Genomic DNA, 111,977 nt, shown 5'->3' with positions numbered 1-111,977 from the left:
CATCACCGCGACCGCGAGATCTGTGATCCGCATTCGCGCGATCATCGAGGCGACGTAGAGGTTCAAGCCGACAGGCGGATGGCAGAGGCCGACCTCCATGTTGACGTCCATCACGATGCCGAAATGCACGAGGTCGATGCCGAGCTTCTTGGCCGCCGGCGCCAGGATCGGCGCCATGATCAGGATGATCGAGTTCGGCTCCATGAAGTTGCCGGCGAGCAGCAGGAGGATGTTGACGACCAGCAGGAAGCCGACCCAGCCGAGATTCTGTGCCGCGATCCAGTCGGCCAAGGTCGCCGGTAGGTTCTCGTTGGAGAGCACGAAGGAGAACAGCACCGCGTTGGTGACGATGTAGAGCAGCATCGCGCTGGTGTTGGCGGCGCGCAGCAGCACCCGCGGCACGTCCACGATCTTGATGGCCTTGTAGACGAACACCGCGATGATGAAGGAGTAGACCGCAGCCATCGCGGCCGCCTCGGTGGCGGTGAACAGGCCGCTATAGATGCCGCCGATGATGATGACGACCAGCATCAATCCCCAGATGCTCTCGCGGAAGGTGCGCACCGTCTCGCCCCAGGTCGCCTTCGGCAGCCGTGGATAATCGCGCTTGCGGGCGAGCCACCAGGTGACGATGCAGAGCATGGTCGTCAGCAGAATGCCCGGCAGCAGGCCCGCGACGAACAGCGCGCCGATCGAGGTGTTGGTGGAGACCGCGTAGACGATCTTCGGAATCGAGGGCAACATCAGGATGCCGAGTGAGCCGGCAACGGTGATGATGCCGGCGCCGAAGCGCATCGGATAGCCGTGCCGCACCATCTCCGGCAGCACGATGGCGCCGATCGCGGCGACGGTGGCGACGCTCGAGCCGCACACCAGCGCGAACATCGCGCAGGCGACGATGCCGGCAAGGCCGAGGCCACCGTGCCAGTGGCCGATCAGCGAGGTCGCGAAATTGATCATGCGGCGCGCGACACCGCCATGGGTGAGGAAATTGCCGGCGAGGATGAAGAACGGGATCGCCATGATCTCGAACCCCTCGATGCCGGTGAAGAGCTTCATCGAGACCGCTTCGATCGGCACCGTGGTCAGCGTGAACAGGAACGTCATCACGGTGAGGCCGAGCGCGATCGAGACCGGGATGCCGGTCAGCATCAGCGCGATCAGCAGCGCGAACACGGTCGCCGCACGCATCCAGTGCGGCAGCACCACCACGCCGAACTTCTCGGCGAGACACATCGCGAAGATCAGGATCGGCGCCATGATCAGGATCACGCCGAGCGGCGACACTTTTCGCGCAGCGGCCCTGGTCGCCGCGCCGGCGGGCTGGGGATGCAGCGCCGGCGAGACGTCGGCCTCCACGCCCTCGACATGGCTCTCGTCGTGATGCGGCAGATGGCCGGTCCAGTAGTAGGACCACGAGACCTGGAGGAAGCGGAAGCACATCAGGCCGGAGCCGAGCGGGATCGCCAGATAGACGAACCACATCGGCGCTTCGAGGTCGTTCGATTGCTGGCCGGTCTTGAACATCTCGGCGACGAAGGAGGCGCCGAAGGCGGCGATCATGCCGGTGAAGAGCGCGCCGCAGAGCAGCGAGAACAGGATCACGTGCTTGCGCGAATGTTCTGGCAGGCGGTTGACGAGCAGGTCGACGCCGACATGGATGCCGGTGCGCACGCCATAGGCCGCGCCGAACTTGGCCATCCAGATGAACATGTAGATGCAGAGTTCCTGCGCCCAGGACAGGTCGAGCTCGGACAGGAAGGTGAACACCGCCATCGACAGGGTCGCGAGCCAGCTCATCCCGTGCGCAGCCGCCCATCTGGAGAGGACGATCGATTCGCCTGCGCCGTAACGGTGCAACACGGCGATGAAGATCAAGCCGGTTGCAGCCGCGATGAGCGTCGCGATCAGCCATTCTTCGAGATGGTTGAGCGCCTGGTTGAGCACGCGAAGCAAATCAAAGTCCCCCTATCGATGCGAAACGGCCGGGAGTGCGCACACTCCCGACCGTTCGTATTGTCCTTGCGGAAAACGCGTCAGTTCATCTTGACGTCGAGTTCCTTGGCGACGAGATCGAGCACCTCCTGCCCGACCCGGCCCTTTGCCCATTTGTAAGTCGGCTGCATCGCTTCCTGCCACGCCTTGCGATCGGCGTCAGTCAGATAATGCAGCTTGGTCTTGCCCGTCTTCTTGATCTCGGCCAGCGCGTCCTCGTTCTCCTGGTGCGCGATCTGGTTGGTGTACTCGGTTGCATCCACCATCGCCTTCTCGAGCTGGGTGCGGATGTCAGGCGGCAGTCCGGACCAGAATTTCGAGTTGACGATCACGGCATATTGCAGATGCGCGTGATAGGACACGGTGATGTCCTTCTGCACCTCGTAGAACTTCTGCGTCAGATAGTTGGACGCGGTGTTCTCGCAGCCGTCGACCACGCCGGTTTGCAGCGCCTGGTAGACTTCGGAGAACGCCATGATCTGCGGGATCGATCCCATCAGGCGGAAATACTGGTCGGCGATCTTCGATCCGGAAATGCGGAACTTCAGGCCCTTGAAATCCTCGGGCTTCGTCAGCGCACGGTTCGACGACACCATGTGGAAGCCGTTGTCCCAATAGGCGAGCCCGGTGATGCCCTTGGCTTCCAGCTTCTGGAACAGCCATTTGCCGACGGTGCCCTTCATCGCGCTGGAATAGGTCTCGTCGTCCTTGAACAGCCAGGGCAGGTCGAGCGCCTCGAATTCCTTGATACCGAGCGGCGCGAATTTCGCGGTCGAGGGCGCCAGCATCTGCACCGAACCGAGCTGAAGCGCCTCGATCTCCTCCTTGTCCTTGTAGAGCGAGGAGTTCGGATAGACTTCGATCTTGACCTTGCCGTCGGTGTACTTCTCGGCGAGCTCCTTGAACTTCAGCGCGCCCTTGCCCTTCGGGGTATCGTTGGCGACGACGTGGCTGAACTTGATGACGATAGGGCTCTGGGCCTGGGCCAAGACAGGGGCAACGAGAATAGCTGCGGCGGCGACTGCAAGAAGCAGCTTGCGCATGAAATAACCTCCCAACAACCTCTAAAACCGGGTTCTTTTTGTTTTACAGCCCGGTTTGCAGCCCAGTAGTGGCAGCAATCTACCACCCGAACAACTAGACCTAAGCCCAATTTGTCACAGGCAAGCTAGCTTGACGGCTGTTGTCCGCGCAACCCGGGACCCGCTCCCAGTTCCGGGTTGCGAACGGTTTATGTCGCATTGCGGCAGTGTGATCAGCTCTTGCGCTCGGCGACCATGAACAGACGCCGGAACGGAAACAGCGTCTGCCCCGCGGCATTCTTCGGATAGGCCTTCGCGACCCGCTCGCCATAGGCGGCCTCGAACGCAGCCTTCTCGTCGCCCTGCAGGATGTCGAGATAGCGCGTCAGCCAGGTCCCCTTGGTCCACTCCTTCACGGGATTGTCGCCTTCGAGCACCTGCAGATATTCGGTCTCCCAGATGTCAACGTTCTGGGAAAGCGGCGCGAGCAAATCATGATAGAAGGCCGGCCCTTCGACCGGCGGCGGGGTAACGAGATGCTCGACCTTTGACCGCCACGGACCGTTCAGCGCCGTCTCGCCGATCAGCACATGCGATGGCGCGAGGAAGTTGCGCGGCATCTGCACCGCAAGCATGCCGCCGGGCGCCACCTTCTCCATGACTGACGGAAACAGCGCCGCATGATTGGGCAGCCAGTGCAGGGCGGCATTGGAATAGATCAAATCGTATTGCCTGGCGGGGTGCCAATGGCCGAGATCCTCGTGCGACCATTCCACATCCGGCGCCGCCTTGCGGCCCGCGGCCACCATCTCGGCCGAGCCCTCGACACCGGTCACGGTCGCGTCCGGCCAGCGCTCCTTGATCAGTTTGGTCACGTTGCCGGCCCCTGCCCCGAGATCGGCGATCGCGCGCGGGGCGAAATCCGGAATCCGCATCAACAGGTCGACGGCGGGCCGAAGCCGATGGCCGGAGAATTTCAGATATTGCTGCGGATCCCAGACCATTGCTCAACGCCTTTTCTTTTTCGTGTTTCCTTCGTCGAGGCTCTTGGTTACCACTGCTCGTCCCGCTCAGGCAATTCGCGAAGCCCGCGGGACGGGCAGGAAACGAACGACAAGAAGCAAAAAGCAAACAAGAGAGCGTGTGACCATGGACCTCGGGCTCAAATCGAAAACCGCAGTCGTGACAGGAGCGAGCATCGGCATCGGCCGCGCCATCGCCAAGGGCCTGGCTGCCGAAGGCGTCCGCGTCGTCGGCGTGGCGCGGCGCACTGATCTCCTTGCCGAGCTGGTGCAGGAAGTCGGCTCCGGCCTGATCACACCGTTCGAGCAGGACGTGATGGCCAAGGACGCCGCGGAGAACATCGCGGCCTTTGCGCAAAAGGCGCTCGGCCATGTCGACATCCTCATCAACAATGCCGGCGGCAGCCGCCCGCTGCCGGTCGATGCGCCCGACAGCAAATGGGACGAGGCGATCGCGCTGAATTTCACCAGCTACCGCCGCATCGCGCACGCGCTGCTGCCGCAGATGATCGAGCGCAAATGGGGCCGCATCGTCAACATCACCGGCAAGTCCGAGCCGGAAGGCCTCAACGCGGCGTTCGCCGCGAAAGCCGCCGTGCACGCCTGGGCAAAAGGCCTGTCGCGCGAGATCGGCGAGCACGGCATCACCATCAACTGCATCCCGCCCGGCCGCATCATGAGCGAGCAGATCCGCCGCAACTACCCACCGGATTACCGCGAGCGCTTTGCGGAAGAAGAAATCCCGGTCGGCTATTGGGGCGAGCCGGAGGACCTCGCGGCGCTCGCGGTGTTTCTGGCGTCGCCGGTGGCGCGCTACATCACGGGGACGGTGATCCCGGTGGATGGGGGACTGCGGAGATATCAGTTTTAGGGCGAGGGCTCCCAAGTCCGAGGCTCCCAAGTCCGATCAGCCCGCGAAAGCATGCCACGTCCACTCTGCTCTCGGGAGCGGACAGCGTCCGATCAGACTCCCTATTCATGGAGGAGCGTTTGCCAGTCTGAAGGCACCGCCTCGGCCGGTCCGGGCACCGGCTGATCCAACGGACGCGAGTGAGGGCCTTGAAGCTTCGGGCCGGCAAAACTCTCTCCTGTGCGATAGTCGTAAAACCATCGTTCGCCCGGCTCGAAGCTCGTGATAACAGGGTGACCTGTCGCCGCGTTGTGTTTCGATGCGTGCTGGTTTGGTGAAGTATCGCAGCAGCCGATGTGACCGCATTCGACGCATCTGCGAAGATGCAGCCACCACCCGCCCGCAACCGAGCATTCCACGCAACCCGTTCCGGTTGGCTTGGCTGCGAGGTTGATGCCATCCCTCTCAGACTTCATAGGTCAACTCACTGGAAATGCTCGCGGTCACCACAGATGCATTCACGCCGCGATCTCCGCCATGTGCACATTTTGCCAGTGTTTTGTCCGACGGGTCAACATCGCGACAGCACGGAGCCTCTCGCGGGACAATTGGTGCCGCGTTCACGCAAAGTTGCGGCCGCGATGCGCAGGCGTGACAAGAGGTATCGTTCGGCGACGAAAAAGCGGCACATTCCAATCCCCAACAATCACCGCCCACGCTGCAGCCACACCGCGGACAGCGGATGGACGAAGCGTTCTGCCTATAGAAACACCACAGGCCTTTGCCTGTTCGTCATCGGAGACGCGCAACATGAAGACGTGGGATCCGAAATCGGCAGGGCATCAGCCCTGCTCTACCTGTTGCGGCACGTCCTCGTCGCGGCGCGGCTTTCTCGCTGGCGTCGGTGCGCTTGGCCTTGCCTCGGCCATCCCCGCCGTTGCGGTGCACGGACAGACCAGGCCGGCGCTGATCGATACCCATCTTCATTTCTATCCGCCCGAATATCAAAAGCTTTGGCTTGGCTATGAGGACGCACGCAAGCAACCGCACTTTCCCGGTCAGGTGGCCTGGACCCGCGACAAGCTCGTCGAGGACATGGATCGCAATGGCATACGCACAGGCATCCTGTCGGTCGCCTCCACGCCCGGCGTGTGGTTCGACCTCGGGCCGGCGGAAGCCGGCCGGCTCGCGCGCGCCTGCAACGAGTACGCGGCGGAGATGATGCGCGACCATCCGGGTCGTTTCGGCCTGTTCGCGACCTTATCGATGCAGGACGTCGATGCCACGCTTGGGGAGATCGAATATGCGTTCGACACGCTGAAGGCGGATGGGATCGGACTGCAAAGCAGCTACGGCGACAAATGGCTCGGCAATGTCGCCTACAGGCCGGTGTTCGAGGAACTGAACCGTCGCAAGGCGGTCGTTTATGTGCATCCGCTGGTCGCGAGTTGCTGTAGCGGGCTCAGCGTCGGCACGTTTCCGGCGGTGATCGAAGTCCCGCACGACACCACACGCACCGTGACGAGCCTTCTGCTCAGCGGCGCATTCGCCCGCCACCGCGACATCAAATGGCTATTCTCGCACGCCGGCGGCACGATACCGATGATGGCCGGGCGCATCAATTCGTTCTATGGGGCGCGGCCCGACCTGAAGGAGTTTGCGCCGGACGGGATCGAAGGCGAACTACGCCGGCTTCACTACGACACCGCGAATGCGACTTTCGCACCGTCCATGGCCGCGCTGCTCAAGCTCGTGCCCGCCTCCCAGATCACCTATGGCAGCGACTATCCGTATTTCGGCCTCGGCCAGTTCGCGCAGTTGCAGAAGCTTGGCCTCTCGACAGAGGATCTCGATGCGATCGGCCATCAGAACGCGGCACGTCTCGTTCCCCGCTTGCAGGGTTAGGGCATTGGGCAGCGTCTCCTGACGGCGCGGCGGTGCGCGACAAGGATGCTTGATCTAGATCAAGCCCGCCGCGGCAACGCCATCCCGGAATAGGCTGTCGATGGCCGCGCAGAAGCGCCGCCCGTAAGCCAAGGAGATGATCGATCATGACATCCTCGAATTCCCTGCGTACCTTCGTTCTCGCCGGAGCCGGCGCCCTGCTATCAGGCACAATCGCTCAGGCCGGGCCGATCCCGACGCATCTTTCGACGATGAAATCGATGGTCGATCAGACCACCACCGAAGTGCGCTGGGTCGGCGGCTGGCGCGGCGGCGGCTACGGCTATCGCGGCGGCGGCTGGGGCTACCGCGGAGGCTGGGGTTATCGCGGCTACGGCTATCGCGGCCTCGGTTACGGTGTGGCCGCCGGCGCGGTCGTCGGCGGCGCGATCGCGCGGAGCGCCTATTACGGCGGCTATGGCGGGTCCTACGGTGGCTACTATGGCGGTTATCCCGCCTACGGCTACGGCTACGGCTACCCGGCCGCATCGTATTACGGCTATGGCGGCGGCGACTACGGCTATGGCTACGGCGGCGACAATTGCCCGCCCTCCGGCAGCTATTGGGCCTACTAGCGGGAAACGTATTCGCCGCTTCAGGGGATGGCTCGCCACGGGCCGCCATCCCCCGACGAGCCAATTCACCCCTGTTCCGACGGGCAGCAGCACCTCATCCCTCGCCCGCCGGCGGGACCACATACAGCGTCAGCGCAAACACCGCATAAATGAAGATCATGAGCACGCCGACGAACCATGCCGAGCGCCCACTGGTGGTGATGAAGGTCGCCGTGACTGTTGCGATCATCACCATGGTGACGGCGCCAGGCCAGAACTGAAGGTTCATCGGCGTGGGTCCGACGACATAACTGAGCAGCACGAGCGCGGGTGCAACGAACAGCGCAATCTGGGAGGCGCTGCCGAGCGCGATGCTGACGACCATGTCGAGCCGGTCCTTGCGCGCCGCGGCAAAGGCCACCGCAAATTCGGCAGCGGCTCCGACCAGCGAAACGATGATGAAGCCGACAAAGGCCGGACTCATGCCGAACGTTTCCGCCGCTTTCTGCACCGATTCCACGAAGATCTCGCTCACCAGCGCGACCAGCACGGTGACGACCAGCAACGTCCCGACGGCGACGCTGATCGGCCAGTGCGCCTCCTTGTCCTCGCCGTGATCGCCACTTGCGAACAATTCCTTGTGGGTCCCGAGCGAGAACCACAGGCCGAGCGCGTAAGCCGCGATCAGCAGGATCGAAATGCCGACGCTGAGCTTGTGAATGACGCCTCCGTCCTGCGGCAGATGTTCGAGGTCGGCGACCGCCGATGGCGCCAGCAGGGCGACCGTTGCCATCAGCAACAGGCCGGACGACAGCCGCGCGCCGGCGCGATTGTACTCCTGCACATGATAGCGCAGGCCGCCGAGCAGCAGGCAGGCGCCGAGCATGAATGTCGCGTTGGTGACGATCGCGCCGGCAATCGAGGCCTTCACCAGCATGTACTCGCCTGCACGCAGCGCCGTGATGGCGATGATCAGCTCCGTCAGATTGCCGAGCGTTGCGTTGAGCAGTCCGCCCACGGCATCGCCGGTCCTGGCGGCGACCGCTTCGGTGGCGTGGCTGAGCAGCGCCGCCAGCGGCACGATCGCTAGCACGGCCAGCACGAACAGCAGCGTGTGGGAATGCGGGGCGACCGCCTCCGCCACCAGCACGATGGGCACGAAGACCAGCATCCACAGCAAAGGCGTATTCCGGATCTCCCTGAGCAGGGTTTGCATGTCAGCCGCCCCTTTCCATCGATGCGTTGGTGGAAAGGTCTGGCGGACGCTTGGGCTGAGTATTGATCTGCCTCAACGTGAGCCGGATGAAGCACGCCGCTGGATGGCATGAGGCGGACATCGCGCATGATGGGAAAGCGCCCTCGTCCCCGACCCCTGGCACGATAGTCACGATAGTATTGTGCCAGTGTTTTGCCCGACGGGTCAACGCGATCACGGTCGCGAATGTCGTCGCGACGCGCTCCGAAAATCCCTTATCGATCAAGGGACCTTCTACTGTGCATGGGGTTGTTTTTCGACTTTTTGTGTTGGGCCCCACAATAAAATCGCGAGAGCTCCTCACTCCGCCTGCAAGATCTCCGCAACCGCAGCCCCCGCCGCAATCGTGCCGAGCCTGCCGCCGATGTCGCGCGTCGCCCAGCCTTCGCCGATCGCCTTCGCCACCGCGGCTTCGATCGCACGCGCCGCTTCCTCATAGCGGACGGCGCCGGTCTTCTCGCCATGCCAGGCCAGCAGCAAGGCGGTCGAGAGGATCAGCGAGACCGGGTTGGCGACGTCCTGCCCCGCGATGTCAGGTGCCGAGCCATGCGCCGCCTGCGCCATCGCATAGCGGTCGCCGACATTGAGCGAGCCGCCGAGGCCGAGGCTGCCGGAGAGCTCGGCCGTGAGATCGGACAGGATGTCGCCGAACATGTTGGTGGCGACGATGACGTCGAAGCGATCGGGGTTGCGCACGACATGCGCCATCATGGCGTCGACCAGGACGTCGTCGACTGCGAGGCCGGGATAGCCATTCGCCGCCGCACGGCAGATGTCGAGGAACATGCCGTCGCCGAGTTTCAGCACATTGGCCTTGTGCACGATGGTCAAATGTCTTCGCCGCTTCATCGCCAGACGGCAGGCGGCGTGCGCGATGCGCTCGCAGCAGAGGCGCGTGATCCGGCGCAGCGAGATCACGACGTCGGGCGTGACCAGCATCTCGCCATTGCCCTGCTCCATGTTGCGGTCGGCGTAAAACCCTTCGGTGTTCTCGCGCACGACGACGAGGTCGAACTCGCCGAGCCGGCCGGGCCGCCCCGCATAGGTGCGCGCGGGCCGGACATTGGCGTAGAGGTCGAGGCTCTTGCGGAAATGCCTGGACGGATTGATCTCGCCACGGGCCTCGTCCTTGAAGTCGAAGGTCGCGGTCGGGCCCAGGATCAGGCCGTCGGCGGCGCGGACGATGTCGAGCAACTCGGGGCGCACCGTCGTGCCTGATAGCTTCAGGCTCGCATGGCCGACCGCGTGCTCCTCGAGCCGCAGGTCAAGCTGGAAGCGCTCGGAGGCCGCGCGCAGCACGCCCGATGTCGCCGTCGTGATCTCCGGTCCGATGCCGTCACCGGGCAGAACGACGATTTGCATGGTGATCCCCCAAGATTGCATCAGCTGGCGCGATCATACGCCAGCTGCCGGCCGCATCGCCTGACCTTCGCGCATACACAGCATGCAAGCATATGCCTGTGGAAGCGGCCTTCGGCGTAGTACATGCGAAAAGTCCCCTTTCACCACGCCGCCGGAGCAACGCGCCAGGCAATGACAATCACGTTACCTGCCGCCGCGCGCGAGCCCGACCATCCCATTGCCGACGGCCTTCCGGCCACGCAGCGGCGCTGGGCGATCGCCGCCATCTTCACCGCGCTGGCGATGGCCTCCCTCGACACCGCGATCGCCAATATCGCGCTGCCAGCCATTGCCGCCGACCTGCACGTCACGCCGGAGCAATCGGTCTGGGTGGTCAATGTCTACCAGATCGCGCTGGTGGCCACTTTGCTGCCGCTCGGCGCACTCGGCGAGATCGTCGGGCACCAGCGCATCTATCTCGGCGGCCTGATCCTGTTCACCATCGCCTCGCTGTTCTGCGCGGTGGCGTGGTCGCTGGACAGCCTGCTCGTCGCCCGCACGCTGCAGGGCTTGGGCGCCAGCGGCATCATGAGCGTCAATACGGCGCTGGTGCGGTTCGTCTATCCCGGCCGGATGCTCGGCCGCGGCTTTGGCCACAACGCGCTCGTGGTCGCAACCGCCTTCACCTTCGGTCCGTCGATCGCCTCTGCCATCCTCGCATTCGGCCCGTGGCCGTGGCTGTTTGCGGTCAACATCCCGTTCGGTCTCGTCGCGATCGGCATCGGCTATGCGATGCTGCCGAAGACGCCGCGCGCCGATCACGGCTTCGACTTCCTCGGCGCGGTCCTGGCGTCCGCCTGCCTCGGCCTGTTCATCACGGGCATCGGCAGCGCCGCGCACAATCTGTCGCCTGTTATCGTGGGCATCGAGCTGATCACGGCCCTCGCACTCGGCTTCATCCTGACGCGCCGGCATGCCGACCATCCCGCGCCGATGCTGCCGATCGACCTGTTCAGCCGACCGATGTTCGCGCTGTCGGCGGCGACCGCGGTGTGCTCGTTCGCCGTGCAGGGCCTCGCCTTCGTCTCGCTGCCGTTCTATTTCGAGGACGTGCTCGGGCGTTCGCAGGTCGAGACCGGCTTCTTCATGACGCCCTGGCCGCTCGTCGTCGGCATCATGGCGCCGATCGCGGGGCGCCTCTCCGACCGGCACGCGGTCGGCCTGCTCGGCGGCATCGGGCTCGTGCTGCTCGGCCTCGGCATGGCATTGCTCGCGATGCTCCCGTCCAATCCTGCTATCCCCGACATCATCTGGCGGATGGTGATCTGCGGCATGGGGTTCGGCTTCTTCCAGGCACCGAACATGAAGGCGGTGATGTCGAGCGCGCCGCCGCACCGCAGCGGCAGCGCCTCTGGCATCGTCGCGACCGCGCGCCTGACGGGCCAGACCACGGGCGCGGCGCTCGCCGCCCTCTGCTTTGCGCTTGCCGGCCACGACGGCGCAACCGTCGCGCTGGCCCTCGGCGCCGGCTTTGCCGCGCTCGGCAGCGTCATGAGCTTCTTGCGGCTGGCGGTGAAGTAAGCCTTCAGGCCAGGTGCCGGGCTGCGGTGGTGTCGAGCGTCGCAGCGGTCGGGATGACCGTCTCGTCATCGAGCGCAGCGAGGCGCCCGTCGATGGCTTCGATGACCTTGCGCGAGAACGGCCCGAGATGCGCATAGGCGGCAATCATCTGTACGGCAATGCGCGCCGATGAGGTGTCGCGCTTGGCGCAGTTCATGAAGGTCTGCCACAGCGGCCCGCGCGCTTCGGGAAGGGCGGTGACAACACGGTGCACCGTCTCCATCGCCCCGACCCGCGAGCGGATGTCGCCCTCGGCGAGCTCGGAGCGCTGCCTGGATCGGTCGAGCAGCGTCATCAGGCGGTCGACGCGTCCTGCGTAGGCGGCGGGGCTGTAGATGTGCTCCAGCACCCGCTTGTAGTCCGTCAGGATGTCGCGCAACGGGCGGACCGTATCGAAGTTGATGCCGTCCGTGCACTGATCGGCGCCGATGGTCGGCGCCAGATCGTGGCCCGGATGCAGCCGGCCTTCACGCTCGAGTCGGCGCGTGAGCTGCGTGTTCGGCAAGGCGTAGAGCAGGCCGACCATGGCGACGGGAATGGCGGCCTCCTCGATGAAATCGATCATCGCCTCCGCCATCGAGACCTTCTCGGTGTCGAAGCCGACGATGAAGCCCGCAGTGACGAGCATGCCGGCGGCATAGATCTTGTGGATGCTCTCGGCGATGTTGCGCCGCGTGTTCTGCTTCTTCCGCATCGCGACCAGCGTTGCAGGGTCCGGGCTTTCGATGCCAACGAAGATGCCGAAGAAATTGGCCGTGCCCATCAGCTCCAATAGCTCGGGATCGTCGGCCAGGTTGACCGAGGCCTCGGTGGACAATTCGAAGGGATAGCCGTGCGCGCGCTGCCATTCGGCGAGCTGGGGCAGGAACTGCCGCAGCGACTTCTTGTTGCCGATGAAATTGTCGTCGACGAAGTCGAGATGGCCGCGGTAGCCCATCCGGTAGAGCGTCTCGAGCTCGACGAACATCTGCTCGACCGTCTTGGTGCGCGGCACACGGCCGTAGAGCTCGATGATGTCGCAGAACTCGCAGGTGAACGGACAGCCGCGCGAATACTGCACACCGAGGTAGAGATAGTCCTCGAACTTCAGGAGATCGAAGCGTGGCACCGGCGTCTTTGTCACGTCGGCCTGGAATTTCGGCGCAGTGAAGACGCCGGAGCGGGCCCCGCTTTCCCAGGCCGCGATGAACTCGTCGATGATGCCCTCGGCCTCGCCGAGCACCCGGAAGTCGGCCTTCTCGTAGATGTGCGGGCTGGAGGTGGGATCGGGTCCGCCGACGACCACCGGCTTGCCGGCGGCGCGGCAGAGTTCGATCAGGCGCAGCGTATCGGCCTGCTGCGGCAGCATGCCGCCGGTGAACACGACGTCGGCCCAGGTGAGATCCTCGTCACCAAGGGGCTGGGTGTTGCAGTCGATCAGCCGGACCGTCCAGTCCTTCGGCAACATCGCGGCCACCGTGATCAGGCCGAGAGGGGCTGCGGGTCGCTTCACACCCATCAGCTCACAGGATTCGCCAAAGCTCCAGAACGACTCCGCCGTGAACAGCGGATAGAGCATCAGTACGTTGCAGGGGCTGGCCACGTTTATGGAACTCCTTTTGAATCGGGTGCAGTGTAGCAAAGCATGGCCGTCTTGCACCCCGGCAAAAGGGACAAACTGTCGCCGCAGTGGGAACTGGCCGGAACGCGCCGGGCGTCGTTCCGAGCCACCTCTTGGCGCCGGGAGAGGCTCATCCGGCCGCTTGGACGGGCGATTTCGGCGGCAACACCGCGCTCCCGACATTCTTCCCCGCGCATGCCAGCCTCGCTGTTGGCCTTCCCTCGGACTATTGATTTGAACAGTTCCAATTTGCCAGACACATTGTTCCGTAAGTCTAATCGGTGGATTGGGCCAATCAGGGGACTTGCGATGGCAAACCTAACAATCAACGGAAAAACCTTCACGCTCGACGTCGAGCCGGATACGCCGCTGCTCTGGGCGATCCGTGAGAATGCCGGCCTGACCGGCACCAAATATGGCTGCGGCATTGCGCAATGCGGCGCCTGCACCGTTCACATGGACGGCGTTGCCATCCGTTCCTGCGGGATTTCGGTCAGCGAGGCCGAAGGCAAGAAGATCACCACGATCGAGGGGCTCGCGTCCGGCGACGCGCTGCACAAGGTGCAGAAGGCCTGGATCGCCCAGGACGTCCCGCAATGCGGCTATTGCCAGAGCGGCATGATCATGGCGGTGGCGGCGCTGCTCGCCGAAAAGCCGAAGCCGACCGACGCCGATATCGACGAGGCCATCACCAATATCTGCCGCTGCGGCACCTTCCAGCAGGTGCGCGAAGCGATCCACACGATCGCTAGCGCCTGAGGAGCCGCCCCATGAACAAGCATGTTTCTCCCAAGATGAACCGTCGCGCCTTCGTCATCGGCACCGCCGCTGTCGGCGCCGGCCTCGCCATCGGGCTCGATCTCCCCTTCGGTGGCCCCGCCGTGGTCCGCGCGGCCGACGGCTCGCCGGAAGTCAACGCCTGGGTCGTGGTCAGGCCCGATGACACCGTGGTGATCCGCATCGCCCGCTCCGAGATGGGCCAGGGCTCGCTCACCGGCCTCGCCCAGCTGGTCGCCGAGGAACTCGAATGCGACTGGTCGAAGGTCACGACCGAATATCCGACCCCCGGCCAGAGCGTCGCCCGCAAGCGCGTCTGGGGTGATTTCTCGACCGGCGGCAGCCGTGGCATCCGCAGCTCGCAAGACTATGTCCGCAAGGGCGGCGCGACCGCGCGCGTGATGCTGATCGAGGCCGCCGCGAACGAGTGGAAGGTGCCGGCCTCCGAATGCACCGTCGCCAAGGGCGTCATCACCCACAAGGCGTCGGGCAAGACGACGACTTACGGCAAGGTCGCCGAAGCCGCCGCCAAGCTGACGCCGCCGGCCGACGTCAAGCTCAAGGATCCCAAGGACTGGACCATCGCAGGCAAGGGCCTGCTGCGGCTCGACACCGCCGACAAGACCACCGGCACGATGATCTACGGCATCGACGTCAAGCTGCCGGGCATGCTGAACGCCGCGATCAAGGACTGCCCGGTGTTTGGCGGCAAGCTGAAGAGCTATGACGAAGCCAAGATCACCGGCATGAAAGGCGTCAAGAAGGTCGTCAAGGTCGGCGACACCGCCGTTGCGGTCGTCGCCGACACCTGGTGGCACGCCAAGAGCGCGCTGGAAGCGCTGCCGATCGTCTGGGACGAGGGCGAGAACGCCAAGGTCACGAGCGAGTCGATTGCGAAGTGGCTCGCCGAGGGCCTCGACGATTCGCAGCCGGCCTATGTCGGCAACAAGAACGGCGATGTGAAGGCGGCGATTGCCGGCGCAGCGAAGAAGGTCGAAGCCGTCTACAATTACCCCTACCAGAACCACGCCACCATGGAGCCGATGAACGCCACCGCGCTCTACACGGTGGACAAATGCGAGGTCTGGTGCGGCACGCAAAACGGCGAGGCGGCTTTCGCGGCCACGTTGGAAGCCTCGGGCCTACCGGCGGAGAAGTGCGACGTGCACAAGGTGATGCCCGGCGGCGGCTTCGGCCGGCGCGGCCAGACCGACTATGTCCGCCAGGCGGTCATGATCGCCAAGCAGATGCCGGGCACGCCGATCAAGCTGTTGTGGTCGCGCGAAGAGGACATGGCGCACGGCAGGTATCACCCGATCACCCAGTGCAAGATGACCGGCGCGTTCGACGCCAACAACAATCTGGTGGCGCTGCACTACCGCCTGTCCGGGCAGTCGATCCTGTTCTCGCTGCGCCCCGAAGCGCTGCAGAACGGCATGGATCCGGCTGCATTCCAGGGCGTCGCCCAGTCCGGCGAAGCCGCGTTCGGCTATTCGGTGCCCAACCTCCTGGTCGAGCACGCGATGCGCAACCCGCACGTTCCGCCCGGCTTCTGGCGCGGCGTCAACGTCAATCACAACGCGATCTACATGGAATGCTTCATGGACGAGCTGGCCCAGGCCGCAGGCCAGGACCCGCTCGAATTCCGCCGCAAGCTGATGCGCAACCATCCCAAGCATCTGGCGGTACTCAATGCCGTGGCCGAGAAGATCGGCTGGGACAAGCCGGCACCACTGGGCGTCTATCGCGGCATCGCGCAGGTCATGGGCTATGGCAGCTACGTTGCCGGCGCCGCCGAGATCTCGGTGACCGACGGCAACAAGATCAAGGTGCATCGCATCGTCGCCTCCACTGATCCCGGCTACGTCGTCAATCCGGCGCAGGTGGAGCGGCAGATTGCCGGCTCCTTCGTCTATGGCCTCTCCGCGCTGTTCTACGGCGGCTGCACCGTCAAGGACGGCAAGATCGAGCAAACCAACTTCGACACCTACAATTCGATGCGCATCAACGAGATGCCGAAGGTGGAATCGGTGATGGTGCCGAGCGGCGGGTTCTGGGGCGGCGTCGGCGAGCCGACCATCGGCGTCGCGGCGCCGGCGGTGCTCAACGCCTATTTCGCGGCGACGGGCAAGCGCATCCGCTCGGTGCCGCTGCGCGACCAGAACATCACCTTCGCCTGAGAAACGCCGCGGCGGCTGCAACGGCCGCCGCGGCATTTTTGCCTGGATGATCCCGATGACCACGCGCCCGGTGACACGGCGGAATGCCGTGCTCGGCATCACCGCGGCCGCCGCAACACTGGCGGGGCCATCGGTCCTGCGTGCGCAATCGGCAGCACGCATCGTCGTGGTCGGCGGCGGCTTTGGCGGCGCGACATGCGCCCGCGCGCTGAAACGCGCGCGTGAAGACTTGCAAATCATCCTGATCGAACCCAACGCGGTCTTCACCTCATGCCCCTTCAGCAACGAGGTGATTGCGGGGCTGCGCGAGATCGACGCGCAGCAGTTCGACTATGACAAGTTCGCCGCCGAGGGCATCACCGTGATCGGCGAGGCCGTGACCACAATCGAGCCGCAGCGGCGCAGCGTCGTGACGACCGACGGCGTCGCGCTGCCCTATGACCGTCTCGTGCTCTCGCCCGGCATCGACTTCCATTTCGAGGCCCTGCCCGGCTATGACGAGGCGGCATCCGAAAAAATGCCGCACGCCTGGAAGGCCGGCGCGCAGACGCTGCTGCTGCGCAGGCAACTGGAGGCGATGACGGACGGCGGCACGGTCGCCATCGCCATCCCGGCCAATCCCTCGCGCTGCCCGCCGGCGCCCTACGAGCGCGCCAGCCTGATCGCGCATTACCTGAAGACGAAGAAGCCGCGCTCGAAGGTACTGGTCCTCGATGCCAAGGACACTTTTTCGCAGCAGCGGCTGTTCGAGAAGGCGTGGAAGGAGCTCTATGGCGACATGATCGAGCGCATCGCGCTGTCGCAGGGCGGTCGCGTCACCTCGGTCGATCCTTCGACAAGGACCATCATCACCGAGTTCGGCAATTACACGCCTGATGTCGCCAACGTCATCCCGCCGCAACGCGCCGGCCGCATCGCCGAGATCGCGGGCGCGGCGGATGCGACCGGCTGGTGCCCGATCGATCCCGTGACCTTCGAGTCGAAGCTCGTCCCGAACATCCACGTCATCGGCGATGCCTGCCTCGGCGGCGGCATTCCCAAATCGGCCTCGGCCGCGAGCGCACAGGGCAAGGCTTGCGCCGCCGCCATCGTCAACCTGTTCGCGGGCCGCGCGCCGGAGGCGCCGCGGTTGACCGGCGTCTGCTACAACACCGCCGCGCCCGGCTACGGCTTCTCGCTCGCCGGCAATTACCAGCCCAGGGGCGACATCTTTGCCGAGGTCGAAGGCGGCGCGACCAGCCCGGTCGACGCACCGCGCGAGCTACGCGCCCGCGAGGCGGCGGAAGCCGAGCGCTGGTTTCAAACCATCACGGCGGACACCTTTGGCTAGAGCATTCCTTCATATCGCAGCGCTGATCGTCGCCGGCCTTGCCCTGGCCAGCGGAGCAAGAGCCGACGAGCTCGTGCCCTACAAAGTCATCGGTGACACCATCCCGCAGCCGCTCACGGGCACGCCGGGCGATCCCGCGCGCGGCCGCGCGCTGGTGGTGGCGCGCACCACGACCTGCATCCTCTGCCATTCCGGTCCGTTCCCGGAGGCGCGGTTCCAGGGTGACCTCGCGCCTGACCTCACCGGCACCGGGAACTGGTGGTCGGCGGGCCAGTTGCGGCTGCGGCTGGTCGATGCATCGCGCTACAACCCGCAGACCATTATGCCGTCCTATTATCGCGACGACGGGCTGGTCCGGGTCGGGCGCAATTTTGCCGGCATGCCGATATTGTCCGCCGCGGAGATCGAAGACATCGTGGCCTTTCTTGTAACGCTTCGGAACTAGCTTCATGCCAACCACGCGACGACAATTCCTGAGTATTGCAGGCGGCGCGACGGTCGCCGGAACAATCCCGATCGTCACGCTGCGACCGCTGGAAGCGACGCCCGCGACGCTCAGCACCGCCATCCGCAACGTCGTCGGCGAAGCCCAGATTCGCACCGGCAAGGTCAAGCTCGACATTCCGCCGCTGGTCGAGAACGGCAACACGGTGCCGATGACGGTGAGCGTCGCAAGCCCGATGACCGCGAACGACTACGTCAAGAGCATCCACGTCTTCAACGAGAAGAACCCGCAGCCGAACATCGGCAATTTCTATCTCAACCCCTCCTCCGGCCGCGCCCAGGTCTCGACCCGGATCCGGCTCGCCGACACCCAGAAGGTGGTGGCAATCGCACGGCTGTCCGATGACACGTTCTGGCAGGTCGGCGCCGACATCGTCGTGACGCTGGCCGCCTGCACCGAGGAGATGAACTGATGGCCGCGCTCATCAACGTTCCGGCAAAAGCCAAACGCGGCGATGTCATCGAGATCCGCACGCTGACCTCGCACATCATGGAGACCGGCTTCCGCCACACCGCGGACGGCGCGCTGGTGCCTCGCGACATCATCACGAGTTTTACGTGCCGCTATAATGGCACCGAAGTTTTCCGTGCCGACCTGTTTCCGGCGATCGCGGCCAACCCATATCTCTCCTTCTTCACGGTCGCGAAGGAGAGCGGCAAGTTAGAATTCGAATGGATCGGCGACAACGGCTATTCGTCGACCGCATCGGCCTCGATCACGGTCGAATGATCTTTTGGCACGCGATAGCGGCGGCCACATTGTTGGCCGCGGCCCCTGCCCTGCTCGCCGGCGAGATTCCGCCGGACGCGCGCCGCTCCGGCTATTCGTTCATGGGGCCCGACACGCGCGCGATGCAGGATGACGACACGTCCAATCCGGGCATGCTTTTCGTGCTCGACGGCGAGGCGCTCTGGGCAAAGAAGACCGGCAGCTCCGACAAGGCCTGTGCGGATTGCCATGGCGATGCTCGCAGCAGCATGAAGGGCGTTGCGGCGCGCTATCCGGCATTCGACAAGGTGCTGGCGCGCCCCGTCACCCTCGACCAGCGTATCAACCTCTGCCGCGCCAATCATCAGCAGGCGCCGGCGCTGCCCTACGAGAGCGGCGACCTCCTGGCGCTGTCCGCCTTCGTCGCCCACCAGTCCCGCGGCGTCGCGATCACGGCCGGCGATGATCCGGAGCTGAAGCCTTTCGTGGCACAGGGCCGCGACCTCTTCATGCAGCGCGAGGGCCAACTCAACCTCGCCTGCACCAATTGCCACGACGACAATTTCGACAAGCGTCTTGCGGGCGCGCCGATCACGCAAGGACAGCCGACCGGCTATCCGCTCTACCGCCTGGAGTGGCAGACGCTGGGGTCGATCGAGCGCCGGTTGCGCAGTTGCATGACCGGCGTTCGCGCCCAGGCCTATGATTACGGCGCGCCCGAGCTGGTCGCGCTTGAACTCTACCTGATGTCGCGGGCGCGCGGTCTGCCGATGGAGACGCCTGCCGTGCGTCCCTGAGACCCCAGATTAGGACTAGGCAGGCGTGGCACGGCCGTTAGTATCCCTCCCAAAGAAAATGAATCAGAGGGAGGGATTTGACGTGGCCAACCATAATATCTCGCGCCGCACGCTGTTGACGGGGACCGCCGCGGCTGGCGCGCTCAGCCTGACCGGACTACCGGCACGCGCCGAGGTCAACTGGAAGAAATACGCCGGGACCAAGCTGGAGGTGATCCTCGCCAAGGGTCCGCGCGGCGACAACCTGCAAAAAAACATCAAGGAGTTCACCGAGCTCACCGGCATCCAGGTGGAATCCGAACAGATCCCCGAGCAGCAGCAGCGCCAGAAAGTGGTGATCGAGCTGACCTCGGGCCGGCCGAGCTTCGACGTCGTCCATCTTAGCTATCACGTCCAGAAGCGGCAGTTCGAGAAAGCCGGCTGGCTGGCGGACATGTCGCCCTTTATGAAGGATCCGACGCTGACGGCACCCGATCTCGTCGAGAGCGATTTCTCGGCCGCCGGCCTGCAATACGCCAAGAACGACAAGGGCCAGATGCTGTCGCTGCCCTGGTCGGTCGATTACTTCATCCTCTACTACAACAAGGAGTTGTTCCAGAAGAAGGGCGTCGCCGTCCCCAAGACCCTCGACGAGATGGTCGCGGCCGCCGAAAAACTGACCGACACCAAGGAAGGCACCTACGGTTTCGTCGGACGGGGCCTGCGCAACGCCAACATGACGTTGTGGACCAACTTCTTCCTCGACTATGGCGGCGAATTCCTCGACGCCAAAGGCAACATCCTCACGGACGGCCCCGAGGCGGTCGCGGCGACAAAGCTCTATCAGACGCTGCTGACGAAGGTCGCCCCGCCAGGCGTCGCCGGCTTCAACTGGATGGAGTCGATGGCCTCGTTCACGCAAGGACGTTCGGCGATGTGGATCGACGGCGTCGGCTGGGCGCCGCCGCTGGAGGACCCCGCCGCCTCGCGCGTGGTCGGCAAGGTCGGCTACACCGTCGTGCCGGCCGGACCGAAGGGGCAATATTCGGCCACCTATGGCGACGGCATCGGCATTGCCGCGGCGAGCAAGAACAAGGAAGCCGCCTATCTGCTCTGCCAGTGGGCGGTCTCGAAGCAGCAGGGCGCGCGGCTGTTGCAGGCCGGCGGCGGCGTGCCGTTCCGCAACTCGATCCTCGGCGATCCCGAGGTCCAGAACGGCGTGAAGATGCCCAAGGAGTGGCTGCAGTCGGTGATCGATTCCGCCAAGATCAGCAAGCTCGGCCTTCCCGTCGTGATCCCGGTCGCCGAATTCCGCGATCTCGTCGGCGCGGCCCTCACCTCGACACTATCGGGCGCCGATCCCGCAACCGAGCTGAAGAAGGCTCACGATCAGTACCGGCCGATCCTGGAGCGCAGCGAAAAGGCGTGAGTACATTGACACAATCGACTCCGGCCGCGGCACAGTCTGATGCCGCGCCGGAGAAGGCGTTGCGGCCGCCGTCCTACTGGCCATTCGTGGTGCCGGCGCTGGTCGTCGTGCTCGCGATCATCATCTTCCCGTGGGTCTTCACCATCTGGATGAGCCTGAACGAGTGGAAGGTCGGCTCACCGACCACCTTCGTCGGGTTTTCCAACTATCTGCGGCTGACGAGCGATCCCCGCTTCATCGAAGCGGTGGGCCACACCATGGTCTACACTTTGCTATCGGTGCTGCTGCCGCTGATCCTCGGCACGTTCGCGGCCGTCGTGTTTCACCAGAAGTTCGCCGGCCGCGGCTTTCTGCGCGGTATCTTCATCATGCCGATGATGGCGACCCCCGTCGCGATCGCGCTGGTCTGGACCATGATGTTCCACCCGCAGCTCGGCGTGCTGAACTACCTCTTGTCGCTGGTCGGGATACCCGCGCAGCTCTGGGTCTTCCACCCCGCAACCGTCATTCCCTCGCTCGTGCTGGTCGAGACCTGGCAATGGACGCCGCTGGTCATGCTGATCGTACTCGGCGGCCTCGCCGCGATCCCGACCGAGCCCTATGAAAGCGCGCAGATCGACGGCGCGAGCTTCTGGCAAGTGTTCCGCTTCATCACGCTGCCGCTGATCATGCCGTTCCTGTTCATCGCCGGCATGATCCGCATGATCGACGCCGTGAAGAGTTTCGACATCATCTTCGCGATCACGCAGGGAGGACCGGGCTCGGCGTCGGAGACGATCAACATCTATCTCTACAGCGTCGCCTTCACCTATTACGACCTCGGCTACGGCTCGGCGATCGCGGTGGTGTTCTTCCTCCTCATCGTCGCCCTCGCGGCCGTGATGCTCTATGCCCGCCAGCGCATGCTGTGGACCGAAATTGCGAGCGGCGCATGAACCCAAGTCAGGTCAGCCCAAGTCAAGTCAACCCAAGTCAAATCAACCTACGTCAGGTCATTGGCAGGATCGGTCTGTGGCTCTCGGTGTTCGTCATCGTGTCGCCGGCGATCCTGTTCTTCCTCTGGATGGCGTCGCTGTCGCTCAAGTTCGAGGTCGACAACGCCGCCTACCCGCCGGTGTTCATCCCCGATCGCATCGCCTGGAAGAACTATGCCGACGTGCTCGCTTCCAACCGCTTCCTGACCTATTTCGTCAACAGCCTGATCGTCACCGGCGGCGCGACCACGCTGGCGCTGCTCGTCGGCGTTCCCGCCGGCTACGGCATCGCGCGCATGGCCGCGCACAAATCCGCGATCGTGATCCTGATCGCGCGCATCACGCCCGGCCTGTCCTATTTGATCCCGCTGTTCCTGCTGTTCCAGTGGCTGGGATTGCTCGGCACGCTGGTGCCGCAGATCATCATTCATCTCGTCGTGACGGTGCCGATCGTGATCTGGATCATGATTGGCTATTTCGAGACCACGCCGCTGGAGCTGGAGGAAGCCGCGCTCATCGACGGCGCCACGCGCTGGCAGGTCTTTCGGCACGTCGCCCTGCCGATCGCCAAGCCCGGGATCGCGGTCGCCTTCATCCTCGCCGTGATCTTCTCCTGGAACAATTTTGTGTTCGGCATCGTGCTGGCCGGACGCGAGACGCGCACGCTGCCCGTCGCCGTCTACAACATGATCTCGTTCGACCAATTGAGCTGGGGACCGCTGGCCGCGGCCGCATTGATCGTCACCTTCCCGGTGCTGCTGCTCACAGTGTTCGCCCAGCGGCAGATCGTGGCCGGGCTGACCGCGGGCGCCGTCAAGGGCGGGTAGCAAATAAAGCAGCCGGGCGACACGACATCGCCCGGCTGCGTTTCATGTTTTCCAAGACCTACTCCGCAGGCGCGGCGTGCATCTCCGGATGCGCGGCATAGTGCTCGGTGGCGCCGAGCTTGCTGGCCGCGAACAGTCCCGCCGCCATCACGGCATAAGCGAACGCCACCGCGGGCGTGACGCCGAAGCCACCGCCGATACCGACGGCTTCGCCATGCATGAAGCCGAAGTAAGTGAGCACAGCACCGACCAGCGCGAAGGCCGAGGCCTTCTCGAAGTCGCGCTCGATGATGAAGACGCCGATCGCGCCGAGGATGAGGCCGCCGAGGATGGAGCCGCCGCCCATCACCTCGAGGCCGTGATAGAACACGCCCTGCTGCGGCAGTGCTGCAATCGCGGCCGCCTTGACCGCGTCGGCCTTGTCGGCGGCCATGCCGCCGACGGTCGCCGCCGCCGTCATGGTCGAGCCGAGCATCGTGTCGATCTGGAGCTTGGCCCAGGCGGCAAGATGCGGGGTCAGAGCCAGCACGATCGCAGGCGCGTGCTTGACCGGCGTGGTCTGGAACGCCTGTGCGCCGATCAGCATGCCGATATAGAGCAGGATCGGCGAGATCGCGACCACAGGCACGAGCGCCAGCAGCACCGAGATGATGCCGAACCAGGCCAGCACCACCACCATGATGCCGGTCGCAGCCGAATAGCCGATGCGGCCGCCCATCGCCTTCCAGCCGGGATGCCCGATATAGACGGCGTTGATGAAGGGGTTGCCCATCAGGCAGCCGATCAGGCTGACGACGCCGTCGGCGGTGAGCACCCGCGTGGTCGGATATTCGTCGCCGGCCGCTTCCGCGCTCTCGACATTGTCCATGGCCTCGACGAGGTCGTAGATGCCGAACGGAATGGCGGTGACGAGGATGATGCCGAGGAATTCGAAGCCGGAGAAGACGTAGCCCACCGCCGGGATCGGCACCGAGAAGCCGAAATTGGCAAACGCTGCGCCGACGCCCGCGACGCTCAACCCACCGAGGCCGAGGCCGAACAGGTTCGAGCCCCAGGCGATGACCATGCCGACCGCGATGGCGACGAGGCCGGCAGGAATGCCGCGCCAGTATTTCACGCCGCCGAACCAGCTCACCAGGATGATGGCGAAGCAGACCAGACCAATCTGCGGCGTCATGTACATCTCCAACGCAGGGCGCATCGAGATGAAGGTGACGGAGACGCCGGCGAGCGTGCCGAGCAGCGCGGCGCGCGGCGTGATCTTGCGGATGAACGGTGCGATGAAGCCGCCGATCATCAGGATGAAGCTCTGGAAGAACACCCAGACGAGGCCGGCCGACCAGCCCTTGAGCGGATCACCGGTCTTGATCGTGATCGGCAGCATGATCACGAAGGTGACGATGAACATGTGCGGCACGCTGACGCCCGAAGGCAGTGCGCAGACATCGTTGCGGCCGGTCTTCTGCGCCAGCCGATAGGCGAGATACGCGTAGTAGAAGGTGGAGAGGCACATCATCAGCCCGAGCGCGGGCAGGATGCGGCCGAACACGAGACTATCCGGCATCTTCAGGACGAAGCGCAGCAGGCCCGTGAGCACCAGCATGTTGACGAGGATGTTGGTGCCGAAGCCGAAGAACGCGTTCCAGTCGCCCGATGTCCATAGTGCCGGCTTGAACTCGGACTTGCTCAGATCAGAACTGCCGGCCGTCCCCGTCAATGTGCTCATGATGTTACCCCTATGTGGTCGAAGTCTTCATTGCCTCCAGTACTGCGGCTGAGTCCGCGACCCAGCCGAAGATGCCGCCCTGGGCCTTGATCATCTTCAGGCCCATCTCGTGAAATTCCGGGAAGTAGGATGCGCAGCCGTCCGCGATGACGACGCAGCGATAGCCGCGGTCATTGGCCTCGCGAACGGTCGTGTTGACGCACACTTCCGTGGTGACGCCGCACACCAGAAGATTCTCGATGCCGTATTTCTCCAGCACGTCCGTGAGCTCGGTGGCGTAGAACGCGCCCTTGCCGGGCTTGTCGATCACCACCTCGCTGTCGAGCGGATAGAGCTCGGGAATGATGTCGTGGCCGGCTTCGCCGCGAATGAGGATGCGGCCCATCGGACCGGGATCGCCGATACGCAAGGACGGCGCGCCGCGCTCGACCTTTGCGGGCGGCGCATCGGAGAGATCGGGCAGATGGCCCTCGCGCGTGTGGATCACCAGCATGCCGGTGTCACGCGCCGCCTTCAGCACCGCGCCGATCGGCTTCACCGCGCGCGCGAGCTGGCTGACATCGTTGCCCAGCGTCTCGCCGAAGCCGCCCGGCTCCATGAAATCCCGCTGCATGTCGATGATGAGAAGCGCGGTGGCAGGCCAGTCGAGCCTGATCGGCTCGGGCTCGGCGCTGATGACGCCCAGTGTCGGCTTGGTCGAGTTCAACATGACTCAAGGCCCCCGCGAGAACTCTCTTCGCCAGGAGTTCTGCAAACGCCGTGCCATTGTGTACAATTGAGATCGGGAGGACCGCGCGAGGAAATTTGCTGCGCTGTCAGAATGTTATCGGAAAAGCACGCGCCTGCTTATTCGCTGTGCGACGACTTTGCGACGTGCATTTGCTTAAAGGATGAGCGCTCTCCGTCGTCATTCCGGGGCGACGCGAAGCGTCGAGCCCGGAATCCATGGGGCTGCAGCACGCGAGGTGAAATGGATTCTCTGATGCGCAATTGCGCATCATAGCTCGCGCGACGCGCGCCCCGGAATGACGAGGGAGTGTGTGGCGACGCCTTGCCCCTACCGCCCCGCGCCGTACAGCTGCCGATACTCCATCTCATACGGCGCATACGAATCCTTCAGCGTCGCCATGTTGAGCAGCATGGTGGCCACCACCGCGCCCGCCTTGTCGAACACCCGCGTCTTGATCCAGGCGCTCTCGGTGCGGCGGCTGCCGGAGAGCGCGACGACCTCACGCTCGACTTCGTATGCCTCATCGACGAAGAGCGGTCCCTTGATCAGCCTGATCTCCTGGTCCGCGAACAGGCCGACCGCCGGCCCCTTCGCCGGCAACGGATCGTCCTTGGAGCGGTACTGGAGGAGTACGCTCAACATCTCCATCGGGATGATCGCGCTGCCCCACGGATTGTCGGCGCCGGAATAATACGGCGAGTTCTCGGTGATGACGGCGAGCTTCTGCCTCAGGGAGAACGGATAGAGGTCGCCCATGTTCTGGTCGAACGCCATCCGTACCGCCTGCCGCCTGGTGGTCTGCGCCACCTTCACGTCGCGCAGGATCACGGGATCGGTGAGTGGCTTGAGCTCGGTGAGGCGCGCCTCGAGCGCGGTCGCCGCGTGCGGTTCGCCGACCGAGGCCGTGCCCCGCAGCACCTCGGTGCCGTCGCGCTTGACCATCTGGATCTGGCACTGGCTCGTGCCGGGCAGCGGCTTCGACAGCATCGCCTGCACCTCCTCGCCTTCGAAGCAGGCGTTGCGGTAATGCGCGGACAGGCAACCGCTTTCGAACCAGGCCTGCCCCCACAGCCGCGCGCCGAGCGGGGCGAACTGGCTGAAATGCGTCGGGCCTTCGATGGTGCCGCCCTTGAAGCCGAGCTTCTGCGCGGTGGCATCGTCGTGGATCGAGGCGTGCGCGTCGTAGACTTGCGCGTGCAGCATCTGGCGCGGCTGGCGCCACGGGCCAATCAGCGCCTCGGGCGTCTCTGTCATCTCGGTGTCGAATGCGTTTGCAGCCATGGTGTCCTCCACAGGCAGCCATGACTAGCAGGAGCGCCACGGATGCGGCTAGCCGTATTGACTTCGCCGGCCCATGCTCTTGACTGTCACAATTCGCGTCGCGCCGCCGCACTCCCTCCCGCAGCGCAAACCCCCACGCCGAACGAGAGACGAGGACTCCTGAAATGACGCTGATGCAGGTCGAGCTGGACGACAAATACCGGCTCGAATCGAAGCGGATCTTCCTGTCCGGCACGCAGGCGCTGGTTCGGTTGCCCATGTTGCAGCGCGAACGCGACCGGCTCCAGGGCCTCAACACCGGCGGCTTCATCTCGGGCTATCGCGGTTCCCCGCTCGGCATGTACGACCACGCGCTGTGGCGCGCGAAGTCGCACCTCCAGCAGCACGACATCGCCTTCGTCCCCGGCCTGAACGAGGACCTGGCTGCGACCGCCGTCTGGGGCAGCCAGCAGGTCGGCCTGTTCCCCGGCGCCAAGGTCGATGGCGTGTTCGGCATCTGGTACGGCAAGGGCCCGGGCGTCGACCGCTCGGTCGACGCGCTCAAACATGCGAATGCGGCCGGCACCTCGCTCAACGGCGGCGTGCTCGCGCTTGCCGGCGACGACCATGGCTGCCAGTCCTCGACGCTGGCGCATCAGAGCGAGCAGGTGTTCGCGGCGGCGCTGATCCCCGTGATCAATCCGGCGACGCTCCAGGACTATCTCGACCTCGGCCTCTATGGCTTTGCGCTGTCGCGCTTCTCAGGCTGCTGGGTCGGCTTCAAGGCGATCAGCGAGACAGTGGAAAGCTCGGCCTCAATCGACAGCGATCCAGAGCGCATCCGGATCAAGCTGCCCGACGATTTCGAGATGCCGCCCGGCGGCCTCAACATCCGCTGGCCCGATCCGCCGCTGGACGCCGAGAGACGTCTGTTCGGCCCGAAGATGGCCGCCGTGCAGGCCTTTGCCCGCGCCAACCAGCTCGACCGTATCGTGCTCGATTCAAAGCCCGCCCGGCTCGGCATCGTCGCGACCGGCAAGGCCTATCTCGATCTGCGCCAGGCGCTGGCCGATTTGGGCATCACCGACAAGGACGCGCAGGATCTCGGCCTTCGTATCTACAAGGTCGCACTGACCTGGCCGCTGGAAGAGAGCGGCGCCAAACGTTTCGCCGAAGGTCTTCAGGACGTGCTGGTGGTCGAGGAGAAGCGCGGCTTCATCGAAGACCAGCTGATGCGCATCCTCTACAACATCGATGCGTCGAGGCGGCCGACCGTCACCGGCAAGCGCGACGAGCGCGGCGCGCCGCTGTTGCCGAGCGAAGGCGAACTGACGCCGACCATCGTCGCGGGCGCGCTGGTGGCGCGCTTGCGAAAGCTCGGCCATCACAGCCCGGTGCTGGAGCAGCGCCTCGCGCGGCTCGAGGCCTTCGACAATCCCGTCACATCAAGCACGCAGATCAAGCTCGCGCGCACGCCATTCTTCTGCTCGGGCTGCCCGCACAACTCCTCGACGCGCGTGCCCGAGGGAAGCCGCGCCATGGCCGGCATCGGCTGCCACGGCATGGCCCTGAGCATGCCGACCCGCCGCACCGATCTGATCTCGCATATGGGCGCCGAGGGCGTGAACTGGATCGGCCAGTCGCCCTTCACCACCGAGAAGCACATTTTTCAGAACCTCGGCGACGGTACCTACACCCATTCCGGACTTCTCGCCCTTCGCGCGGCTTCCGCCGCCGGCATCAACATCACCTACAAGATCCTCTACAACGACGCGGTCGCGATGACCGGCGGCCAGCCGGCCGAAGGCGCCTTCAACGTCGCGCAGATTGCGCATCAGGTCTGGGCCGAGGGTGTCAAGCGCCTCGCGATCGTCTCCGACGACCCGAGCAAGTACCCGCAAGGAAACTACTTCCCGCAAGGCGCGACCATCCATCACCGCCGCGAGCTCGATGCCGTGCAGCGCGAGCTGCGTGACATCAAGGGCCTCACGGTCGTGATCTACGACCAGACCTGCGCCGCCGAAAAGCGCCGCCGCCGCAAGCGCGGGCTCTATCCCGATCCCGCCAAGCGCGCCTTCATCAACGAGCTCGTCTGCGAAGGCTGCGGCGATTGCTCGCAGGCCTCCAACTGCGTCTCGGTGCAGCCGCTGGAGACCGAGTTCGGCCGCAAGCGCCAGATCGACCAGTCGAACTGCAACAAGGATTTTTCCTGCGTCGAAGGTTTTTGCCCGAGCTTTGTCACCGTGCATGGCGGCAGCCTGAAGCGGATGAAGACGTCGGCGGTCGATTCCGGACAGTTGTTCGCCGACCTGCCGCTGCCTCCTGCCCGCGAGCTCGAGGCGCCGTACAACATCCTCGTCACCGGCATCGGCGGCACCGGCGTCATCACCATCGGCGCGCTGCTCGGCATGGCCGCCCATGTCGACGGCCGCGGCTGCTCAGCGCTCGACTTCACCGGCCTGTCGCAGAAGAACGGCGCGGTGATGAGCCATGTGCGCATCGCACAGAGGCCGGAGGACATCTCTGCCGTCCGCATCACCACCGGCGGCGCCGACGTCATTCTCGGCTGCGACATGATCGTCTCGGCAGGTCCCTCCGCGCTCAGCCGTGCCGAACGCGGTGTGACCAAAGCCTACATCAATGCCGACCTGCAACCGACCGCGAGCTTCGTGCAAAATCCCGATCTCGACTTCGAGATGGGCACGATGCAGACCGTGCTGCGTGACGCCGTCGGCGACAAGAACCTCGACATCATCGACGCGACAGGCATTGCCTCGGCCCTGATGGGCGACTCGATCGCGACCAATCCCTTCATGCTCGGCTTCGCCTTCCAGAAGGGCGCGATCCCGCTGTCGCTGGGGGCCCTTCTCCGCGCCATCGAGATCAACGGCGCCGCGATCGAGATGAACAAGCTCGCCTTCACCTGGGGACGGCTGGCCGCCCACGACATGTCGCGCGTGCGCAGCGTCCTCCAGTTCAAGAGCCGCGCTTCCGCGCCGACGAAGTCGCTCGACGACGTGATCGCGACCCGCGCGGAGTTTCTGACCGGCTATCAGGACAAGGCCTACGCCGACCGCTACCGCACGGCCGTCGCCAAGGTGCGCAAGGCGGAAAGGGCCGCCTCGCCCGCGTCCACCGAGCTGACCGAGGTGGTCGCGAAGAACCTGTTCAAGCTGATGGCCTACAAGGACGAGTACGAGGTGGCGCGGCTCTATACCGACGGCAGCTTTGCCAAGAAGGTGTCGGAGAAGTTCGACGGCGACTTCACGCTGAAATACCACCTCGCCCCGCCGATCTTCGCGCAGCGCGACAAGACGACCGGACACCTTCAGAAGAAGGAGTTCGGCGGCTGGATGATCCACGCCTTCCGCCTACTCGCCAAGCTGAAGGTCCTGCGCGGCGGCGCGTTCGACCCGTTCGGCCGCACCGAGGAGCGCCGGACCGAGCGGAGGCTGGTCGCGGATTATCTCGTCATGATCGACCAGCGGATGGCTGGGCTGAAGGCGGAGCAGATCCCGCTGCTGGCGCGGCTCGCCCGCGTGCCCGAGACGATCCGCGGCTTCGGCCACGTCAAGGAAGCCAACATCAAGCTGGCGGCGGCCGAGACAGCCCGGCTGGAGGCCGAGCTGGAGAACAGCCGCTTTGCCGCGGCTGCGGAGTAGGAGAAGGCGGGTGCACGTTCCCGGTGTCATCGCCCGGCTCGACCGGGCGATCCAGTACTCCGAGACGGTTGTGGCTCAATCGATAGGCCCCGGCGTACTGGATTCCCCGCCTTCGCGGGGAATGACAGCGGTGGAGATGGTTAGACGGGAGTCCCTGCAACCGCAGACGTCGCTGTCATCACACTCCCCTCCGCCAGATGCCGCCCCGCGATATACCCGAACGTCAGCGCCGGCCCCAGCGTGATGCCCGGTCCCGGATAATTGCCGTTCATGATCGACCCCATGTCGTTGCCGCAGGCGTAGAGCCCCGCGACCGGCGTACTGTCCTCGCGCAGCACGCGGGCCTGGGCATCCACTTTCATGCCGATGGCGGTGCCGAGATCGGCCGGATGGATGCGCATCGCGAAGAACGGCGCGCGGAGGATCGGCGCGACGCAGGGATTGGGCTTGTGCGTGGCTTCGCCGAGGTGGCGCTGATAGATGGTGCTGCCGCGACCGAATTCGGGATCGCGGCCCTGCTTCGCATCAACGTTGTAACCTGCGATCGTCGTCGTGAGCACGGACGGATCGACGCCGATCTTGGCCGCGAGCTGCGCGATGTCGGGAGCCTTGAGCAACTCGCCGCTCGCCACATGGCGCCGGAGGTTGAGCGTAAACGGCTTGATGCGACCGAGGCCATAGCTCCACAGGAACCGACGGTCGCAGACGAGATAAAACGGCCGATCCGGCTCGCCATTGCTGTCGCGCAACATCGCCAGCACGAACTCATGGTGGGACTGCGCCTCGTTGACGAAGCGACGGCCGGCCGCGTTGATGGCGATCACGCCGGGCTTGGCGCGGTCCGTCACCGTATGTGGAAAAACGCCACGGCTGCCATCGGCGCGACGGAACAGCGAGGCCGGCACCCAATAGGCCGGGCTCGTCGCCTCCGTGTTGAGCGCGGCACCGGCCGTGGTTGCAAGCCGGAGCCCGTCGCCCGTGACAGCGGTGCTGGCCGCCGAGACGAAACCGGCCGCGGCCGGGAAGAAGCGTTTGCGCAACACAGCGTCGTGCGAAAAGCCGCCGGTAGCAACCACCACGCCGCGGCGCGCGGCGATCAGGCGGTCACGGGAGCCGTGGCGGATGACAACGCCGCCGACGCGATCGCCCTGCATCGACAAGTCTTCGACATCGGCGCAGAAGAGAATCTCGACCTGACGCGCCAGCAGCGAGGCATAGAGCCGCGCCGCGAGCGCATTGCCGAGATGCAGCGTCGTACCGCGCCGATTGCGCAGCCGCTGCAACGCGTACTCGGAAACCAGCCGCGCCGCGCGCAGGGTCGAACGCAGCGATTTTCCGGCCCGGCGCAGATGCGGGATGTCGAGGCCATTGACCATCATCCCGCCCAACATCGTGAACTCCGGCAGCGGCGCGCGCAGCCGCGCGAAATGCGCGCCGAGCCGGGTGCCGTCGAAAGCGACCGGCTCGAGCACGCGCCCGCCTGATGTCGCGCCCAGCCGCTCCGGATAACAGTCCGGACAGGCTTTCACCGGCTCGAGGCGAACCTCGGTGTTGGCTTCGAGATAGGCGACCGCCTCCGGCCCGCGCGCGAGGAAGGCGGCGCGCAAGCCGGCATTGGCAGGCTCCGGCACGGTGCTCGACAGATACCGGACCGCGTCCGTGATGCTGTCGGACAGCCCTACGTCCTTCATCTTGGGATTGGCGGGGATCCAGACCATGCCGTCGCACCAGGCGGTGGTGCCGCCGACGAACGCCGTCTTCTCGATCACCAGCACGCGCAAGCCTTCAGCGGCGGCAACGGCCGCAGCCGTCATGCCACCGGCACCGGCGCCGACGACAATGACATCGTAGGTCTCATGCGCCGGCATCATGCGGCAAGGGTCCGGGAACGAGGCATGACACCGTCATACCTCGCCCGGAGGCACCAACGCTAGCGCGCCGGCTTGCGTTCGATCGGGTCGATATCGATCGCCCGCAGGCGGCCGAGCCGCAGCACGTCCATGGCGAGCCGGTGACCGATCCGGTCGCGGTCGAGCACGCGGATCAGATCGTCGACGCCGTTGATATCGACGCCGTCGAGCTTGATGACGACGTCGCCGGGCAACAGGCCCGCCTTCGCCGCCGGTCCGTCGGGCTCGATCTGCATCAAGAGCGCGCCCATCTTGTTGTCGACACCGGCCAGCACCGCGTGCCGCCGTGGCACCGGTGCAGTCTGCCCGGCGACGCCGATATAGGCGCGGCGGACATAGCCGTGGCGGATGATCTCCGACAGCACGAACTGCGCGGTGTTGCTGGCAACCGCGAAGCAGATGCCTTGCGCGCCGTTGATGATGGCGGTGTTGATGCCGATCACCTCGGCATTCGACGACACCAGCGGCCCGCCGGAATTGCCGGGGTTGAGCGCGGCATCGGTCTGGATCACGTCCTCGATGGTGCGGCCGCTCACCGAGCGGATCGAGCGCCCCAGCGCCGAGACCACGCCGGCGGTCACGGTCGACTCGAAGCCGAGCGGATTGCCGATCGCGATCACGAGCTGGCCGCGCCGCAGGGTCTTGGAGTTGCCGAGCGCTGCATAGGGCAAGTCGCGGACGCCGTTGGCGCGCAGCAGCGCCAGATCGGTGTCGGGGTCGACGCCGAGCACCCGGGCCTCACCGACGTTACCCTCGACGTCCCGCAGCCGGATCTCCTTGGAGGAACCGACCACATGGCTGTTGGTGAGAACCAGCCCGTCCGGCGAGATCACGATGCCGGAGCCGAGCCCGCCGCGCTCGCGGCTGTTCGGCACCTTTGGCCCGGTCTCGACGCGCACGACGGCGGGACCGACACGGTCGGTCACGTCGATCACGGCGTTGGAATAGGCGTCCAGCAGGGCCCGGTCATCGACCGGAGCAGACGCAGTCGCTCGCGATGACGCGGCGTCATCGACGATGTCTGAGGTAAAATCCAACATGGCAAGAGTCCTTGAGGCTCACACAGATGGTGGCCTGTTCCTGCCAGCGCAAGTGGCCCGCCTGGGGCGCAAGGCTGGGCTGCCAGCGCTTGACTACCAAGGTGGCTAGGGCGCGCGCCGCAGCGTGCCCGCCCTCGCCTTGACCGGATCGAGCAGCGACCAGTCGCCGTCCGGGAGCACGTAGCCCTTGGGGAACGGCGCGCGCAGCTCGAGCCCGAGCGAGCGCAGCACCCGGTCGTCACGGTAGTAGCATTGCAGGACGACGCGGACGAGCGTTGCGGCAGCCGCACCGCCGGAACTCCGAAACTCCTGCGCCACCGCATCGCGCCTGGCGGCATCGAGCTCGGCGAGCGGTTGCCGTGCGAGCCGGGCCAGATGATCCAGCGCCGCCGCCACCAATTTGGTGTCGCGGCCCAGCGTCGTCAGAACATCGGTCTGGATCGCGGGGTCGTCGGCGCCGGGCACCTTGTACTCGTCGCTGGCGGGCACGATCATCGCTGCGATGGTGCGGAGGTCGTTGCATTGGACGCGCGTGAGTTGATTGTCTGCGGACATGACGGCCTCAGTCGAACAAGTTTGCGAGGCGCTGCTTCATCTGGTCGGCGATGTAGAGCGCGAGGGCCTGGATGGTGGACGTCGGATTCACGCCGCCCGAGGTGACGAAGATGCTGCCGTCGACGATGAAGAGATTTTTCACGTCGTGCGTGCGGCCCCATTCGTTCACGACGGAGCGTTCGGGGTCGGTGCCCATCCGCGCGGTGCCGAGCAGATGCCAGCCGCCCCACGGGATCGGCGAGTTGACGCAGATGTCGGTCGCCCCCGCCAATTCCAGAACTTCGCGGCCGCGGGCGAGCGCATGCTCCATCATCTTCCGGCTGTTCTCGCTGATCGTGTAGTCGATCCTCGGCGCGGGAATGCCGTGGCTGTCCTTCATGACGGGATCGAGCGTGACGCGATTGTGCTCCTCCGGCAGGTCCTCGCAGATCGCGGAGAATCCCAGCCGATGGCCGTTGAGCTTGCGGAAGACGCGGTGATGATCCGCGCCCCATGGCAAAATGCCTTTCTGTTCGCTGACGACGGCCTCGAACACCGGTCCTGCCCCGCGCACGAACTGGACGCCGTAGCCGCGCACGAAGCCGCGCGACAGGTCGGTGTCATACCACTCCTTGCTCCACAGGCAGGTCGGCGGCGCGCGGTTGCTATCGGTCGGCTCCTTCACGTAGCCGTAGATCTGCGCATAGGGATGGAACATCAGGTTCTTGCCGACGAGGCCCGACGAATTGGCAAGACCGTGCGGGAAGCGGTTGGATGCCGAGTTGAGCAGCAGCCGCGGCGTGCCGACGCCGTTGCAGGCGATGATCACGACATGCGCCGGCTGGAACTGCTCGACGCCGTCCTTGTCGTAATAGACCACGCCCGAGGCCATGCCGTTCTCGTCGGTGGTGATCTCGCGCACCCGGCAATACGTGCGCAGCTCGACGCCGGCACGGATCGCCTGCGGCCAATAGGTAATGTCGGTCGAGGATTTTGCGCCTTGGGCGCAGGCCGGCGTGCAATGGCCGAGATTGATGCAGCGCGCGCGGCCCTCATAGTCGGTGGTCGCGACCGTCGTGTCCGACGGCCACCAGTGCCAGCCAAGCTTGTTCATGGCCTTGCCGATGATCGCGCCGGACAATCCCATCGGCTGCTGCGGCATCGGCGGATGCGTCAACGGCGACAGCGGATCGCCCGATAGCCCGGACGTGCCCATGATGCGATCGTTCTCTTCGAAAAACGGCGTCAGCGCGTCGTAGTCGATCGGCCAGTCGTCGGCGACGCCGTCGAGCGTCTTCACCTTGAAATCGGAGGGATGGAGCCGCGGCCAGTGCGCGGTGTACATCACCGTCGAGCCGCCGACCGCGTTGTAGTTGACGACCTTGATCGGCGAATTGTCGTCGTTGATCGGATAGTCCTCGGGCCGACCGCGGACATTCGGGCTCGACGACCACTCGCCGTAGAACTTGGCCTCCCAGTCGCGGCCCGTGCTGGGATATTCCGCCGGGTTCATCCAGCCGCCCTGCTCCAGGCAGAGGATGTGCATCTTGGTCTCGGCCAGCGACCACGCGATCGCGGCACCTGAAGCGCCGGCGCCGATGATCAGGACGTCCACGGGGTCTTTCATCGAAACTACTTCCTCCCGCCCTCGCCGCTTCAAGGGCGATTCGGCCTGCGCAGGTTTTTGATCGTGCCGAACGATAGGGGCAGACCGGCCGGTCAGTAAAGGCTGGCGCGCGAATGTCGCACTTCGCAGGGCGCAGACCATTGGTATCGCGACGTCCGGATGCTAGGAACGAGGCGCCAGAGCAATCGATAGCGAGACGTTATGTCCTTTAGGAATTCATTTGCCGCCGCCCGCGCCTTCGCGCTTGTTTCGTTTCTCGCTCTGTCCGGGTTTCTGACCTCTTCCGGGCCGGCCTCCGCGCTGACGGCGGCCGCGACCATCCGGGACGCCAATTCGATCCAGCTCGGCGACGTCACCTACCGCCTCGACGGCGTCGACGCGCCCGAGCTGGACCAGGTCTGCATCGACGATCACGCCGATCCCTGGACCTGCGGCATCGAGGCCCGCGACCAGCTGGCGAAGCTGATCAACAAACGCAGCGTGCGTTGTGACGATGTCGGGCCGGAAAAGAGTTTCGGCAAACGGCACCGGGCGATCTGCACGGCCGAGGGCGACAAGGTCTCGTTGAACGAGCAGCTGGTCAAGCTTGGCTATGCCATCGCCCGCGAGCCGATCAAGGCGAACGTCAAGCCTGCCGCGGCCGATGCCAAAACCGCGTCAGCCGGGATCTGGAAGGGTTGCTTTGTTGCACCGCAAGAATTCCGCATGGGCAAGAAGGACGGCGCGCTGCTCGGCGCCGCCTGCCGCGCCGACCGCGACAAGGAAATCCGCGCGGCGCTTTTTCCGGAGGAGCCGACCATGCCGCCGAGTTGCAGCATCAAGGGCAAGCTCGCCGTGCGGGCGCGCGTCACCGGCAATATCGGCATCTATCACTTGAGGGGCTGCCCGAGCTATCCCGCGACCACCAAGCCGGACCGCTGGTTCTGCTCGGAGGACGACGCGCAGGCCGCCGGCTTCCGCAAGGCCTACAATTGCCGCCGGCCGAAATGAGGAAGCCCGTCACGGGTATGTGAGCGGTAGCCGGAGACAGTATTGATCCGGAATTGAACTCTCTCGGGGGTTGCTACATCTAATATGTACGCAAGCGCTTTGCGCGAGCGTTCCTTGGCAGCAATCCGGCTTCGGTCCGATTGCTTTGCTCGGGCGTTTCCTCCCTAGACTTGGGCCGCTTGTCACAACAAGCGGCTCTTCTTTTTTGTGCGCCCTATTTCCGCATCGGCATGATCTGATCCATCGGCGGCATGTTGGCATTCAGATGCCCCATGATCCAGACGGTGCCGCCAACGACCAGGAAGACGACCAGAAGGCCGAAGGCGAGCGCCAGCACGTTGTTGGTGTTGTCAGGCCCCGTCGTGATGTGCAGGAAGAACACGAGGTGCACGCCCATCTGCGCGATCGCCAGCACGATCAGAGCGACGGGGATGGACGGCTGCCAGACCAGGTCGGTGCCGGCAATGAAGAACGAGGTTGCCGTGAGCACCAGCGCGAGGCCGAGCCCAACGACATAGCCGAGCACCCGCTCGCCGACGCTGTGCTGCTCTTCCTCGCCCGGTGCGAGATCGTGTCCGGTCCGCACATGCATCTGATCGCTCATACGGCACTCCCAAGCAGGTAGACGACGGAGAAGACCCCGACCCAGACGATGTCGAGCGCATGCCAGAACAGCGCAAAGCACATCATCCGGCGCAAGACGTCGGCACGAAAGCCCTTTGCGAACACCTGGGCCATCATGGTGAGCAGCCAGAGCACGCCGGCGGAGACGTGCAGGCCGTGGCATCCGACCAGCGAGAAGAACGAGGTCAGGAACGCGCTGCGCGACGGGCCATAGCCGCGTGCGACGAGGTCGGCGAATTCGCGGAACTCGATGGTGAGAAAGATCAGTCCGAGCACGCAGGTCACGGTCATGCCGAGATAGAACCAGAACCGGTTGCGCACGTCGGCGGCAATGCTGGCCATGCCGCAGGTGAAGCTCGACAGCAGCAGGCAGACCGTCTCGATCGCGACGTTCCTCTGCTCGAAGATCTCCGAGCCGCTGGGGCCGCCGGCGGTCTGGCCGGACAGCACCGCATAGGCCGCGAAGAAGCAGGAGAACATCACGATATCGGAGAGCAGGAAGACCCAGAAGCCGTAGGCAGTCACGATGCGTTTCGATGCCGGGCCGGGGTGCTCGACGACGAGCCCGATGTGGTGGGGGTCGGCATGCGCGCGGCCGGCGGTCGCCGTCATCGACATCAGAGCGCTCCCGCCATGCTGACGAGGCTGCGCCGTTCCTCGAGATTGATGCGGTCTATCGCTGCGACCTCGGCGGCCGGAATGACGTATTCGTCATGGTCACGCCAGGCGAACACGACGAAGGTCGCGAATGCGCCGATGCCGCCCAGGATCACCATCCACCAGATGTGCCAGATCAGCGCGAAGCCCATGATGGTGGCGAAGAACGCGCAGATGAAACCGGTCGGTGAATTCCGGGGCATCTCGATGTCGTGATATTCGGGCGCGGCGTGATCGAGCGATTGCTGCTGGGCGGCCGCCTTCATGTCCCAATAGGCATCCTCGCCGCGCACGTCGGGATGGAACGCGAAATTGAACACCGGCGGCGGCGACGACGTCGCCCATTCCAGCGAGCGGCCGTCCCAGGGATCGCCGGTGCGGTCGCGCAGGGCCTCGCGGTTGCGGATGCTGACCACGAGCTGCACGATCTGGCAGATCACGCCGATCGACAGCACCGCCATGCCGGCGGCCGCCACGAACATCCATGGCCGCCAAGCCGCGACGTCATAGTGCTGCATGCGCCGGGTCATGCCGAGCATGCCGGCGACATAGAGCGGAATGAAGGTGACGTAGAAGCCGAGGAAGGTGAACCAGAACGCGGCCTTGCCCCAGCGCTCGTCGAGACGAAAGCCGAACGCCTTCGGGAACCAGTATTCGAAGCCGGCGAAGGCGCCGAATAGCACGCCGCCGATGATGACGTTGTGGAAGTGCGCCACCAGGAACATACTGTTGTGGAGCATGAAGTCGGCCGGCGGCACCGCGACCAGCACACCCGTCAACCCGCCGATGATGAAGGTGACCATGAACCCGACCGCCCACAGCATCGGCGTCGCAAAACGGATGCGGCCGCCATACATCGTGAAAAGCCAGTTGTAGATCTTCACTCCCGTCGGTATCGCGATGATCATGCTGGCGATGCCGAAGATGGCGTTGACGTCGGGACCGGCGCCCATCGTGAAGAAATGGTGCAGCCAGACCATGAAGGAAATGACGCAGATCGCCATGGTCGCGAGCACCATCGAGCGGTAGCCGAACAGCGCCTTGCCCGAGAAAGTCGACACCACCTCGGAGAAGATGCCGAAGGCCGGCAATACGAGGATATAGACCTCGGGGTGCCCCCAGGCCCAGATCAGGTTCATGAACATCATGACGTTGCCGCCGGCTTCATTGGTGAAGAAGTGGAAGCCGAGGTAACGGTCGAGCAGCAGCATCGCCAGCGTGGCAGTCAGGATCGGGAACGCTGCGACGATGAGGAGGTTCGAGGCCAGTGTGGTCCAGCAGAACATCGGCATGCGCAGATAGTTCATGCCCTTGGTGCGCAGCTTCAGCACGGTGGTCACTAGATTGATGCCGGCGACCAGCGTGCCGACGCCGGAGATTTGCAAAGACCACGCGTAATAGTCGACGCCGACGCCCGGCGAATAGGACAGTTCCGACAGTGGCGGAAAAGCCAGCCAGCCGGTGCGCGCGAACTCGCCGACCACGAGCGAGATATTGACCAGCAGCGCGCCGGTCGCGGTCAGCCAGAAGCCGACCGAATTCAGCGTTGGGAAAGCAACGTCGCGCACGCCGAGTTGAAGCGGCACAATCAGGTTCATCAGCCCGATCACGAACGGCATCGCCGTGAAGAAGATCATGATGGTGCCGTGCGCCGAGAAGATCTGGTTGTAGTGCTCCGGTGGGAGATAGCCTTGTGACTGGTAGGCGACCGCCTGCTGGAGCCGCATCATGATGGCATCGCTGCCGCCGCGCAGCAGCATCACCGAGGCCAGCAGGATATACATGACGCCAATGCGCTTGTGGTCGACGCTGGTGATCCACTCGTGCCAGAGATACGGCAGATGTCCCTTAACGACGACCCAGATCAGCACCGCGAGGATCGCAACCAGCACTACGGCGCCCGCGACCAGAGGGATCGGCTGGTCGAACGGGATCGCCGACCAATCGAGCTTACCGAGCATCGTGGCCTCCACTGTGCGGCCTGCCGGCATCGGAGAGCAGCTCCGGGCCGGGCCCTGGCGGAATGTGCTGGGATGCGATCAGGTCGAACAGCCGGGGATCGTCCAGGCGAAAGGTCAGCCTGTTCTTCTCGATGCCCTGCTGCATCAGTTTCGTGTAGCTCTCCTCGTTCAGCACGGCATCGGTCTTCGCCGTGGTCGCGACCCAGTCCGGGAAGGCGAGCGGCGAGATCACGTTGACGTCGAACATCATGTCGGGAAAGCCGTCGCCGGAGAAATGCGCCGACAGGCCCTGCAACTTGCCCTCGTTGTCGGCACGCAGGTTCAGCTTCGTCACCATGCCGTTCATGGTGTAGATCATGCTGCCGAGCTGCGGGATGAAGAACACGTTCATCACGCTCGACGACGTCAGCTGGAAATTCAACTCGGCGCCGGCCGGCACCGTCAGCGTGTTGACGGTGGCGATGCGCTGGTCCGGATAGATGAAGAGCCATTTCCAGTCGAGCGAGACCGCCTGGATGCGGACCGGACTGCCGGTGCCCGGCACGGGTGCTGCGGGATCGAGCTGGTGCGAGCCGATCCAGGCGACGCCGCCGAGCAGGATCACGGTGAGCGCGGGGATCGCCCACACCACCATCTCGACGCGGCCGGAATAGACGAAGTCAGGCTGGTAACGTGCTCTCGGATTGGACGCACGAAACCAGAACGCAAAGGCCAAGATCGCGAAAATGGTCGGCACCACGATCACGAGCATGATGAAGACGGAATCGACCAGGATGGTGCTGTTGGCGGCAGCCACCGGCCCTTGTGGATCGAGCAGATTCATCGGCAAGCCACTGGCGATTGGGAAACCCCGGGGAAGAGCCTAGCGCGGAAAAGCCCCCGCAACAAACGCAAGCTCGGCAGAACGGTTCCGCGATACGCCCGCTCAATCGCGCGCCGTGCCGCCCGGCGGCATGCAATTCCATGCGATGTCAATGACATCTGCGCGGGACCGCCAGCCTTCTCTCCTGTCAGGGCGATTGCTAATCTGCACGAAAATAATTTGGGATGAGACGACATGCAGGGCCCCGAGGACGATGCCGGCCTCGCCGGCAAGGTGGCGCTGATCAGCGGCGGTGGCGCCGCTGGCGACGGCATCGGCAACGGCCGCGCTGCAGCAATTCTGTTGGCCCGCGCCAGCGCAAAAGTGCTGGTGGCCGATCGCGACCTCAAGCTCGCCGAGCGCACCGTGGAGATGATCATGGCCGAGGGCGGCACGGCAGCGGCACATGGCGGCGACGTCACCAGCGAAACCGATTGCAAAATACTGGTCGAGGCCGCGCTTGACCGCTGGGGCCGGCTCGATTTCCTCGACAACAATGTCGGCATCGGCAGCCGCGGCAGCGTGGTCGACGAGACACCCGAGCAGTATCGCCGCGTCATGCAGGTCAACGTCGAGACCATGTTCCTGCTCTCCAAGCACGCGATCCCCGCGATGATCAAGACCGCCAAGGGCGGCGCGATCGTCAATATCTCCTCGATCTCGGCGCTGCGGCCGCGTGGGCTCACGACCTACACGACGTCGAAGGCCGCCATCATCGGTCTCACGCGCGCCATGGCGGTTGATCACGGTCGCGACAACATCCGCGTCAACTGCATCTGCCCCGGACCGATGTACACGCCCATGGTCTATGCCCGCGGCATGAGCGAACAGGCGCGCGCCAACCGCGCCAGGGCCTCGCTGCTGAAGACCGAAGGCACCGGCTGGGACGTCGGCCACGCCGTCAAATTCCTGCTCAGCAACTTTGCACGCTACATCACCGGCCAGGTGCTGGTGGTCGACGGCGGCGTGACGCTGCAAGCGCCGGAACGTGAATCACAGGAACACTGAAAGGAACACGGATGGCCCGCCTGCCCTATCTCGAGGCCGACCAGGTCGCGCCCGAATATCGCGACATGCTCAAGCGCAACACCAATCTGCACAAGCTGCTGGTCAACTCGCCGGAGATGGCGCGCGCCTTCAACGACATCGGCAGCTATATCCGCTTCAAGAGCAAGCTCGACCCGCGGCTGCGGGAGCTCGCGATCCTCCAGGTCGGCTGGATGGAGAAGTCGGAATACGAATTCACCCACCATGTGAAGATCGGCAAGGAGTTCGGCGTCACCGACGAGGACATCACAGGCCTGATGGCGGAGACCGAGGGCAAGCCGTCGAAGCTGGAGCCGCTCGCCAGGGCGATCCTGAAAGGCGCCCGCGAGATGGTGCGCGAGCTCGCGATGTCGGACGCCACCTTCGCCGAGATCAAGAAAGATCTCTCCGACGAGCACATGGTCGACCTCGCGCTCACCATCGCCTTCTATTGCGGCGTGGTGCGCGTGCTCGCCACCATGAAGATCGACAACGAGCCGTATTACAAAGAGGTACTCCAGCAGTACCCGATCCCGGGAGTGAAGTGACATGCGCTTGAAGGACAAGGTCGCGATCGTCGTCGGCGCCGGCCAGAGCCCCGGCGAAGGCATGGGTAATGGCCGCGCCACCGCGCTGACCTTCGCGCGCGAGGGCGCCAAAGTGCTGTGCGTCGACCATCATCTGGAATCGGCGCAGGAAACCGTCGATCTGATCGCAGCGGAGCAAGGCACCGCCGCGGCCTTCAAGGCCGACGTGACCAAATCCGCGGACATCAAGGCGATGGTGGCGGACGCGCAATCGCGCTGGGGCCGTATCGACGTGCTGCACAACAATGTCGGCGTCAGCCTGTCCGGCGGCGATGCCGAGCTGCTTCAAATCACCGAGGAGGCGTTCGACCGTGTCGTCGCCATCAACTTGAAGAGCTGCATTCTCGCAGCGAAGGAAGTGATCCCGATTATGCGCGCGCAAAGAAGCGGCGCCATCGTCAACATCTCCTCGATGGCCGCGATCACGACCTATCCTTACGTCGCCTACAAGGCGACGAAGTCGGCGATGATCGCCTTCACCGAACAGCTCGCCTACCAGAACGCCGAATACGGCATCCGGGCCAACGTCATCCTGCCCGGCCTGATGAACACGCCGATGGCCGTCGACACCCGCGCCCGCGAATGGTCCAAGACCCGCGCCGAAGTCGAAGCCGAGCGCGACAGCAAGGTGCCGCTGCGCAGGAAGATGGGCACCGGCTGGGACGTCGCAAACGCCGCGCTGTTTCTGGCGTCGGACGAGGCGAACTTCATCACGGGCGTGACGCTGCCGGTGGATGGTGGCGCGAGTGTGAGACGGGGGTAAGTCGAGCGCGCTGCTTACCCTCCCCCTCCAGGGGAGGGTACAGCGTCACTGCGGTGCGCGCGTCACCCGCCAGATCGTGCCATTGCCGTCCTCCGACACCAGCAGCGATCCATCCTTCGCCACGGCAACACCAACCGGCCTTCCCCAGACCTCCGTGTCGTTCACGACGAATCCCGTGACGAAATCCTCGTACTCGCCCGTCGGCATGCCGTCCTTCATCCGGATTCGGATCACCTTGTAGCCGGTGCGCTTCGACCTGTTCCAGGAGCCGTGCTCGGCGGCGAAGGCCTCGCCCTGATACTCCGGCGGAAACTGCGTGCCCTGATAGAAGGTCATGCCCAGCGACGCCGAGTGCGGCTGCACCAGCACATCGGGCACCGTCACCTTGTCCTTCAGATCCGGCCGCGCGCCGATGTGGCGCGGGTCCTCGTTGCCGCCGATGTAGAACCACGGCCAGCCGTAGAACTCGCCCTCCTTCACGCTGGTGACGAAATCGGGCACGAGATCGTCGCCGAGGCCATCGCGCTCGTTGGTCGAACACCAGGGCAGCCCGGTCTGCGGCTGGATCGCAAGGCCGACGCAGTTGCGGATGCCGGTGGCATAGATCTTCCGCTCCTTGCCATCGGGATTGAAGGCCAGCACGGTGGCGCGCTCGGTCTCACTCGCCCAGGTCGCGCCAAGCGGTTGCGTCTTTGACCACACCTCCAACCCGCCCGGCGGCGTACCCATGCCCTCGGCGACGTTGCTGAGCGAGCCGACCGACACGAACATGCGCTTGTTGTCAGGCGTGAAGACGATGTCGCGAGTGGAATGGCTGCCGTCATGCGGCAGGCTTGCCACGATCGTCTCCGCCCTGCCGCGCGCCTTGAGATCGCCGGCCTGATAGGGAAACCGGACGACGCTGTCGGTGTTGGCGATATAGACCCATTGCGGATTGTCGCCGTTCGGAAAGAAGGCGATGCCGAACGGCCGTCTCAATCCGCTGGCAAACACCTCGCTGGTCGCGGCCTTGCCGCCATCCCCGGCGCGCAGCACGCGGATGGCGTCGGCCCGCGTCTCCGCGACGAAGACATCGCCGTTCGGCGCGACCCTCACAATGCGCGGCGCGCGCAAGCCTTCGGCGAACAGCTCGATCTTGAAACCCGCCGGCACACGTGGCGTGGCCTCCGGCGGTCGCGACGCCACACGCGCGGTGCTCGCAACCGACCGCGTCGCGCCGGGCCTGACGAGATCCTGCGGTCGGATCAACCTGACCGTGCCGGGCTTGTCGGCCTGCCAATCGCCATAGGCGTCCTTGCCTTGCAGAACCGGCTCGGCCTGCGCGCTGGCAGCAACCGCGACCAGCAATCCCGCAGCCGTTGCTGCGGACGAGATCCTGCTTTTCACGTCGTCTTCCTCCCAGCCTGCGCGTCCTGAACGTCGACGCTTATAGGTCCGCAAATGTTCTGCGGCAGTCCAGACACCTGCCGAATCCCACGTCAGCTCATGCCCGCACGATGTGCATCAGCCGCGGCCCATCGTACTGGAAAATGCGGCAGATCGGTGCGACACATTGTAAGGGCGCGACCGCCGGTTGCGGTCATCAAAGCTGCGGCATCCAGGTCGCAATTGATGGGGTGATCATGTGGGGATCCATCATATCGGAATGGGCGAGCCTGCTGCTGCGCTGGCTGCACGTGGTGGCGGCGATCGCCTGGATCGGCAGTTCCTTCTACTTCATCGCCCTCGATCTCAGCCTGAAGCCGAAGGCTGACCTGCCGGACGGCGTGCAGGGCGAAGCCTGGCAGGTCCATGGCGGCGGCTTCTACCGGATGATGAAATATCTGGTGGCTCCGAGCCAGATGCCGGAGGAGCTGACCTGGTTCAAATGGGAGGCCTACACCACTTGGCTGTCCGGCTTCGCGCTGATGGTGGTGGTGTACTATCTCGATGCCGACCTGTTCCTGGTCGACAAGTCGATCCTCGACCTCACGCCATTCCAGGCCGGGCTGTTCAGCTTCTGCAGCCTGGCGCTGGCATGGCTGCTCTATGAGGCCGCCTGCCGCACCGGGCTTGCGCAGCGCGAGCTGCCCTTTGCCATCGGCGGCTATCTGTTCCTGGTCGCGCTCACTTACGCCTTCACGCACGTCCTGAGCGGTCGGGGCGCCTTCAACCAGATTGGGGCGATCATCGGCACCATCATGGTCGCCAACGTGTTCGCACTGATCATCCCGAACCAGAAGAAGATCGTGGCCAGCCTGATCGCGGGACAGGCGCCCGATCCGAAGCTCGGCAAGACCAGCAAGGAGCGCTCGGTTCACAACAACTACCTGACCTTGCCCGTCGTCGTGCTGATGATCAGCAATCACTATCCGCTGCTCTACGCGACGCGCTTCAACTGGATCATCGTCGCGATCATTCTGGCGCTCGGCCCCGTGATCCGCCACTTCTTCAACGAGCGGCACGCGGGGCGCAAATCGCCGTGGTGGGTGTGGGGCGTCGCCGCATTGGGCGTGATCGCGATCCTGTTGCTCTCCGCCGCCGGCCCCCGCGAGGTCAAGACGGGCGCGCTGTCCGCGCAGCCGACGCGCGCCAATGTCGAGGAGATCGTGATGTCCCGTTGCAGCATGTGCCACGCGGCCGAGCCGGTCTGGGCCGGCATCGTGACCGCGCCCAAAGGCATCCTGCTCGACGCGCCCGAGCACATCCATCGCAACATTCGCCTGATCGGCCGCGCGGCGGCGTGGTCCAATGCGATGCCGCCGGGCAACATCACCGACATGACCAGCGAGGAGCGCGCCATCCTCGCCGCCTATATCGAGCAGGCGCAGTGACGCCATCACGCGTCGACACCGCATTTCGCGAAATGAAATTCCGCATCTGCCCCCGATTTGAAAATGACTTGATCGCCTATCCGGCGTAGACAGCGGCCAGCGGCCGCTGGCGCGGTCCAGGTCCAAGTCCAGGTCCAAGTCCAAATTTGCATTTGCTGCGGGGAAAGAACAGTGGCCCTCAAGAACATCATCGGTATCGACCACGCCGTAGTCATGGTTCGGGACCTCGACAAGGCCGCAGAAAACTACAGGCAGCTCGGTTTCACGCTGTCGCCACGCGGCACCCACAGCGCGCATATGGGCACCGGCAATTACACTATCATGTTCGACCCCGACTATATGGAGCTGCTCGGCGTGCTGGTGGCGACCGAGCACAACGCACCGGCCCGCGCCTTCGTCGACAGGCACGGCGAGGGCATCGAGCGCATCGCCTTCACGGCGCTCGATAGCGCGGCCGGCGCCGAGGAGATCCGTGCGCGCGGCCTGACGCCGATCGGCCCGACCGATTTCGAACGGCCGGTGACGCTGCCCGATGGCACGATCTCGGCGGCAAAATTCCGCACCTTCATGTGGCCGACCGCGGAAGCCCCCGGCGGCGTGCGCATCTTCGCCTGCCAGCACAAGACCCGCGAGACGGTGTGGATTCCTGAATTGATGAAGCATGCCAATGCGGCGAAGCGGATCAGGCAGACGCTGATCGCAACGCCCGAGCCCGCGCAGGATGCGGCGCATCTCGGCCGCCTGATCGACCGAGAACCGAAGGCGGAAGCCGACGGTGCGGTCGCCGTGCCGTCCGGCGGCGACCGCGCCGACTTCGTCTATCTGACGCTGGAGCAGCTCGGCAAACGCTATCCCGGCGTGCCACTCACCGGTCTTTCCGGGCGCGGCGGCGCCGCCCTGGTCCTCGTCAGCGGCGATCTCGCAGCCACCGAGAAGGCGCTGGGTCCGGCGGCGTTGCGCAGCGGCGCTGCGATCTGCGTGCCGCCGGCCAAGGCCAACGGCACCCTGCTCGCCTTCGTTGCCGGCTGATTTGAACTAATTCTTTAACAAGCGTTTACCGGGCAAGCCTAGGATTTTCGGGTTTTCCACCCGAGACCGAGCGCATGTTCAAAGAGGAATCGCCGATCGCCTATGACGCGCCGGCCGAACTGAAGAAGTGGCCGTCGCTGAAAGGCGAGAGACAGAAGCACCGGGGTCCGCCCTATCTCGTCTACAACGGCACGCTCGCCGACTGCGTTCGCGTGCTCATGGATAAGCCGATCAAGGGCATCTCGCTCTACGACATCATGACGAAGCCGCAAGCAGCGTTCGATCAGACCGTGCTGTCGCCCGGCGATGCCGCCGAGATCGCGATGCGCAAGGATTTTCCCAAGGACTAGTTCGAGGACTAATTCGAGGCGCGCTTGCCGCCGGACTTCCCGTGCTGCTTCGACGAGGATTCCGTTGGCGCGTCCAGGAAGACAACCGGCGTACCGCGCTTGACGTTGTCGCCCAGCATGCGCACGTCCCAATTGGTCAGCCTTATGCAGCCGTGCGATGCGGACTTGCTGACCTTGTCGGGCTCCGCCGTTCCGTGGATGCCGTAACCCTGCGCCGACAGGCCGATCCAGTAGGCCCCGACCGGATTGTTCGGCCCCGGCTTGACGTCGAACGGCGCCTTGGATTTGACGTTGTGGAATTTGTAGTCGGGATTGTAGTGGTAGGTCGGCTTGTCGCTGGTGCTGGTGACCTTGAGCGTGCCGCTCGGCGTTGGGCGATCCGGACTGCCGATTGACGCCGGATAGAACGCGAGCAGACGGTCGGACCCGTCGAACGCCTTCAATGTCCCATTCTTCTTGTCGATCTCGAGCCGCGCAATGCGTGGCAGCTCCCGCCGTGCCGAAACGTTTGCAACGATGATCGTCTCGCCAGCCTTGTCGAAAGACTTGCCCGCATTGAGCGTCCGAAGCAAATCCTCGCTCATGTGGAATTTCTCGGCGAGCCCCTCGAGCGGACTGGTGTAGCTCAGCGCTTGCAGCGACTTCATGTCCTCCAGCTTGCCCGGCAGCACCTTCAGGAATGGTCCCTTCACATCGGCATCGGTGATTTTGTAGTCGACGACAACAGGACCTTCGCTCGCCGCGCTCAGTCTGTCCCAGAGCTCCTGCGCTATTCCCTTGTCGGATGCGATACCGTTCTGCTCGGCGAATGCCTTCAGCGCCTTTTGCGCGTTCTCGCCGAGCTTGCCGTCGATCTCGCCGGGCGAGAACTGCGCACGGTCCAGCATGACCTGAAGCTTCGTCGCGGATGCGTTGACCTTGTCGGTCGCAGGCCGTCTTGCGGGACGCGCGGCATCGTTCACCGCGGTGGCATCGAAATTATTCGCGAGCGCGGGACAGATCATCCACAGCGTCAACACCGCGCCAAGCATCCATCGCGTCATGTCGCTCGTCCCAATTCATCGCTCCGCAAAACCGCGGAGAGTTTCGCTGCGGGAACACCGTAGTAACACCGACGGAACCGGCGAGACCGCAGCTTCGCCGCAATCGGACGGTTAAGAACTCCTTATTGCCGGCGCAGCGCCGGTCGTTCATCCCACGGTTCGAGGTTGTCCACGCAATGCGATTTGTCGTCGCGGTCTGCGCCGCGTTTCTGATTCTGATGTACGACCTCGATCCGTCGACGTCCCGGCAAACAAGCTTCGACCACGCCATTCTTCAAAACACCCAAGCCTCGCCACTTGTTCCTGTGGTCGAGCTCTTCCTCGCCAGCGTGCAAGCCATCGAGCTCGCCAATGCGCGCGCGGCCTATGACGAGACACCCGAGCCGCCGCGCGTCGTCGAAACTGCCGTGCAGGCGCCGGTTTCGCCGACCGAACGATTCTGCCACGCGCTTCGCGAAGCCGCCGAGGCGAGCGGCATTCCGGTGCCGTTCTTCGCGCGCTTGATCTGGCAGGAAAGCCGCTTCAAATCGAACGAGGTCAGCCAGGCCGGCGCGCAGGGCGTCGCGCAGTTCATGCCGGAGACCGCCGCCGAAGTCGGGCTGGACGATCCCTTCGATGCGATGAAGGCGCTGCCGGCATCGGCCAGATTCCTGCGCAAGCTCCGCGACGATTTCGGCAATCTCGGCCTTGCCGCAGCCGCCTATAACGCAGGCCCCGGCCGGATCCAGAAGTGGCTTGCCCGGGAAAGCGAGCTGCCGCGCGAGACCCGCGACTATGTCCGCATCATCACCGGCACCAGGGCCGAGGAGTGGACCGAGCGCGCGGGGGCGCTTGCGATCCGCATCGACCTGCCGCGCGAAGCGCCGTGCGAAGGCATCGGCAGTCTCTCCAAGACAAAGGACGTCGTCTGGGTTCCGGTGAACCTGACGACCTCGGCAGCCACCATCATTCGCAAGGGCGAACAATTGGCGGCGCGTTTGACCGCCAGCCGTGCGCGCAAGCGGCTTGCATTCTTGATCCGGAAGACCAGTCACGGCAAGGCGCGCGGCATGATCGCAGCCCGCGCCGCCGGAAAGAGCGCGAAGGCCCGCGCAGTGCGTCTCGCATCGAGCGAGCGCTGATCCGCTAGCGCAAGCAGATCCTCTCGCCGCGACGCCCCCTACTCCGCCTTGATGTTCGCGGCCGCGACGACCTCGGCAAGCTCCGTGGTCTCCTTCGCGATCTTCGCGGCGTAGTCGGCCGGGCTGAGCACGCTCACGACGCCTTGCGACTCCAGCCGCTCCTGCACCGCAGGATCCCTGGCGGCGGCGACGATCTCACGGTGCAGCGTCTCGCGGATCGGCGCGGGCACGGCCTTCGGCATGAAGAAGCCGACCCAGAACGAGATGTCGAAGCCGGGATAGCCGGCTTCCGCGACGGTCGGCACGTCAGGCAGCGCCGGCAGCCGCTCGGCCGATGACACCGCGAGCGCACGCAGCTTGCCGGCCTTCACCAGCGGCACGGCGGACAAGGGATCGAACACCGCCAGGACTTCCTGCGCGAGGATGCCGACCTCGGACGCCGCACCGCCGCGATAGGGCACGTGGATCAGCTTGATGCCGGCCTTCTGGCTGAGCAGCTCCATGGCGAGATGGGCGAGGTTGCCGTTGCCGCCCGAGCCGTAAGCGAGCGCGCCGGGCGCGGCCTTCGCCGCCGCGACGAGATCGGCCACGGTCTTGATGTCAGCGGTCTTGGGATTCTCGGGATTGACCACGAGAACGAGCGGCGCCGAGATGACGGTGGTGAGCGGCGCAAAGTCCCCTTGCGGATCGTAGCGGGCGTCCTTGAACAGCGTCTTGTTGAGCGTGATGGTGGACGAGTTGCAGGCGAGGATGGTGTAGCCGTCCGCGTCCGCGCGCGCCACGCCCTCGGCTGCGATCATGCCGTTGGCGCCGGCACGGTTCTCGACCACGAAGGGCTGGCCGAGCTTGTTGCTCAGCCGGTCGCCGACGATGCGCGCGACCACATCGACCGGACCGCCCGCGCTGAAGCCGACCATGATCTTGACCGGACGCGTCGGATATTTCTGCGCGAGAGCCTCGGTCGTCACGCACAATCCGGCGACAATCGCCAGCAGGCGAAGCGTTCGTTGCATTGGTTCTCTCCCCGGACCCGCACCGCCGCCTTTGCATGGTGCGACGCATCTGGAGATCATGATTAGCGGTCGCGCCGGATTTCGCAATCGCGTTTGCACGCCGGCATTCCGTCGCGCGGCACGCGAGAGCCGCATCCCAACAAAAAATGCGAAAAACAACCCCATGCACAGTAACCGGCCCCTGTCAGAACAAGGACTTGCGCAGGACACGCGTTTTCGGATATCGCGAAATGCAGTTTGACACGTCGGGCAAAACACCGGCATGATGGCATCATCGCAACAATCGCCAGCGTCCACGCCGCCCACTCCACGGGCGCCTCGCCGCGATCGTGCGTAAGCCTCTCATCGACATCTCAAAATCGGTAATCGCGCGCAGCAAGCGAGCGGTCGTTCGCGCGCCTGCGCCGGCAAAGGACACAGCACATGACGACGACATCTCCAAATCGCCACACCACACCGCCGGTTGCGACAACCGATCGCAGCGACCCGGCTGCGAGCCCGCGCGTAAAACTCTACAAGTGGCGCATTGCAATCAACCATCCCGATCCGCAAGCCGGCGAACGGCTGCTGGCCGATGCGCTTGGCGCCGTCGATCGCGATGCGCTGCACGGCATCTTGAAGCAATTGGTGCAAGCCAGCGTGGTTGCGCAGAAGCCGGACGAGGCCAATCTCGCCTTCATGATCTCGATGATGAAGAGCATCGCGCCGCGGGACTCCATCGAGGCCATGCTGGCGGCACAGATGGTGAGCATTCACGTCCTGGCGATGCGCTGCGCCCATCGCCTCGCCTTCGCCGACGACATCCCGCGGCAGGACAGCGCCTCACGCGCGCTCGCCAAGCTGGCGCGAATCTTTCCGGCCCAGGTCGAGGCGCTCAACCGATACCGCAACAATGGCGAGCGGGCGATCACGGTGGAGAGTCTGACGGTGCAGGATGGCACGGGAGCCACCGCGAGCCACGCCGTACAGCACGCGGACATGCTCGTAACGGAGCAAGACACCAGGGACACAGCGATGTTTGCTGGATCGATCTCGCCTCGCGAAGCCGGCGAAGGCGAACATGAACCGGTCGATGCCGCACAAGGCGCCACCGCGTGAGCGGCGATCACACCCGCAACACGGCTGCGATGCAGGCGAGTCCGCGCTGCGGCGCCAGGACACGCAGCGGCACCGCCTGCCTCGCGCCGGCGGTGCACGGCAAGACCCGCTGTCGCATGCATGGCAGCGCCGCGAGATCAGGCGCACCGAGGGGAAATCAGAATGCGCGGAAGCATGGGCTATTCACGCAGGACCGGATCGCAGAACGAAGGGCGATACGGGCGTTGCTGGGCGAGACGCGGAAGCTGCTGCAAGAGTTGGGCTAGACCGTATACCCATAAGCCCCGCGGCGTGATGCGACGAAGGCTACGTCTGCGTTGCCCCAATAGCGACCAGGTTCGTGCGGCAGTGAAAGGGGTCGCGATGGGCCACTAGGAGACATGTGTCCCTGCCCGGCGATAGCGGACATCGTTGCAGTTATTTGTCGAGTTGTTCTCATCATGCCATGCGCGGTTTGGTAGTTGGCACCAGTACTGTTACACCATTTGGCAACAATCGAAGGTAAGCCGCGGCCGAACCCCGCAAGCTAGAAGTATGCTATGCTGACAAGATCAGGATAGACTTTTCTGCCGTAGTCCCCAAATTTGGCTGGCCGTCAATCAGACAGTCGGTGGAGCCAATGCAGCAGATTGCGGAGTGGCTCGATACACTTGGCCTAGGGCAATACGCGCAGCGCTTTGCCGAGAACGACATTGATCCAAGCGTTCTGCGCGAACTGACTGACAATGACCTCGAAAAACTTGGTGTCTCGCTCGGCCATCGCAAAAAGATGTTGCGCGCGATTGCGGAGATCGCTGAGACCGGACGAAGACCCGTGCGTACTCCCTGGACCTCGGCCGAGAGACGTCAACTCACGGTGATGTTCGCTGATTTAGTTGGCTCGACGGCGCTCTCGACAAGGCTCGACCCGGAGGATTTGCGAGAAATCATTGGTGCGTACCACCGCTGCTGTGCCCAGCAGATCGCGAAATTTGGCGGATTCGTTGCAAGATATATGGGCGACGGCGTGCTCGCATATTTCGGCTATCCGCGGGCGGATGAAGACGATGCTGAGCGCGCTGTAGGCGCCGGACTGGCATTGGTCGCGGCCGTGACGGGCCTCGATGCCGGTCCAGGGGTAAGATTGCGAGCACGAATTGGGATTGCCACTGGTTTGGTGATCGTCGGTGATCTCATCGGGGACGGCCCATCGCAGCAGTGTGAGGTGGTCGGTGAGACCGCCAATCTGGCCTCGCGGCTTCAGGCGCTGGCCGAGCCGGATACAGTTGTGATCGACGGCAGCACCCGCCGCCTCATCGGCGGCCTCTTCGAATATTTCGCTCTCGGGAGTGTGTCCATCAAAGGCTTCCGCGATCCGGTGCCGGTCTGGCGAGTCATCGGTGCGAGCGCGGTCGATAGCCGCTTCGAGGCCTTGCGCGTAGCCAGAACGCCACTACTCGGTCGTGATGAGGAGATCGAGCTGATCATGCGCCGCTGGCAGCAGGCAAAACGTGGTGATGGCTCTGCCGTGCTGATATCGGGTGAACCCGGCATCGGCAAATCGCGCCTTGCCGAGACCGCGGTGGAGCGGCTGAGCGATGATCCACATATCCGCTTGCGCCGTTTCTGCTCGCCACATCACCAGGACAGTGCACTTTTCCCGACCATATCACAGCTCGAGCGCGCAGCAGGATTCCGGCGTGACGATACGGACCAGCAACGTTTGGACAAGCTCGAGGCGTTGCTCACGGAGGCAAACGCGGACCTTAGCGAGGCCGTTCCTCTGATCGCGGACCTGCTGTCCGTGCCAACAGGCGATAGCTATCCACCTCTCAGCCTCACGCCGCAGAAGCGCAAGGAGAAGACGCTCCAGGTCCTCCTAGCCCAGCTCGAGGGACTGGCAACGCGCCGGCCCGTGCTGATGGTGTTCGAGGATGTGCATTGGATCGACCCCACCTCGCTCGACTTATTGGACCTCGTCGTCGACCGGGTGGCCACCCTCCGGGTCTTGCTGATCATCACTTTCCGGCCCGAGTTGGCGCCGCCCTGGACCGGGCGCTCGCACGTGACATCGATGAGCCTCAGTCGTCTGTCGCGTCCACAGCGCGCCGAGATGATCATGCAGGTGACCGGCGGCAAGGCGCTGCCCCAAGAGATCGCCGAACAGATCATCGATCGGACCGATGGCGTACCGCTGTTCATCGAGGAATTGACCAAGGCGGTGATCGACAGTGGCATTCTGGCCGATGCTGGTGACCGCTTCGATGCGAGGGAGCCCGTGCCTCGACTTGCCATCCCTACCTCGCTCCACGCCTCGCTCCTGGCTCGTCTCGATCGCTTGGCGCCAGTCCGCGAGCTGGCGCAGATCGGCGCCGCTCTCGGGCGGTCGTTCTCGCATGAACTGATCAGCGCGGTCGCAGCGATGCCGCAGCAGCAGGTAGACGGGGCCTTGGCGCAGCTCGTTCGCGCCGAACTGGTTTTCCAGCGGGGGATCCCGCCTGATGCAGAGTACACCTTCAAGCACGCGCTGGTGCAGGACGCAGCCTATAGCACCATGCTGCGCGGTCGACGTCAGCATATCCATGCCCGCGTTGCGACGACGCTAGAGAGCCAGTTCCCTGAAATCGCGGCCGCTCAGCCGCAACTCATGGCCTATCATTGTGCCGAGGCCGCCTTCAACGACAAGGCGGTCGGCTATCGACTCAAGGCCGGCCAGCAGGCGGTCGCGCGGTCGGCGATGACGGAAGCGGTAGCGCAGTTGCAGAGGGGTCTCGAACTGCTGGCGAACATGCCCGAGGAGTCGCGGCCCGTGCAGCACGAACTCGACCTGCAGATTGCCCTCGGGCGGGCTCTGATGGCGGCTAGGGGGTATTCGGCGCCGGCGGTGGCCGATACCCTCGACAGGGCGCGAGCACTCGCGGAGCGGTTCGATCGACCGGATCGTCTCGCTCCGCTGCTCTATTTCCAATGGGGCTTCCACTCGGTTCGGGCCGAGCACAAGCTGGCGGTATCCCTTGCCGAGCAGATGGAGAAATTGGGCGACACAAGAAACGATCGAGCCACTCTGCTGCTGGGTCGCTATATCCACGGCGCCAGTTGCCACTATCGCGGGGAGTTTGTGACAGCACGCGGCCTTCTTGAGCTGTGTGACGGCTTGAGAGATCCCGCCGCTCGCGCGACTTGTGCCGCCATAGCGGTGGCCGATCCGCACGCGGCGAGCCAGGGTCACTTGGCGGTGACATTGGCGCTTCTGGGCCACATCGATCAGGGACGCGCGCGCGTCGACGAGGCGCTAAAGGAGGCCCGTTCGCTCGACCATCCGTTCACTGTGGCCTTTGTGTTGAGCAAGGTGTGCGCAGTGGAGGCGGCCGCCGGCTTGCCGCTTGACACATTGCGGCATGCGGAGGAACTGCTGTCCCTCTCGAACGAGCATGGCTTTCCGCTCTGGTTGGGTCTCGGACTTCTCCAGCGTGGTCGCTCGTTGACAGCACTTGGACAAGCGCAGGACGGCATCCCGTTGCTCGCGAAAGGGCTCTCGGTGCTTCGTGGTGCCGGAGCTGTCGTGCACACGCCGCGCGCACTTTGTTTTCTCGCCGAGGCTCACGCCAAGGTCGGGGATCTGCAGGAGGAGCGGAACTGCCTCGTCGAGGCTGCGCAGCTGATCGAGACGACCGAGGAACGATCCAGTGAAGCCGAGCTGTATCGACTTCGAGGCGACATGGCGAACGCGCGAGGCAACCAAGCAGCTGCGGAGCAGAATTATCATCGAGCGCTCGCGGTGGCCAAGCGCCAGAGTGCGAAGACGTTTGGGCTGCGCGCTGCGACCAGCCTCGCCCGCCTGTGGCGCGATCAAGGCAAGTGCATGGAAGCTCACGACGTCCTCGCGCCGGCATATGGCTCGTTCACCGAAGGCTTCGACACGCCAGTCCTGAGGGACGCCAGGGCGCTGCTCAACCAGCTGGCCTGATGCAGTCCCGCCTTGCGCGTTGCGGGAGAGCTGCTACTTGCCCATATTCCAAGGCTGGACTCCTCTGGTCTACGATCTCATTCAGGTGTCGTCTGCGGCTAGTCGGCGGCGCGCAGAGCGTAGGCATCGGATCCCATTGCCAGCATGCGCTTCATGCCGTCAGAATGACCGCTTCGGGTCAAAATGCGCGCCTTGCCTTCTTGCACGATGAGGCCGGCAAGGCGACGGGCCTGGTACTCAATCCCGGGCCCTGGCAGATCACGGGTCAGCGGATTAACTGACGGGGAGAAAACAAGAAGCGCAGTTCCGCGCGGGATCATTTCCAACGGATTCAGCCGGAGGCGCCGCGCTCGCCGCCGTCGGCGTGGTTGTCAAACAGTCACTCCGCCGCAAAGACCCTTGATTTCTTCGGGTCCAGCTTTTCGACGACGTCCAGATCGCCGTCGTCGACAACGTCCTCTTCCTGAGGATCGCTTCCCGCGTGTCGTTTCGGACTGAACCATTGCGAGACACGGTCCAGATAAAGATAGACAACCGGCGTGGTGAAGAGCGTCAGGACCTGGCTGACCAAGAGACCGCCGACCATGGCATAGCCGAGCGGTTGACGCAGTTCCGAGCCGGTGCCGTGGCCCAGCATCAGCGGCACGCCGCCGAGCACGGCCGCCATCGTGGTCATCAGGATCGGGCGGAAGCGCAGCAGGCAGGCCCGGCGAATGGCCTCGACCGGCGACAGGCCCTGATCCCGCTCCGCCACGATCGCGAAGTCGACCAGCATGATGCCGTTCTTCTTGACGATGCCGATCAGCAGAACGAGGCCGATGAGACCGATCAGGCTGAAGTCGAAGTGGAAGATGAGGAGCGTCGCCAGAGCACCGACACCGGCCGACGGCAAGGTCGACAGGATGGTCAGAGGGTGAATGTAGCTCTCGTAGAGCACGCCGAGAATGAGATAGACCACGATCAGCGCCGCCACGATCAACAAGGGCACGGAGGAGAGCGACTCCTGGAATGCCTTCGCCGTGCCTGCGAAAGTCGAGGTGATGGCAGCCGGCACGTTCATCTGCTTTTCCATCGCGTCGATCGCCTGCGTCGCTTGGCCGAGCGCGACGTTGGGCGCGAGGTTGAAGGAGATCGTCACCGCGGGAAACTGGCCCTGATGGTTGATGGCCAGAGGCCGGACCGGAGCCGTGGTCCACTTGGTGAACGCCGACAGCGGCACCTCTCCTCCCGTCGTCGGTGAGCGGAGGTAGATCTGCTCCAGCGTGGACGGATTCTTCTGCAACGAGGGCAGCACCTCGAGGACGACATAATAGGTCGACAATTGGGTGAAATAAGTCGCGATTTCCCGCTGCCCGAATGCGTCATACAGGGTCGCGTCGATCACGTCAGGCGTGATCCCGAAACGCGCGGCCTGATTGCGGTCGATCGACAGCGTCAGCGTGGTGCCCGACGTCTGCTGGTCGGACGCGACGTCGCGAAGCTCGGGCATCTCCTTCATCTTCGCGAGCAGCTTCGGGGCCCATGTGTTGAGCTGGTCCATGTCGGTCGACTGCAGCGTGAACTGGAATTGCGTCCGCGACGCCCGGCCGCCGACCCGGACGTCCTGCGCCGACTGGAGATAGAGACTTGCACCCTGAACCTTCGCCGTCTGGGCCTGCAGGCGACGGATGACCTGGTCGGCCGAGTCGGTACGTTCATCCCGCGGCTTCAACGTAATGTACATCGTGCCGTCATTGAGCGTATTGCCGCTTCCGCCCATCCGCATCGCCATGTGGTCGATCGCAGGGTCCTTCAGCACGATCGCGCCGATCTCCTGCATGTGCTTCGCCATATCGGCGATCGACACGTCCTGCGATGTTTCGACGATCCCGGTGATCAGCCCGGTATCCTGCTGCGGAAAGAACCCCTTGGGGATGATCACGAAGAGGTAGACCGTCAGCGCGATCGTCGCGAAGAACACCATCAAGGTGATGAAGCGGAAACGCAGCACGAGGTCGAGGCCTCGCTCGTAGCCGTTCACGAGGGCCTGGAACATCCGCTCGCTGAGCATATAGAGCCTGCCGTGATGCTCCTCGTCGTGCGACTTGAGGAAGCGCGACGCCATCATCGGCGTCAATGTCAGCGATACCAGGGCCGACACGGCGATCGTCATCGCGAGCGTCACCGAAAATTCGCGGAATAGGCGGCCGATAATGCCGCTCATCAGCAATAGCGGAATCAGGACCGCGATCAGCGAAATCGAGATCGAGATGATCGTAAACCCGATTTCGCTGGCGCCCTTGAGCGCGGCGGCCATCGGCGTCTCGCCCTCCTCGATATAGCGGGTGATGTTCTCCAGCATCACGATGGCATCGTCGACCACGAAGCCGACTGCGATGGTGAGGGCCATCAGTGACAGATTATCGAGGCTGTAGCCGGCTATCCACATCAGCGCGCAGGCGCCCAGCAACGCAAGCGGCACCGTGATCGACGGAATAATGGTGGCCCAGACGCTGCGCAGGAAGACGAAGATCACCATCACGACGAGGCCGATCGTCAACAGCAGCGTGAACTGTACGTCCTTCACCGCCGCGCGGATCGTCTGCGTGCGGTCCGACAGCACCGAGACCTTGATGGCCGGCGAAATGCCGGCCTGCAGATGCGGCAGCTGCTTCATGACGCTGTCGACGGTGTCGATGACGTTGGCGCCGGGCTGCTTGAAGATGACCAGGAAGACGCCGGGCTTGCCGTCAACCCAGCCGTATTGGGTATTGTCCAGCGGTGCACTCACGGCATGGCCGATGTCGCCGACACGGACGGGACTGCCGTTCCGATAGGCGATGACGATGTCGTTCCAGGCCTCGGCCTTGGTGAACTGGTCGTTGGCATAGACGGTGTAGGTGCGGGTGTCGCCGTTGAGGGTTCCCTTGGGATTGTTGACGGTGATCACCGAAAGCGGGGTGCGCACGTCCTCCAGCGACAGGCCCTTGGCCACCAGCTTGGCGGGATCGATCTGGACACGGATCGACGGCGCCTGCTGTCCACCGACGCTGACCTGGCCGACGCCGCTGATATGGCTGATCGCCTGCGCGAGCTTGGTGTAGGTCTCGTCGGACACCTGCGTCATCGGCAGCGTCGTCGACGTGGCGCCGAGCGTGAGAATGGGCGAGTCGGCCGGATTGACCTTTCTGTAGGTCGGCGGGGTCGGCATGTTCTTGGGCAACTGCCCGCTCGCGGCATTGATGGCGGCGAGCACGTCGGAGCCGGCACCGTCGATGTTGCGCGAGAGATCGAACTGCAGGACGATCTGGGTCGAGCTGGTCTGGCTCTGCGACGTCATCTCCGAGACGCCGGGAATGAGCGCAAATTGCGATTCAAGCGGTTGCGCCACCGAAGAAGCCATCGTTTCCGGATCCGCGCCCGGAAGGTTGGCGGAGACCTGAATGGTGGGGAAGTCGACCTCCGGCAGCGGCGCCACCGGCAATTGCGGGTAGGCGATGATCCCGACGAAGACGATGCCGACCATCAGCAGCGACGTCGCGATGGGGAGGCGAATGAAGGGAGCCGAGATACCGCCAGCCATGTTAGTCCGCCGATCCGCTTTTGGCCTGGGGGGCTGTGGCGCTCGCGTCCACCGTCGGCGCGGCCTGCGGCTTGTCGTCGACCAGCGCGCCGTCGAACAGGCGCGACTGTCCGGCCACCACGATCCTGTCTCCGACGTTCAGGCCTTCGGAGACGACGGCATTTGCGTCGCCGCTCTGGCTGACCTTGATCGGCCTGGCGCTGACCTTGCCGTTGTCGCCGATCACGTAGGCGAACAGACCCGACGGCCCGTGCTGCACACCATCCTGCGGCACCACGATGACCTGCTTGAGCGTGCCGATCAGCATTCGCGTGGTGACCGACAGGCCGGGCCACAGTGCGTTGTCCTTGTTGTCGAAGCGCGCTTTCAGACTGATGGTCCCGGTGGCCTGGTTCACCGAATTGTCCATGACCACGAGCCTGCCTTGCGACAGCGTCCTGGTTCCGTCCGAGGTCAGCGCATCGGCGGGCACCTCGCCGGCTTCATAGGCTTTGGCAATGGCCTGCAATTGCTCTTCCGGTTCCGTGAACTGCACGGCAATCGGCTGCAGCTGGGCGATGGTGACGATCCCCGTCGTATCCGCGGCATGCACGATGTTGCCGGGGTCAACCAGCCGGAAACCCGTTCGTCCGGTAATCGGCGCCTTAATCGAGGTGTAACCGAGATTGGTTTGCGCGTTGTCGATGGCGGCCTGGTCGCCCTTCACCTGCGCGATCAGTTGATCGACCAGCGCCTGCTGGGTATCGAGATTTTGCTGGGTCTCGAATTGCTGCTTCGCGAGCTTCTGAAATCGCTCCAGGTTCAACCGGTCGTTCCTCAGATTGGCCTCGTCCTGGGCCTTCTTCGCCACCGCCTGCTCGAGAGCCGCGGTAAAGGGGCGTTGATCGATCTCCAGAAGCGGATCGCCCTCCTTCACCATCTGCCCCTGTTTGAAGAACACCTTGGTGATCTGACCGTCGACACGGCTCTTGACCGTGACCGTCCTGAACGGCGAGACGACTCCGAGACCGTAGGCGCGCACGGGAAAGTCGGCCTTCTTCACCACGAACGAGGTGACGGGAATCTTCGCCGCGGCCTGACTGGCAGCGCTTTGGGCGGCCGCCGCGGCTGGCTTGACGCCCCCGAGGAGCTCATACCATACGCCATAGGCCACCGCGGCTATTGCAAGGATTCCAAACAGCGCAACGCTGAGCTTCGGTCGCGTTGACAAATTGATGGACCTCTAACTGTTTGCACCTGCCTTCAGAAAACCGACTGATTGCAGGTGCGACTGCCGCCTCGGATTGGAAGTATCGCGGACAAAATCCCAGCGTCAAAATGACGATCGCGTGCGAAAATCTGTACAAATTTTCATGTTCGCTCGCTGCAAAACGCAATCGGTGAATCAAAGCCGTCCAACGAAGGCCAGGCAGACATAAACAGAAACGATATGGAGAGATGCGAGAGATCACCGCGGCATCACACTGAATTGCGCCGGCGATCGCGAATTTCAGGACCGCCCGCCTCAGGTCAGGCCTTATCATTGCAGTTCAGCAAGCGCTGCTTGATGGGAACGAGGCGCGAGATGAAGGCTGATCAACCGAACCACCGGGGAAATGTCGTACCGTTTCGAACGCGATCGGGAGGCGGCAGAGATCCGGTCGATGATGTGCGGTCCGGCGACATTTTGCGCATGCTCGACCTCTCGAAGTTCGAACATCGCTCCGCTGTCGAGAATCGAGCCAGCATGCGTTCCAACATCGCGGCAATGGTTCTGCTCGGGCTTCTCGTATTCATTGCAACAGAGGACTTTTCCAGACTCGAGCAATCGAACCTGTGCTCACAAAACTCGGAGTGCAGGAATTGAATAGCGTTCGTCATCAACTGACGGCGTAACGACGAATCGCAATTTCAGCGGCAAGCGTGTCAGCCAACCGGTGTTCGCGCGGATGTCAGCGATGTCCGGCTTGCCTTCAACGAGGAACGAAGGTCCGGAAGACCCCATTGGCACCGTCCCGCCAATCGTGTAACCCGGCCGAAACCCTCGCCGGGACGGGACGCTGATGAGTGCGGTTGCCACTGATAACGCGGGAGATGGCACCCGCGCGCTGATCTTTGCGCTGCTTGCGCTCGCCTGCGGGCACATGCTGTCGACCTTGCTGCGCACGATTCCCGCCGTCAGCCTCGATTTGATGGCGGCGGATTTCCACATCGAGCCGCAGGCGCTGGCGAGCCTCACCTCGGTCTATCCCTTTGCCTTCGCCGCCGCGCAGATTCCGGTCGGCGCTGCCATGGATCGCTTTGGCGTCCGGCCCGTGTCGCTGAGCCTGCTCATGGGAACCGTGATCGGCGCCATCGCGTCGGGATTCGCCACGGGGCCCGAAAGCTTCGCGGTCGGGCAGGTGATGCTCGGCATCGCGACATCAGGCATGCTGATGTGCCCGATGACGCTGGCGGCCAAGCAATTGTCGGCGGCACGGTTCGGGCTGTGGTCCGGCGCGATCCTCTCGATCGGCAATATCGGCATGCTGCTGTCGTCGAGCCCGCTCGCCTTCGTGGTCGATCATTACGGCTGGCGCGCCGGATTCTGGATCTCCGCGCTCGGCGGCGTCTTCGTCGCGCTCGCCGTGTTCGTGCTGGTGCCGAGGCAGCCGGCCGAGCACAAGGACGAGTCCTCGCCGCTGTCGCAGATGATCGAGGTGCTCAGGCTGGGACTCTCGCGCCCCCTTCGTGGCCTGATCGCGCTGGCGCTGGTGTCGCTCGCAACCTCGCTGGTGCTGCGCGGCCTGTGGGGCGGACCTTGGCTGATGGAGATCAAGGGACTGACGCGGGTCGAGGCCGGCAACCAGCTCGGCGCATTCACGCTGGCGATGATCGCAGGTCCCCTGTGCATCGGCATGATCGACCGCAGGCTCAGTCGCCGCCGCGAACTGGTGGCGGGCACGCATATGGTCGGCGCGCTGCTGCTGGCGCTGATGGCGCTGGGGGCGCCGCATTATGCGGTCTCGATCCTGTTCGGCGTGCCCGTGATGCCGCCGCAATATGATCTCGTGCTGTTCGTGCTCATCGGCCTTGCGACCTCCGCCCAGCCGCTGCTGTTCGGCATGTCGCGGCAGCTGGTCGATGCGCAAACCGCGGGCAAGGCGCTCGCGGCGATCAACCTCGCCTTCTTCCTCGGCGCCGCCCTGATGCAGTCGATGACGGGCGCCGTGGCGGCGTTCGCGGGGCTGCCGGCGGTGCTGCTGTTCATGGCGGCGGCGCTACTTCTGGGCGCGCTGATTTTCCTCGCATACACGCGGAGCGTCTGAGGCCCTTGCACAACGGTGCGCCGCGGGGGATGCTGGCGCACTCCGTGCATCAAGGGAATGAACTCAATGCCTGTCGATACCAAAGCTGCCACCGACCGCCTCATGCGCTTTCTCGCCGTCGAGGGCGTCACCGGACAGGAGGCGGCGATCGGGCGTGAGCTCACGGCCGCGCTGAAGGAGAGCGGCGTGCCGGCCAAGGCGATTCGGCTCGACGACGCCAACACCCGCATTCCCGTGCCGACCGAGACCGGCAACCTGATCGTCGACCTGCCCGGCCGCGGCGCGCTGCACAACCAGCCGCGCATCATGTTCATGACCCACATGGACACCGTGCCGCTGTGTGCCGGCGCCAAGCCGAAGAAATCCGGCCGCAAGATCGTCAACGAGGCCAAGACCGCGCTCGGCGGCGACAACCGCTGCGGCTGCGGCGTGCTGGTGACGCTGGCCGCCGAGCTCGCCAAGCAGAAGCTCGATCATCCCCCGATCACGCTGCTGTTCTGCGTGCGCGAGGAGAGCGGGCTCTACGGTGCGCGCCACGTCAAGCTGGATGAGCTCGGCTCGCCGGTGATGGCCTTCAACTATGACGGCGGCTCGGCGTCCAACGTCGTCATCGGCGCCGTCGGCGCGGACCGCTGGAATGTCGAGATCTTCGGCCGCGCCTCGCATGCCGGCGTCGCACCGGAGCGCGGCATCTCCTCGACCATGATCATGGCGCTCGCACTTGCAGACGTGAAGGCCGGCGGCTGGTTCGGCAAGGTGGTGAAGGGCAAGGGCGCCAATGCGCGGATGGGCACCAGCAATGTCGGCCCCGTCACCGGCGGCGAGGGCCGCCCGGCGGGCGATGCCACCAACGTCGTCACCGACTACGTCCATGTGCGCGGCGAGAGCCGCAGCCACGACGGCAAATTCTTCAAGGAGATCACCAAGGCCTACAAGGCCGCGTTCGAGAAGGCCGCCAAGAAAGTGACGAACGCGCAAGGCAAGTCCGGCAAGGTCAAGTTCAAGGCCGAGACCGACTATTTTCCGTTCCGCATGAAGGACAATCTCCCCGTCGTCAAACGCGCGGTCGAGGCGGTCTCCGCGGTCGGCGGCACGCCGAACGTCCGCACCGCCAATGGCGGCCTCGATGCCAACTGGATGGTCCGCCACGGCGTTCCCACCGTGACCTTCGGCGCCGGCCAGAACGAGGCGCACACGATCGACGAGTGGATCAATCTCGACGAATACGACCGCGCCTGCGCGCTGGCCGTGCAGCTCGCGACGATGCGGTGAGGTGCGTCGCGTGAGCTCTGAAAGATCGTTTGTCGCCAATGACGGCACCGTCATTGGGTATCGGCAGCTCGGAACAGGTCCCGGACTTGTGCTGCTCCATGGCGGGCTGCAGAGCGCGGCAAGCTTTGCCGACCTCGGAGCAGCGCTGGCTGACCGCTTTACTGTCAACATCCCGGACCGTCGAGGTCGGGGTCTGAGCGGCGCCTTTCGGCCCGATCACTGCATGGCGACCGAGATCGATGATTTCGGTCGGCTTCTCGCCGAGACGGGAGCCCGCAATGTGTTTGCACTCAGCGCCGGAGCGCTGATTGCCTTGCACACCGCGCTTGTCAATCCGGCGATCTCACGCCTTGCCCTTTACGAACCTGCGCTCGAGTTCGGCTCGGTCCAACCACGGTACTGGGCCTCGAACTACGAGGCGGCCCTGACCAAGGGAGACCTGGCTGCGGCCTTTGTCGCCGTGATCAAAGGCACCGGCGACGACGGGATCATGACAAAGCTCCCTGCGCCTGTGCTGAGATCGTTCTTCGCCATGATGATGCACCTGCGTCGAAATGCAGGCGCGGGCGATCGCCCACCTCTGGCTACTCTCATCCCGTTGGTCCATTACGACATCGAGCTCATCAAGGAGATGGCCGGCGACCCCGATCGCTTCAGGGGCCTGGGAACGAAAACGCTGCTTCTCGGTGGCGATCGCAGCCAGGGCTATCTCAAGGCTGCGCTCGATGCGCTCACTCCGATCCTGCCGAACGCGACACGCGTTGAGTTCAAGGGCACCGGCCACATCGCGGCAGACAACGCAGGCGATCCTGCCCGCGTCGCCGCGGAGTTGCGGCGTTTCTTCGCATGACCTGCGAAGACCGCGCGAAGACGTAGCAGCATTGCCGCAAACGAGGTTGCCTGCCGGTGCACGCCAGCCTAGCCTGCAACAAAAAGCAGGGAGGCCGCATGGCACGCATCTCGACAGTCGAGACCGGACTCTACCGAATCCCCCTCCCCGTCACGCTGTCCGACTCCACGCATGGCGAGATCGCGGCGTTCGAGCTGATCACCTGCCGCATCCGCGATGCCGACGGCGCCGAGGGCGTTGGTTATACCTACACGGTTGGGCGCAATGGCGGGGCGACCGCGGACATCCTCAAGCGCGAGATCCCGCCGCTCGTCGAGGGACGCGAGGCCGACGACACCGAAGCGATCTGGCATCACGTCTGGTGGGGCCTGCATTATGGCGGCCGCGGCGGGCCGGCGGTGCTGGCGCTGTCCGCGCTCGACATTGCATTGTGGGACCTGAAGGCGCGGCGCGCGAAATTGCCGCTGTTCCGCCTGCTCGGCGGCTTCGATGCGCACGTGCCCTGCTATGCCGGCGGCATCGACCTCGATCTCTCCGTCGAGGCGCTGCTCGCGCAGACCGACGGCAATCTCGCCAAGGGTTTTCGCGCCATCAAGATGAAGGTCGGCCGGCCCGATCTCAAATCCGACGTCGCGCGCGTCGCTGCGATGCGGCAACATCTCGGCGACGGCTTTCCGCTGATGGCGGACGCCAACATGAAATGGACGGTGGAGGAGGCGATCCGCGCCGCCCGCGCCTTCGTCCCCTACGACCTCACCTGGCTCGAGGAGCCTGTTATCCCCGACGACGTCGCGGGCCATGCCCGCATCATGCAGGCCGGCGGCGTGCCGATCGCGGCCGGCGAGAATCTGCGCTCGCTGTGGGAGTTCAAGAACTACATCGTCGCCGGCGCGGTGTCCTACCCCGAGCCTGACGTCACCAATTGCGGCGGTGTGAGTGCGTTCATGAAGATCGCGCGGCTGGCGGAGGCGTTCAATCTCCCGGTCACCAGCCACGGCGCGCACGACATCACGGTGCATTTGCTCGCGGCCTGCCCGAACCGCTCGTACCTGGAAGCGCATGGTTTCGGACTGGACAAGTATATCGAGCACCCGCTGGTGCTCGCGGACGGCAAGGCGCTCGCGCCGGACCGGCTGGGCCATGGCATCAGCTTCGACTGGAAAGGGCTGGCGAAGCTCTCGCCGTAGGGACGCATTGCTGCACGCGAGGCATTCGCAAGCGCTTGACGGGTCGGCTCGATATTCGGCTATGCTGGCATTAGCCGTCCCCCCTTGCGAAAGACCCCTGCCTTGCCCCCCGAGCTGCACCAGAAACTGACCCAGTGGCGCCGTCATCTGCATGCACACCCGGAACTGGGCCTCCACGAGAAGGCCACCTCGGCCTTCGTGCAGGAGAAGCTCACCGAGCTCGGCATTCCCTTCGAGGCGGGCATCGGCGGCCACGGCGTCGTTGCGACGCTGGCGCGGGGGGCGGCGCAGGGCCGCGTCGGCCTGCGCGCCGACATGGATGCGCTGCCGATCACCGAGGACACCGGCCTGCCCTACGCCTCGACGACATCAGGCGTGATGCATGCCTGCGGCCATGACGGACACACCGCCTCGCTGCTCGGTGCGGCCGCGCTGCTGGTGGCCGACACCAGCTGGAGCGGCACCGTCGACTTCATCTTCCAGCCGGCCGAGGAAGGACTTGGCGGGGCGCGCGCGATGGTCGGCGCGGGCCTGTTCGACCGCTTTCCGATGACGCGGGTGTTCGGCTTCCACAACTGGCCGGGGCTCGCAGCCGGCACCATCGCGGTCCATGACGGCGTCGTGATGGCTTCCGGCGGACGCGTCAGCATCACCATCGACGGCCATGCCGGACATGCCGGCATGCCGCATCTGACCCGCGATCCCGTGATGGCGGCGGGACACCTGATCGTGGCGCTGCAATCGGTCGTGTCGCGCAGCATCGACCCGCTCGACACCGCCGTGCTCTCGCTGTGCACGCTCGAAGGCGGCACGGCGCGCAACCAGATCGCAGGACGCGTCACCATCGGCGGCACGCTGCGGTATCATCGCGACGCGGTGAAGGACGTCATCCTGGCGCGGATCGAAGAGATCTGCGCAGGCATTGCAACGACCTTCGGCGTCAAGGTCACGCCGGAAATCGTCATGGGCGTCGGCGTGGTGGTCAACACGCCGGCCGAGGCGGGCCTGGCGCGCCTTGCCGCGGAGAGGGTGCAGACCGAGGTGCGACGCGATCTCGCGCCGAGCATGGCCGGCGAGGATTTCGCCTTCTATCTCAAACAGTGCCCCGGCGCTTTTGCCTGGATCGGCAACGGTGAATTGCGCGACGGCGCCGAGCTGCACGGCCCGCGCTACGATTTCAACGACGCGATTTTGCCGGTCGCCTCGACCTGGATGGCCGAGGTCGCCAAGGTGGCGCTGAAGTCGAACTGACCCCGGAACGGCAGGGCCTCGGATTCCCTGCGCGTGACGTCGGCCGTGCGCCGACCGCCCCGCCGCACTGTCCCACCGACACTTTTTCTTTGGCCTGCAACCCTTTGAACATGCAGCGGCGATGACTGCCCGACCGGGCGCGTTGCAGCACCGCACCGTCGCGCGCGCTTGACGCGGGACGTGCGGGCAGGTCTAATGAAAATAAAGAACAATTGTTCGCATTCCGAACAATCTGTAGCAGGACCAAGCGGGCTCACAACACCGCATCCGCGTCACCAGAGGAAACGTCATCGATGCAAGCCATCCTCAATGGCGACAGCACGCTCATCATCGCGATGATCGTCGCCTACATCGCCTTCACGTCCTGGCTCACGCTCAAGCTGCGCAGCAGGACCAGCGATCAGTTCATGACGGGCGCACGCGCGATGCCGGCGGTGGTCGTCGGCGTGCTGATGATGTCCGAATTCGTCGGCGCCAAATCGACCGTCGGCACGGCGCAGGAAGCGTTCCAGTCGGGCATGGCGGCGGGGTGGGCCGTGCTCGGCGCCTCGATCGGCTTTTTGCTGTTCGGGCTCCTGATGGTGAAGAAGCTCTACAGTTCCGGCGAATACACCATCTCGGCGGCGATCGCGCAGAAATACGGCAAGTCGACCATGCTCACGGTTTCGGTGATCATGATCTACGCGCTGCTGCTCGTGAACGTCGGCAACTATGTGAGCGGCGCGGCCGCGATCGCCACCGCACTGCATGTCAGCATGCCCGTTGCGATGTGCATCATCGCCGTGGTCAGCACCTTCTACTACGTGTTCGGCGGACTGAAGGGCGTCGCCTGGGTGACGATCCTGCACAGCGCAATCAAGGTCGTCGGTATCGTCATCATATTTTCGGTTGCAATGTCGCTGACCGGCGGCATCGCGCCGATCCAGGCCAAGCTGCCCGCCTATTACTTCAGCTGGGACGGCAAGATCGGCTTTGCGACCATTTTCGCCTGGACCTTCGGCACCGTCGGCGCGATCTTCTCGACCCAGTTCATCGTGCAGGCGATCTCCTCGACGCCGAGCGCCGATGACGCGCGCAGGGCCACCTTCTATGCGGCGGCGTTCTGCCTGCCGCTCGGATTCCTGCTCGCCCTGATCGGCGTCGCGGCGAAATTCCTCTATCCCGACATGAACAGCCTCTACGCGCTGCCGGTATTCTTGGAGAAGATGCCGCCGCTGGCCTCGGCTTTCGTGACGACCTCGCTCGTCGCCTCGATCTTCGTCAGCGTCTGCACGGTTGCGCTCGCGATCGCCTCGCTGGTGGTCCGCGACTTCTACGTCCCCTACTGGAAGCCGACGCCGGAGCGGGAGCTGAAGATGACCCGCCTGTTCTCGGTGGCGATCGGCATCGCACCGCTGGTCTTCGTCTTCTTCGTCCCGGAAATCCTCAAGCTGTCGTTCTTCACGCGCGCGCTGCGCCTGTCGATCACCATCATCGCGATGATGGGATTCTACCTGCCGCTGTTTGCAAGCAACCGCGGCGCCACCGCCGGCCTGATCGGCGCCGCGATCTCGACGACGGCCTGGTACATGCTCGGAAACCCCTTCGGCATCGACAACATGTATGTCGCGGCCGCGACACCACTGGTGGTGATGGCGGTCGAGCGCCTGGTGATGGGCCGCGCTCCGGCCGCCGCCGCGACTTCGCAGACGGCGCAGCCAAATGCATTGATGGAAAGGACTTCGACATGATCATCGATACCGAGATCGTGACCACCGACATCGGGATCGCCGCCGATGGCGTCGTTCGCCCGGCCGCCGGCGATCCCGACCGGTCCGACGCTTTCATTCCCTCGCCTTGCGTGCAGAACCACGCCGCCAATCTGATGCCGCTCGCGAACGGCGATCTGGCTTGCGTCTGGTTCGGCGGCACGCAGGAGGGCATGTCGGACATCTCGGTCTATTTTTCGCGCCTCGCCCGCGGCGCAACGCAGTGGTCTCCGGCCGAAAAGCTGTCCGACGACAACGGACGTTCGGAGCAGAATCCGGTGCTGTTTCCCGCACCTGACGGCACGCTGTGGCTGATGTGGACGGCGCAGCTCGCGGGCAACCAGGACACCGCGCTGATCCGCCGCCGCCTCTCCCGCGACAACGGCAAGAGCTGGAGCCCGATCGAGACGCTGTTTCCCGAGCAGCGCGGCCGCGGCACCTTCATCCGCCAGCCGATCGTCGTGCTCGACAATGGCGACTGGCTGCTGCCCGTGTTCTATTGCCACAGCACCCCGGGTCGGAAATGGAACGGCGACGAGGACACCAGCGCGGTGAAGATCTCGTCCGATTCCGGCACGACCTGGCGCGACATCGACGTCCCCGGTAGCCGCGGTTGCGTGCATATGTGCATCGCGCGGCTCGACGACGGTTCGCTGATTGCCCTCTACCGCAGCCGCTGGGCGGACAACATCTATCAGAGCCGGTCCACCGATCACGGCCGCACCTGGTCGGCGCCGGTCCGGACCGTGCTGCCCAACAACAACTCCTCGATCCAGGTCACGCGGCTCGGCAACGGTCATCTCGCGCTGGTCTTCAACGATTCCAGCGCCAGGGATGCGACCGGGCGCCGCCTCTCGCTCTATGACGAGATCGAGGACGATTTGCCGACCGTGCTCGCCGGCGACGGCAAGACGACGGACGAACGCACCGCGTTCTGGGGCGCGCCGCGCGCGCCGATGACGCTGGCCGTCTCCGCCGACGGCGGGCGGACATGGAGCAAACGCAACGTCGAGACCGGTGACGGCTTTTGCATGACCAACAATTCACGCGATCAGACCAATCGCGAACTATCCTACCCTTCGGTCAAGGAGACCGCCGACGGAGCGATCCACATGGCCTTTACCTTCCATCGCCGCGCGATCAAATATGTGCGCGTGACCGAGCCATGGGTGAAGCGCGCCATCAGAGACTGAGAGCATGGACAGGAGGCCACATGCGCTCGTCACGGGCGCCAGCTCAGGGATCGGCGCTGCGATCGTCGAACGGCTGCTGCGCGATGGCTGGCGAGTGACCGGCATCAGCCGCCGTCCCGCGCCATTCGACCATCCGGCCTTCGATCACCTCTCGCTCGATCTCGGAGAGGTCGATAACATCGCGAACGCCGTCGCTGGCGTCGCGCCAACCGCACTCGTTCACGCGGCCGGCATGCTCAAGGTCGGCGAGCTCGGATCGCTCGACCATGACGACGGCACCGCGATGTGGCGACTGCATGTCGATGTCGCCGAGCGCCTCGCCAACACGCTGGCGCCGCGCTTGCCGAAAGGAGGACGCATCGTCCTCATCGGCAGCCGCACCGCCTCAGGCGCGGCCGGCCGCGGTCAATATGCCGCGACCAAAGCGGCGCTGGTGGCGCTCGCGCGGTCCTGGGCCATCGAGCTCGCGCCGCGCGGCGTCACGGTCAACGTCGTTGCGCCCGCCGCAACCGAGACACCGATGCTGAAAGACCCGACGCGCGCCAATGTCGCGCCAAAACTGCCGCCGATCGGCCGCTTCATTCGCCCGGAGGAAGTCGCGCACGCGGTGGCGTTCCTGCTTTCGCCGGAGGCCGCGGCCATCACCGGACAGCAGCTCGTCATCTGCGGCGGCAGCTCGCTCTAGGCGCACGGCCGCAATCACGGTCGGCCCGCAATTGCGCGAGGGACAGCCCCTGGCGCGGCGGTCGCCCTCACATCATCGCGATGGCGACGGCCGCTATCAGCGCGTGGCCGCGATCCTTGCGCGGAAGCTCGCCTGCCCCTGCATGATCTTGTCGAGCAGTGCATCGAGCGCCCAGAAGCGCTCACGGATGTCGAAATCGATGGTCCGGCCGTGGGCGCAGGCGAACGTGTCCTGGTTAGGCGAGCTATGGGCCGCCGGCAACGGAGCCCGCGATCACCATGACGAGATCGGCAAGATCGATCTTTCCATTGACGACCAGCGCTTCCGAAGAGCCTTCGACTTTCAGCGCTTGCGGCCGGTTGGCGGCCTGACGCTTGAGCTCGCCGATAATGGCCTCCTTGAGCTTCTCCTCCAGCATCCGATCTCCTTTCAGGCTGTCATTTGGGATTTGGCTCTTCAAGGCCCTCTCCGGGCTCGTCGAGCCGCCCACTCCGGGCCAGCCGGATAGCGTTGCCGAGCGCGCACGCCACGTTGCGCACCTCCTGCTGAAACTCGCGGTCCTCGTCGAGGTCGCGGTGGGAGGTCGCATATGGCTCCATGTAGCCGACATAACCGTCGATCTCGCCGAAGCGGCCCGCGGAGATCAGGTGCATGTCGATGAGCCAGTCTGACAGGCTCCGGCGCACGCCCTCGGCCCCGACGCTGTCGCCGTGAACGACGAGGCCGAAATGGCGGCCGGCGAGATGGCGCGGATAGGGCCAGCCCTTCAGCTCCATCGCCTTGGCTTCATCGGCCTTCTTGCCGTGCGTCGAGGTCGGATCGGGATTGCCGCCGTCGGCGCAGACGAGGCGATCAATCATCGCCTTGAGACCACCCGGCACGTGATACCAGTTTACCGGCGTCACGATCAGGATGCCGTGGGCCGCGACCCAAAGCGGATAGATCTCGTTCATCCAGTCGCTGGTCTGCCCCAGCGAATAGTTCGGATAGCAGCTGCACGGCCAATGGCAGAGCGGCATGGCGGTGGAGACGCACGATTTGCAGGGATGGATGGTCTTGCCGAACTCCGAGGTGAGGCGGGAGAGATCGAGGATGTCGACGGCATAGCCCATCTCCACGAAGACGGGCTCGGCCAGCTTGACCAGGCGCCAGTTTTCGACATCTCGCCGGGACAGGTGTGCTCGCTGCGCGCCGAGCCGTTGATGATGAGGATGCGCGGCGCCGCTTTGGCGTCGTCGTGCCGCCGCTGCGCCTCCAGAATTGCGGCGCGCGCGGCGAGCCAGTCGACGGCGAGGTCGTAATCGGGATCGGCGAAGCCTTCCCCCGCCTTCCTCGTCACCGGTGCCTTGCGCGAATGACTATAGGCATCCCAGGCAGCGCCGACGATGGCATCGAGCTCCGTCTCGAGCGGTGCAAAGGCCGGATCGACGAACTGGCTTCTGTATGCGCCTCTCGAACGTCTCGCGCGACAGCTTGACGGGCGGCATTCCCTTGCGAACGTCGACATCCGTCATGCTGACTCCTCGGCAGGTCGTGCAATCCGACCAACCCGGGGCACGGAGCGCGGTTCCAAGCTTTGCCAAGTGCAACCAAGGCGCCTTGGCGACGTTGACTGAAGCACCGCCGGGTGACAACCGGACACAACGGGGACGATGAACGCGGCGCATTTTTCCGGTTTCTGCCCGCGACATCAACGCATCGGTACGCGCTGACATCTGACCTGTTCCCGGCGCGTGCAGCCTTTGAGCTGCAGCGCCCTGCACCTACTCCCGCCAGAACCCGGCCAGCTCTTCCGCTGTCACGAGATCGACCTGGCCGTGAAAACGGGTGCGGTACATCGTCATGAGCGCATCGTGGCCGACATCGGACGAGCTGCACAGCGCGTCCTCGACGATCACGACCCTGAAGCCGAGATCGACCGCGCTCAGAACCGTCGAGAGAACGCAGACGTCAGTCTCCGCACCTGACATCACCACCGTGCCGACGCCCTTTTCGACCAGAAGGCCCGCCAGAGCCGGATTGCTGAACGCTGAATAGGCCGGCTTGTCGACGATGCGGGCTGGAGGAACATGGCGCGCCAGGGCCGGCACGAGATCTAGAGCGGATGGCGGAAGATGGCTGCGCGTTGCCTGGCGCCAGCGTTGAAAATAGACCTGCCACTGGCCGGGACGGTCTTCCGGATCCTGCGGCGGGATGAAGCGCGTGAAAATCGTTCTGGCCTGATGGCGCGAGACGATCGACGCGATTGCCGGCAGGACCTTTTCCATCCACGGCGTTTCCCAGAGACCGCCGGACGCAAAGATGTTCTGCATGTCGATGCAGAGGTGAACGGCACGCCGAATTTGGCTGTCCGGCGACTTTGCGTCACTCATCAGCTTTCCATCCCGAAGCGCCTGGCTCGATCAGAGATCCTCTCGCGCCAGGCTTGGAAAGCTCGATGACTCAGCAATCCTTGTCGGCGGTAGCGGTCGTCGACTTCGGCTGCCCGGCGGCCGTCGGCTGTCCCTGCATCTGACGCTGGGCGTCCTGCGACGAGGTCGCCGTGTTGTCGGTGGCCTTGTTCATGGTTGACGTCGGCGGATGCTCCTTGGCATTTGACGGAGCGACGCCTGTCGTCTCGGTCGCCCGTCCGGTCGTGGCCGGTCCCGAGCCGGCATCGCGGTTGGCGGTGTTGCAGGGACCGCCCAAAGCGATGGTCGAGCTGACGGCCAGCATCGCGCCAACCAGCATTGATCTTGTAAGCATGACATCTCCTTCCGATCTGGCCGGCCAATGCCTGGCGGAGCCGGGTTCCGCGATTTTGCGATGTTGCCTCGCGAGCATTTCCGCGGGGAATGACGTTTGCCGCCTCTCGCAAAGGTTGCCTGTCTAATCGCGCAAGGGATCGACCGTTCCTAAAGCGGTGGGGACTTCGAGGCTTGGAACGTCAGGCAAACCGGAAAATCACTCCGTGAACGTCTCGGAGGCCTCTTCGGCATTGATGGCAGGATCGGCCGAAAGCTCTCGCTCCGCTTCGTGCCAGAACTCCTCCTGCCGTCCTTCGGGTTTACCTGCCAGTTCCCAGAGCTGGTGCGCGCGGGTCTGGATCTGAGCCGCCGTCGGCTTCGCCATTTGAATTCGCTCCCTGATATCTGCCGCCACACTTCAGTTCGGTCTGGCGGGGTGCGCCGTGCGCGGATGGCGGTCGTGCAGCAGCCGGGCCAGGGCTTCACGATCCCCGGCATGGCCTTTCATCGCCGTCTCGAACAGCGCCTCCTGGACGTCCCGCGGCATCTCGCCCCACACGTCCATGGCGGCAAGGCCCAGCAATGTGGCAAAGCGTTCCTCGACCATTTCGATGCTCCCTGTCCGGCCTGACAATAGGAACAGCGAGCGCCGGCTTGCGTTCCCAACACAGGACGCCGACCGCTGGGCGCATATCCGCTAGATAATGCCGCCCTGCCGAAGCGCCGCGATCGCGGCCACGTCGTAGCCAAGCTCCGTCAGGACGAGGTCGGTATGCTCGCCGAGCGTCGGCGGACGCGATGCGATCTCGCCGGGCGTTTCCGACAGCCGGACGGCAGCGCGGGCGACGGGTGCGCGTTTCGGCAGGCCGGGATATTCGACCTCCTGCATGAAGCCGGCGGCGCGAATATGCGGATGGTCCAGCGCCTGTTGCGGGCTGAGGACGGGCCCGGTCGGAATCATGGCCTTGCCCAGCGTGTCGACAGCCTCCTGCGTGGTGCGCTCGGCGCACCAGCGCGCCATCCGCTCGCTGATGATGGGGCCGTTGTTGCCGCGGCTGATGTCGTCGGCAAAGCGCGGATCGTTCAGCCACAGGTCCTCCTCACCCATCAGCTTCGCCCAGCGTTTGAACAGCGGATGCCCCGTCACCTGGCACAGCACCCAGCCGTCTTTAGTGCGGTAGATGTCGGCCGGCGCTGCGGTCTGGCCGAGATTGCCTGATGGCACGCGATTGACATTGATGACGGCCTGCTCGATCAGCGTGGCATTGGTGAAGGACAGCGCGGTCGCAAGCAACGCGCCCTCGACGATCTGCCCGCGTCCGGATTTGCCGCGCTCGATCAGGGCTGCGAGCGTCCCGAACGCGCAATGCAGCGCCGTGCCGAAATCGACCCAGTTCACCGCGGCCCGATATGGCGGGTCGCCGGCACCGGTCATGTAGACCGAGCCCGACATGACCTGGCCGACACCGTCGAAGCCGACGCGGTCGGACCAGGGCCCTGGCCCGCCGAACGCGGTGGCGGTCGTCAGGATGATGTCGGGCTTGATCGCCTTCAGCGAGTCGTAATCGAGCTTCATCGCGCGCAGGGTCTGTGGCGGCAGATTGGCGACGACGACGTCCGCGGTCGCGATCAGGCGGCGCATCACCTCCTGCCCTTCCGGCTTCATCGGATCGAGCGTGATGCACTTCTTGTTGCGGTTGACCTGAAGAAACAGCGCGCCTTCGCCGCCCTCGCCGACCGGCGCCACGAAGCGATCCTCGCTGCCGTCGCGCTTTTCCACGCGGATGACCTCGGCGCCGAATTCGGCCAGCAAGGTCGCGCAATAGGGCCCTGCGATATAGCGCCCGAAATCGAGGACGCGCACGCCCTCCAAAACTCCTCCCATCGATCCCTTCCCTCATTTTTTGTTCTTGCCAGATTACAGGGACTGGCTGCCACGGCAAGGCGGGCTGCGGGCATGCCGCCACGCTCTCAAGATTTGCCCGCAACTTGTGATCGCCTGACAGTTTCGGCGGGCGGAAATTGTGCTCTAGTATAGACCTCTCCGTCCCCCAACCAGAGCCCATCCATGCCGCAACAATTCGATCGATCCGCAGAAGATCTCGGCAACGCGATCCATTTCGAGCACGTCAACATCCAGGTCCCGGACCAGCGCCTCGCCACGCTGTTCTACGTGACGGGGCTTGGACTGACCCGCGATCCCTATCTGATGGTGTCCGACACCAACATGTGGATCAATGCCGGACGGAGCCAGTTTCACCTGCCGAGCGGCAGGCCGCAGGTGCTGCGCGGCCATGTCGGGCTGGTCATCGAGGGCCGCGAGGCGCTGCTGGCGCGGCTCGCGTCGGTCGCGAAGAAGCTCGAGGGCACGGCGTTCGCGTTCGCCGAGCGCAATGATCATGTCGAGGCGATCTGTCCGTGGGGCAACCGACTGCGCTGCTACGAGCCGGACGCCGCGCGCTTCGGGCGCATCGCGCTCGGCATTCCCTATGTCGAGTTCGACGTGCCTGAGGGCACCACGAAGGCGATTTGCGCCTTCTACCCCGAGATCATGGGCATGCCCGCGAGCTTGCGAAACGGCGACGGCCAGGTCGCCGCCGTGAAGACCGGCCGCGACCAGCATCTGTTGTTCCGCGAGACCGATCGGCCCAAGGGCGACTACGACGGCCACCATGTGCAGATGTACATCACCGACTTCTCAGGCCCCTACCGCAAACTCCTGGCGCGCGACCTGATCTCGCGCGAGGACAATCAATACCAGTACCGCTTCTGCGACATCGTTGATCTCGACAGCGGCAGGCATCTCTTCACGGTCGAGCACGAGGTCCGCAGCGCGACCCATCCGATGTTCATGCGTCCCATGGTCAATCGCAATCCTGCGATCAACAACCGCAATTACGCATTCGGCCACGATCAGTCGCTCTGGGCGATGGGGCCGGATCAATACGAGGGATAGGAGACGGCGAACGCGCGCCTTGCGGCGCGCGATCCATGACCTCGGCCGGCCATCAGCAGCCACGGCAGATGATCAGCCGGCGGTCGATCTCCTTGTCGAGCCGCTGCAGCTCCGCGTCTTCGGGGGAGGCTTGCGTCGACCCGGGCACGTCGCTGCGCCGAGGCTGCCGGTGACCGATGGGGGCCTGCCGGGCCAGGTCCGCGAGCCTTGTTGCGGGGACGCTGCCGGGCGAGGCGACGGCCACAGGCGCGGTTGCGCCTCCGCCAGCCCTGAGGCTGGAGGCCGATCCGAACAGGAACGTAGCTGCGACGACGGTCACGCCAAGTCTGATTGACATCATCATTCTCCTATCGCGGTGACGTTGCGACGATGCGCATGCGATGGATAGGAGGTCCCGGCTACTCGACCATTTCGCCCGCGGCGACATCGCGTTACCATTGCAACCGCGATCGCCGAATGTTGTGCGCCGGCTCTGGATTCCTGTTTTGACGCGCTTTCTTCGCCCGAGCCGGTATCCGCTTCGCTCGAAAAGGCTCTACCGCGCGGTGGCGGCGCGCCTCACGCGTCGTCGCGCGGCCGACGAGGCGACGCTCCGCGCCAGGACGCCGGCGAGCTCCGCCGATATCAGCGGGTGATGAACGAGCTCGGTGATCCCGGACGTCTCCAGCGACGGCACCGCCAGCTCGCGCGTCGAGGGGCTCGCCAGAATCATCGGCAAGGCCGGCGCCGCAGCGTGCAATGCCGCCGCCAGCTCGATCGAGGAGCCTCCGGGCAGGTGACACACCAGTGCCGCATCGAAACGCGTTTGCGCGGTGCGGCAGGCTGCGATCGCCTCCGCCAGCCTGGTGAACCCGACCGGCTCATAACCCAGCGCCGCGAGGATTTCCTCATGGCGCAACAGGCGACGGCGGTCGGTGTCGAGCACCAGCACCGTCTCGCCCGTGCCACGGAACGCAAGATCCGGGCTGAGCTGAACCGGCTCCGCCTCGTCGGGGTCGCCGGACGGCAGCCAGACGTCGAAGCGCGTGCCCGCATCCGGCTCGCTCTGCACGGCGACGGCGCCGCCATATTGCTCGGCGATCTCGCGAACGGTTGCGAGCCCGATGCCGTTGCCGTCAGGGCGCGTCGTGAAGAAGGGCTCGAAGATCCGCTCCAGCGTCGCCTCGTCCATTCCCGGCCCCGGATCGGTGACCGAAATCACGGTGAAGCGGCCGGGGCCGACCTCACTGCGTCCGATCGACAATGGCTGTTGAAGATCGCGCACCTTGATGCCGAGTTCGATGCTACCCGGCTCCGTCATCGCCTGTGCCGCATTGTTGCAGAGATTCAGGATCACCTGCTGCAACTGCGCGGGCTCGCCCATCACGGTGGCTTCTTCGGACGTCTCATCCACCTCGAACTGGACGTGCGAAGGCAACGAAGCTGCCAGCAGCGATCTGGTCTCGTCGATCAGGGTCCTGACGCAGACACTCTCCCGCCTGCCCTCGCCGCGGCGGCCGAAGCCGAGAATCTGTTCGACCAGTTCGCGCGCCCGCTCGCCGGCACGGCGGATCTCCGCAAGGCTGCCGGCCGGCCGGCCCCCCGACCGGATACGCGCTTCGGCGATCTCGGCATAGCCGAGGATCGCACCGACGATATTGTTGAAGTTGTGGGCGATACCGCTGGCAAAGGTGCCGAGGGTTTCCATGCGGCGAGCCTGTTGCAGGCTGGCCTGCAAGCGCTCCTTCTCGCCTTCGAGCCGCACCCGGCGGATCGCGTTGCCGATGGCGTCGAACGCCATGCGAAACAACGAGACTTCGGACCAGTATGCGAGCGCCCCGGCCGGCACGGTATCGAAGCCGAGGATTTCATCGCGATGTCCCCGGACCGCCGTCACGCACAGCCAGCCGCCGACGCCGGCGTCCTCGAGCAGGTTCATCGTGTCGTCGGGATGGGTGGCCTTGACCTTGGGGATATAGACGATACCGCCTTCGCCACCGTCGAAGCGTGGCGCGAGGCTCAGCGCGCGATCCGGCCAACCCGCCTCGAATGCGATCCCGTCGCGGGACCACCGATAGGTGCTTATCGTCGTCCCGGTCGCGCCGACGAAATAGGCGCGATCCGCACCGATGCATCCGGCGAGCTGTTGCAGCGCGGTCTCGACGTCAGCGGTGATCCTCTCGCGGCTCGAATCGATGAACCGCATCGAGATGCCGGCCATGACGTGCTCGAAGGCCGCACGGCGACGCAGCGTGACCGCGCGCCGGTGCAATAGCAATCCGAAATAGACCACGCCGCAGAGCAGCAGCAGCGACGTCATGAACTGCAACAGGCGTACCCGGCGCGCCGACGCTCGCGAGGCCAGCTGACGCCTGGTGATCAATGCCAATACGGCATCCTGCTCGCGGTTGTTCGATTCGGCGACGAGCGCCTTCAGGATCATGTCGATGTCGGGCAGAAGGTCATGCAGCATCTGCCCGTGCATCAGCAAAGCGCGGACCGAATCCATGTCCTGCGGCGGCGTTTGCACGAGCGCCAGCTCTTCCAATCGATCCTGGACCTGGCGCGCCACGACGTCCGACGTATCGAGCGTCAGGCGCAGCATGCCTGCCGCCAATGCGGAGGCGGCCGTGACCAGCGCCCGCTGATCCGACTCGGCCAACTTGTCGCTGAACAGACCGAAATAGGCAAAGGAGTTCTGGAGCAACGCGTTGCGGCTCTTGAACCGTTCGATCAGGTCCTCCTGCCGGAGGGCACGCGCCGACAGCACATCGATGGCCCTGGTCTCTTCGGCGTTGAGACCCGGCGTTTCGCGCAGCCGCGTCAGGGCATCGTCATACGCATCGGTCATCTGCACCAGCTTGTCATAGTTGCGCGACAGGCCGGCGCGCGCGGTCAGCACTTCCCTGGTCATCGCGCGTTCGAACCGGGTGAAGTCGCCAAGCGCCTGGAGCTGACGGTCGTAACGTACCGAATTGAAGTTCAGCCCGTTCAACAACAGCCAGGTCAGCAGGGCCAGCACGCAGGTTACGCCGATCACGGCGGGGGCAAATTTCATGGGGAGCCTCCGACAGTCGCGCCGCGATAGGTGCCGGTCAGGCTGTTCAGAAAGGCGACGATCGCCTTGACCTGCTGCTGCGTCAGCGTCGCGTTCAATTGGGCAAAGGCCATCTTGCGAACCGCATCATCGAGCGTCGGCGCGCTGCCGTCATGGAAATACGGCGGCGTGGTCGCGACGTTGCGCAGGCTCGGCACGCGCAGAATTTTCGGCTCGGGCGATGCGAGCGGGTGGAATATGCCGTGGCGCTGGAACAGATTTCCGCCGACATTGACGCCCTGATGGCAGGACGCGCAGCCCAGCGATTTGAACAATTGGTAGCCGCCCAGCTCGTCGTCCGACAGCGCCGCGGCGTCACCCGCCAGCCAGCGATCGAACTTGCCGCCCGGCGTGACCAGCGTGCGCTGGAAGCTTGCGAGCGCGTCGACGACATCGCCGTGCTCCGGGCGGCGGCCATAAGCCGCGAGGAAGCTCTCGCGCATGTCCGGATCGGCATTGAGCTTCTCTGCGATCTCGACCGAGCTGCTCGCCATGGTGCGCGGGCTTTCCAGCGACGCCCTGGTATCGGCTTCGATGCTGCGCAATTTTCCTTCCCAGCCGAATCGGAAGCTGAGCGTCGCATTGAAGACGGTGAGCGTGTTGAGCGCGATCTCCGCTCCGTCGAGGCCGACATCGTGCGACCTCGGGCTCGCGCCGTTCGTCGCGATATCGTGGCACGAAGCGCAACTGCGCGAATTGTCGTGCGACAGCCTGCGATCGGAGAACAGTCGTTCGCCGAGCTTGACCTTCAGCGGGTCGATTGCGGGCGGCGCCGGAATGGGCGTGATGGGCTCATCCTTGCGGACCGACACGAGAGCGGGCGGCGACTGCGACGGTGCGGGAGAGACCTTCAGGGAGCACGGCACCAGTGCGCAAATCACGATCGCGCAACGTCGAAGGCCGGCACCTCGTCCGGCCCCGAGAAATCTGGCGAACTGCTTCACGCCCTGAAATGTGGGGGTGAAGCGAGAATTGTCGCGTCTGCTCAAGGAGTTTTGATCGAAGCTGGATGAGGTCCCGAGGGTGGTGGTCGGCTTGGCGGTGCGAGATCGGAAGAGCCAGCCTTGACGTCAATCGACATGATCGACCGGCTCGCAGCTCGACAGAAGTCCAGCCCCACCAGGGCCATGCAAATCGCGTCAGCAATCACGACAGTACCTCACCACCCGCTCGACTTCCGATCGGCCGTTGATCCCGATGTCCCGCAAGGTCCGATCGTCGAATTCCATCAGCCCTGCGACGGCCCTTCTGATTTCCCATTCCCGGCGCCAGTGTGCCGGCAGGGCCATCACAGTCCCGAGAGCCGCACCGAGCGCGTGCAGCCAGCTGCGCGCGGGTCGTGCATCGCGCGGCGGGACCCGATCGAACAGGACGATATTCCCACTGTCGCCGGCGCCATCGCTCTTCGCCGGCGCGGGCGGCGTGCGATCCGCCGAAGGCGGCCGCGACTCGCGCACAGCATCCAGCATCGCCTGAACCGGCACGGCGGCGGTCGGATGCAATGCGGCGCCGTAGAGGGCAAAGCCTTCCATCACGGACGCGAAGACGGCCCACCAGAATGTGGTGGCAGGTTGGTCTTGCGCGGCCGGCGGCGCGACCGAAGGCGAACCGATGTCGGGCAAGGAATGACCCGCGGCAATCGCACGGAGACTGACCATGCCGCGACCATCCGAGCGTGCGACCCAGTTCGCCCCGTCGAGCCCCATGTTACCCGGCAAGGCAACGCGGCTCACGCCGAGAGAATGCTTCTTCATCGTAAGTCTCCCACATGATGTTGGTGGGAGGCAATCTGGCGGCCCGCTGTTACGCTGAGGTCACGGTCAACGGCAAAACGGCTACAATTGCAATTTCCAATCTCCTCTAGAACGGATCGACCGGCACCGCGAAGACATAGCCGACGCCGCGCTCGGTCTGGATGACGCGCGGCGCGCTCGGATCGGTCTCCAGCTTGCGTCGCAGCCGCAGCACCTGGACGTCGATGCTGCGATCGAAAATATCCTCATGGATACGGGTCGCCTGCAGCAGATGCTCGCGGGTCAGGGGACGCTGCGGCGCCTCGAGAAAGGCCAGCAGCAGCGCATATTCTCCCTTGCTCAACGGCACCGGCGCTTCGTCGGGATCGGTCAGCTTTCGGCTGCGGCGTTCGAGCTTCCAGCCGCTGAAGCGATAGCCCCCGCGCTCGGGATCGCGGGCACGCGCGGCCCGTCCCATCTCCTGCCGCCGCAACACCGCGCGGACGCGCGCCAGCAGTTCGCGCAACGAGAACGGCTTGATGATGTAGTCGTCGGCACCGAGCTCGAGCCCGACGATGCGATCGATCTCGTCGGGGCGATGGCCCGTCGTGATGATGACCGGCACGTCGGAATGCGAACGGATTTCCCTCAACAGGTCCAGACCGTCATCCTGACCAAGCCGAAGATCGAGGATGATCAGGCTCGGCTGGCTGCCATCGAGATAGTGGTTCAATTCCGATCTGTTGGAGGCCGCCCTTGTCGGGATGTTGTGCTCCTCGAGATATTTGATCACCATTTGCCTTAACGTCGGATCGTCATCGACGACGACGATGTGGCCAATATCTGCAAGCATTCCGTACTCTCAAAATTCGCCGTCCGCCAACTGAGCTGTACTTAAGAATTGCGAACGTCAACGTCCGGCTGTGGGGAAATGATCTCGTCCGAATTGGAATCGCTCAAAATAGAATGGGGTATCCGAAGCCATCGGCACACACTGAGTCTGTCCATGATCCGGTGATGACGCCGCAACAGGGTATTTCTGCGGCTAATTCCGCCGGATGTCGCATACGTGAATAATTGTGATCCCAGTGTTTGCTACTTTTGGGCGATAGCAAGTCTGCGGCCTGCGCTGTCGTTCAGCGACTGCGATCGGCTGCGCAAACTGTTGCCCGCCACGCCGGGCGCGATCGTCTGCGGGCTTCGCGCAATCATCAGGAGCCCGGCAGAGCCATCAGGTACTGGTAGATCGCGGCGAGATCGTCGTCATCCATCCGCCCGATCGGCCGCCACGGCATTTGCTCACCGAGCCGATGCCCGCTCGGATCAACGCCTGAGCGCATGGTGTCGACGAACTGCGCAAGGCTCCAGTTCTTGACGATACCGAGGTCCGGTCCGAGCGGCGGCAATTGTCCCGGCACGCCGCCGCCGAGATCCCTGCCGTGGCATTCGCGGCAATCCTGGTAGGACAGCAGGTACTTGCCATAGAGCGCCGTCGGCGCCTTCGGCGGCGCGGTGATCACGCCGGTGAAGACGGGCTTCGCATCCGGCAACAATCCCGCGCCCAGCATCACGATGCCCAGCAGGCTGAAGCGATCCGGCGGATCCGGGGTCTGCGCACCGCTCGCGGGCAGGCTGCGGACATAGGCGATCACCGCCTTGGTGTCGTCGTCACTGAGCCGGCCGGCATTGGTGAAGGACATAATCGCCAGCCAGCGCCCCCTCGCATCGAGCCCATTGCGAATGGCACGAAAGATCTCGCCATCCGACCAATTCTTCAAGACGCCGGCGGGCGTGAGATTGGCCGGCACGAACGAGCCGATGGGAATCGGGAGATCCTTGGCGACGTCGCCGCCGCCGGTCAGCGTCCCCGTCTGCGAGTGACATGCGGCGCAAAAGCCGTCGGCCACGGCCCTGCCCCGGTCAATCTGGTCCGGTGTCGCCTCGATCCTCACATCCGGGACCGGTGCGGAACGGGCGCGTTGCCGCACGATACCGACCGCGGTCAAAGCGGCGACGCCGAACACCGAGACGGCCAGCATGGCCGTCAGCACCATGCCGCTCCACTTCGCCAGGGCAGATTTCGTCCGGGAGGCGCGAACGCCCAGCCAGGCCAGAAACGCGATGAACGCAACCATCGCAATCAGGGCGACAATATTTTCCATGCCAGTCCTCAATGAATTGGGCGCGACCGATGCCGCGCGACATCCGAATCGTCAAAAATCACTTTCGGCCGACGCCAACGCTCCAATATCTGCGAAGGTGTGCCATGCGGAGGTCTGCCGGGTTAGCAGCGCGGTGTTTCCGTGCCGTTTCATCGCCCGCCGCTCGCGTTACAATTGTAATCCTGTGCCAGCTATCGGCTTCCGGCGGGATGTCACCGGTTTTTGCACCGAGCCTTTTTGCCTGGCCTTTTGCCTGGCCTTGGCAGCGCCACGATGCGTTGCCGCCGTAACCATTTTTATTGCCGCCGGAAGCCGTGGCGTAACGGCGATCACTTCAATTGCCTCTCACTCGACCGGACGCCCCGGGGGCGACCGTGCATCGATCATCAAGAGGTCAACTCACATGAAGATTCTTATCGCTTCGACACCTGCGACGGGTCATCTCAATCCGATGCTGGCGATCACGCAAATCCTGCGTGGCGATGGCCACGAGATCGCCTTCCTGACGGGCACCGCCTTTCGTGCCCGCGTCGAAGCCAGCGGCGTGAAGTTTTTTCCCCTTCCCGAGGACGCGGACTTTGATCCGAACGACGTCTTCTCGCGGTTCCCCGAACTCAAGACCATCCCGCCGGGATTGGAGTGGTTCCGTGTTGCCTGCGAGCGCATCTTCGTCGACGCCATTCCGGCCCAGCACCAGGGGCTGCTGCAAATCCTGCGGCAATTCCCCGCCGACATCATTGTCGCCGACGACATGCTGTTCGGTGTACTGCCGATGCTGCTCGGACCGCGCTCGCAGCGGCCTCCCATCGCGCTCTGCGGGACCTCGTTTCTGCATTGGGCGCGCGAGGACGGCGCGCCGAATTTCCTCGGCCTGCCCCCGGCAAAGACCGACGAGGAGCGCGATCACTATGCGGCCATGGCGCGGGACTTTGATGCGGCAGTCGATCAGCCGGTGTCAATGCGCCTGAACCGGGCGTTGAAGTCTCTTGGGGTCGGACCGATCGCGATGCCGCTCTTCCATTCCGTGGTCGCTCTCGGGGATGCCTATCTGCAATTGTCGGTGCCAAGCTTCGAATTTCCTCGCGAGATTCCGCCCTCAGTGCATTTCGTCGGCACCCCACCGATCATCGCCAACCAGGTCCCGCCGCCGCCCTGGGCCGAAGAGCTCGACGGATCGCGCAAGGTCGTTCTGGTGACGCAGGGAACGGTGGCCAATCACAATTTCAATCTGCTGGTTGCCCCGACGCTGGCGGCCCTCGCGGACGAGGAGGACATCCTGGTGATCGTGACGGCAGGCGGCCGCCCGATTGACACCATCCCCGGCAAGATCCCGTCGAACGCGCGCATCGCCAGCTATCTGCCGTTCGAGTGGCTGCTGCCGAACGTCGACGTGCTCGTCACCAATGGCGGCTACGGCAGCGTCAACCAGGCCATGAGCTTCGGCATCCCGCTGGTCACCGCGGGGCTGACCGAAGACAAGGCCGACGTCAACGCGCGGGTCGCATGGTCCGGGGTCGGCATCAACCTCGCGACCAACGAGCCGACACCGAAGGCGTTGCGCGACGCAGTGCGGACGGTGCTCGATCAATCCCGCTTCCAGTCGCGAGCCTCGCAGATCGCGGACGAATTTGCCGGGATCGACACGCGGGCCGAAATCCTCCGGGTCATCGGCGAGCTCGTGGCCGACGAGAGCTCGCACACCGGAGCGATGGCGGCAACCCGGGGGCGGCGCGCCGAACGGCGCGCGTAATCGCCAAACGCGACGATGGAGGGCGGGCGACCGCGCCTCCATCACCTCATGCACATCGACCAAGCCGGAATCGGATATCCGTCATGCAAATCGACCCCGCATCCTTCGCCTTCACGCTGCTGCTCGGTTTTCTGGCGGCCGTGCCCTATTCCGGCATCGACATCAACCTGCCGGCGCTGGCAGCAACCGGCGCGACGCTCGACGCGAGCGCGTCGGATGTCGGGCTGACCATGAGCGCCTTCATGCTCAGCCTCGCCACCGCGCCGCTGATCTACGGACCGATCTCCGACCGCCTGGGCCGCAAGCCGATTCTGGCATTCGGCCTCGTATTGTTCGTCGCCGCAAGCCTTGCCTGCGCGAAAGCGTCCTCGCTGCCGGTTCTGTTGCTGGGTCGCTTCGTCCAGGGCATCGGCGCCGCCGGCACCGCAACGACCTTTGCGATCATTCGCGATCTCTTCGACGGCAACGCCGCGCGAGGCAAGATCGCCAACGTCATGGTCACGGTCAACGTCGCGACCGTGATCGCACCGACGGCCGGCGCCGCCCTGCTGGCAATCGCCGGCTGGCGATCGATCTATGCCGCCCAGGCGGGGATCGGTCTCATGCTGCTGGTCGTGGTGATGTTTCGCTTCGCGGAGACCGCGACGACCGACCGCTCCGGCCGCCTGGGGCTTTCGGCGGTCATCGACAGCTACCGCCAGGTGCTGACGCATCCGGTGTCGTTGCCTTTCATCCTGGTCGGCGCCGCGGGCGGCGCGACCGTGTTTGCCTACGTCACCGGCGCCTCACTGTTCTTCGTCGGCGCCGTCGGACTGCGCCCCGAGCAATACGGCCTGATCTTCAGCGCATGCTCGGGGGCCGTCATGGTCGGCGCCTTTCTCGACGGCCAGCTCGGCCGGCGCGGCGTAGAATCCGCCCGCATGCTCACAACCGGGCTGACGCTGTCGGCCGCCGCCAGCACCGCCCTGCTCGCGATGACGTTGGCCGGGTGGATGCCCACGTCACTCGTGGTTGCGCTGCTGATGGCGGTCGCACTCGGCTTCGGGTTCAGCGTGCCGAACGTGATGAGCGCGACGATGCAGCGTCTCCCGGAGATCGCGGGCGCCGTCAGCGCCGCCGCCGGAAGCATTCAGCTGACCGCCGGCGCAATATCGAGCGGGCTGGTCGCACTTCGCTTCGACGGGCGGACCGCGTTGTCGATGACCGCAGTGATGGCGGCAACGTCGCTACTCGCTCTGGTCCTGTATCTGCTGGTCGCGCGCCCCGCCGAACGCCGCCTACCGTCGCAGACGATCGATCCCGGCGTGGCGGTCCGCAGCCCCACGAAGTCCTGAGTTCGCCGCAGCCGGCCGGCAGCCAGGCGCGACCTGGCTGTGGCGGGAGGGATCCAACCTCCGAATGGCGGAACCAAGACCTGTTCGATGTTCGACTGTTTCAATCCGCATTTGGAACAAGCGGCGCGGCGCGCCCCGCCCTTATTCTCGCCGCCATCATCATTCAGGAACGCGCGCAGGGGGCGGGCTCCTCCAGGGGGCAGTTCCCAAAGGTTCTGCGTGATCATCCAACGTTTAGTGCAACACGAAGTGATTGCGTCCCGCCGCGCGCTCCTTGGCGGGCTTGCGTCCTCGGCCTGCGTTGTCGCGCTGGGCGGATGCGCCAGCCTGGGTGCTACCGGCGCACGCTACGACGCTTCATCGCTCTCGGTCGACCCTACGCTGCTCGTCGTAACCACGCGCAAGCCAGTGAGCGGCGCCCGCGCGAAGCCGTGGTTCGGGCCGGAGCGGGCTTCTACGATGACCGTCGCACGAGCGAAGCTTGTGGCGCCTGGTGACAGCCGTTTCTCTCTGGCTGCAGCCGGACTTGACGATTGGCGCCTTGATGGGGTCGAGCCGGTATCGGGCGATGTCGGCAGTCTTGTCGCGCAGGCCGGCGGCGGACCAGACGTTCTCATCTACGTGCACGGTTTCAAGCAGACGTTCGAGACAGCTGCGCTCGATGCCGCGCATCTCTCCGATGGCATCAGGTTCCGCGGCCAGACGATGGTATTCTCCTGGCCCTCGAAAGCCGGACTGTTCGACTACGCCTATGACCGCGACAGCGCAATGTGGTCCCGCGATGGCTTCGAACGCGTGCTGCAGTCTGTCGTGACGAGTTCAAGCGCCGGCCGCGTCCACATCGTCGCGCACAGCATGGGAACCATGCTGACGCTCGAAAGCCTGCGCCAGCTCTATGCGCGATCCGGTGACGCCGTTGCGGGCAAGATCGGGGCCGTGGTGTTTGCCGCGCCTGATATCGACATGGACGTGTTCTCGTCGTCGATCAGCCGCATCGGTCCGCTTTCGCGCAAGATCACCGTCATCGCCGCAACGAACGACCGCGCGCTGGCGTTGTCGGGGCAGATCGCTGGCGGGATGACACGGGTCGGCGCTGCCGAGAAGACCGCCATCGAAGGGCTCGGGGTGCGCGTGGTCGATGCGTCCGAGGCAGGCTGGGGCGTCATCAACCACGACCTGTTCCTGTCGAATGCGGAGGTGCGCCAGGTGATCCGCCGCTCAATTGATACCGTGGCCGCGTGAACCCGGCGTGGCGGAAACGATATCGCCGATGCAGAGGGATCTTAGAGCTAGCTCTGACAGCCCGCTGACAGGTTCAATGCCTTGAACAGGCCATCGAAGACACCTGACCGGCAGGGCTTGACCTCCGCGACTGGCTTGGCGCGCTTGGCATTCACAATTGCCTTGGACGTTCCCTGCACGGGCCGAGGTCTGGGCAGCATAACCGCGAATTTTCTCCCGCTTGCGGTGCGCTGGTGTGGCGCGATGATCTTCAAAGGCTCTGGCGCGACAGTCGCTGTTTGATCCGGCGGAGGCATCGGTTCGCTCAAGGAGACCGGCTGCGGAGGCGCTTCAAATTGCATGTGCATGTGCGGGGTCCCGAGCCGATCTGCCGTCGTCAGCGTATCGCCTGAGGCGAGCAATCCGACGGTCGCCTGAACGGGCGGCGCGTTCACGGGCTTTGTCATGCGCGGCGCGGTCTCAAGCTCCATCACCGCGAGTGTACTGAAGCCAACGAGGATGAGAGCCGCTTTCATCTGATTTCACGCTTCCCGAACGAGACGCTCGTTCAAGGCCTGCCGAAAATAAGCTCCCGTAAATCGGAGACCAATTGCAGACATCCAATAAGGCGGCTTGGCGGCAGAACTGAACCAGCCGACGCGGCCACGGGACAAGATCAAAGACAGGGTTAACGCGGGTCATGCGAACCGGCCCCTTATGCGGAGTGCTCGCCGCCGCCTAACGACTGGTCCCCTCGAGCTTGCAATGTGCTAATCTGAGCCGGCACTCAGCCCGGACGGTGCACCGTGACCGATGGTCGTCACCCGGCATGGACCGAGGAAAGCCGCTTCCGCGGTGCGCTCGACGACGTGATCATCATCCCGCTTGTTGTTGTCGCGCTCGCCACGAACAAGATCCTGCGTTTCGTTCTTTCGATCTTGATGCGGATGCTTGACTACGCCTTCCCTTTTGCAATGCAGATCGTCTGGCTTCCGCTGTTCGCGGCCAGGGTTGTCGGCGATGTCATCATGACTGTCATCCATGGCGCGGTGCGCTTGCTTCCCCTATCCGCGGCGAAGCGTCGACAGTGGGTCAGATCGATTCGCCGAAACTGGTTGTGGTTGCGGCGGAAGATCAGCTATCGGGCGTTCGAGCAAGCGGTGCATGATGCCTTTGAGGGCGGCATGGCATGGGTGTTCAGAACATGCCGACATCTCACGCCGAACGCCGCATTGCTCGTGATCCTGTGCGCGGTGCTTTGGCTGCCGATCTCTTTCGCGGCGGCAACGGCGATGCATGCGGTATTGTTTGCCAAGGTCACGTCCTGGCCAGCCTGGATGCAACTCCTGCATCCGCTCGCTACGGTCATCGCGAAGAGCAAGCTTCTGGTGCTACCGGTCTATCCGGCAGCTTGGCCGCAGGCCAGAAAGCACCCGCTCGTTCGGCTCATCTTCAGGGGTTACGACATCATCAAGCGCGCGCATCTGATCAGAAAGGTCGGCCTTCGCTATCGGCAGGCAGAGATCGCCGGGACCGCGGCGGTTGAGAGGCTCGAGCGCATTGCCGGCCTCACGTCGGCGGTGCGGTGGTTGCGCGAGGCGCATGTCGCAGAGCATCTCGGCGTCGAGAAGCCCACTCAGGAATTGCGTTCGTTCTTCGCGCGATGGTCCATCAAGTTCTCGGCTGAATATTACGAAGCGAAGGAACGGCAAGCCTCAGCCGGCCCATCATCGAACAGCAGCAAGCAGCGAACACCGGGTTGACCGTCAATCGCCAACGGCCTCACCGTGCCGCTGTCGCTGCCCGATCTCTCTTTAACAGCAGCGGACTGCGCCATTTCCAAATAAAGCAACGGAGAAGGCGATTTGACGAGCAATATCACCTGGCCGGGGCGGGAGGGATCGAACCTCCGAATGGCCGAATGCTTCGCCTATTGGGATTGCAACGGAGCATATGTGCTTCTTCGCACAAAGAACTGTTCGAACAATCTACCGTCGCCGATATCTCTGGCTATTTCTCTCAATGCGAAGAACGGCATCAACGCGACGAACATGATCAGGCCGAAGACAAGAATTTCCTTTGCACTTCCAGCGCCGGAAGCAGCGAGGCTTTCAGCGACCGGCTTTCCATGCCACGCTCCTGCGAGGACCTCCTCAATGAGGTGGAACAAAATCAGCATCAGAGAAAATACGGCAGACCTGTATGTGATCGGGTAGACTAAAGGTCTGCTCTTGAGATTGTCTGCGACGTTGAAGGCTTCGGCGAAATAGATGACCTTTGCCAGCACCAGAGCATTTATGACTGCGAACCCCTGATGATAGAACGGGTCGGGCAGGTTCAGAATGATCGATTTGTGAAGAGCGAATAGGCCGAGCAGGACCCAGAGATATGCAAATATCCAGAAGAGTCTCCTCAGCTCTCTGAGGCCTTTCTCTTTGAATTGGTTGAGTTGATCGCCGACCATCGTCCGACCTCCCGACACCCAATGCCTCTCGGCCCATTTACTCCAGCAAAGATCATTTCCTTCCAACCGACATATCTGTGTCTGCTGGCTCCGATCGCTCTAACTCCTCCGCGAGAATCGGAATTCCGAGATTGCAGGCCTGAACGCCCTGAACGACGCAGAGCTTCAGCACCTCCATGATCTCTTCCACTACCGCGCCTGCTTTGAGGGCGCCTTTGATGTGCCGGCGCGTGCCCGGTGCGTACATGTGCGTGTAGGACGCATCGAAAGCGATGCTCAGAAGCTCGATCTCCTTGGGAGAGAACACGCCGTTGCCGTAGATTCCGACTCCGGTCGCCATGAATTCATCGGTCCAGACAGGATCGAGCTCGTAAAATGGATCCCATGCGGCATTCCACTGTCCTACTGTTTTCATCTTGTCGCAGGCCAGCGTCGTGGGCGCCTGTTTCTTCGATGGGCTCACGCCCGCTGCCTTGGCTTCTTCGAGCAGGATGGGTGCACCCAGGCTGCATGAGTGAATCGACATCGCGGACGCCATCTTGAGGACCGTGAGAACTTCATCCCGCGTCGCGCCCGCTTCGAGCGCGGCGCGAATGTGACGGCGCGTGCCCTCCGGGTTGAGGTTCGTGCAGGCGGCATTGAGGGCGACACTGACCAACTCAATGAGCTTGCCAGGCAGGACCTCCCGAGCGCAGGGATTGGTGGTCATCTTCACGCACGCCCGAGTCCAGGTAGGGTCCCATTCGAGGAGCTTACTCACAACTGCTGCATCCCATGGACCCGACTGATGCGACGAACCGATTGCGGTCGTCTGTTCGGCACGCTGATTTCGCGTCATCTGGGCACCTCGAATGAGAACTGCGCAGTCTCGCCAATGCTGCCGGGCCCCGCATCGATGAAACGCAGGGCCCGGCGCCGGCTTCTACTCCGCCGCCACCTGCGCCGGCGGCACCATGCAGTAGGCCATGGGGTGAGAGTCGCCACCGGTCTTTGCGACCGCCTTCTTGCCGTCAGTCTCCCATACCAGGAAGCCAGTCTGGCCGTCCTTACGGGTCGGCGGCAGGCCAAGATTGTGCAGCGTCTCCTCGACGCTGTCATACCAGACGCCGATCTTCATGATCTGGCGCGCTTCCTCGGCGGTCGCGACCTTGCGACCGAACTCCTTGCAGATGCGCACGGCACCTTCGATCTGCTGCACCGTGGTCCGGCGTTCCTTGTCCGGGCCCCACAGATTGTCCTCGTTGCCGACACGCACGTGCTGCCCGAGCACGATCGCCATGGCGGAGATCGGGATCAGCCCGCGCATGCTGGTCCAGAAGGTCGCACTCGCACCCTGCGGAACCTGGCGAAGGAATTCCATCCAGTGGTAGGGATTGCGGCCCAGCGTGCCGCCACCATAACCGGCAATGGCGAGGTTCATGGGACCCATGTACACGCCGGCGCGGATCAGCCGCTCGATGAGCTCGAGCTGATGAACATGAGCCGGGACGAAGTAGGGCTGAATCCGATTCTTTCTCAGCCGCTTCAGGTGCTCGAGGTAAAAGGCCGGGCCCGCATCAACCCACATGCCTGCCCATGCCGCTTGAACCTTCGGATTGTTCTCGAGATGCGTCCCCTTGATGTCGTCGGCCGACATCCAGGACATGATGTCCCACTGGGTCGTTCCGGTCGCCACAGTGACGCATTCCGGCTTCGGATCGAGCTCCGTGAGCATATGCCGCGTATCATAGTCGAGCCACTTCGCCTTCGCGTCGGCCGACTTGGGTGAAAACGAGATCGAGCCGCCGACCTGCAGGATCATCTTCGGCACGGCCTTCTTCAGCCGTCCGATGAAGTAGTTGAACTGCTCGAAATCCACTGATCCGTGACCCGTGGCGGGATCGCGCACATGCACGTGGAGCATCGTGGCTCCGGCGTTATAGCAGTCCACCGCGGCCTGAACCTGTTCATCCCACGTCACCGGGATATCGGCATCGCCGGGTATCCACTCCGGCCCGTACGGGGCCGCGGTGATGATCAGGGGCGCCATGTTCTCGGGCAAAATCGAATCATCGGTGTGGTACATGCTTATCTCCGTGGTTGATGTGACTCCCGTTGCGGCGAACACTCCCGTATTGCTCCGGACGATCCGGTTGCCGCGTTAGTCCGGTTCCGGCGGTGGAAATGCAGTGGTGTCAGCCTGCCAAATGGCGAAGGAATTTCCCTGCGGGTCCGCAAGAACTGCGTACCAACCGGTTCTGGGGACCGCTGTTTTCGGGCGTACAATGCTCGCGCCCATGCATTCCGCCTGGGCGAGTGCGGCGTCTACTGAAGCGACAGTTACGTAATTCCGCCAGGAGCCGGGACCGTCCACGGGGCGATACGTCAAGCCTCCGTCGAAACCGTTGCCGCTCTTCGGTTCGGTTTGAATCCGCCAATAATCGACGCCCGGCGCCTTTTCGATCTGCCAACCGAACAGGCCGGCGTAGAACTGCGCGAGTTTTGCGGGGTCATCGCCGTAGATTTCAAAATGGGTCAAGAGGCTGGTCATAAATCCAATCCCTCAATTTCTGGCGGCGCATCTCAAGCGGTCGCTAGTGCGCAACTCATGAACTGAGCTGCAGCGATATTTGGTCGAGCGCTTCGGCAGTAGACCCGAGGAGAGTCGTGATCAGCAGCAAAGCGAAGCGCGGAGGTGGAGCCAACGCACGATCGCGCGCAATCCTGCTGCTGCTCTCAAATTTACACTTGCAATACCCATTGCCGCACCCCTGCCGTGCTGCACAATTGGATTGTGAAAATCCAAAGCCTGGGGCGACGCCGCCCCCACCCATTTGATCTAAATCAAAAGTGGCTGCTTGCTATTTTACGACACAGATTTGGCAAGACTTCCTATCGCTGAAGATGCTGTTCTCTATGGGCTGGGCTCCCAACGAGTTGCAATGATGGAAGGGCAGCAACGTATCGGAGTTTTGGTCGAACTCCCCCAGGTCTTGCGGGACATGGGGCAGGATCCGGCGACGGTGATCGTCGGTGCCGGTATCAATCCTGACGTGCTGCGGAGTCCTGAAAATTCACTCTCGTTCGCCGAACTCGACCGCCTTGTACAGGCTTGCGTTGCTGCGACAGGATGTGAGCATTTCGGACTTCTCGTTGGGCAACGGTCATCGACCGCCAGTCTTGGATTGGTAGGACGATTGATGCGGACTGCCCCAACGTTCAAGGATGCGATCTTGGATCTATGCACCAACCAGCGACGCTATGTGCACGGTGCTGTTGCTTATCTGGTGATCCAGAATGACATCGCTTTCTGGGGATACGCCGTCCATCATCCGGGCCTGAAAGCAATCGAGCAAATCAGCGACGGCGCGATGGCGGTGGCATTTAACATGGCGAGAGAACTGGTGGACCTGGTGCCCGACGAGATCCTGCTTTCTCGTCGAGCCCCCGGCAATACGGCTCCCTATTGCCGGTTCTTCGGCTTTACACCGCGGTTCGATGCAGAACAGTACGCATTGGCTTTCCCTACAAGTTTGCTCAGCCGTCCTGTTCGCGGCGCAGATCGCGAACTGCGCCAGATATTGGAAAAGGCGGTTGCCGCCTATTGGGCCGTCGAGCAACCAACCGTGACGCACACGGTGACCCGCATGCTTCGTGCTCGCGTGATTTTTCCTGATATCTCGCTGGAAGCGGTCGCGAGCGAGATGTCCATGCAACCCCGGACTCTGAACCGACGACTGCAAGCAGAGGGCAAGAGCTTCCGCCAATTGGTCAACGAAGCACGCTTCGAAGTTGCTCGGCAATTGCTCGCAGGCACAAGGATGGATGTCACCAATATCGCTCTCGCGCTCGGCTACGCCGATCCCAGCAGCTTCACGCATGCGTTTCAGCGCTGGTCAGGCGCAGCGCCGAGTGAATGGCGGGCCAACTGATCGGCTCCAACCCGGCCAGCCACGACAAGCGCAAGTCCAGAGCGAGCATGAGAGATGGGCGACGAACGAAATATCGATCTCTCTTCAACGGGCAGCGCAGCGCACCGTTTCCAAATCAAGCAATCAAAAAGGCAATTTAGCAAGCAATATCAGCTGGCTGGGGCGGGAGGGATCGAACCTCCGAATGGCGGAATCAAAACCCGCTTGATTATGCAACGATTTCAAAGCGCATTTGGAAAAATGGGCCAAAACGCACTTCAAAAATATCAATAGCTTGGCAGCTCTTTCCAAATAAAGAAGCGCCTCTCGCAGGGCGGACCTTCCGAAAGTGACGGGGCCGCGCGTGCCGATTGGAGTTGGTCGCACAGACTTCCGATGGAGCCGCTGATTAAGAGTCAGCCCGGGTTGAGAACAAGCAATGACTTACTGGTCGCACCACTGGGCTTATCCGACCGAAAGTGGGCATTCGTCGCACGATCATAGTGATTGCACTGCCTGATCTCGGCACCCCCTCCACGAAGGTCTTGGAAAATAATGATTTTCCTTTGGTGGGCGCACCAGGGCTCGAACCTGCGATCCGCTGATTAAGAGACAGCCACGGGTTGAGAACAATCAAAGACTTGCCAGTCTCACCCCTCGACTTATCCCGGCCGAAAGGCGCTCTTTCTGTGCACTGGCATGCAATTGGAGCGTAACCAGCTTCACCGGTCAACCATAGGGGTATTCAAAAGTCCGGACCGAACACGTCGTTGTTGAATTGGGCCGACGCCTCGTCGTTGTCCATGCTGTTGATCAGGTTCTGCTCGGGATCCGTAAAGCCACCTGCTAAGAGCGTATCTGGCGGCAATGCGCCATAACTGGCGCGATATTTATTCATGGCGGCCACGCTGCCGACATACGCACAGGTGCATCCGGAGGGATCCGCGTAGACATAGTAGGACGCCCGTCCCTTTGCCGCAGTTGGAACTGATTGGGTGGAAACGACATCAGCCAATTCAACATCTCCGGCGTGGTGGCGGCGATGGGTTACCCCGATGATATCAACAATTGGCCTGTCGATTGCTGAGCGTAGCCGCGGGCGCCCGAGGACAAGAGGGCGAGAAGAGTGACCGAGACGATGCCCGCAGTAGCGCCTGTAGATCGAAGACTCATTTTTTCTCCGGGGACACCTGGATTGACTTCCGATTGGAGCCGGCAGTGAAAGGGAGGCGTCTATAAATATGCCGTGTACGAGCCGATCCACACCAGGATCGACATGAGCAAGCCGATGACGCCGGCGTTGTCCGCGAACACGGTGGCGGTGCCGGGCATGCCGAGCTTGAGCTGACTGCGGTCGATGGTTTTCGGTACGGAAATGACAGCCGGATAGACCTTGGCGCCGCCGATCGAGCCGACGCGCGCCAGCGTACCCGAGACCGCGATCTGGCCCTGCCCCACGCCCTGCGGGATGGCCCCGACCGTCGCTTCGTGGATGCGGCCGGGACGTCGTCGAACACGAGCTCGACGCGGGCGCCGGGCTTGATGGTCTTGAATCCGTTTGGGGGGAACATGCCCGTGATGAGGATATCGTCCGTGACGACGAACGACATTACCGATCGCGCCGGCATGGCGCGGTCTCCAACCGCCAGGGCCATGATCGTAACAACGCCGTCGCCGACGGCACGGATCGTTGTTTGCTCGAGCTCCCATTTGGCCTGGTCAAGCTAGGCCTGGATCTGCGCGACGGTCGTGTCCGACCTCCGATTCCATAGCCAGCCGCGCATTCAGGCTGGGCGGCTGGGGACCCGGCATCGCGGGCGGCTTGGTCGCAGGGGCCGTGATCGGCGGGCTTGCCTCCTCGGCTTACGGCTGGGGGCCCGGCTATGGCTACTACTATGGAGCGGGCTATTATGGCGGCCCCTACGCCTACGACCACGGATACGATGAGCCGTACCGCTGGGGCGGCGGCTACACTACCACGTACTACACGGGGCCGGGCTCCTACGGCCATCGCTATCGCCGTGTTGTCCGCCCCTCCTATGCCTACTACCGCGGATCTTATCCGGCCGTGCGGCACTGCTGGCATCACCCCCATTGGTGAAACCGGTCGATCCAAACGCAACAAAGGCCGCGCTCCCAAAGGCGCGGCCTTTCCCTTTGCCTTACGCGCGAAAACCCCGCTCACCTCCAGCCGCCGGAAAATGGGTCTTGCCGATCAAAGGCAAGCCTTCGTTCGGGCGCCCTTTTGGACAGTCCTGCCGACCGCTTCGGATGCGTGACCGCGTAGACGCGGATAGGCGGTTCTTTCTTGATCTGGGCGGGAGGTGCTGCAGGCATAGCGGCCATGGCTTCGCGGACTTGCTGCTGGGGTTCGGCGATCTGGTCGGCGTGCGCAATCTTCGGCACATCGTCACGCGGACGCGTGTCGAAGACGATCTTCTCCGGAAGGCTTCTCGCCGAGTTGATCCGGATGATGGTCCTGTCGGGATCGGCCGCAGCCGTACGCTCGACGGGCGCTGGCAGGTACCGGTCCGCAGCGAAGAGCAGCGCCAGCAGCAGCCCGCCGACGAATACGAAATATCGAATGATTGGCATGGACGGCCGCTCGCAAAGAAGGAATCAGATTATCGGCGGGCCGGATTGACGTGAGGCGGGCCGCTTCTTTCAGCGACCCGCCTCGAAGGATCTAGTCGATTTCCTGCACGACCGTGCGCGTCGATGGATCGACCAGCATCACGCGTTCGCCCGAGTAGACATACCGGTACCTGGTCAGCGAAGGGCCCCAATCGGTGGGAACCGCCTCAAGCTCGACTTCGCGCGGCACCGGCGAGCCGACGACGATCTTCTCACGGCTCTCGATGGGCCGAATTTTGTGCTCCGTCACATAGGAGCGGATCTTGGTGCGGTATTCCGGCTCGATTTGCACGGCGGCGGTATGGCCGGTGCCGGTGGTTGTTACAACCGTAGACTGGGCCATCGCAGCGGTCGAGAGCAGCGCAGCGGCCGCAGACATCAGCAGTAATTTTTTCATCATGTTCTCCTTGCCGCTAGATGCGACGCAGCGAAAACATCACCACGGCGCTGAAGTTCCTGAGCAAGGATGGAATATTACCACTTTTTCCCGATCTGTGTGTTGGGTTTATCCCCTATCGCTAGGCCGCCCTCGATCCCGCACCGAGCAGAGGTATGCAAATCGTTCTGGTGATACGGCCCCCTGCGTCGAACCAAAATTTCGTACTTACAGCGCTGCCGTCGTAATCTCGGTAGAAAAGCCGAACGCATTCCTGCTCCGGATGGATTTCGTTCAGTTCGAATGCGGGCTCGATTGCGCCGCGTAATTTAGCCGGCCAATAGCAAAGCAAACCAGGCCGTCCGACGAACCGTTCTCCGCTGCAGCAATCAAGCGTAGCCTGATCTGCATAGAGCGGCAGCAAGTCCTCCAAACGGCGCTCGCGGCATGCATCCAACCAATCAATCACGATTCCAATGGGATCGAAGTCAGTTCCCGAACCCGACATGGTCCACCTCACAGTTGTCCCCGGTGGCAGGGTCTCGTTAGGCCCCGAGACTTGAATGGTGTATGAACCGCCGGTTCCGCTCCCGTTTAGGTCCCGCCAACGCCTGCTGCACTTCGTGCTGCCTCGGTCGGATCGCCCGACCTCACGCTCGGATATTGAACCATTCCAGCGCTCGCGTCGTTCTTCACAACTGGAGGAAGCGAGGACGGGTAATGAGGGCCAGAACGGGATGAGGATACTGATCGTCGACGACCATCCCGTTGTCGTGACGGGCTGCCGGTCCTTGTTCACGTCGGATCCCTCCGTTGAGATCCTGGAGGCTTCCAATGCAAAGGAGGGCCACCGAGCGTTCCTGCAGAAGCATCCCGACGTCACGGTGGTGGACGTGAGGCTTCCCGACCTTACCGGCTTCGAGTTGACGCGGCGGATCCGCAAGGATGATCCTGCCGCCAAGATCGTGATGCTCAGCGTGAGTGAGGATCCGGCGTTCGTGGTGCGCGCGGTCGACATGGGCATTCAGGGGTATGTCTCGAAAAGCGATGATCCGCGGCTCCTGGTCAAAGCCATCCGGAAGGTTGCAGCAGGGGAGCGCTTCGTCTCGCCGCGTCTGGCTGAAGCGACGACCTTCGCGGGCGCCGCGATCAAGGGCAGTCCCTTGACGCAGATGAGCGCACGCGAGCTTGAGATCCTGAGGCTTTTGGGTCGCGGCGACCGCATCTCAGAAGTCGCGTCCGAACTCGGCATCTCCTATAAAACTGTCGCCAACACGACCTCCACGCTGAAGACCAAGCTCGGCGCCAGAAATCACTCCGACCTCGTCCGGATCGCAGTCGAGATCGATTTGCACCGGTGAAGAGACGTCGACCGGTGTGAGCGCACTTGTAGCCCAAAGTAGGCGTCTTGTTCACGTAGGTTCTGCTGATGTCGCCGTCCGATTACCCAGTCAGGAATGTTCACGATCGACGCCAACGAAGGCTATTGATCGTGCTGGCGTTGGGATTTGTTGTTTTCGGCGCCGCTGCGGCCACCCTGTTCTACGTCTTGCAGCCCGAGACCCTCCGGATCGCCGTCGGACCCGCAGGCAGCGACGATCATCAGGTGGTCCAAGCGATGGCCGAGGCTTTCGAAGAGGAAAGCAGGATGGTCAAGCTCTCCCCGATCACGACGGAAGGAGCGGCCGAATCCCTGGCCCTGCTAGGCGCCGGCAAGGCCGACCTGGCAATCGGTCGCGGCGACCTTGGCATGCCTGCCGACGCGCAGACACTGGCCGTCCTGCGGAAGAACTACGTCGTCCTTTGGTCGCCCTCCGGGCGACCGGGCAAAGACACCAAGAAGAAGGCCACCGGCAGGATCGGAGAAATCGCCGATCTGGCGGGTCGCAAAGTCGGCATTATAGGACGGACCGGAGCCAACCTCGCACTCCTGCGGACGATTCTGGTGGGCTCCGGAGTCGAGCCGGATAAAGTCGCGACGGTCCAATTCGGGACCGAAGATATCGAAAAACTTGCGCAAGACGCCACCCTCGATGCCTATCTCGCCGTCAGTCCGCTCGACAGCAAGATCACTGCCGCCGCGATCGCCGCGACTTCGCGATCGCGCGGGGCTCCGGACTTTCTTCCGGTCGACACATCCGAGGCGATCGCTCTGAAGAACGCCCGCTACGAAGCCGAAGAAATTCCGGGCAGTGTCTTCAACGCAAAACCGGCGTGGCCCGAGGACAAAGTCGACACCATCAGCGTCAACCATCTCATCCTGGCCCGAAAAGAGCTGTCAGAAGCCAAGGCGGCGGCCTTCTACCGGCAGCTCTTTGCGGTACGCGACACGATCACGCAACGTGTCGCCGGCGCCGCACACATCACGAAACCCGAGACAGAAAAGGAGGCGGTTCCCTCAGTGCACCGGGGCGCCGCGGCGGTCATCAACGGGACCGAGCGAACCTTTCTGGACAAGTACAGCGACTACTTCTGGTTCGCCTTGCTTTTTCTTTCCGGGATCGGCTCGGCCGCCGCCTGGCTGCGTCGCTATCTGAACCGAGACGACCGGGACGACACCACCAGCCATCGCAACCGGATTCTCGCCGTGGTTTCGGAGCTTCGCAATGTCGGCTCGGAACAGGACCTTCTGACATCGCAACAGGAAGTCGACGCAATTATCGGCGAAACACTGAAGTGCTACGATGATGGAGCGATCGAACAAGATGACTTAGCCGCTTTCGGACTGGTTCTTGAACTGTTCGATCACGCCGTCGCCGAACGGCGAGCGACGCTGCAGAGCGACCCGCCCGATCAGGCAAAAACTCCGGGTCCAACCCTTGCCTCGCGCAGGTAGGCGCACCCTGCAAGATCGACAGCAGTTTTTTGAAAGTATTTACCTGAGCGGGATCACCAGCAATCACATCCTAGCTACAGCAAGCCTGGGCGAACTTGGAACGGTGCGACGGTGACGAACGGCGAGTGAGGGCGAACCATATGGAGCTATACGGAGGGGCTGATTAAACCTATCGTCAAAAAGCGCCGCACGAACTCCATTATGAAAATTAGGAACCCAATCAGCCGAGCAGAGTTGAGTCGCCGCTTGTCATCTGTAGCGAGGCCGAGCGAAGGAAGCCCATGCGTCGCGTTCGACTTGTGATAGCAGATCGACGTCCCATTGTTCTGCAGGGTTTTGTATCGCTATTCGAAGTGCAGCCCGATTTCGAAGTGGTTGCGTGCTGTCTCGATGGAGCCAGTTGCGTTGCGGCCATTCGCAGATTGACACCCGATGTGGTGTTGCTGGAGGACGGGTTCACCGATGTAACCGCCTCCGACATCCTCGCCGTCGTGGACGACGAAGGCCTCTTATCCCGGTTGGTGTTCTTCACTGCTACTGTCGCCGGCGGCGATCTTGCCAGGGCAATGGCGACCGGTGCTTGCGGCGCGATTCCAATGAACGCCAAACCGGAAGCGGTGGTGCAGTCTTTGAGGCTGGAAAAATCGGGGTCCGACCTAGCGAGGATCGGTAACGAAGCCAATGGAATCGCCTCGTTCGGCAATAACGTCCTGGCGGTTCTGACCGTCAACGAGCGAACGGTCATGGATCTCGTCGCCGAAGGCTTGTCTGACAGTGAGATTGCCCGGGTGCTCGGTGTCTCTCTGGACATCGTTAGGATTCACATCGACCACGCGCGACAGAAGCTCGGAATCGCCAGCCGAACGGAGCTCGCCGCGCTCGCCCTGTCGCGCCGTTATGGCGCGATGAGTATCCTGGCAGCTGCGATCCTCGCAGCGCTGGACGATTCAGCCGCTCACGCCGCGACCGAAAGTTTCACGGTCATGACCGCAAACGGCTCCGCGGAGGTCGTCACGATCAAAATCAGCCGCAAGGAAAAAGCAACGGGTGGCAGCCCGGCCAAGGCCGCGAGCAAGGACCGCGCCGGCGCGGCGGCTGGCACGTCGACGCCGACCGGCAGGCTCGTCGATCCCGGAGTCGAGATTGCCGCGAGTTCATTTGCGCAGGCAGCGCTCAACGCGCCGAAGCCGGGTTCGAGCAGCTTCAGCATCTTCATGATTGCAGCTTTCGCAGCCTTGATTTACGAACTCGATGGTGCCGCCCACGCCGCGCAAGCCTTCGATTTCGGCGATGGCCCGGCTGATAGCTTCACTTCATCTGCCGCAAACGATGCCAACGGACTGGCAGCCGCACTTCCCGGCTTCGCAAATTTCGACGGCACGGCCATGTACGATGAGGCGTTCGCATTCAAGTTCATCCAAGGCGATACGATAGCCAAAGACGGCAGCGAGCTTTATGTCGGCGATGCCCGCCCGGAGGGCGGCAGCAACCGAGGGAACACTATTTCCCAAGGTTCCGGGACCGTTAACGTTGCTGCGGCGGCCGCGAACGAAGCCCCGCAGCGTGACCCCACGCAGGCAGGCCGGGACAACGGGTCCAATCAGGGTCGATCGCAACTGGATTTGCGGGCTTCCGACAACAGCTCGGAAGCCGCCAAGGAGCATGAGGCCTCGGGAGACGAATTAAATCATGGCCAATCGCACAAGGCCCTGCATGATTTCGACAACGGCACCCGAGCCGCCAAGGGGCACGCCAAGCATGAGGCCTCGGGAGGCGAATTAAATCATGGTCAATTGCAGAAGGCCCTGCATGACTCCGACAATGGCACCGGAGCCGCCAAGGGGCACGCCAAGCATGAGGTCTCGGGAGACGAATTAAATCACGGCCAATCGCAGAAGGTCCTACATGCGTCCGAAAACGGTACCGGAGCCGCCAAAGGGCACGCCAAGTATGAGGCCTCGGGAAACGGTTTAAATCACGGTCAATCGCAGAAGGGCCTGGATGATTCCGACAACGGCTCCGGAGCCGCCAAGGGGCATGCCAAGCATGAGGCTCCGGGAGAAGATTCGAATAACGGGAAGGCGCACGGCTTGTTGACTTCGCAAGAAGGCTCCGCGGCCGGCAAGCAACACGGCCAGTATCCACAGGCGGATGCTTTGAATATCGGCAACCCGAAGCACGATTTGCCAACGGCGTCCGAAAACCCTGCCACCGACGCACATTCGGCATTGAAGGTTAAGTCTGAAGGGAAGGAACGGCCTTCTTCCAACGACGCCGGTCAAGCCAAATCAACGGTTGGCACCGAACTTGGCGATTCCTTTCATTTCAAGAATGGCGCCACAAATGCTTCTTCAGAAATTCTTGATTTACAGCAGCTGGGCCATGGAAGCGAAAAAGCACTTGGAGATGGTCAGCATGTCGTCCCACACGAGGGGCCGGTGCCCGTTCAGGATACTGACGCGATTAATCTTTCAGCTGCGCAGCACGATCACTCGGGGCACGCCAGTCTCCATGCGGCTCACGATTTGATTGTGTAGCAATATACTGATCGAATCGTCGGCCGCGGCTGGAGGGTAGGCCGTCGTTTCGGGATGATTGCGGTGATCAATAGGAAAATGGGCAAACGTTTCGGATCGCCGGCTTGTTCCGGCGCACGTTCGAGCCTTAAAACGAAAGCGAGACACGTCATCTCGACCGAAGGTGCGCCCGCTCGACCATCGGCAGCAGCTCACCTCGACATGTGTCAGCAATGGACCTGATATGGTGAAAAAACTCGGCGCATGAACTCCCTGATAGGGTCGCACACATCGCCGTAGTTACAATCACGGGGTCCTGGGTTCGAGCCCCAGCGCGCTCACCCGGCGGCGCGGCAGCTATCGAGCGGCCCGGCAAGGGTGTTGCGCCGCAAAACAGTCCGCCGCTGTAAACAGAAGCAGCTACGCCAAAAGTCCAGCTCGCGACCGAGCCGAATGTTTTCAGATTGCCTCCAATCCTTCTAGTGGATGCCCAAGCGCATGAAGCATCGGGTGTCGACCGATGCTCTCTCCATATCTGATGGGGGAGTGCCAAGTTAGGCAGAAGCCGCCCGCCAAATCGGAAGGCAAGCATGCCGACGCCCCAGAGGCATGCAGACAAAAGCCCGCCGATTTGCCCGCCTGATCGTCACAGCCCTGATTGGATCTGCCCTGGAATGTTATGATTTCAGTCTCTACGGCTTTACCCGGCACTGGTATTTGCACCGTTGTTCTTTCCGACACTGTCGCCCGTCACTGGTTCGCTTGCTTCGTTCGCGACCTTCGCAGTCGGTTTCCTATCAAGACCGATTGGCGGAATTGTCTTCGACCGGATCGGGCGAAAGTCGATACTTGCAGCAACGCTAGCGGTTCACGGGAGTGTCGTCGAGCCTCATAGGCCTACTGCCAACGTTTGATCAGGTGGGGATCTGGGTACCGATCGCGCTGGTCGCGTTGCGACTAATCCAGGGGTTGGGAGCCGGAGCGGAATCCGGTGGCGCAGCGCTTCTGCTCGCAGAGCAAAAACCCAGCCGCCGTGGATTCTATGGTACGTTCGCGGCGTCCGGTGTCTTCATCGCATTGCGCTCTCTCTCGGCGTCTTCAGTCTTGTGACCAGCACCATGCCGCAGCAGGCACTTTTAAGCGGGGGCTGGCGCATGCTGTATCTTCTCAGCATCGTTGCCGTCGGCGTCGGCCTCTACTTGCGTTTCGCAATGCCGGAGACTCCGGAATTCGCTCGCGACGTCCGGGATCGGCGTGCGGAGATCAGCGTCCCGCTCTGGGAGGCTTTCGATGGCGAGACCGTCAAGTTTTATGCGTAAGCAGAGGACGCCTTGAGCCATCTGCCCAAGCTTGGTGTCCCGATGATCATGCGCCGGATTGAAAAGGGGGAGCGCAAGGCCCACGCCAAAGTGTGGTCCTACCCTGGCATGGAAAAAGTGGTCAGCAGATGCGCAAGAAGGTCGACGGCCTATCAAAGCTGTTCACGCTTGATGCCTGTCGACCTCTTCATTCAACGGGCGAGGGTAGCGGTTTAATTCCCCTGTACGGGGGCGTAGAAACAAAAGCCGATTTTTGTGTTTATTAGAGGATGAAAGAGGTTCATTTGCTACGTGTCATCACCGACAGCGGCGAACGTCAGATTTGGCTTGCGGCGACCGATCGCGACAGGGCTGTCGAAGAAGTGCTCGACGCCATTCCCGAGGGCTGGACCGTTAGTTTGATAGAACGTGAGTTATCGGCCGAGCAGGCAGCGTCATTGAACATGAAACCGGGAGAAGTCCGGCGGCATAAACTGTCCTAATCTTCGATGGCCGATAGCACAGGACGCGCGACGGGCAGCGGATGATGACGTGCCGCCGGTGGCTGAGGCGGTAGAGATAAGCCCGCCGGCTCACAAGGTCGGCGGGTTTCTCTTGCGTTGCAGGCTAGCCATCGTCCGCCGACGAGCCGCTAGTTCGCTACTTGAGCGCGCGCCTGTTTGACATTGCGTGAGACGACGCGATCGAAGGCCGATATAGCGGCATCGGTCGCCAACTCAACCATTTCTCGATAAGCAGCGTCGTTCGTTTGAGTAAAGCTTTCGCGGATTGCTCTGGCAAGCTGTTCGTCCGATACGGCGCCCCCCGGGTCCGCTCGTCCGGTGAGTCGGCTATACAGATTCAAGCGATACACGTCGGCCGCGATTTGCCAGGCCCAATCCTCCAGTCCCAGTTGTTGAACCACCCGGCCGCCCCCTTTGCTCTACGCGCAGAAAAATTGGGGTTAGTCGACACTGGGCATAGAAAAAACTAACTTAGGTTAGAAAAAAATCTGCCCTACAAATTCAGGTGGAAGCTGCCTGCCAAGGCGCTAAAGACCGGGCCCGCCGATTCACGCTGGCGGGCCCGATCAGCCCCGTCACAAGATAACATCCAGGGGAATGGTGCACACGCCTCTGCCATCATCGTCACTGACGAAGATCGAATAACGACGGCCGACCAGCTCCGGGCGAGTTTCGCGCAGTGACCGAGCAAGTCTGATTGCCTCTATCTGTGCGTCCGTTTCGCTCGGCAGGTCATGCACTCCAAAATCCGAGACAAAGTGGGAATTGATGAGCTTGAACGAAAACAGCGGCATGGAACATGATGTCCAACGGATGCCAAAGCAAAGCCCCCGCCCACCGTTAGGGAGCGCGGGCTCGCGGATGGATGGCGCGAGGCTCGCGCGAACGAGGTGTCGCACCAAGGACCCGCACAAACTATGAACGCCCTAGCGCGCCGATCGTGGAGCACAAATGTTGTGCAGAGTGCGCAAAAAGAAGCCCGCCGGTACGGCCTACTCCAGAACGTCGTATTGAATGCGGCCGTCTGCCTCTATCTGCTCCTCGAAAGGCAGCCCAGCCTCGGCCAGTAATTCACCGTTTCGATTTTCTAGGAAATAGCCGGTCGCGAATAAAGCGTGATGTTGGCGTCAGCGGCACCCCACGGGGCTTTTGCCACACGGCGCGGTCGATTTCCTTCTTGTCGCCGATTGCTAGTTTCCCTTTGGCGTTTCTCGCGATGAAGATCGCGTCGCTCATCTTGCGACCGGAGCGCTTATTCCTGGCCTTCACTTCCTTCCACAGGCTGATCCCGCCGAGCTTCAGCTTCGGCAGCTCTTCCTTGATCTCCCGCCGCAGGCAGTCCTTCTCGGACTCGCGCGAACGCTTACGGCCGCCCGGGAACATCCACAGGCCGTCCGACCGGCGCCTCACCAAAAGAACTTTGCCACGTTTGGCTGCAACGAGCTTAGATGCCTTTGCCATTTCAACTGATGCCATGAAGAATCGTCAGCGATTATAGCTGGGTGGTCCTTTATTCCAAACGGTGCCTACCGATACCCCATGCCGCCGGTCGGCCCCACGGCGTTGCAGTTGAAGTCCGGCCGGACGTCTGCGCCACGCCCGCCGCAGGCGGAGCCCGCGGCGCCACAACCGAACTGCCCAGTACCGCCCGGTCGGCAGCCCTAAATCGGACTAAACGGCTGTTCCAGCACACTTAAGGAAAGGTGGTGGGATTGGTGGGTGCCGAGCAATCCAAGAACGAGCGCGTTGAGCTGGAAATGCGGATACCCGCTGTCGGCAAATGGCCCGGCCCTTTGCTCACGATCCAGAGAGGGCCGAGCGCATCAAAGACCTAGTTCGGAAACTGGAAAAACAAGCTTCGCGAGATCGACGAGTAAGGCCGCCTCAGTCGGCGGCCTCTCGGTTGCCGGTGGCGGACCCAAACACCTCGTACTCGAAGGCCACCCCCTCGGGGTCGTTCTCGTCAAGCCAATCCTTGGCAGCGTCTTCGGTCGCAAAGATCTTGAGGTGCTCGACGTCACCGATCTGTTTCGCGGTGTTCACGTAAACAAAGACGCTCATTGATTCCTCCCTTGGGACGGCCCGCGTGCCTACACCTGTGGTGGGGCTGGCGCGCCCTGCCCGGCCTGCAACGTGACTGGCGAGGGTGAAGTGCCGCGCATGCCAGAGGGCTTTCGCGTGGAAGTCGACAAGGACGGCTGGCGACACTGAGGTGCCTTGTGACAGTTCAGAACGAAGCTCTGCATGAGTATATGCCAGACCTCGTGCCCTGAACGACTTGGGCGGCCGTCCCTTAGGCCCCCCAAATTTACGCTGCTCCCCGAGGTCTGTCTCCGTTCGGTAGGACAGCATCGATTGTGTGCTTGAGCGCATCCGGCGTACAGGGTTTGACGAGGACGGGCATTTTTTCAAATCCGTCGGGCAGACCTGCACTTCCGTACCCGCTCAAAAAAAAGAAGGGCAGCCCCCGGCCCCTCACTACCTCGGCAACTGGCTGCACGTTGATGCCTTGCAAATTGATGTCGAGGATCGCGAGATCATAGCTCTCGCGTTCTGCAAGAGGTCGCGCTTCATCTACGCTTCCCGCCTCGGCGATGACTCTGTGCCCCAATTCCTCAACCATCGCGACAAGCATCATTCGAATGAGCGCTTCATCTTCGACAAGGAGTATCGATGCTTGCGTCATGACTTGCCTCAATCTCTGCTCGAACCGGCCACCGAGAGCCCATTAAGGAGCTGAGAGATCGCAGTCGTAAGCTGCACCGGCGCAAAGGGTTTCTGGAGCATTATGCTGTTGGGAACACCTTGTGCCGGCCATTCGTGGGCTGCTACGCCCGACATGTAGACTACGGGAAAATTGGGATCGACATCGCGTGCCGCCCGCGCGACCTCCCAGCCGCTAAACCTTCCCAAGAGATTGATGTCCGTGACAAGAGCGCGGTAGGCGACAAGCCGCCCCTTGAGCAGCGTCACCGCTTCCTCGCCGGTCGTGGCGATGGCGGCCTCAAAGCCTCCCTCGCTCAAAGCATCTTCGACGATGCCCTGGATCGTATCGTCGTCTTCAATCACCAGGACTATAGGTAGCATTTCGGCAAAGTCTCCCCTGGCGCATGAGCACTGGACGTTACAAAGTGCACACAAGGAGAAAGTTCCCGAGCTACTGGGAAAATTCGGCAAACTCCAGAGACGATGGTTCAGTCCCTGTCAGAGGATCTCTTGGCCTTAGCTTTTTGACGGAGGAAGTTGACCTCCAGTTCTTCGCCGTTGACCCGGTCGAGCTGACAACGGCGGTAGGCCAGTCCGGTGGAGGAAAGCAGAAGAAAGAACTCGTTGAGGGTCTATCCCTCAATCGAGGTCTCAACTTGAAGTCTGGCTCCGACGTCTGAAACATCCCTAAGCATGCAGGCGCGACGCCAAGTGCCGTCGAGCCATCATCTGCGCGGGCAACGGATGCTCGAAGGAGACTCAGCGGCCTTCTTGCTCTTTTTCTGTCGGCATTTGGCAAACCCGAACCTATCCCGCCTTGTATCCCCAACCACTAAGAGGACGTAACTAATTCGGGAAAACTTGGCAAAATAGTCAGGCTGCTCTTTGTCGTTCAAGCAAGCATCGGGTGACCCCCTCGACCGCGACATCTATCTGGTGCTCGAAGACTTCGGCGCGCGCGCCGGTTGCGCCTGGCGCGAGACTGACGAGGCTGACACCGACCTTGAGACCGTGGTCCACCTCGTCCCTTCCGGCGACTATGCCTATCCGGTCCGGATCGTCGCATTCAACGCCATTGAGGGCCGGTCCAGAGACGCAACTTCCGAGGTTGCCGACGTCGTGGTTCAGCGTGCCCTCAATACGGATGCCGAGGTTTCGACCAAGCTGCAAGCCTTCATCGCCCTTAATTCGACGATGGCCTTCGATCTCCAGCTGTCATTGCCGCTTCGCGTTGCCTGAGGGGGCCCTGCTTCTAAGGGTACGCCAACACCTGAAGGTAAAGCGCGAGCCAAGTTGCGGTAGCGACACACACGCCAATTCCGACATAGGCAATACAAGCGCATCGGTCTTCCCCTCCGAAACGCGAAATATGCTCCAGTTTCGCACGGAGACTGGGCTAAGGCTTCGAATCTGTAAGGACTGCTGCGATCAGGACACAGGCGCGGGGAGTTTCGGCCACACTGGAACCGCTCTGTAGGCGGATGGCTTGTGTGTGCGGTGACTGCCTCTGTCCCACGAGGCTTAGCCTGTCCGGAGGCCCCAGCATCATCAAGCCCCCCGGCCCGATGCTGGGGCCCAAGCAGGGGGACCAGGCAGCTCTCAACTTTCGATTCTTTCAAGCCATGTGCAGGCGCAGTCTGCTGCCTGTTTTACGATTGAGGGCGGGCGGAGCTTCGCCCTTGTTCAACTTTTCGGCCACAACCTCTGCCGTTGAATGAGAGAGTCCAGTTAAAGGCGTATCGTCCGGCGTGACTGCAGGCTGATCTGTTGAAGTGTCCAGCACTATGAATCGGCCGTTCTTGGGATGCTCGTACCGAACGACAAAGCGGTCTGCCATGAGGAACGCCCTTTCCCTTCATGGGTTGTAAACATACACGGGCGAAGGTCGATGACTGACGGGCGGCGGCGCCAACGAGGCGGCCTTAAATCAATCTTCGGCGCAACTTCTGATGATTTCTCGGAAGTACTCCTCAATATCCTGAGCGCCTCGTCCAAGCGCGACGGCTTAGCTTTCGGGAGACGGGCGGTGGCCACAATCGAAACTAAACGGCTGTTCCGGCATACTTAAAGAAAGGTGATGGAATTGGTGCCGTGCAGTCCAAGAACGAACGCGTTGAGCTGGAAATGCGGATACTCCGCTATCGGCAAATAGCCAAACGTTTTGCCCACGACCCAGAGACCCATGAGCGTATCCAGACGCTCGTTCGGGAACTGGAAGACAAGCTCCGCGAGATCGACGAGTAAGGCCGCCTCAGTTGGCGCCTTCGACAAGGACGGCTGGCGGCACTGAGGCGCCCATACGGATGTGAGCGGCGCCAAGCGCCTCCGGGGCTGGCTGAGGAGGGACGCCGGGACCGCTACCGATGCGCCGACTCAACGCTGGGCACCGGTACACACCTCCGCCCCGGGATTCATCGCAGGCTCTAACAAATGTATAGCGTGCTGGATTAAACTTGGTGCTGCCCATGCGCGGCTGCGGGTTTCGCGGAACTGCAGCGACGAAAAATTCCTTAAACAAAACGCTGCTTTCATTCCCCCAACCGGGCGCGGTGTTTTGTATCCTTAGTAGTTTCATTCCCGGGCTGGCTTTCCTCGAACCTATTTTTTGACCGGCGTCGATAGACTTTGGACAGGGCGCCCCACAAAGGCGGCCCCTTCTTCTACCGGCTTCACACCCTATCTGCGGCGTATGCGTACCGTGTTCGAATTTTGCCTGCGCGGCGAAAGTGGTGCCGGCCGGACCCGAAGTTAGGAACGGCTCCATCTGTCGCAGCATTGCTGTCGTGGCACGCGTTGGTAATGAAGACGGGTAGCTCTTGATCGGAAAGCCGCAGTTTCATGGACCGGTTGCAAGAAGTTGCGACGAACAAGGCTATCGCAATTATTGCAATCATGTTTGACGGATTCGAGATCCGCGTTTTCTTGAACGATGCGGAGCAGATCGAATACACTGCGGCAAATCCTGAAGAAGGGTGGGTTCGGGTGATTCCTCCCGGCAACTCACTGTCGGCTCGCAGTATTCTGAAAGGCTTTGTAGAGATCAGGATTAAGCGAACGTCCAGATCTTAGCGCACGTGAAGAGCCGCCTAGCTCTTCTTTGCTTGTTCAAATTGAATCCCGGTTCCGTTGCGTGAGTTGCTTATGCCTCATTTCCGATGGCTTCTGTCGATCGCCCCGAACGGCGGCGAGACTGTCTACCTGGTTCCAGACAACTTCGGTCGCAATGGCAGCGACTGGTGCGAAGCAGACTTGGAGAGGGCGGTAGAAATCGTCATCCAGGATCTGCTTGCCGGAGAATATCGCAAGCCGATCCGGGTTGTCGCCTTCAACCCAGCTGAGCGGTGGTCGGAAGATGTTTCCGAGGACATCGCCCGAGAGATCCAGCGTCGTTGCAATCTGCAACTGAGCGACGTGCCGTCCTACCTGCGGGAGTTTGTGGATCGCTACTCACCACAAGACCTGCAGCAATTCAGTCTTCGCCTGGTGTAGCGATGGCCTTCCAGCGAAAAACGCCGGAAGCGCTGGGCGTCAAGGCGCCCTTCCCCGGCTTCATCGAGCCGGCCCTGGCAGCCTCGAATCGGAGACGGCCGACGTCGAGCGAAATCGTGCGAGGCCGCCTTTTTTCCCTGAGCGGTCTTCTGCTGGCCGGCCCCAGGATCGCGGCCCCAGCCAACGGTGGCGTAGCGACACCCGCATCGGGTCACCGGCGCCCAACGGGCTTGGATCATTCGCGACCGGATCTGCGGTGAGAGGCTCGATCTGAGCGGCGTGTACTCCTAACGTCAGCTTAGAGGGTCAAAGCGGAAGCCGCCCCCTTGGTGGCATGCTCGACGGAATTAAGGCGCTTAGGCACCATCCGGCAGGCAAGAAGTTAGAGGCTAATGGAAGACCGCTCGACCGAAGCGACTAAAGGCCACGCCCTGGATAAACTCCGGCGCCACATCCGCATTTTGGTCGATATTGGTCGTCTTTCGATGGAAGACGCCGATGTCGAGCGTTTTTTGGACCAAGCTGTGCTCCAAATTGCCCGAGCCGTGGAAATCCACCACGTAAAGGTTCTTCAATATCGTCCAGACTCGTCCGACCTACTGTTGATTGCGGGCGTCGGCTGGAAGGAGGGTGTCGTCCGCACCGCCACGCTCTCGGCTGACCTTCGGTCGCCGCCTGACCTCGTTGGTAGCCGCTGGGGATGAACAGCTTGTAGATCCGGCTTCCGGCCTCGTTGCTGTAGGTGCCGTCGATGAACTTCGTCCCTTCCGGCACGATGTCGGTGATCGAAGCAGGCGCGTGCTTGGCGCCCCGCAGGCCAAGCCAGGTGCCGTCCTTGGCCCGATCGAACAGCGGCGGGTGCCGACGTGCCGTGGTAGCCGGAGCTTGGAGGTCGGCCCTGCCGACGCGGGCAGACTTGAGGTCGATGCTGGGCGGAACGCCGCCTGGAAGACCACGAGCTGCGGGACGGGCGATGCCGCAGCGGGCGCATGGTCGCCTTTGAACATGCGCTGCAGCAGCGCCGTGGCTTCGGTCAGTTGCCCCGCTCGCGTCAAACGCGTCGCTTCGCGCAGCGTGTCGTGATTCAACATCGTGTTCACCTTGTTCTGTCGGCGAGAGCGGCCTTGACCGCGGGAGTGGCATGGAGGGCTCCGAGCACGGAAACCGAGCCGATGGTGGCGCGGGCGAGTTCGGCCGTGACGTCCAGCGCGATGCTGGCAAGGCCAAGCACATTGATGTGCAGCAACTCGCCGGCTCGCCGCGCCGCTTCGAGATCCGCGCGCGTGTAATTCCGGAGGCCGAGATCCAAGCCTTTACGGGCGGTAGATTGCTTGACTACGTCGGCGTGACGCTCGAGCTGATTGCGGATCGCCGTCCGGATGAAATCCGTGCGGTTCGAATAGAACCCCTCCTTCACCATCAGATCGACGTGGCCCAGGTCGACGAAGCCGAGATTGATGGTGATCTTTTCAATTTCCGGAGGCTTCGGCCTCAGTTCTTGAACATTCGAGGGCATTCGTCTCGCCATCCTTGCACCATCTGTATGGATGGGATATGGCTGGTACGCCATCCTGACAAGAGGGGCGCGGCCCCGGCATGGGAGGCCGACGAACCTACTTCCGCTTGAGATCTTGAACGAGCCCTGCCGTAGCAGCGCGCGGATGCCCCGCCCAAAGGGAGCCTGTACGTTCGGGAAAAACTGGAAACTTTACGGAGCAAGTTGAGTTGCCAGTGATTGGATCCGAGTCGCCGGAGCGTGAGAATGGTGGACGAGGTTACGGTCAAAAGGGCCGCAGACGCGGCGTGGTCGATCTTCAGGGCGACGCGTCCCGGCGTTGATGGATCAGACAGCCGCCGCTGCCTGCTCGAGCGTCACCTACAACAACGAAGAGGAGAAGAGCGAGAAAGCGGTTCCGAAGAACTGACAGGCTTCGGCCTTGCCTATCTGCACCGGCTTCCCCCGGACGAATGCTGACGCGCATGCAGATGTTCGTCGCGCGGATGGCTCGCGGAAGCACAAGACCCAGTTGGACCTTGCTGGCCATCTGGTCTCTCATTTCGGCGACCGTCGTGCTGGCGCTGCGATGCGCGTCGGGGGATTAGGCGCCGATGCGCATCGCCCAGCTCGCCCCCTTGGCCGAAAGCGTCCCTCCAAAGCTTTATGGCGGCA

At 63.5% G+C, this 111,977-nt stretch carries 107 protein-coding genes and 3 pseudogenes (1 of these 110 running past the window's edge); 52 read left to right on the top strand and 58 right to left on the bottom strand.

The window, feature by feature from the left end:
• The 4 genes and pseudogenes from AC5ZFO_RS19680 to AC5ZFO_RS19665 all read right to left on the bottom strand — a co-directional run.
• Positions 1-1,191 carry the 5' portion of a TRAP transporter large permease gene (locus AC5ZFO_RS19680; RefSeq protein WP_306664507.1) on the bottom strand. Its footprint begins 93 nt before the window's first position, so the window shows 1,191 of its 1,284 coding nt (coding positions 1-1,191); it begins with the start codon at positions 1,189-1,191; the stop codon falls past the left edge of the window.
• Between the two features lie 237 nt (positions 1,192-1,428).
• A pseudogene (locus AC5ZFO_RS19675) lies at positions 1,429-1,776 on the bottom strand (TRAP transporter small permease); the annotation flags it as partial.
• Between the two features lie 260 nt (positions 1,777-2,036).
• On the bottom strand, positions 2,037-3,038 hold the full coding sequence (locus AC5ZFO_RS19670) for a DctP family TRAP transporter solute-binding subunit (protein WP_282522745.1): 1,002 nt from the start codon (positions 3,036-3,038) through the stop codon (positions 2,037-2,039).
• A 212-nt stretch (positions 3,039-3,250) separates the two neighbouring features.
• Positions 3,251-4,021: a methyltransferase domain-containing protein gene (locus tag AC5ZFO_RS19665; protein WP_282522744.1), complete on the bottom strand. Its 771-nt coding sequence runs from the start codon at positions 4,019-4,021 to the stop codon at positions 3,251-3,253.
• A gap of 145 nt (positions 4,022-4,166) precedes the next feature.
• Between AC5ZFO_RS19665 and AC5ZFO_RS19660 the strand changes: the two genes are divergently transcribed.
• The gene (locus AC5ZFO_RS19660) at positions 4,167-4,910 is read left to right on the top strand and encodes an SDR family NAD(P)-dependent oxidoreductase (RefSeq protein WP_282522836.1); all 744 of its coding nucleotides are present in this window, start codon (positions 4,167-4,169) and stop codon (positions 4,908-4,910) included.
• A gap of 101 nt (positions 4,911-5,011) precedes the next feature.
• Here the strand turns inward: AC5ZFO_RS19660 and AC5ZFO_RS19655 are convergent, their stop codons facing one another.
• Positions 5,012-5,365 carry a UBP-type zinc finger domain-containing protein gene (locus AC5ZFO_RS19655; RefSeq protein WP_282522743.1) on the bottom strand — a complete coding sequence of 118 codons (354 nt, stop codon included), beginning with the start codon at positions 5,363-5,365 and terminating at the stop codon, positions 5,012-5,014.
• A gap of 334 nt (positions 5,366-5,699) precedes the next feature.
• Between AC5ZFO_RS19655 and AC5ZFO_RS19650 the strand changes: the two genes are divergently transcribed.
• The gene (locus tag AC5ZFO_RS19650) at positions 5,700-6,794 is read left to right on the top strand and encodes an amidohydrolase family protein (protein ID WP_282522742.1); all 1,095 of its coding nucleotides are present in this window, start codon (positions 5,700-5,702) and stop codon (positions 6,792-6,794) included.
• Between the two features lie 146 nt (positions 6,795-6,940).
• Positions 6,941-7,408, top strand: a complete 468-nt coding sequence (locus tag AC5ZFO_RS19645; protein ID WP_282522741.1) for a hypothetical protein — start codon at positions 6,941-6,943, stop codon at positions 7,406-7,408.
• Between the two features lie 94 nt (positions 7,409-7,502).
• Here the strand turns inward: AC5ZFO_RS19645 and cax are convergent, their stop codons facing one another.
• Together cax and AC5ZFO_RS19635 are read right to left on the bottom strand one after the other, a co-directional pair.
• Complete coding sequence (gene cax, locus AC5ZFO_RS19640; RefSeq protein WP_282522740.1) at positions 7,503-8,603, bottom strand: calcium/proton exchanger; 1,101 nt, start codon at positions 8,601-8,603, stop codon at positions 7,503-7,505.
• 339 nt (positions 8,604-8,942) lie between these two features.
• Entirely contained in the window at positions 8,943-10,004 is a 1,062-nt protein-coding gene (locus AC5ZFO_RS19635) for an isocitrate/isopropylmalate dehydrogenase family protein (RefSeq protein WP_282522739.1), read from the bottom strand.
• A 171-nt stretch (positions 10,005-10,175) separates the two neighbouring features.
• On the opposite strand from AC5ZFO_RS19635, the gene AC5ZFO_RS19630 reads away from it, so the two are divergent.
• Entirely contained in the window at positions 10,176-11,564 is a 1,389-nt protein-coding gene (locus AC5ZFO_RS19630) for an MFS transporter (protein WP_166105605.1), read from the top strand.
• A 4-nt stretch (positions 11,565-11,568) separates the two neighbouring features.
• Here AC5ZFO_RS19630 and AC5ZFO_RS19625 read toward each other — a convergent pair whose 3' ends face one another.
• A complete protein-coding gene (locus tag AC5ZFO_RS19625; RefSeq protein WP_282522835.1) occupies positions 11,569-13,191 on the bottom strand; it encodes a B12-binding domain-containing radical SAM protein in 1,623 nt (540 codons plus the stop codon).
• A gap of 321 nt (positions 13,192-13,512) precedes the next feature.
• Here AC5ZFO_RS19625 and AC5ZFO_RS19620 point away from each other — a divergent pair, with 321 nt between their 5' ends.
• Genes AC5ZFO_RS19620 through AC5ZFO_RS19575 form a run of 10 tightly spaced genes read left to right on the top strand, consistent with a single transcriptional unit; the run spans position 13,513 to position 22,709 of the window.
• Positions 13,513-13,962: a (2Fe-2S)-binding protein gene (locus AC5ZFO_RS19620; protein WP_282522738.1), complete on the top strand. Its 450-nt coding sequence runs from the start codon at positions 13,513-13,515 to the stop codon at positions 13,960-13,962.
• Positions 13,963-13,973: 11 nt separating this feature from the next.
• Positions 13,974-16,160 (top strand): xanthine dehydrogenase family protein molybdopterin-binding subunit, encoded by a 2,187-nt coding sequence (locus AC5ZFO_RS19615; protein ID WP_282522737.1) that lies wholly within the window; start codon positions 13,974-13,976, stop codon positions 16,158-16,160.
• Positions 16,161-16,206: 46 nt separating this feature from the next.
• Complete coding sequence (locus AC5ZFO_RS19610; RefSeq protein ID WP_282522736.1) at positions 16,207-17,490, top strand: NAD(P)/FAD-dependent oxidoreductase; 1,284 nt, start codon at positions 16,207-16,209, stop codon at positions 17,488-17,490.
• A complete protein-coding gene (gene soxX, locus AC5ZFO_RS19605) occupies positions 17,483-17,935 on the top strand; it encodes a sulfur oxidation c-type cytochrome SoxX (RefSeq protein WP_282522735.1) in 453 nt (150 codons plus the stop codon). The genes AC5ZFO_RS19610 and soxX overlap by 8 nt, the downstream gene beginning before the upstream one ends.
• 4 nt (positions 17,936-17,939) lie before the next feature.
• Positions 17,940-18,407 (top strand): SoxY-related AACIE arm protein, encoded by a 468-nt coding sequence (locus AC5ZFO_RS19600; RefSeq protein WP_282522734.1) that lies wholly within the window; start codon positions 17,940-17,942, stop codon positions 18,405-18,407.
• On the top strand, positions 18,407-18,724 hold the full coding sequence (gene soxZ, locus AC5ZFO_RS19595) for a thiosulfate oxidation carrier complex protein SoxZ (protein WP_282522733.1): 318 nt from the start codon (positions 18,407-18,409) through the stop codon (positions 18,722-18,724). The genes AC5ZFO_RS19600 and soxZ overlap by 1 nt, the downstream gene beginning before the upstream one ends.
• Positions 18,721-19,500 carry a sulfur oxidation c-type cytochrome SoxA gene (soxA, locus tag AC5ZFO_RS19590; protein WP_282522732.1) on the top strand — a complete coding sequence of 260 codons (780 nt, stop codon included), beginning with the start codon at positions 18,721-18,723 and terminating at the stop codon, positions 19,498-19,500. Before soxZ ends, soxA begins: the two co-directional genes overlap by 4 nt.
• A 58-nt stretch (positions 19,501-19,558) precedes the next feature.
• Positions 19,559-20,908 (top strand): ABC transporter substrate-binding protein, encoded by a 1,350-nt coding sequence (locus AC5ZFO_RS19585; protein ID WP_282522731.1) that lies wholly within the window; start codon positions 19,559-19,561, stop codon positions 20,906-20,908.
• Positions 20,905-21,843: a carbohydrate ABC transporter permease gene (locus AC5ZFO_RS19580; protein ID WP_282522730.1), complete on the top strand. Its 939-nt coding sequence runs from the start codon at positions 20,905-20,907 to the stop codon at positions 21,841-21,843. The genes AC5ZFO_RS19585 and AC5ZFO_RS19580 overlap by 4 nt, the downstream gene beginning before the upstream one ends.
• Complete coding sequence (locus tag AC5ZFO_RS19575; protein ID WP_306664494.1) at positions 21,840-22,709, top strand: carbohydrate ABC transporter permease; 870 nt, start codon at positions 21,840-21,842, stop codon at positions 22,707-22,709. The genes AC5ZFO_RS19580 and AC5ZFO_RS19575 overlap by 4 nt, the downstream gene beginning before the upstream one ends.
• 58 nt (positions 22,710-22,767) lie before the next feature.
• Here AC5ZFO_RS19575 and AC5ZFO_RS19570 read toward each other — a convergent pair whose 3' ends face one another.
• The 3 genes from AC5ZFO_RS19570 to AC5ZFO_RS19560 all read right to left on the bottom strand — a co-directional run bounded on the left by AC5ZFO_RS19570 (position 22,768) and on the right by AC5ZFO_RS19560 (position 26,446).
• The gene (locus AC5ZFO_RS19570) at positions 22,768-24,435 is read right to left on the bottom strand and encodes a regulator (protein ID WP_282522729.1); all 1,668 of its coding nucleotides are present in this window, start codon (positions 24,433-24,435) and stop codon (positions 22,768-22,770) included.
• A gap of 10 nt (positions 24,436-24,445) precedes the next feature.
• Positions 24,446-25,144: a cysteine hydrolase family protein gene (locus tag AC5ZFO_RS19565; RefSeq protein ID WP_282522728.1), complete on the bottom strand. Its 699-nt coding sequence runs from the start codon at positions 25,142-25,144 to the stop codon at positions 24,446-24,448.
• 348 nt (positions 25,145-25,492) lie between these two features.
• Positions 25,493-26,446, bottom strand: coding sequence for a hypothetical protein (locus AC5ZFO_RS19560; RefSeq protein WP_496122407.1), 954 nt, complete (start codon positions 26,444-26,446; stop codon positions 25,493-25,495).
• A gap of 164 nt (positions 26,447-26,610) precedes the next feature.
• Between AC5ZFO_RS19560 and AC5ZFO_RS19555 the strand changes: the two genes are divergently transcribed.
• On the top strand, positions 26,611-30,087 hold the full coding sequence (locus AC5ZFO_RS19555) for an indolepyruvate ferredoxin oxidoreductase family protein (protein ID WP_282522726.1): 3,477 nt from the start codon (positions 26,611-26,613) through the stop codon (positions 30,085-30,087).
• A gap of 140 nt (positions 30,088-30,227) precedes the next feature.
• Here the strand turns inward: AC5ZFO_RS19555 and AC5ZFO_RS19550 are convergent, their stop codons facing one another.
• The 4 genes from AC5ZFO_RS19550 to AC5ZFO_RS19535 all read right to left on the bottom strand — a co-directional run bounded on the left by AC5ZFO_RS19550 (position 30,228) and on the right by AC5ZFO_RS19535 (position 35,198).
• Complete coding sequence (locus tag AC5ZFO_RS19550; RefSeq protein ID WP_282522725.1) at positions 30,228-31,958, bottom strand: FAD-dependent oxidoreductase; 1,731 nt, start codon at positions 31,956-31,958, stop codon at positions 30,228-30,230.
• A 59-nt stretch (positions 31,959-32,017) separates the two neighbouring features.
• The gene (locus AC5ZFO_RS19545) at positions 32,018-33,037 is read right to left on the bottom strand and encodes a S1C family serine protease (RefSeq protein ID WP_282522724.1); all 1,020 of its coding nucleotides are present in this window, start codon (positions 33,035-33,037) and stop codon (positions 32,018-32,020) included.
• 105 nt (positions 33,038-33,142) lie between these two features.
• Positions 33,143-33,592, bottom strand: coding sequence for a hypothetical protein (locus AC5ZFO_RS19540; RefSeq protein ID WP_282522723.1), 450 nt, complete (start codon positions 33,590-33,592; stop codon positions 33,143-33,145).
• Positions 33,593-33,599: 7 nt separating this feature from the next.
• Positions 33,600-35,198, bottom strand: a complete 1,599-nt coding sequence (locus AC5ZFO_RS19535; protein ID WP_496122406.1) for a GMC family oxidoreductase — start codon at positions 35,196-35,198, stop codon at positions 33,600-33,602.
• 201 nt (positions 35,199-35,399) lie between these two features.
• On the opposite strand from AC5ZFO_RS19535, the gene AC5ZFO_RS19530 reads away from it, so the two are divergent.
• On the top strand, positions 35,400-36,188 hold the full coding sequence (locus AC5ZFO_RS19530; RefSeq protein ID WP_282522721.1) for a thermonuclease family protein: 789 nt from the start codon (positions 35,400-35,402) through the stop codon (positions 36,186-36,188).
• A 214-nt stretch (positions 36,189-36,402) separates the two neighbouring features.
• Here AC5ZFO_RS19530 and cyoD read toward each other — a convergent pair whose 3' ends face one another.
• Genes cyoD through AC5ZFO_RS19510 form a run of 4 tightly spaced genes read right to left on the bottom strand, consistent with a single transcriptional unit; the run spans position 36,403 to position 40,253 of the window.
• Entirely contained in the window at positions 36,403-36,792 is a 390-nt protein-coding gene (gene cyoD / locus AC5ZFO_RS19525; RefSeq protein ID WP_282522720.1) for a cytochrome o ubiquinol oxidase subunit IV, read from the bottom strand.
• Entirely contained in the window at positions 36,789-37,430 is a 642-nt protein-coding gene (locus AC5ZFO_RS19520; protein WP_247307599.1) for a cytochrome (ubi)quinol oxidase subunit III, read from the bottom strand. Before AC5ZFO_RS19520 ends, cyoD begins: the two co-directional genes overlap by 4 nt.
• On the bottom strand, positions 37,430-39,430 hold the full coding sequence (cyoB, locus tag AC5ZFO_RS19515; RefSeq protein ID WP_282522719.1) for a cytochrome o ubiquinol oxidase subunit I: 2,001 nt from the start codon (positions 39,428-39,430) through the stop codon (positions 37,430-37,432). Before cyoB ends, AC5ZFO_RS19520 begins: the two co-directional genes overlap by 1 nt.
• The gene (locus tag AC5ZFO_RS19510) at positions 39,420-40,253 is read right to left on the bottom strand and encodes a cytochrome ubiquinol oxidase subunit II family protein (RefSeq protein ID WP_282522718.1); all 834 of its coding nucleotides are present in this window, start codon (positions 40,251-40,253) and stop codon (positions 39,420-39,422) included. The genes cyoB and AC5ZFO_RS19510 overlap by 11 nt, the downstream gene beginning before the upstream one ends.
• A gap of 234 nt (positions 40,254-40,487) precedes the next feature.
• Between AC5ZFO_RS19510 and AC5ZFO_RS19505 the strand changes: the two genes are divergently transcribed.
• Genes AC5ZFO_RS19505 through AC5ZFO_RS19495 form a run of 3 tightly spaced genes read left to right on the top strand, consistent with a single transcriptional unit; the run spans position 40,488 to position 42,668 of the window.
• Complete coding sequence (locus AC5ZFO_RS19505; RefSeq protein WP_496122405.1) at positions 40,488-41,300, top strand: SDR family NAD(P)-dependent oxidoreductase; 813 nt, start codon at positions 40,488-40,490, stop codon at positions 41,298-41,300.
• Positions 41,301-41,311: 11 nt separating this feature from the next.
• On the top strand, positions 41,312-41,866 hold the full coding sequence (locus tag AC5ZFO_RS19500) for a carboxymuconolactone decarboxylase family protein (protein ID WP_282522717.1): 555 nt from the start codon (positions 41,312-41,314) through the stop codon (positions 41,864-41,866).
• A 1-nt stretch (position 41,867) separates the two neighbouring features.
• Positions 41,868-42,668 carry an SDR family NAD(P)-dependent oxidoreductase gene (locus AC5ZFO_RS19495; protein WP_282522716.1) on the top strand — a complete coding sequence of 267 codons (801 nt, stop codon included), beginning with the start codon at positions 41,868-41,870 and terminating at the stop codon, positions 42,666-42,668.
• Positions 42,669-42,713: 45 nt separating this feature from the next.
• Here AC5ZFO_RS19495 and AC5ZFO_RS19490 read toward each other — a convergent pair whose 3' ends face one another.
• The gene (locus AC5ZFO_RS19490; protein WP_496122404.1) at positions 42,714-44,054 is read right to left on the bottom strand and encodes a PQQ-dependent sugar dehydrogenase; all 1,341 of its coding nucleotides are present in this window, start codon (positions 44,052-44,054) and stop codon (positions 42,714-42,716) included.
• Positions 44,055-44,290: 236 nt separating this feature from the next.
• On the opposite strand from AC5ZFO_RS19490, the gene AC5ZFO_RS19485 reads away from it, so the two are divergent.
• The 3 genes from AC5ZFO_RS19485 (at position 44,291) to AC5ZFO_RS19475 (ending at position 46,860) form a co-directional block, all read left to right on the top strand.
• Positions 44,291-45,481: a urate hydroxylase PuuD gene (locus tag AC5ZFO_RS19485; protein WP_282522714.1), complete on the top strand. Its 1,191-nt coding sequence runs from the start codon at positions 44,291-44,293 to the stop codon at positions 45,479-45,481.
• A gap of 171 nt (positions 45,482-45,652) precedes the next feature.
• Positions 45,653-46,510 carry a VOC family protein gene (locus AC5ZFO_RS19480; protein ID WP_282522713.1) on the top strand — a complete coding sequence of 286 codons (858 nt, stop codon included), beginning with the start codon at positions 45,653-45,655 and terminating at the stop codon, positions 46,508-46,510.
• A gap of 74 nt (positions 46,511-46,584) precedes the next feature.
• Positions 46,585-46,860, top strand: coding sequence for a hypothetical protein (locus tag AC5ZFO_RS19475; RefSeq protein ID WP_282522712.1), 276 nt, complete (start codon positions 46,585-46,587; stop codon positions 46,858-46,860).
• Positions 46,861-46,868: 8 nt separating this feature from the next.
• Here the strand turns inward: AC5ZFO_RS19475 and AC5ZFO_RS19470 are convergent, their stop codons facing one another.
• A complete protein-coding gene (locus AC5ZFO_RS19470) occupies positions 46,869-47,903 on the bottom strand; it encodes a L,D-transpeptidase family protein (protein WP_282522711.1) in 1,035 nt (344 codons plus the stop codon).
• 176 nt (positions 47,904-48,079) lie between these two features.
• Here AC5ZFO_RS19470 and AC5ZFO_RS19465 point away from each other — a divergent pair, with 176 nt between their 5' ends.
• Complete coding sequence (locus AC5ZFO_RS19465; protein ID WP_282522710.1) at positions 48,080-49,024, top strand: lytic transglycosylase domain-containing protein; 945 nt, start codon at positions 48,080-48,082, stop codon at positions 49,022-49,024.
• 38 nt (positions 49,025-49,062) lie between these two features.
• On the opposite strand, the gene AC5ZFO_RS19460 is transcribed toward AC5ZFO_RS19465, so the two are convergent.
• Entirely contained in the window at positions 49,063-50,037 is a 975-nt protein-coding gene (locus AC5ZFO_RS19460; protein ID WP_282522709.1) for a Bug family tripartite tricarboxylate transporter substrate binding protein, read from the bottom strand.
• A gap of 423 nt (positions 50,038-50,460) precedes the next feature.
• Here AC5ZFO_RS19460 and AC5ZFO_RS19455 point away from each other — a divergent pair, with 423 nt between their 5' ends.
• The 3 genes from AC5ZFO_RS19455 (at position 50,461) to AC5ZFO_RS19445 (ending at position 55,081) form a co-directional block, all read left to right on the top strand.
• Entirely contained in the window at positions 50,461-51,135 is a 675-nt protein-coding gene (locus AC5ZFO_RS19455; RefSeq protein WP_282522708.1) for a hypothetical protein, read from the top strand.
• A 29-nt stretch (positions 51,136-51,164) separates the two neighbouring features.
• The gene (locus AC5ZFO_RS19450) at positions 51,165-51,401 is read left to right on the top strand and encodes an HGGxSTG domain-containing protein (protein ID WP_071917640.1); all 237 of its coding nucleotides are present in this window, start codon (positions 51,165-51,167) and stop codon (positions 51,399-51,401) included.
• Positions 51,402-51,754: 353 nt separating this feature from the next.
• Complete coding sequence (locus AC5ZFO_RS19445) at positions 51,755-55,081, top strand: adenylate/guanylate cyclase domain-containing protein (protein WP_282522707.1); 3,327 nt, start codon at positions 51,755-51,757, stop codon at positions 55,079-55,081.
• A gap of 98 nt (positions 55,082-55,179) precedes the next feature.
• Here AC5ZFO_RS19445 and AC5ZFO_RS19440 read toward each other — a convergent pair whose 3' ends face one another.
• Genes AC5ZFO_RS19440 through AC5ZFO_RS19430 form a run of 3 tightly spaced genes read right to left on the bottom strand, consistent with a single transcriptional unit; the run spans position 55,180 to position 59,853 of the window.
• Entirely contained in the window at positions 55,180-55,407 is a 228-nt protein-coding gene (locus AC5ZFO_RS19440; protein WP_282522706.1) for a hypothetical protein, read from the bottom strand.
• Positions 55,408-55,460: 53 nt separating this feature from the next.
• Positions 55,461-58,643, bottom strand: a complete 3,183-nt coding sequence (locus tag AC5ZFO_RS19435; RefSeq protein ID WP_282522705.1) for an efflux RND transporter permease subunit — start codon at positions 58,641-58,643, stop codon at positions 55,461-55,463.
• A gap of 1 nt (position 58,644) precedes the next feature.
• Positions 58,645-59,853, bottom strand: coding sequence for an efflux RND transporter periplasmic adaptor subunit (locus AC5ZFO_RS19430; protein WP_282522704.1), 1,209 nt, complete (start codon positions 59,851-59,853; stop codon positions 58,645-58,647).
• Positions 59,854-60,685: 832 nt separating this feature from the next.
• Between AC5ZFO_RS19430 and AC5ZFO_RS19425 the strand changes: the two genes are divergently transcribed.
• The 8 genes from AC5ZFO_RS19425 to AC5ZFO_RS19390 all read left to right on the top strand — a co-directional run bounded on the left by AC5ZFO_RS19425 (position 60,686) and on the right by AC5ZFO_RS19390 (position 70,116).
• Positions 60,686-61,930: an MFS transporter gene (locus tag AC5ZFO_RS19425; protein ID WP_282522702.1), complete on the top strand. Its 1,245-nt coding sequence runs from the start codon at positions 60,686-60,688 to the stop codon at positions 61,928-61,930.
• 66 nt (positions 61,931-61,996) lie between these two features.
• Complete coding sequence (locus AC5ZFO_RS19420) at positions 61,997-63,202, top strand: M20/M25/M40 family metallo-hydrolase (protein ID WP_282522701.1); 1,206 nt, start codon at positions 61,997-61,999, stop codon at positions 63,200-63,202.
• 1 nt (position 63,203) lies between these two features.
• Entirely contained in the window at positions 63,204-64,052 is an 849-nt protein-coding gene (locus tag AC5ZFO_RS19415) for an alpha/beta fold hydrolase (RefSeq protein ID WP_308777016.1), read from the top strand.
• Between the two features lie 98 nt (positions 64,053-64,150).
• Positions 64,151-65,239: a mandelate racemase/muconate lactonizing enzyme family protein gene (locus AC5ZFO_RS19410; RefSeq protein WP_282522699.1), complete on the top strand. Its 1,089-nt coding sequence runs from the start codon at positions 64,151-64,153 to the stop codon at positions 65,237-65,239.
• A gap of 102 nt (positions 65,240-65,341) precedes the next feature.
• A complete protein-coding gene (locus AC5ZFO_RS19405; protein WP_282522698.1) occupies positions 65,342-66,490 on the top strand; it encodes an amidohydrolase in 1,149 nt (382 codons plus the stop codon).
• Between the two features lie 293 nt (positions 66,491-66,783).
• The gene (locus tag AC5ZFO_RS19400) at positions 66,784-68,220 is read left to right on the top strand and encodes a sodium:solute symporter family protein (protein ID WP_282522697.1); all 1,437 of its coding nucleotides are present in this window, start codon (positions 66,784-66,786) and stop codon (positions 68,218-68,220) included.
• Entirely contained in the window at positions 68,217-69,431 is a 1,215-nt protein-coding gene (locus tag AC5ZFO_RS19395) for a sialidase family protein (RefSeq protein ID WP_496122403.1), read from the top strand. Before AC5ZFO_RS19400 ends, AC5ZFO_RS19395 begins: the two co-directional genes overlap by 4 nt.
• 4 nt (positions 69,432-69,435) lie before the next feature.
• Complete coding sequence (locus AC5ZFO_RS19390; protein ID WP_282522695.1) at positions 69,436-70,116, top strand: SDR family NAD(P)-dependent oxidoreductase; 681 nt, start codon at positions 69,436-69,438, stop codon at positions 70,114-70,116.
• Between the two features lie 96 nt (positions 70,117-70,212).
• Here the strand turns inward: AC5ZFO_RS19390 and AC5ZFO_RS19385 are convergent, their stop codons facing one another.
• The 8 genes and pseudogenes from AC5ZFO_RS19385 to AC5ZFO_RS19350 all read right to left on the bottom strand — a co-directional run bounded on the left by AC5ZFO_RS19385 (position 70,213) and on the right by AC5ZFO_RS19350 (position 74,727).
• A complete protein-coding gene (locus AC5ZFO_RS19385) occupies positions 70,213-70,377 on the bottom strand; it encodes a hypothetical protein (RefSeq protein ID WP_306664491.1) in 165 nt (54 codons plus the stop codon).
• Positions 70,361-70,534, bottom strand: coding sequence for a hypothetical protein (locus tag AC5ZFO_RS19380; RefSeq protein WP_282522694.1), 174 nt, complete (start codon positions 70,532-70,534; stop codon positions 70,361-70,363). Before AC5ZFO_RS19380 ends, AC5ZFO_RS19385 begins: the two co-directional genes overlap by 17 nt.
• A 19-nt stretch (positions 70,535-70,553) precedes the next feature.
• A pseudogene (locus AC5ZFO_RS19375) lies at positions 70,554-71,630 on the bottom strand (flavodoxin family protein).
• Between the two features lie 249 nt (positions 71,631-71,879).
• Positions 71,880-72,488: a cysteine hydrolase family protein gene (locus AC5ZFO_RS19370; protein ID WP_496122402.1), complete on the bottom strand. Its 609-nt coding sequence runs from the start codon at positions 72,486-72,488 to the stop codon at positions 71,880-71,882.
• A gap of 70 nt (positions 72,489-72,558) precedes the next feature.
• Positions 72,559-72,861, bottom strand: a complete 303-nt coding sequence (locus tag AC5ZFO_RS19365) for a hypothetical protein (protein WP_282522692.1) — start codon at positions 72,859-72,861, stop codon at positions 72,559-72,561.
• Positions 72,862-73,059: 198 nt separating this feature from the next.
• On the bottom strand, positions 73,060-73,227 hold the full coding sequence (locus AC5ZFO_RS19360; RefSeq protein ID WP_282522691.1) for a DUF2934 domain-containing protein: 168 nt from the start codon (positions 73,225-73,227) through the stop codon (positions 73,060-73,062).
• A gap of 33 nt (positions 73,228-73,260) precedes the next feature.
• Entirely contained in the window at positions 73,261-73,449 is a 189-nt protein-coding gene (locus AC5ZFO_RS19355; protein ID WP_282522690.1) for a hypothetical protein, read from the bottom strand.
• Positions 73,450-73,539: 90 nt separating this feature from the next.
• Complete coding sequence (locus AC5ZFO_RS19350; protein ID WP_282522689.1) at positions 73,540-74,727, bottom strand: CaiB/BaiF CoA transferase family protein; 1,188 nt, start codon at positions 74,725-74,727, stop codon at positions 73,540-73,542.
• Between the two features lie 183 nt (positions 74,728-74,910).
• On the opposite strand from AC5ZFO_RS19350, the gene AC5ZFO_RS19345 reads away from it, so the two are divergent.
• Positions 74,911-75,798: a VOC family protein gene (locus AC5ZFO_RS19345; RefSeq protein ID WP_282522688.1), complete on the top strand. Its 888-nt coding sequence runs from the start codon at positions 74,911-74,913 to the stop codon at positions 75,796-75,798.
• Between the two features lie 52 nt (positions 75,799-75,850).
• On the opposite strand, the gene AC5ZFO_RS19340 is transcribed toward AC5ZFO_RS19345, so the two are convergent.
• The 6 genes from AC5ZFO_RS19340 to AC5ZFO_RS19315 form a co-directional block, all read right to left on the bottom strand.
• Positions 75,851-76,135, bottom strand: a complete 285-nt coding sequence (locus AC5ZFO_RS19340) for a hypothetical protein (protein ID WP_282522687.1) — start codon at positions 76,133-76,135, stop codon at positions 75,851-75,853.
• 198 nt (positions 76,136-76,333) lie between these two features.
• Entirely contained in the window at positions 76,334-78,835 is a 2,502-nt protein-coding gene (locus AC5ZFO_RS19335; protein ID WP_282522686.1) for a two-component system VirA-like sensor kinase, read from the bottom strand.
• On the bottom strand, positions 78,832-79,740 hold the full coding sequence (locus AC5ZFO_RS19330; protein WP_282522685.1) for a cytochrome-c peroxidase: 909 nt from the start codon (positions 79,738-79,740) through the stop codon (positions 78,832-78,834). The genes AC5ZFO_RS19335 and AC5ZFO_RS19330 overlap by 4 nt, the downstream gene beginning before the upstream one ends.
• Positions 79,741-80,013: 273 nt before the next feature.
• Positions 80,014-80,628: a DUF1127 domain-containing protein gene (locus tag AC5ZFO_RS19325; RefSeq protein ID WP_496122401.1), complete on the bottom strand. Its 615-nt coding sequence runs from the start codon at positions 80,626-80,628 to the stop codon at positions 80,014-80,016.
• A 106-nt stretch (positions 80,629-80,734) separates the two neighbouring features.
• A complete protein-coding gene (locus tag AC5ZFO_RS19320; protein ID WP_014497160.1) occupies positions 80,735-81,460 on the bottom strand; it encodes a response regulator in 726 nt (241 codons plus the stop codon).
• 358 nt (positions 81,461-81,818) lie between these two features.
• Positions 81,819-82,769 (bottom strand): c-type cytochrome, encoded by a 951-nt coding sequence (locus tag AC5ZFO_RS19315; protein ID WP_496122400.1) that lies wholly within the window; start codon positions 82,767-82,769, stop codon positions 81,819-81,821.
• A gap of 403 nt (positions 82,770-83,172) precedes the next feature.
• Here AC5ZFO_RS19315 and AC5ZFO_RS19310 point away from each other — a divergent pair, with 403 nt between their 5' ends.
• The 3 genes from AC5ZFO_RS19310 (at position 83,173) to AC5ZFO_RS19300 (ending at position 87,095) form a co-directional block, all read left to right on the top strand.
• Complete coding sequence (locus AC5ZFO_RS19310) at positions 83,173-84,519, top strand: glycosyltransferase (RefSeq protein WP_282522682.1); 1,347 nt, start codon at positions 83,173-83,175, stop codon at positions 84,517-84,519.
• A gap of 83 nt (positions 84,520-84,602) precedes the next feature.
• Entirely contained in the window at positions 84,603-85,853 is a 1,251-nt protein-coding gene (locus AC5ZFO_RS19305) for a multidrug effflux MFS transporter (protein WP_282522681.1), read from the top strand.
• 249 nt (positions 85,854-86,102) lie between these two features.
• The gene (locus AC5ZFO_RS19300) at positions 86,103-87,095 is read left to right on the top strand and encodes an alpha/beta hydrolase (protein WP_282522680.1); all 993 of its coding nucleotides are present in this window, start codon (positions 86,103-86,105) and stop codon (positions 87,093-87,095) included.
• A gap of 47 nt (positions 87,096-87,142) precedes the next feature.
• Here AC5ZFO_RS19300 and AC5ZFO_RS19295 read toward each other — a convergent pair whose 3' ends face one another.
• On the bottom strand, positions 87,143-87,529 hold the full coding sequence (locus AC5ZFO_RS19295) for a hypothetical protein (protein ID WP_282522679.1): 387 nt from the start codon (positions 87,527-87,529) through the stop codon (positions 87,143-87,145).
• A gap of 351 nt (positions 87,530-87,880) precedes the next feature.
• Between AC5ZFO_RS19295 and AC5ZFO_RS19290 the strand changes: the two genes are divergently transcribed.
• A complete protein-coding gene (locus tag AC5ZFO_RS19290) occupies positions 87,881-88,837 on the top strand; it encodes a hypothetical protein (RefSeq protein ID WP_282522678.1) in 957 nt (318 codons plus the stop codon).
• Positions 88,838-89,004: 167 nt separating this feature from the next.
• Here AC5ZFO_RS19290 and AC5ZFO_RS19285 read toward each other — a convergent pair whose 3' ends face one another.
• The 4 genes from AC5ZFO_RS19285 to AC5ZFO_RS19270 all read right to left on the bottom strand — a co-directional run bounded on the left by AC5ZFO_RS19285 (position 89,005) and on the right by AC5ZFO_RS19270 (position 92,068).
• Complete coding sequence (locus tag AC5ZFO_RS19285) at positions 89,005-89,538, bottom strand: hypothetical protein (RefSeq protein WP_282522677.1); 534 nt, start codon at positions 89,536-89,538, stop codon at positions 89,005-89,007.
• A 52-nt stretch (positions 89,539-89,590) separates the two neighbouring features.
• Entirely contained in the window at positions 89,591-90,376 is a 786-nt protein-coding gene (locus AC5ZFO_RS19280) for a carboxymuconolactone decarboxylase family protein (protein ID WP_496122399.1), read from the bottom strand.
• 84 nt (positions 90,377-90,460) lie between these two features.
• The gene (locus AC5ZFO_RS19275; RefSeq protein ID WP_496122398.1) at positions 90,461-91,603 is read right to left on the bottom strand and encodes a beta-keto acid cleavage family enzyme; all 1,143 of its coding nucleotides are present in this window, start codon (positions 91,601-91,603) and stop codon (positions 90,461-90,463) included.
• Between the two features lie 75 nt (positions 91,604-91,678).
• The gene (locus tag AC5ZFO_RS19270) at positions 91,679-92,068 is read right to left on the bottom strand and encodes a VOC family protein (RefSeq protein WP_282522675.1); all 390 of its coding nucleotides are present in this window, start codon (positions 92,066-92,068) and stop codon (positions 91,679-91,681) included.
• 307 nt (positions 92,069-92,375) lie between these two features.
• Here AC5ZFO_RS19270 and AC5ZFO_RS19265 point away from each other — a divergent pair, with 307 nt between their 5' ends.
• Together AC5ZFO_RS19265 and AC5ZFO_RS19260 are read left to right on the top strand one after the other, a co-directional pair.
• Positions 92,376-93,449, top strand: a complete 1,074-nt coding sequence (locus AC5ZFO_RS19265) for an AraC family transcriptional regulator (protein ID WP_282522674.1) — start codon at positions 92,376-92,378, stop codon at positions 93,447-93,449.
• Between the two features lie 54 nt (positions 93,450-93,503).
• Entirely contained in the window at positions 93,504-93,722 is a 219-nt protein-coding gene (locus AC5ZFO_RS19260) for a hypothetical protein (protein ID WP_282522673.1), read from the top strand.
• 451 nt (positions 93,723-94,173) lie between these two features.
• Here the strand turns inward: AC5ZFO_RS19260 and AC5ZFO_RS19255 are convergent, their stop codons facing one another.
• Together AC5ZFO_RS19255 and AC5ZFO_RS19250 are read right to left on the bottom strand one after the other, a co-directional pair.
• On the bottom strand, positions 94,174-94,443 hold the full coding sequence (locus AC5ZFO_RS19255) for a hypothetical protein (RefSeq protein WP_282522672.1): 270 nt from the start codon (positions 94,441-94,443) through the stop codon (positions 94,174-94,176).
• 218 nt (positions 94,444-94,661) lie between these two features.
• Positions 94,662-94,886 carry a hypothetical protein gene (locus AC5ZFO_RS19250; RefSeq protein ID WP_282522671.1) on the bottom strand — a complete coding sequence of 75 codons (225 nt, stop codon included), beginning with the start codon at positions 94,884-94,886 and terminating at the stop codon, positions 94,662-94,664.
• A 364-nt stretch (positions 94,887-95,250) separates the two neighbouring features.
• Here AC5ZFO_RS19250 and AC5ZFO_RS19245 point away from each other — a divergent pair, with 364 nt between their 5' ends.
• Positions 95,251-95,529: a hypothetical protein gene (locus AC5ZFO_RS19245; RefSeq protein WP_282522670.1), complete on the top strand. Its 279-nt coding sequence runs from the start codon at positions 95,251-95,253 to the stop codon at positions 95,527-95,529.
• Positions 95,530-95,609: 80 nt separating this feature from the next.
• On the opposite strand, the gene AC5ZFO_RS19240 is transcribed toward AC5ZFO_RS19245, so the two are convergent.
• Positions 95,610-96,023 carry a hypothetical protein gene (locus AC5ZFO_RS19240; protein WP_496122397.1) on the bottom strand — a complete coding sequence of 138 codons (414 nt, stop codon included), beginning with the start codon at positions 96,021-96,023 and terminating at the stop codon, positions 95,610-95,612.
• Positions 96,024-96,114: 91 nt separating this feature from the next.
• Positions 96,115-96,459, bottom strand: coding sequence for a DUF1236 domain-containing protein (locus AC5ZFO_RS19235; protein WP_282522668.1), 345 nt, complete (start codon positions 96,457-96,459; stop codon positions 96,115-96,117).
• A gap of 716 nt (positions 96,460-97,175) precedes the next feature.
• Between AC5ZFO_RS19235 and AC5ZFO_RS19230 the strand changes: the two genes are divergently transcribed.
• The 5 genes from AC5ZFO_RS19230 to AC5ZFO_RS19210 all read left to right on the top strand — a co-directional run bounded on the left by AC5ZFO_RS19230 (position 97,176) and on the right by AC5ZFO_RS19210 (position 103,591).
• Positions 97,176-97,799 (top strand): response regulator transcription factor, encoded by a 624-nt coding sequence (locus AC5ZFO_RS19230; RefSeq protein ID WP_282522666.1) that lies wholly within the window; start codon positions 97,176-97,178, stop codon positions 97,797-97,799.
• Between the two features lie 68 nt (positions 97,800-97,867).
• Positions 97,868-99,274 carry a TAXI family TRAP transporter solute-binding subunit gene (locus AC5ZFO_RS19225; RefSeq protein ID WP_282522665.1) on the top strand — a complete coding sequence of 469 codons (1,407 nt, stop codon included), beginning with the start codon at positions 97,868-97,870 and terminating at the stop codon, positions 99,272-99,274.
• A gap of 281 nt (positions 99,275-99,555) precedes the next feature.
• A complete protein-coding gene (locus tag AC5ZFO_RS19220) occupies positions 99,556-101,811 on the top strand; it encodes a response regulator transcription factor (protein WP_282522664.1) in 2,256 nt (751 codons plus the stop codon).
• A 1,133-nt stretch (positions 101,812-102,944) separates the two neighbouring features.
• Entirely contained in the window at positions 102,945-103,109 is a 165-nt protein-coding gene (locus AC5ZFO_RS19215) for a hypothetical protein (RefSeq protein ID WP_496122396.1), read from the top strand.
• A 284-nt stretch (positions 103,110-103,393) separates the two neighbouring features.
• Positions 103,394-103,591, top strand: a complete 198-nt coding sequence (locus tag AC5ZFO_RS19210) for a hypothetical protein (protein WP_496122395.1) — start codon at positions 103,394-103,396, stop codon at positions 103,589-103,591.
• 149 nt (positions 103,592-103,740) lie between these two features.
• Here AC5ZFO_RS19210 and AC5ZFO_RS19205 read toward each other — a convergent pair whose 3' ends face one another.
• The 7 genes and pseudogenes from AC5ZFO_RS19205 to AC5ZFO_RS19175 form a co-directional block, all read right to left on the bottom strand.
• On the bottom strand, positions 103,741-104,013 hold the full coding sequence (locus AC5ZFO_RS19205; RefSeq protein ID WP_282522661.1) for a hypothetical protein: 273 nt from the start codon (positions 104,011-104,013) through the stop codon (positions 103,741-103,743).
• Between the two features lie 174 nt (positions 104,014-104,187).
• The gene (locus tag AC5ZFO_RS19200; RefSeq protein WP_039151946.1) at positions 104,188-104,406 is read right to left on the bottom strand and encodes a DUF6894 family protein; all 219 of its coding nucleotides are present in this window, start codon (positions 104,404-104,406) and stop codon (positions 104,188-104,190) included.
• 277 nt (positions 104,407-104,683) lie between these two features.
• Positions 104,684-105,073, bottom strand: coding sequence for an NUDIX hydrolase (locus tag AC5ZFO_RS19195; protein ID WP_282522831.1), 390 nt, complete (start codon positions 105,071-105,073; stop codon positions 104,684-104,686).
• Positions 105,074-105,496: 423 nt separating this feature from the next.
• Positions 105,497-105,673 (bottom strand): hypothetical protein, encoded by a 177-nt coding sequence (locus AC5ZFO_RS19190; RefSeq protein WP_282522659.1) that lies wholly within the window; start codon positions 105,671-105,673, stop codon positions 105,497-105,499.
• Positions 105,674-105,920: 247 nt separating this feature from the next.
• The gene (locus AC5ZFO_RS19185; RefSeq protein WP_039151950.1) at positions 105,921-106,298 is read right to left on the bottom strand and encodes a response regulator; all 378 of its coding nucleotides are present in this window, start codon (positions 106,296-106,298) and stop codon (positions 105,921-105,923) included.
• An 8-nt stretch (positions 106,299-106,306) separates the two neighbouring features.
• Positions 106,307-106,699 carry a response regulator gene (locus tag AC5ZFO_RS19180; RefSeq protein ID WP_282522658.1) on the bottom strand — a complete coding sequence of 131 codons (393 nt, stop codon included), beginning with the start codon at positions 106,697-106,699 and terminating at the stop codon, positions 106,307-106,309.
• A 107-nt stretch (positions 106,700-106,806) separates the two neighbouring features.
• Positions 106,807-107,047 (bottom strand): annotated as a pseudogene (locus AC5ZFO_RS19175) (PilZ domain-containing protein).
• Between the two features lie 156 nt (positions 107,048-107,203).
• Here AC5ZFO_RS19175 and AC5ZFO_RS19170 point away from each other — a divergent pair.
• A complete protein-coding gene (locus AC5ZFO_RS19170) occupies positions 107,204-107,557 on the top strand; it encodes a hypothetical protein (RefSeq protein WP_282522657.1) in 354 nt (117 codons plus the stop codon).
• 376 nt (positions 107,558-107,933) lie between these two features.
• On the opposite strand, the gene AC5ZFO_RS19165 is transcribed toward AC5ZFO_RS19170, so the two are convergent.
• Positions 107,934-108,155, bottom strand: coding sequence for a hypothetical protein (locus tag AC5ZFO_RS19165; RefSeq protein ID WP_496122394.1), 222 nt, complete (start codon positions 108,153-108,155; stop codon positions 107,934-107,936).
• Positions 108,156-108,382: 227 nt separating this feature from the next.
• Positions 108,383-108,637 carry a hypothetical protein gene (locus AC5ZFO_RS19160; protein WP_282522655.1) on the bottom strand — a complete coding sequence of 85 codons (255 nt, stop codon included), beginning with the start codon at positions 108,635-108,637 and terminating at the stop codon, positions 108,383-108,385.
• Between the two features lie 519 nt (positions 108,638-109,156).
• Between AC5ZFO_RS19160 and AC5ZFO_RS19155 the strand changes: the two genes are divergently transcribed.
• From AC5ZFO_RS19155 to AC5ZFO_RS19145, 3 genes are all read left to right on the top strand, one after another.
• A complete protein-coding gene (locus tag AC5ZFO_RS19155) occupies positions 109,157-109,387 on the top strand; it encodes a hypothetical protein (RefSeq protein WP_282522654.1) in 231 nt (76 codons plus the stop codon).
• A gap of 72 nt (positions 109,388-109,459) precedes the next feature.
• On the top strand, positions 109,460-109,807 hold the full coding sequence (locus AC5ZFO_RS19150) for a hypothetical protein (RefSeq protein WP_282522653.1): 348 nt from the start codon (positions 109,460-109,462) through the stop codon (positions 109,805-109,807).
• A gap of 392 nt (positions 109,808-110,199) precedes the next feature.
• Positions 110,200-110,511: a hypothetical protein gene (locus tag AC5ZFO_RS19145; protein WP_282522652.1), complete on the top strand. Its 312-nt coding sequence runs from the start codon at positions 110,200-110,202 to the stop codon at positions 110,509-110,511.
• Between the two features lie 392 nt (positions 110,512-110,903).
• On the opposite strand, the gene AC5ZFO_RS19140 is transcribed toward AC5ZFO_RS19145, so the two are convergent.
• Positions 110,904-111,323 carry a CopG family transcriptional regulator gene (locus AC5ZFO_RS19140; protein WP_282522651.1) on the bottom strand — a complete coding sequence of 140 codons (420 nt, stop codon included), beginning with the start codon at positions 111,321-111,323 and terminating at the stop codon, positions 110,904-110,906.
• A gap of 246 nt (positions 111,324-111,569) precedes the next feature.
• Here AC5ZFO_RS19140 and AC5ZFO_RS19135 point away from each other — a divergent pair, with 246 nt between their 5' ends.
• Complete coding sequence (locus tag AC5ZFO_RS19135) at positions 111,570-111,782, top strand: hypothetical protein (RefSeq protein ID WP_282522650.1); 213 nt, start codon at positions 111,570-111,572, stop codon at positions 111,780-111,782.
• Positions 111,783-111,977 lie beyond the last annotated feature (195 nt).

This window comes from Bradyrhizobium sp. Unk1, from assembly GCF_059512345.1.
This window is presented reverse-complemented; position numbering and strand designations above follow the sequence as displayed.

What these genes read in the sequence shown, in the direction of transcription:
- AC5ZFO_RS19670 (WP_282522745.1), bottom strand. Translation starts at nt 3,038, where the DNA reads ATGCGCAAGCTGCTTCTTGCAGTCGCCGCCGCAGCTATTCTCGTTGCC.
- AC5ZFO_RS19665 (WP_282522744.1), bottom strand. Translation starts at nt 4,021, where the DNA reads ATGGTCTGGGATCCGCAGCAATATCTGAAATTCTCCGGCCATCGGCTT.
- AC5ZFO_RS19660 (WP_282522836.1), top strand. Translation starts at nt 4,167, where the DNA reads ATGGACCTCGGGCTCAAATCGAAAACCGCAGTCGTGACAGGAGCGAGC.
- AC5ZFO_RS19655 (WP_282522743.1), bottom strand. Translation starts at nt 5,365, where the DNA reads ATGAAGTCTGAGAGGGATGGCATCAACCTCGCAGCCAAGCCAACCGGA.
- AC5ZFO_RS19650 (WP_282522742.1), top strand. Translation starts at nt 5,700, where the DNA reads ATGAAGACGTGGGATCCGAAATCGGCAGGGCATCAGCCCTGCTCTACC.
- AC5ZFO_RS19645 (WP_282522741.1), top strand. Translation starts at nt 6,941, where the DNA reads ATGACATCCTCGAATTCCCTGCGTACCTTCGTTCTCGCCGGAGCCGGC.
- cax (WP_282522740.1), bottom strand. Translation starts at nt 8,603, where the DNA reads ATGCAAACCCTGCTCAGGGAGATCCGGAATACGCCTTTGCTGTGGATG.
- AC5ZFO_RS19635 (WP_282522739.1), bottom strand. Translation starts at nt 10,004, where the DNA reads ATGCAAATCGTCGTTCTGCCCGGTGACGGCATCGGACCGGAGATCACG.
- AC5ZFO_RS19630 (WP_166105605.1), top strand. Translation starts at nt 10,176, where the DNA reads ATGACAATCACGTTACCTGCCGCCGCGCGCGAGCCCGACCATCCCATT.
- AC5ZFO_RS19620 (WP_282522738.1), top strand. Translation starts at nt 13,513, where the DNA reads ATGGCAAACCTAACAATCAACGGAAAAACCTTCACGCTCGACGTCGAG.
- AC5ZFO_RS19615 (WP_282522737.1), top strand. Translation starts at nt 13,974, where the DNA reads ATGAACAAGCATGTTTCTCCCAAGATGAACCGTCGCGCCTTCGTCATC.
- AC5ZFO_RS19610 (WP_282522736.1), top strand. Translation starts at nt 16,207, where the DNA reads ATGATCCCGATGACCACGCGCCCGGTGACACGGCGGAATGCCGTGCTC.
- AC5ZFO_RS19600 (WP_282522734.1), top strand. Translation starts at nt 17,940, where the DNA reads ATGCCAACCACGCGACGACAATTCCTGAGTATTGCAGGCGGCGCGACG.
- soxZ (WP_282522733.1), top strand. Translation starts at nt 18,407, where the DNA reads ATGGCCGCGCTCATCAACGTTCCGGCAAAAGCCAAACGCGGCGATGTC.
- soxA (WP_282522732.1), top strand. Translation starts at nt 18,721, where the DNA reads ATGATCTTTTGGCACGCGATAGCGGCGGCCACATTGTTGGCCGCGGCC.
- AC5ZFO_RS19585 (WP_282522731.1), top strand. Translation starts at nt 19,559, where the DNA reads ATGAATCAGAGGGAGGGATTTGACGTGGCCAACCATAATATCTCGCGC.
- AC5ZFO_RS19575 (WP_306664494.1), top strand. Translation starts at nt 21,840, where the DNA reads ATGAACCCAAGTCAGGTCAGCCCAAGTCAAGTCAACCCAAGTCAAATC.
- AC5ZFO_RS19570 (WP_282522729.1), bottom strand. Translation starts at nt 24,435, where the DNA reads ATGAGCACATTGACGGGGACGGCCGGCAGTTCTGATCTGAGCAAGTCC.
- AC5ZFO_RS19565 (WP_282522728.1), bottom strand. Translation starts at nt 25,144, where the DNA reads ATGTTGAACTCGACCAAGCCGACACTGGGCGTCATCAGCGCCGAGCCC.
- AC5ZFO_RS19560 (WP_496122407.1), bottom strand. Translation starts at nt 26,446, where the DNA reads ATGGCTGCAAACGCATTCGACACCGAGATGACAGAGACGCCCGAGGCG.
- AC5ZFO_RS19555 (WP_282522726.1), top strand. Translation starts at nt 26,611, where the DNA reads ATGACGCTGATGCAGGTCGAGCTGGACGACAAATACCGGCTCGAATCG.
- AC5ZFO_RS19550 (WP_282522725.1), bottom strand. Translation starts at nt 31,958, where the DNA reads ATGATGCCGGCGCATGAGACCTACGATGTCATTGTCGTCGGCGCCGGT.
- AC5ZFO_RS19545 (WP_282522724.1), bottom strand. Translation starts at nt 33,037, where the DNA reads ATGTTGGATTTTACCTCAGACATCGTCGATGACGCCGCGTCATCGCGA.
- AC5ZFO_RS19540 (WP_282522723.1), bottom strand. Translation starts at nt 33,592, where the DNA reads ATGTCCGCAGACAATCAACTCACGCGCGTCCAATGCAACGACCTCCGC.
- AC5ZFO_RS19535 (WP_496122406.1), bottom strand. Translation starts at nt 35,198, where the DNA reads ATGAAAGACCCCGTGGACGTCCTGATCATCGGCGCCGGCGCTTCAGGT.
- AC5ZFO_RS19530 (WP_282522721.1), top strand. Translation starts at nt 35,400, where the DNA reads ATGTCCTTTAGGAATTCATTTGCCGCCGCCCGCGCCTTCGCGCTTGTT.
- cyoD (WP_282522720.1), bottom strand. Translation starts at nt 36,792, where the DNA reads ATGAGCGATCAGATGCATGTGCGGACCGGACACGATCTCGCACCGGGC.
- AC5ZFO_RS19520 (WP_247307599.1), bottom strand. Translation starts at nt 37,430, where the DNA reads ATGTCGATGACGGCGACCGCCGGCCGCGCGCATGCCGACCCCCACCAC.
- cyoB (WP_282522719.1), bottom strand. Translation starts at nt 39,430, where the DNA reads ATGCTCGGTAAGCTCGATTGGTCGGCGATCCCGTTCGACCAGCCGATC.
- AC5ZFO_RS19510 (WP_282522718.1), bottom strand. Translation starts at nt 40,253, where the DNA reads ATGAATCTGCTCGATCCACAAGGGCCGGTGGCTGCCGCCAACAGCACC.
- AC5ZFO_RS19505 (WP_496122405.1), top strand. Translation starts at nt 40,488, where the DNA reads ATGCAGGGCCCCGAGGACGATGCCGGCCTCGCCGGCAAGGTGGCGCTG.
- AC5ZFO_RS19500 (WP_282522717.1), top strand. Translation starts at nt 41,312, where the DNA reads ATGGCCCGCCTGCCCTATCTCGAGGCCGACCAGGTCGCGCCCGAATAT.
- AC5ZFO_RS19495 (WP_282522716.1), top strand. Translation starts at nt 41,868, where the DNA reads ATGCGCTTGAAGGACAAGGTCGCGATCGTCGTCGGCGCCGGCCAGAGC.
- AC5ZFO_RS19485 (WP_282522714.1), top strand. Translation starts at nt 44,291, where the DNA reads ATGTGGGGATCCATCATATCGGAATGGGCGAGCCTGCTGCTGCGCTGG.
- AC5ZFO_RS19475 (WP_282522712.1), top strand. Translation starts at nt 46,585, where the DNA reads ATGTTCAAAGAGGAATCGCCGATCGCCTATGACGCGCCGGCCGAACTG.
- AC5ZFO_RS19470 (WP_282522711.1), bottom strand. Translation starts at nt 47,903, where the DNA reads ATGACGCGATGGATGCTTGGCGCGGTGTTGACGCTGTGGATGATCTGT.
- AC5ZFO_RS19465 (WP_282522710.1), top strand. Translation starts at nt 48,080, where the DNA reads ATGCGATTTGTCGTCGCGGTCTGCGCCGCGTTTCTGATTCTGATGTAC.
- AC5ZFO_RS19460 (WP_282522709.1), bottom strand. Translation starts at nt 50,037, where the DNA reads ATGCAACGAACGCTTCGCCTGCTGGCGATTGTCGCCGGATTGTGCGTG.
- AC5ZFO_RS19455 (WP_282522708.1), top strand. Translation starts at nt 50,461, where the DNA reads ATGACGACGACATCTCCAAATCGCCACACCACACCGCCGGTTGCGACA.
- AC5ZFO_RS19450 (WP_071917640.1), top strand. Translation starts at nt 51,165, where the DNA reads ATGCAGGCGAGTCCGCGCTGCGGCGCCAGGACACGCAGCGGCACCGCC.
- AC5ZFO_RS19445 (WP_282522707.1), top strand. Translation starts at nt 51,755, where the DNA reads ATGCAGCAGATTGCGGAGTGGCTCGATACACTTGGCCTAGGGCAATAC.
- AC5ZFO_RS19435 (WP_282522705.1), bottom strand. Translation starts at nt 58,643, where the DNA reads ATGGCTGGCGGTATCTCGGCTCCCTTCATTCGCCTCCCCATCGCGACG.
- AC5ZFO_RS19425 (WP_282522702.1), top strand. Translation starts at nt 60,686, where the DNA reads ATGAGTGCGGTTGCCACTGATAACGCGGGAGATGGCACCCGCGCGCTG.
- AC5ZFO_RS19420 (WP_282522701.1), top strand. Translation starts at nt 61,997, where the DNA reads ATGCCTGTCGATACCAAAGCTGCCACCGACCGCCTCATGCGCTTTCTC.
- AC5ZFO_RS19410 (WP_282522699.1), top strand. Translation starts at nt 64,151, where the DNA reads ATGGCACGCATCTCGACAGTCGAGACCGGACTCTACCGAATCCCCCTC.
- AC5ZFO_RS19400 (WP_282522697.1), top strand. Translation starts at nt 66,784, where the DNA reads ATGCAAGCCATCCTCAATGGCGACAGCACGCTCATCATCGCGATGATC.
- AC5ZFO_RS19395 (WP_496122403.1), top strand. Translation starts at nt 68,217, where the DNA reads ATGATCATCGATACCGAGATCGTGACCACCGACATCGGGATCGCCGCC.
- AC5ZFO_RS19390 (WP_282522695.1), top strand. Translation starts at nt 69,436, where the DNA reads ATGGACAGGAGGCCACATGCGCTCGTCACGGGCGCCAGCTCAGGGATC.
- AC5ZFO_RS19380 (WP_282522694.1), bottom strand. Translation starts at nt 70,534, where the DNA reads ATGCTGGAGGAGAAGCTCAAGGAGGCCATTATCGGCGAGCTCAAGCGT.
- AC5ZFO_RS19370 (WP_496122402.1), bottom strand. Translation starts at nt 72,488, where the DNA reads ATGAGTGACGCAAAGTCGCCGGACAGCCAAATTCGGCGTGCCGTTCAC.
- AC5ZFO_RS19365 (WP_282522692.1), bottom strand. Translation starts at nt 72,861, where the DNA reads ATGCTTACAAGATCAATGCTGGTTGGCGCGATGCTGGCCGTCAGCTCG.
- AC5ZFO_RS19360 (WP_282522691.1), bottom strand. Translation starts at nt 73,227, where the DNA reads ATGGCGAAGCCGACGGCGGCTCAGATCCAGACCCGCGCGCACCAGCTC.
- AC5ZFO_RS19355 (WP_282522690.1), bottom strand. Translation starts at nt 73,449, where the DNA reads ATGGTCGAGGAACGCTTTGCCACATTGCTGGGCCTTGCCGCCATGGAC.
- AC5ZFO_RS19350 (WP_282522689.1), bottom strand. Translation starts at nt 74,727, where the DNA reads ATGGGAGGAGTTTTGGAGGGCGTGCGCGTCCTCGATTTCGGGCGCTAT.
- AC5ZFO_RS19345 (WP_282522688.1), top strand. Translation starts at nt 74,911, where the DNA reads ATGCCGCAACAATTCGATCGATCCGCAGAAGATCTCGGCAACGCGATC.
- AC5ZFO_RS19340 (WP_282522687.1), bottom strand. Translation starts at nt 76,135, where the DNA reads ATGTCAATCAGACTTGGCGTGACCGTCGTCGCAGCTACGTTCCTGTTC.
- AC5ZFO_RS19335 (WP_282522686.1), bottom strand. Translation starts at nt 78,835, where the DNA reads ATGAAATTTGCCCCCGCCGTGATCGGCGTAACCTGCGTGCTGGCCCTG.
- AC5ZFO_RS19325 (WP_496122401.1), bottom strand. Translation starts at nt 80,628, where the DNA reads ATGAAGAAGCATTCTCTCGGCGTGAGCCGCGTTGCCTTGCCGGGTAAC.
- AC5ZFO_RS19320 (WP_014497160.1), bottom strand. Translation starts at nt 81,460, where the DNA reads ATGCTTGCAGATATTGGCCACATCGTCGTCGTCGATGACGATCCGACG.
- AC5ZFO_RS19315 (WP_496122400.1), bottom strand. Translation starts at nt 82,769, where the DNA reads ATGGAAAATATTGTCGCCCTGATTGCGATGGTTGCGTTCATCGCGTTT.
- AC5ZFO_RS19310 (WP_282522682.1), top strand. Translation starts at nt 83,173, where the DNA reads ATGAAGATTCTTATCGCTTCGACACCTGCGACGGGTCATCTCAATCCG.
- AC5ZFO_RS19305 (WP_282522681.1), top strand. Translation starts at nt 84,603, where the DNA reads ATGCAAATCGACCCCGCATCCTTCGCCTTCACGCTGCTGCTCGGTTTT.
- AC5ZFO_RS19285 (WP_282522677.1), bottom strand. Translation starts at nt 89,538, where the DNA reads ATGGTCGGCGATCAACTCAACCAATTCAAAGAGAAAGGCCTCAGAGAG.
- AC5ZFO_RS19280 (WP_496122399.1), bottom strand. Translation starts at nt 90,376, where the DNA reads ATGACGCGAAATCAGCGTGCCGAACAGACGACCGCAATCGGTTCGTCG.
- AC5ZFO_RS19275 (WP_496122398.1), bottom strand. Translation starts at nt 91,603, where the DNA reads ATGTACCACACCGATGATTCGATTTTGCCCGAGAACATGGCGCCCCTG.
- AC5ZFO_RS19270 (WP_282522675.1), bottom strand. Translation starts at nt 92,068, where the DNA reads ATGACCAGCCTCTTGACCCATTTTGAAATCTACGGCGATGACCCCGCA.
- AC5ZFO_RS19260 (WP_282522673.1), top strand. Translation starts at nt 93,504, where the DNA reads ATGGGCGACGAACGAAATATCGATCTCTCTTCAACGGGCAGCGCAGCG.
- AC5ZFO_RS19240 (WP_496122397.1), bottom strand. Translation starts at nt 96,023, where the DNA reads ATGCCAATCATTCGATATTTCGTATTCGTCGGCGGGCTGCTGCTGGCG.
- AC5ZFO_RS19235 (WP_282522668.1), bottom strand. Translation starts at nt 96,459, where the DNA reads ATGAAAAAATTACTGCTGATGTCTGCGGCCGCTGCGCTGCTCTCGACC.
- AC5ZFO_RS19230 (WP_282522666.1), top strand. Translation starts at nt 97,176, where the DNA reads ATGAGGATACTGATCGTCGACGACCATCCCGTTGTCGTGACGGGCTGC.
- AC5ZFO_RS19225 (WP_282522665.1), top strand. Translation starts at nt 97,868, where the DNA reads ATGTCGCCGTCCGATTACCCAGTCAGGAATGTTCACGATCGACGCCAA.
- AC5ZFO_RS19220 (WP_282522664.1), top strand. Translation starts at nt 99,556, where the DNA reads ATGCGTCGCGTTCGACTTGTGATAGCAGATCGACGTCCCATTGTTCTG.
- AC5ZFO_RS19215 (WP_496122396.1), top strand. Translation starts at nt 102,945, where the DNA reads ATGCTGTATCTTCTCAGCATCGTTGCCGTCGGCGTCGGCCTCTACTTG.
- AC5ZFO_RS19200 (WP_039151946.1), bottom strand. Translation starts at nt 104,406, where the DNA reads ATGCCGCTGTTTTCGTTCAAGCTCATCAATTCCCACTTTGTCTCGGAT.
- AC5ZFO_RS19195 (WP_282522831.1), bottom strand. Translation starts at nt 105,073, where the DNA reads ATGGCAAAGGCATCTAAGCTCGTTGCAGCCAAACGTGGCAAAGTTCTT.
- AC5ZFO_RS19190 (WP_282522659.1), bottom strand. Translation starts at nt 105,673, where the DNA reads ATGAGCGTCTTTGTTTACGTGAACACCGCGAAACAGATCGGTGACGTC.
- AC5ZFO_RS19185 (WP_039151950.1), bottom strand. Translation starts at nt 106,298, where the DNA reads ATGACGCAAGCATCGATACTCCTTGTCGAAGATGAAGCGCTCATTCGA.
- AC5ZFO_RS19180 (WP_282522658.1), bottom strand. Translation starts at nt 106,699, where the DNA reads ATGCTACCTATAGTCCTGGTGATTGAAGACGACGATACGATCCAGGGC.
- AC5ZFO_RS19165 (WP_496122394.1), bottom strand. Translation starts at nt 108,155, where the DNA reads ATGGCAGACCGCTTTGTCGTTCGGTACGAGCATCCCAAGAACGGCCGA.
- AC5ZFO_RS19155 (WP_282522654.1), top strand. Translation starts at nt 109,157, where the DNA reads ATGGACCGGTTGCAAGAAGTTGCGACGAACAAGGCTATCGCAATTATT.
- AC5ZFO_RS19150 (WP_282522653.1), top strand. Translation starts at nt 109,460, where the DNA reads ATGCCTCATTTCCGATGGCTTCTGTCGATCGCCCCGAACGGCGGCGAG.
- AC5ZFO_RS19145 (WP_282522652.1), top strand. Translation starts at nt 110,200, where the DNA reads ATGGAAGACCGCTCGACCGAAGCGACTAAAGGCCACGCCCTGGATAAA.
- AC5ZFO_RS19140 (WP_282522651.1), bottom strand. Translation starts at nt 111,323, where the DNA reads ATGCCCTCGAATGTTCAAGAACTGAGGCCGAAGCCTCCGGAAATTGAA.
- AC5ZFO_RS19135 (WP_282522650.1), top strand. Translation starts at nt 111,570, where the DNA reads ATGGTGGACGAGGTTACGGTCAAAAGGGCCGCAGACGCGGCGTGGTCG.